This is a genomic window from Streptomyces sp. PA03-5A, from assembly GCF_033792725.1.
Taxonomy (GTDB): Bacteria; Actinomycetota; Actinomycetes; order Streptomycetales; family Streptomycetaceae; genus Actinacidiphila.
Map to the genome: position 1 here is coordinate 169140 of NZ_JARAVL010000003.1, position 115343 is coordinate 284482.

Annotated in this window: 96 protein-coding genes, 6 tRNA genes, 1 pseudogene and 1 riboswitch (1 of these 104 only partly in view); of the genes and pseudogenes, 53 read left to right on the forward strand and 50 right to left on the reverse strand. The window is 73.1% G+C overall.

Features of this window, described 5'->3' with window-relative positions; all coding sequences use genetic code 11:
* The first annotated feature begins 70 nt into the window (after positions 1–70).
* Together purF and purM are read left to right on the forward strand one after the other, a co-directional pair.
* Positions 71–1588 (forward strand): amidophosphoribosyltransferase, encoded by a 1518-nt coding sequence (gene purF / locus PV410_RS05170; RefSeq protein ID WP_499512621.1) that lies wholly within the window; start codon positions 71–73, stop codon positions 1586–1588.
* 28 nt (positions 1589–1616) lie between these two features.
* Positions 1617–2684 carry a phosphoribosylformylglycinamidine cyclo-ligase gene (gene purM / locus PV410_RS05175; protein ID WP_500322611.1) on the forward strand — a complete coding sequence of 356 codons (1068 nt, stop codon included), beginning with the start codon at positions 1617–1619 and terminating at the stop codon, positions 2682–2684.
* A gap of 80 nt (positions 2685–2764) precedes the next feature.
* Here the strand turns inward: purM and PV410_RS05180 are convergent, their stop codons facing one another.
* The gene (locus tag PV410_RS05180) at positions 2765–3133 is read right to left on the reverse strand and encodes a DUF3073 domain-containing protein (RefSeq protein WP_499512619.1); all 369 of its coding nucleotides are present in this window, start codon (positions 3131–3133) and stop codon (positions 2765–2767) included.
* Positions 3134–3461: 328 nt separating this feature from the next.
* A complete protein-coding gene (locus PV410_RS05185; protein ID WP_500322612.1) occupies positions 3462–4568 on the reverse strand; it encodes a Leu/Phe/Val dehydrogenase in 1107 nt (368 codons plus the stop codon).
* A gap of 173 nt (positions 4569–4741) precedes the next feature.
* Here PV410_RS05185 and PV410_RS05190 point away from each other — a divergent pair, with 173 nt between their 5' ends.
* The gene (locus tag PV410_RS05190; RefSeq protein ID WP_500322613.1) at positions 4742–5596 is read left to right on the forward strand and encodes a DUF8083 family protein; all 855 of its coding nucleotides are present in this window, start codon (positions 4742–4744) and stop codon (positions 5594–5596) included.
* A 483-nt stretch (positions 5597–6079) separates the two neighbouring features.
* A complete protein-coding gene (gene bldC, locus PV410_RS05195) occupies positions 6080–6286 on the forward strand; it encodes a developmental transcriptional regulator BldC (RefSeq protein WP_003949541.1) in 207 nt (68 codons plus the stop codon).
* A 264-nt stretch (positions 6287–6550) separates the two neighbouring features.
* Here the strand turns inward: bldC and PV410_RS05200 are convergent, their stop codons facing one another.
* The 8 genes from PV410_RS05200 to PV410_RS05235 form a co-directional block, all read right to left on the reverse strand.
* Positions 6551–6760: a DUF6274 family protein gene (locus tag PV410_RS05200; protein WP_500322614.1), complete on the reverse strand. Its 210-nt coding sequence runs from the start codon at positions 6758–6760 to the stop codon at positions 6551–6553.
* Positions 6761–6973: 213 nt separating this feature from the next.
* Positions 6974–7048, reverse strand: a tRNA-Asp gene (locus PV410_RS05205).
* A 72-nt stretch (positions 7049–7120) separates the two neighbouring features.
* Complete coding sequence (gene hrpA, locus PV410_RS05210; protein ID WP_500322615.1) at positions 7121–11047, reverse strand: ATP-dependent RNA helicase HrpA; 3927 nt, start codon at positions 11045–11047, stop codon at positions 7121–7123.
* Between the two features lie 236 nt (positions 11048–11283).
* A tRNA-Phe gene (locus tag PV410_RS05215) sits at positions 11284–11360 on the reverse strand.
* A gap of 4 nt (positions 11361–11364) precedes the next feature.
* Positions 11365–11439: transfer RNA gene (locus PV410_RS05220), tRNA-Asp, on the reverse strand.
* A 321-nt stretch (positions 11440–11760) separates the two neighbouring features.
* Positions 11761–11833, reverse strand: a tRNA-Glu gene (locus PV410_RS05225).
* A 93-nt stretch (positions 11834–11926) separates the two neighbouring features.
* On the reverse strand, positions 11927–13522 hold the full coding sequence (locus PV410_RS05230; RefSeq protein ID WP_500322616.1) for a metallophosphoesterase family protein: 1596 nt from the start codon (positions 13520–13522) through the stop codon (positions 11927–11929).
* A 49-nt stretch (positions 13523–13571) separates the two neighbouring features.
* Positions 13572–13922, reverse strand: a complete 351-nt coding sequence (locus tag PV410_RS05235) for a metallopeptidase family protein (protein WP_500322617.1) — start codon at positions 13920–13922, stop codon at positions 13572–13574.
* A 261-nt stretch (positions 13923–14183) separates the two neighbouring features.
* On the opposite strand from PV410_RS05235, the gene PV410_RS05240 reads away from it, so the two are divergent.
* The 7 genes from PV410_RS05240 (at position 14184) to PV410_RS05270 (ending at position 23262) form a co-directional block, all read left to right on the forward strand.
* Positions 14184–14672 (forward strand): hypothetical protein, encoded by a 489-nt coding sequence (locus tag PV410_RS05240; protein WP_500322618.1) that lies wholly within the window; start codon positions 14184–14186, stop codon positions 14670–14672.
* Between the two features lie 208 nt (positions 14673–14880).
* The gene (locus tag PV410_RS05245) at positions 14881–16953 is read left to right on the forward strand and encodes a DEAD/DEAH box helicase (protein WP_500322619.1); all 2073 of its coding nucleotides are present in this window, start codon (positions 14881–14883) and stop codon (positions 16951–16953) included.
* Between the two features lie 251 nt (positions 16954–17204).
* Positions 17205–17336 carry a hypothetical protein gene (locus tag PV410_RS05250; protein ID WP_500322620.1) on the forward strand — a complete coding sequence of 44 codons (132 nt, stop codon included), beginning with the start codon at positions 17205–17207 and terminating at the stop codon, positions 17334–17336.
* Positions 17336–20443, forward strand: a complete 3108-nt coding sequence (locus tag PV410_RS05255; RefSeq protein ID WP_500322621.1) for an FG-GAP-like repeat-containing protein — start codon at positions 17336–17338, stop codon at positions 20441–20443. The genes PV410_RS05250 and PV410_RS05255 overlap by 1 nt, the downstream gene beginning before the upstream one ends.
* A gap of 59 nt (positions 20444–20502) precedes the next feature.
* Positions 20503–22062 (forward strand): amino acid permease, encoded by a 1560-nt coding sequence (locus PV410_RS05260; protein ID WP_500322622.1) that lies wholly within the window; start codon positions 20503–20505, stop codon positions 22060–22062.
* An 89-nt stretch (positions 22063–22151) separates the two neighbouring features.
* Positions 22152–22224, forward strand: a tRNA-Lys gene (locus PV410_RS05265).
* 453 nt (positions 22225–22677) lie between these two features.
* On the forward strand, positions 22678–23262 hold the full coding sequence (locus tag PV410_RS05270) for a DUF4352 domain-containing protein (protein WP_500322623.1): 585 nt from the start codon (positions 22678–22680) through the stop codon (positions 23260–23262).
* A 135-nt stretch (positions 23263–23397) separates the two neighbouring features.
* Here PV410_RS05270 and PV410_RS05275 read toward each other — a convergent pair whose 3' ends face one another.
* From PV410_RS05275 to PV410_RS05285, 3 genes are all read right to left on the reverse strand, one after another.
* A complete protein-coding gene (locus PV410_RS05275) occupies positions 23398–23820 on the reverse strand; it encodes a hypothetical protein (RefSeq protein ID WP_500322624.1) in 423 nt (140 codons plus the stop codon).
* 124 nt (positions 23821–23944) lie between these two features.
* Positions 23945–25843 carry a SpoIIE family protein phosphatase gene (locus PV410_RS05280; RefSeq protein WP_500322625.1) on the reverse strand — a complete coding sequence of 633 codons (1899 nt, stop codon included), beginning with the start codon at positions 25841–25843 and terminating at the stop codon, positions 23945–23947.
* Positions 25844–25862: 19 nt separating this feature from the next.
* Positions 25863–26543: a class I SAM-dependent DNA methyltransferase gene (locus PV410_RS05285; RefSeq protein WP_500322627.1), complete on the reverse strand. Its 681-nt coding sequence runs from the start codon at positions 26541–26543 to the stop codon at positions 25863–25865.
* Positions 26544–26850: 307 nt separating this feature from the next.
* Between PV410_RS05285 and PV410_RS05290 the strand changes: the two genes are divergently transcribed.
* On the forward strand, positions 26851–28563 hold the full coding sequence (locus PV410_RS05290; RefSeq protein WP_500322628.1) for a hypothetical protein: 1713 nt from the start codon (positions 26851–26853) through the stop codon (positions 28561–28563).
* A 12-nt stretch (positions 28564–28575) separates the two neighbouring features.
* On the opposite strand, the gene PV410_RS05295 is transcribed toward PV410_RS05290, so the two are convergent.
* Positions 28576–29703, reverse strand: coding sequence for an Ig-like domain-containing protein (locus PV410_RS05295; protein ID WP_500322629.1), 1128 nt, complete (start codon positions 29701–29703; stop codon positions 28576–28578).
* Positions 29704–30048: 345 nt separating this feature from the next.
* Between PV410_RS05295 and PV410_RS05300 the strand changes: the two genes are divergently transcribed.
* Positions 30049–32427 carry a DUF8508 domain-containing protein gene (locus PV410_RS05300; protein WP_500322759.1) on the forward strand — a complete coding sequence of 793 codons (2379 nt, stop codon included), beginning with the start codon at positions 30049–30051 and terminating at the stop codon, positions 32425–32427.
* A gap of 101 nt (positions 32428–32528) precedes the next feature.
* Here the strand turns inward: PV410_RS05300 and PV410_RS05305 are convergent, their stop codons facing one another.
* The 3 genes from PV410_RS05305 to PV410_RS05315 are packed head-to-tail and all read right to left on the reverse strand — an operon-like array spanning position 32529 to position 34311.
* Positions 32529–33413: a helix-turn-helix transcriptional regulator gene (locus tag PV410_RS05305; protein WP_500322630.1), complete on the reverse strand. Its 885-nt coding sequence runs from the start codon at positions 33411–33413 to the stop codon at positions 32529–32531.
* Between the two features lie 59 nt (positions 33414–33472).
* Positions 33473–34126, reverse strand: coding sequence for a hypothetical protein (locus tag PV410_RS05310; RefSeq protein ID WP_500322631.1), 654 nt, complete (start codon positions 34124–34126; stop codon positions 33473–33475).
* 35 nt (positions 34127–34161) lie between these two features.
* The gene (locus PV410_RS05315; RefSeq protein ID WP_500322632.1) at positions 34162–34311 is read right to left on the reverse strand and encodes a hypothetical protein; all 150 of its coding nucleotides are present in this window, start codon (positions 34309–34311) and stop codon (positions 34162–34164) included.
* A 191-nt stretch (positions 34312–34502) separates the two neighbouring features.
* Between PV410_RS05315 and PV410_RS05320 the strand changes: the two genes are divergently transcribed.
* The 4 genes from PV410_RS05320 to PV410_RS05335 all read left to right on the forward strand — a co-directional run bounded on the left by PV410_RS05320 (position 34503) and on the right by PV410_RS05335 (position 40436).
* Positions 34503–34871, forward strand: coding sequence for an effector-associated constant component EACC1 (locus PV410_RS05320; RefSeq protein ID WP_500322633.1), 369 nt, complete (start codon positions 34503–34505; stop codon positions 34869–34871).
* 53 nt (positions 34872–34924) lie between these two features.
* Positions 34925–37402: a caspase family protein gene (locus PV410_RS05325; RefSeq protein ID WP_500322634.1), complete on the forward strand. Its 2478-nt coding sequence runs from the start codon at positions 34925–34927 to the stop codon at positions 37400–37402.
* A complete protein-coding gene (locus PV410_RS05330) occupies positions 37399–38799 on the forward strand; it encodes an extracellular solute-binding protein (RefSeq protein WP_500322636.1) in 1401 nt (466 codons plus the stop codon). Before PV410_RS05325 ends, PV410_RS05330 begins: the two co-directional genes overlap by 4 nt.
* A gap of 217 nt (positions 38800–39016) precedes the next feature.
* Positions 39017–39156: riboswitch (cyclic di-AMP (ydaO/yuaA leader) on the forward strand.
* Positions 39157–39479: 323 nt separating this feature from the next.
* The gene (locus tag PV410_RS05335; protein WP_500322760.1) at positions 39480–40436 is read left to right on the forward strand and encodes a M23 family metallopeptidase; all 957 of its coding nucleotides are present in this window, start codon (positions 39480–39482) and stop codon (positions 40434–40436) included.
* Between the two features lie 123 nt (positions 40437–40559).
* Here the strand turns inward: PV410_RS05335 and PV410_RS05340 are convergent, their stop codons facing one another.
* Both PV410_RS05340 and PV410_RS05345 read right to left on the reverse strand, forming a co-directional pair.
* Entirely contained in the window at positions 40560–40841 is a 282-nt protein-coding gene (locus PV410_RS05340) for a hypothetical protein (RefSeq protein WP_499512596.1), read from the reverse strand.
* Between the two features lie 121 nt (positions 40842–40962).
* Positions 40963–41727, reverse strand: coding sequence for a DUF6227 family protein (locus PV410_RS05345; RefSeq protein WP_500322638.1), 765 nt, complete (start codon positions 41725–41727; stop codon positions 40963–40965).
* A gap of 161 nt (positions 41728–41888) precedes the next feature.
* On the opposite strand from PV410_RS05345, the gene PV410_RS05350 reads away from it, so the two are divergent.
* Complete coding sequence (locus PV410_RS05350) at positions 41889–42758, forward strand: PfkB family carbohydrate kinase (protein WP_500322640.1); 870 nt, start codon at positions 41889–41891, stop codon at positions 42756–42758.
* 25 nt (positions 42759–42783) lie between these two features.
* On the opposite strand, the gene PV410_RS05355 is transcribed toward PV410_RS05350, so the two are convergent.
* Both PV410_RS05355 and PV410_RS05360 read right to left on the reverse strand, forming a co-directional pair.
* On the reverse strand, positions 42784–43059 hold the full coding sequence (locus tag PV410_RS05355; protein ID WP_500322641.1) for a hypothetical protein: 276 nt from the start codon (positions 43057–43059) through the stop codon (positions 42784–42786).
* A gap of 377 nt (positions 43060–43436) precedes the next feature.
* Positions 43437–43916 (reverse strand): hypothetical protein, encoded by a 480-nt coding sequence (locus PV410_RS05360; RefSeq protein WP_500322642.1) that lies wholly within the window; start codon positions 43914–43916, stop codon positions 43437–43439.
* A 38-nt stretch (positions 43917–43954) separates the two neighbouring features.
* Between PV410_RS05360 and PV410_RS05365 the strand changes: the two genes are divergently transcribed.
* On the forward strand, positions 43955–44332 hold the full coding sequence (locus PV410_RS05365) for an ATP-binding protein (RefSeq protein ID WP_500322643.1): 378 nt from the start codon (positions 43955–43957) through the stop codon (positions 44330–44332).
* 71 nt (positions 44333–44403) lie between these two features.
* On the opposite strand, the gene PV410_RS05370 is transcribed toward PV410_RS05365, so the two are convergent.
* Positions 44404–44835 carry a very short patch repair endonuclease gene (locus PV410_RS05370; RefSeq protein WP_500322644.1) on the reverse strand — a complete coding sequence of 144 codons (432 nt, stop codon included), beginning with the start codon at positions 44833–44835 and terminating at the stop codon, positions 44404–44406.
* A 148-nt stretch (positions 44836–44983) separates the two neighbouring features.
* Here PV410_RS05370 and PV410_RS05375 point away from each other — a divergent pair, with 148 nt between their 5' ends.
* Positions 44984–45367: a hypothetical protein gene (locus PV410_RS05375; protein ID WP_500322645.1), complete on the forward strand. Its 384-nt coding sequence runs from the start codon at positions 44984–44986 to the stop codon at positions 45365–45367.
* Positions 45368–45392: 25 nt separating this feature from the next.
* Positions 45393–45611, forward strand: coding sequence for a DUF2277 domain-containing protein (locus tag PV410_RS05380; protein WP_499512588.1), 219 nt, complete (start codon positions 45393–45395; stop codon positions 45609–45611).
* Positions 45612–45789: 178 nt separating this feature from the next.
* On the opposite strand, the gene PV410_RS05385 is transcribed toward PV410_RS05380, so the two are convergent.
* From PV410_RS05385 to PV410_RS05415, 7 genes are all read right to left on the reverse strand, one after another.
* Positions 45790–47760 carry a DUF6114 domain-containing protein gene (locus PV410_RS05385; RefSeq protein ID WP_500322761.1) on the reverse strand — a complete coding sequence of 657 codons (1971 nt, stop codon included), beginning with the start codon at positions 47758–47760 and terminating at the stop codon, positions 45790–45792.
* Positions 47761–47780: 20 nt separating this feature from the next.
* A complete protein-coding gene (locus PV410_RS05390; RefSeq protein WP_500322647.1) occupies positions 47781–48437 on the reverse strand; it encodes a DUF6230 family protein in 657 nt (218 codons plus the stop codon).
* Positions 48438–48523: 86 nt separating this feature from the next.
* Complete coding sequence (locus PV410_RS05395; RefSeq protein WP_500322648.1) at positions 48524–49174, reverse strand: DUF6230 family protein; 651 nt, start codon at positions 49172–49174, stop codon at positions 48524–48526.
* Between the two features lie 41 nt (positions 49175–49215).
* Positions 49216–50802, reverse strand: coding sequence for a PrsW family intramembrane metalloprotease (locus PV410_RS05400; protein WP_500322650.1), 1587 nt, complete (start codon positions 50800–50802; stop codon positions 49216–49218).
* A gap of 79 nt (positions 50803–50881) precedes the next feature.
* Positions 50882–51640, reverse strand: a complete 759-nt coding sequence (gene trmB / locus PV410_RS05405) for a tRNA (guanosine(46)-N7)-methyltransferase TrmB (RefSeq protein ID WP_500322651.1) — start codon at positions 51638–51640, stop codon at positions 50882–50884.
* A 12-nt stretch (positions 51641–51652) separates the two neighbouring features.
* Positions 51653–52873 carry an L-2-hydroxyglutarate dehydrogenase gene (lhgD, locus tag PV410_RS05410; protein ID WP_500322653.1) on the reverse strand — a complete coding sequence of 407 codons (1221 nt, stop codon included), beginning with the start codon at positions 52871–52873 and terminating at the stop codon, positions 51653–51655.
* A gap of 596 nt (positions 52874–53469) precedes the next feature.
* Positions 53470–54882, reverse strand: coding sequence for an NsdA family TPR-like regulatory protein (locus PV410_RS05415; RefSeq protein WP_018558441.1), 1413 nt, complete (start codon positions 54880–54882; stop codon positions 53470–53472).
* Positions 54883–55654: 772 nt separating this feature from the next.
* On the opposite strand from PV410_RS05415, the gene PV410_RS05420 reads away from it, so the two are divergent.
* The 6 genes from PV410_RS05420 to PV410_RS05445 all read left to right on the forward strand — a co-directional run bounded on the left by PV410_RS05420 (position 55655) and on the right by PV410_RS05445 (position 62991).
* The gene (locus PV410_RS05420) at positions 55655–57691 is read left to right on the forward strand and encodes an asparagine synthase-related protein (protein WP_500322655.1); all 2037 of its coding nucleotides are present in this window, start codon (positions 55655–55657) and stop codon (positions 57689–57691) included.
* A gap of 145 nt (positions 57692–57836) precedes the next feature.
* On the forward strand, positions 57837–58499 hold the full coding sequence (locus PV410_RS05425) for a hypothetical protein (RefSeq protein WP_500322657.1): 663 nt from the start codon (positions 57837–57839) through the stop codon (positions 58497–58499).
* A 138-nt stretch (positions 58500–58637) separates the two neighbouring features.
* On the forward strand, positions 58638–59849 hold the full coding sequence (locus tag PV410_RS05430) for a DNA polymerase III subunit delta' (RefSeq protein ID WP_500322658.1): 1212 nt from the start codon (positions 58638–58640) through the stop codon (positions 59847–59849).
* Between the two features lie 256 nt (positions 59850–60105).
* Entirely contained in the window at positions 60106–61128 is a 1023-nt protein-coding gene (locus tag PV410_RS05435) for an alpha/beta hydrolase (protein ID WP_500322660.1), read from the forward strand.
* Positions 61129–61229: 101 nt separating this feature from the next.
* Entirely contained in the window at positions 61230–62801 is a 1572-nt protein-coding gene (locus PV410_RS05440) for an alpha/beta hydrolase (protein WP_500322662.1), read from the forward strand.
* 113 nt (positions 62802–62914) lie between these two features.
* Positions 62915–62991 (forward strand) — tRNA-Thr (locus PV410_RS05445).
* 745 nt (positions 62992–63736) lie between these two features.
* Here PV410_RS05445 and PV410_RS05450 read toward each other — a convergent pair.
* The gene (locus tag PV410_RS05450; RefSeq protein WP_500322664.1) at positions 63737–68575 is read right to left on the reverse strand and encodes a P-loop NTPase; all 4839 of its coding nucleotides are present in this window, start codon (positions 68573–68575) and stop codon (positions 63737–63739) included.
* Between the two features lie 72 nt (positions 68576–68647).
* Between PV410_RS05450 and PV410_RS05455 the strand changes: the two genes are divergently transcribed.
* The 3 genes from PV410_RS05455 (at position 68648) to gdhA (ending at position 71149) form a co-directional block, all read left to right on the forward strand.
* Complete coding sequence (locus tag PV410_RS05455) at positions 68648–69106, forward strand: RNA polymerase sigma factor (RefSeq protein ID WP_500322666.1); 459 nt, start codon at positions 68648–68650, stop codon at positions 69104–69106.
* Entirely contained in the window at positions 69103–69612 is a 510-nt protein-coding gene (locus PV410_RS05460; protein WP_500322667.1) for a hypothetical protein, read from the forward strand. The genes PV410_RS05455 and PV410_RS05460 overlap by 4 nt, the downstream gene beginning before the upstream one ends.
* A gap of 190 nt (positions 69613–69802) precedes the next feature.
* A complete protein-coding gene (gdhA, locus tag PV410_RS05465; protein WP_500322668.1) occupies positions 69803–71149 on the forward strand; it encodes an NADP-specific glutamate dehydrogenase in 1347 nt (448 codons plus the stop codon).
* A 70-nt stretch (positions 71150–71219) separates the two neighbouring features.
* Here gdhA and PV410_RS05470 read toward each other — a convergent pair whose 3' ends face one another.
* Complete coding sequence (locus tag PV410_RS05470; protein ID WP_499512567.1) at positions 71220–71750, reverse strand: TerD family protein; 531 nt, start codon at positions 71748–71750, stop codon at positions 71220–71222.
* Between the two features lie 230 nt (positions 71751–71980).
* Between PV410_RS05470 and PV410_RS05475 the strand changes: the two genes are divergently transcribed.
* From PV410_RS05475 to PV410_RS05485, 3 genes and pseudogenes are all read left to right on the forward strand, one after another.
* Positions 71981–72502: a SigE family RNA polymerase sigma factor gene (locus PV410_RS05475; RefSeq protein WP_499512566.1), complete on the forward strand. Its 522-nt coding sequence runs from the start codon at positions 71981–71983 to the stop codon at positions 72500–72502.
* Positions 72495–73334 carry a hypothetical protein gene (locus PV410_RS05480; protein WP_500322669.1) on the forward strand — a complete coding sequence of 280 codons (840 nt, stop codon included), beginning with the start codon at positions 72495–72497 and terminating at the stop codon, positions 73332–73334. The genes PV410_RS05475 and PV410_RS05480 overlap by 8 nt, the downstream gene beginning before the upstream one ends.
* Before the next feature lie 9 nt (positions 73335–73343).
* A pseudogene (locus tag PV410_RS05485) lies at positions 73344–74010 on the forward strand (L,D-transpeptidase family protein).
* On the opposite strand, the gene PV410_RS05490 reads toward PV410_RS05485, so the two are convergent.
* Together PV410_RS05490 and PV410_RS05495 are read right to left on the reverse strand one after the other, a co-directional pair.
* Complete coding sequence (locus tag PV410_RS05490; RefSeq protein WP_500322670.1) at positions 74000–74344, reverse strand: hypothetical protein; 345 nt, start codon at positions 74342–74344, stop codon at positions 74000–74002. The pseudogene PV410_RS05485 and the gene PV410_RS05490 sit on opposite strands and share 11 nt — an antisense overlap.
* Before the next feature lie 16 nt (positions 74345–74360).
* The gene (locus PV410_RS05495) at positions 74361–75158 is read right to left on the reverse strand and encodes a hypothetical protein (protein WP_500322671.1); all 798 of its coding nucleotides are present in this window, start codon (positions 75156–75158) and stop codon (positions 74361–74363) included.
* A gap of 319 nt (positions 75159–75477) precedes the next feature.
* On the opposite strand from PV410_RS05495, the gene rho reads away from it, so the two are divergent.
* From rho to PV410_RS05510, 3 genes are all read left to right on the forward strand, one after another.
* Positions 75478–76632, forward strand: a complete 1155-nt coding sequence (gene rho / locus PV410_RS05500; RefSeq protein ID WP_500322672.1) for a transcription termination factor Rho — start codon at positions 75478–75480, stop codon at positions 76630–76632.
* A gap of 26 nt (positions 76633–76658) precedes the next feature.
* Positions 76659–77324, forward strand: coding sequence for a histone deacetylase (locus tag PV410_RS05505; protein ID WP_500322673.1), 666 nt, complete (start codon positions 76659–76661; stop codon positions 77322–77324).
* A 141-nt stretch (positions 77325–77465) separates the two neighbouring features.
* Positions 77466–77819: an STAS domain-containing protein gene (locus tag PV410_RS05510; RefSeq protein WP_500322675.1), complete on the forward strand. Its 354-nt coding sequence runs from the start codon at positions 77466–77468 to the stop codon at positions 77817–77819.
* On the opposite strand, the gene PV410_RS05515 is transcribed toward PV410_RS05510, so the two are convergent.
* Entirely contained in the window at positions 77721–78707 is a 987-nt protein-coding gene (locus PV410_RS05515; RefSeq protein ID WP_500322676.1) for a sigma-70 family RNA polymerase sigma factor, read from the reverse strand. The genes PV410_RS05510 and PV410_RS05515 overlap by 99 nt on opposite strands.
* A gap of 95 nt (positions 78708–78802) precedes the next feature.
* On the opposite strand from PV410_RS05515, the gene PV410_RS05520 reads away from it, so the two are divergent.
* The gene (locus PV410_RS05520; protein ID WP_500322677.1) at positions 78803–79207 is read left to right on the forward strand and encodes a VOC family protein; all 405 of its coding nucleotides are present in this window, start codon (positions 78803–78805) and stop codon (positions 79205–79207) included.
* 12 nt (positions 79208–79219) lie between these two features.
* Here PV410_RS05520 and PV410_RS05525 read toward each other — a convergent pair whose 3' ends face one another.
* Both PV410_RS05525 and PV410_RS05530 read right to left on the reverse strand, forming a co-directional pair.
* Positions 79220–81667, reverse strand: a complete 2448-nt coding sequence (locus PV410_RS05525; RefSeq protein WP_500322678.1) for a SpoIIE family protein phosphatase — start codon at positions 81665–81667, stop codon at positions 79220–79222.
* Positions 81668–81789: 122 nt separating this feature from the next.
* On the reverse strand, positions 81790–82569 hold the full coding sequence (locus PV410_RS05530; protein ID WP_500322679.1) for an SDR family NAD(P)-dependent oxidoreductase: 780 nt from the start codon (positions 82567–82569) through the stop codon (positions 81790–81792).
* A gap of 746 nt (positions 82570–83315) precedes the next feature.
* Here PV410_RS05530 and PV410_RS05535 point away from each other — a divergent pair.
* The 6 genes from PV410_RS05535 (at position 83316) to PV410_RS05560 (ending at position 89328) form a co-directional block, all read left to right on the forward strand.
* Entirely contained in the window at positions 83316–84887 is a 1572-nt protein-coding gene (locus PV410_RS05535; protein WP_500322762.1) for a sensor histidine kinase, read from the forward strand.
* 23 nt (positions 84888–84910) lie between these two features.
* Positions 84911–85297: a roadblock/LC7 domain-containing protein gene (locus tag PV410_RS05540; protein ID WP_499600269.1), complete on the forward strand. Its 387-nt coding sequence runs from the start codon at positions 84911–84913 to the stop codon at positions 85295–85297.
* Entirely contained in the window at positions 85294–85656 is a 363-nt protein-coding gene (locus PV410_RS05545; RefSeq protein WP_500322680.1) for a DUF742 domain-containing protein, read from the forward strand. Before PV410_RS05540 ends, PV410_RS05545 begins: the two co-directional genes overlap by 4 nt.
* Entirely contained in the window at positions 85637–86260 is a 624-nt protein-coding gene (locus PV410_RS05550) for a GTP-binding protein (protein WP_500322682.1), read from the forward strand. The genes PV410_RS05545 and PV410_RS05550 overlap by 20 nt, the downstream gene beginning before the upstream one ends.
* A 30-nt stretch (positions 86261–86290) precedes the next feature.
* A complete protein-coding gene (locus PV410_RS05555) occupies positions 86291–87757 on the forward strand; it encodes a cytochrome P450 (protein ID WP_500322684.1) in 1467 nt (488 codons plus the stop codon).
* A gap of 500 nt (positions 87758–88257) precedes the next feature.
* Positions 88258–89328 (forward strand): terpene synthase family protein, encoded by a 1071-nt coding sequence (locus PV410_RS05560; RefSeq protein ID WP_500322685.1) that lies wholly within the window; start codon positions 88258–88260, stop codon positions 89326–89328.
* Positions 89329–89379: 51 nt separating this feature from the next.
* Here the strand turns inward: PV410_RS05560 and PV410_RS05565 are convergent, their stop codons facing one another.
* On the reverse strand, positions 89380–89553 hold the full coding sequence (locus PV410_RS05565; RefSeq protein WP_500322686.1) for a hypothetical protein: 174 nt from the start codon (positions 89551–89553) through the stop codon (positions 89380–89382).
* Positions 89554–89792: 239 nt separating this feature from the next.
* On the opposite strand from PV410_RS05565, the gene PV410_RS05570 reads away from it, so the two are divergent.
* Positions 89793–90227, forward strand: coding sequence for a GNAT family N-acetyltransferase (locus PV410_RS05570; protein ID WP_500322687.1), 435 nt, complete (start codon positions 89793–89795; stop codon positions 90225–90227).
* 28 nt (positions 90228–90255) lie between these two features.
* Here PV410_RS05570 and PV410_RS05575 read toward each other — a convergent pair whose 3' ends face one another.
* The 3 genes from PV410_RS05575 to mptB are packed head-to-tail and all read right to left on the reverse strand — an operon-like array spanning position 90256 to position 94002.
* A complete protein-coding gene (locus PV410_RS05575; RefSeq protein WP_500322689.1) occupies positions 90256–91485 on the reverse strand; it encodes a S8 family peptidase in 1230 nt (409 codons plus the stop codon).
* Positions 91486–91531: 46 nt separating this feature from the next.
* The gene (locus tag PV410_RS05580) at positions 91532–92692 is read right to left on the reverse strand and encodes a glycosyltransferase family 87 protein (RefSeq protein ID WP_500322690.1); all 1161 of its coding nucleotides are present in this window, start codon (positions 92690–92692) and stop codon (positions 91532–91534) included.
* Positions 92689–94002: a polyprenol phosphomannose-dependent alpha 1,6 mannosyltransferase MptB gene (gene mptB / locus PV410_RS05585; RefSeq protein WP_500322763.1), complete on the reverse strand. Its 1314-nt coding sequence runs from the start codon at positions 94000–94002 to the stop codon at positions 92689–92691. Before mptB ends, PV410_RS05580 begins: the two co-directional genes overlap by 4 nt.
* Positions 94003–94114: 112 nt before the next feature.
* Between mptB and PV410_RS05590 the strand changes: the two genes are divergently transcribed.
* Together PV410_RS05590 and PV410_RS05595 are read left to right on the forward strand one after the other, a co-directional pair.
* On the forward strand, positions 94115–94864 hold the full coding sequence (locus PV410_RS05590) for a hypothetical protein (RefSeq protein ID WP_500322692.1): 750 nt from the start codon (positions 94115–94117) through the stop codon (positions 94862–94864).
* Between the two features lie 114 nt (positions 94865–94978).
* Positions 94979–96568, forward strand: coding sequence for a DUF2786 domain-containing protein (locus tag PV410_RS05595; RefSeq protein WP_500322693.1), 1590 nt, complete (start codon positions 94979–94981; stop codon positions 96566–96568).
* 85 nt (positions 96569–96653) lie between these two features.
* Here the strand turns inward: PV410_RS05595 and PV410_RS05600 are convergent, their stop codons facing one another.
* From PV410_RS05600 to PV410_RS05610, 3 genes are all read right to left on the reverse strand, one after another.
* Positions 96654–97166, reverse strand: a complete 513-nt coding sequence (locus PV410_RS05600) for a pyridoxamine 5'-phosphate oxidase family protein (RefSeq protein ID WP_500322695.1) — start codon at positions 97164–97166, stop codon at positions 96654–96656.
* An 18-nt stretch (positions 97167–97184) separates the two neighbouring features.
* Complete coding sequence (locus PV410_RS05605) at positions 97185–98726, reverse strand: vWA domain-containing protein (protein ID WP_500322697.1); 1542 nt, start codon at positions 98724–98726, stop codon at positions 97185–97187.
* Positions 98727–98911: 185 nt separating this feature from the next.
* On the reverse strand, positions 98912–100141 hold the full coding sequence (locus PV410_RS05610; RefSeq protein ID WP_500322698.1) for an APC family permease: 1230 nt from the start codon (positions 100139–100141) through the stop codon (positions 98912–98914).
* 130 nt (positions 100142–100271) lie between these two features.
* Here PV410_RS05610 and PV410_RS05615 point away from each other — a divergent pair, with 130 nt between their 5' ends.
* The 3 genes from PV410_RS05615 to PV410_RS05625 are packed head-to-tail and all read left to right on the forward strand — an operon-like array spanning position 100272 to position 103163.
* A complete protein-coding gene (locus PV410_RS05615) occupies positions 100272–101171 on the forward strand; it encodes an alpha/beta fold hydrolase (RefSeq protein WP_500322699.1) in 900 nt (299 codons plus the stop codon).
* A complete protein-coding gene (locus PV410_RS05620; RefSeq protein ID WP_500322700.1) occupies positions 101168–102040 on the forward strand; it encodes a metal-dependent hydrolase in 873 nt (290 codons plus the stop codon). Before PV410_RS05615 ends, PV410_RS05620 begins: the two co-directional genes overlap by 4 nt.
* A gap of 13 nt (positions 102041–102053) precedes the next feature.
* The gene (locus PV410_RS05625) at positions 102054–103163 is read left to right on the forward strand and encodes a PDR/VanB family oxidoreductase (RefSeq protein WP_500322701.1); all 1110 of its coding nucleotides are present in this window, start codon (positions 102054–102056) and stop codon (positions 103161–103163) included.
* A gap of 14 nt (positions 103164–103177) precedes the next feature.
* On the opposite strand, the gene PV410_RS05630 is transcribed toward PV410_RS05625, so the two are convergent.
* Complete coding sequence (locus PV410_RS05630) at positions 103178–104206, reverse strand: rod shape-determining protein (protein ID WP_499512538.1); 1029 nt, start codon at positions 104204–104206, stop codon at positions 103178–103180.
* A gap of 116 nt (positions 104207–104322) precedes the next feature.
* Complete coding sequence (locus PV410_RS05635; RefSeq protein ID WP_500322702.1) at positions 104323–106011, reverse strand: SpoIIE family protein phosphatase; 1689 nt, start codon at positions 106009–106011, stop codon at positions 104323–104325.
* 155 nt (positions 106012–106166) lie between these two features.
* Here PV410_RS05635 and PV410_RS05640 point away from each other — a divergent pair, with 155 nt between their 5' ends.
* The 3 genes from PV410_RS05640 (at position 106167) to PV410_RS05650 (ending at position 110663) form a co-directional block, all read left to right on the forward strand.
* Entirely contained in the window at positions 106167–107225 is a 1059-nt protein-coding gene (locus PV410_RS05640) for a M23 family metallopeptidase (RefSeq protein WP_500322703.1), read from the forward strand.
* A gap of 116 nt (positions 107226–107341) precedes the next feature.
* Complete coding sequence (locus PV410_RS05645; RefSeq protein WP_500322704.1) at positions 107342–109021, forward strand: hypothetical protein; 1680 nt, start codon at positions 107342–107344, stop codon at positions 109019–109021.
* Entirely contained in the window at positions 109011–110663 is a 1653-nt protein-coding gene (locus tag PV410_RS05650; RefSeq protein ID WP_500322705.1) for a carboxypeptidase-like regulatory domain-containing protein, read from the forward strand. The genes PV410_RS05645 and PV410_RS05650 overlap by 11 nt, the downstream gene beginning before the upstream one ends.
* A gap of 48 nt (positions 110664–110711) precedes the next feature.
* Here PV410_RS05650 and PV410_RS05655 read toward each other — a convergent pair whose 3' ends face one another.
* The 3 genes from PV410_RS05655 to leuE form a co-directional block, all read right to left on the reverse strand.
* Positions 110712–111710, reverse strand: a complete 999-nt coding sequence (locus tag PV410_RS05655) for a cation diffusion facilitator family transporter (RefSeq protein ID WP_500322706.1) — start codon at positions 111708–111710, stop codon at positions 110712–110714.
* Between the two features lie 28 nt (positions 111711–111738).
* Positions 111739–113190, reverse strand: a complete 1452-nt coding sequence (gene gad, locus PV410_RS05660; protein WP_500322707.1) for a glutamate decarboxylase — start codon at positions 113188–113190, stop codon at positions 111739–111741.
* Positions 113191–113264: 74 nt separating this feature from the next.
* Positions 113265–113924, reverse strand: coding sequence for a leucine efflux protein LeuE (leuE, locus tag PV410_RS05665; RefSeq protein WP_500322708.1), 660 nt, complete (start codon positions 113922–113924; stop codon positions 113265–113267).
* 54 nt (positions 113925–113978) lie between these two features.
* Here leuE and PV410_RS05670 point away from each other — a divergent pair, with 54 nt between their 5' ends.
* The gene (locus PV410_RS05670) at positions 113979–114752 is read left to right on the forward strand and encodes a MerR family transcriptional regulator (RefSeq protein ID WP_500322710.1); all 774 of its coding nucleotides are present in this window, start codon (positions 113979–113981) and stop codon (positions 114750–114752) included.
* On the opposite strand, the gene PV410_RS05675 is transcribed toward PV410_RS05670, so the two are convergent.
* Positions 114733–115104: a YbjQ family protein gene (locus PV410_RS05675; RefSeq protein WP_500322711.1), complete on the reverse strand. Its 372-nt coding sequence runs from the start codon at positions 115102–115104 to the stop codon at positions 114733–114735. The genes PV410_RS05670 and PV410_RS05675 overlap by 20 nt on opposite strands.
* A 38-nt stretch (positions 115105–115142) precedes the next feature.
* A protein-coding gene (locus PV410_RS05680) for an ABC transporter ATP-binding protein (protein WP_500322712.1) crosses the window boundary here: on the reverse strand, positions 115143–115343 show its end. It continues 1149 nt past the right edge of the window; only the last 201 of its 1350 coding nucleotides appear in the window; the start codon falls outside the window, past its right edge; it ends in the stop codon at positions 115143–115145.

The following is a 115343-nucleotide window of genomic DNA, read 5'->3' on the forward strand; positions in this document are numbered from 1 at the left end:
GCGCATAGAACGCACTTTTGTCGGGTTCCCTCGTTCGGACGACACCGGAACCTGCCCTAGACTCGGTGCCGTGCCACGTGGTGACGGACGACTCAACCACGACCTGCTCCCCGGCGAGAAGGGCCCCCAGGACGCTTGCGGCGTCTTCGGTGTCTGGGCCCCCGGCGAAGAGGTCGCCAAACTCACCTATTTCGGGCTGTACGCCCTGCAGCACCGCGGACAGGAGTCCGCGGGCATCGCAGTGAGCAACGGCTCCCAAATCCTGGTCTTCAAGGACATGGGCCTGGTGTCCCAGGTCTTCGACGAGACCTCCCTCGGCTCCTTGCAGGGCCACATCGCGGTCGGGCATGCCCGTTACTCGACCACCGGCGCCTCGGTCTGGGAGAACGCCCAGCCCACCTTCCGCGCCACCGCCAACGGCTCCATCGCCCTCGGCCACAACGGGAACCTGGTCAACACCGTCGAGCTGGCCGAGATGGTCGCCGCGCTGCCCCAGGGCAACGGCCGGGCCACCAGGGTCGCCGCGACCAACGACACCGACCTGGTCACGGCGCTGCTCGCCGGGCAGGTGGACGAGGACGGCAAGCCGCTGTCCGTCGAGGACGCCGCCCGTCAGGTGCTGCCCGAGGTCAAGGGCGCCTTCAGCCTGGTCTTCATGGACGAGCACACGCTCTACGCCGCCCGTGACCCGCAGGGCATCCGCCCGCTGGTGCTGGGCCGCCTGGAGCGCGGCTGGGTCGTCGCCTCGGAGACCGCCGCGCTGGACATCGTGGGCGCGAGCTTCATCCGCGAGATCGAGCCCGGCGAGCTGATCGCCGTCGACGAGAACGGGCTGCGCGCCTCCCGCTTCGCCGACGCCCGCCCCAAGGGCTGCGTCTTCGAGTACGTGTACCTCGCCCGCCCCGACACCGACATCGCGGGCCGCAACGTCTACCTCTCCCGGGTCGAGATGGGCCGCCGGCTGGCCAAGGAGGCCCCGGTCGAGGCCGATCTGGTGATACCGACCCCGGAGTCCGGCACGCCGGCCGCGGTCGGCTATGCCGAGGCGAGCGGCATCCCGTACGGCTCGGGCCTGGTGAAGAACTCGTACGTGGGCCGGACCTTCATCCAGCCCTCGCAGACCATCCGGCAGCTGGGCATCCGCCTGAAGCTCAACCCGCTCAAGGAGGTCATCCGGGGCAAGCGCCTGGTGGTCGTGGACGACTCGATCGTCCGCGGCAACACCCAGCGCGCGCTGGTCCGGATGCTCCGCGAGGCCGGCGCCGCCGAGGTCCACATCCGGATCTCCTCGCCGCCGATCAAGTGGCCGTGCTTCTTCGGCATCGACTTCGCCACCCGCGCCGAGCTGATCGCCAACGGCCTGTCGGTCGACGAGATCTGCAAGTCCCTGGACGCTGACTCGCTGTCGTACATCTCGCTGGACGCGATGGTCGAGGCGACCACGATCGCCAAGCCCAACCTCTGCCGGGCCTGCTTCGACGGCGAGTACCCGATGGAGCTGCCGGACCCCGAGCTGCTCGGCAAGCACCTTCTGGAGACCGAGCTGGCCGGCGGCCCCGACGCCGCCGACGCGCTCCGTCGCCCGTAAGCATTCGACGCAAGGACACAACACAGCCATGTCCGAGAACACCGGTGCCAGCTACGCCGCGGCGGGAGTCGACATCGAGGCGGGCGACCGCGCGGTCGAGCTGATGAAGGAATGGGTGAAGAAGGCCACCCGCCCGGAGGTCGTGGGCGGTCTCGGCGGCTTCGCCGGGCTCTTCGACGCCTCCGCGCTCAAGCGTTACGAGCGGCCCCTGCTGGCCTCCGCCACCGACGGCGTGGGCACCAAGGTCGACATCGCCCGCCGCATGGGCGTCTACGACACCATCGGCCACGACCTGGTCGGCATGGTCGTCGACGACCTGGTCGTGTGCGGTGCCGAGCCGCTCTTCATGACCGACTACATCTGCGTCGGCAAGGTCTTCCCGGACCGCGTCGCGGCCATCGTCAAGGGCATCGCCGAGGGCTGCGTGCTCGCCGGCTGCGCCCTGGTCGGCGGCGAGACGGCCGAGCACCCGGGCCTGCTGGGCGAGGACGAGTTCGACGTCGCCGGCGCCGGTACGGGCGTGGTCGAGGCCGACCGGCTGCTGGGCGCGGATCGCATCCGTAAGGGTGACGTCGTGATCGCCATGGCGTCCTCCGGTCTTCACTCCAACGGGTACTCGCTCGTCCGGCACGTGCTGTTCGAGCGGGCCGGCTGGGCGCTGGACCGGGAGGTCCCGGAGTTCGGCCGGACCCTCGGCGAGGAGCTGCTGGAGCCGACCCGGATCTACTCGCTGGACTGCCTGGCGCTGACCCGTACCACCGAGGTGCACGGCTTCTCGCACGTCACCGGCGGCGGGCTGGCCAGCAACCTGGCCCGGGTCGTCCCGGACCACCTGCACGCCACGGTGGACCGCTCGACGTGGACGCCCGGCGCGGTGTTCGGCACGGTCGGCGAGCTCGGCGGCGTGGAGCGGCTGGAGCTGGAGAAGACCTTGAACATGGGCGTCGGCATGGTCGCCGTGGTGCCCGAGGGCTCGGTGGACGCGGCGCTGACCACGCTGGCCGACCGGGGCCTGGACGCCTGGGTGGCCGGCGAGGTCGTGGAGCGCGGCGAGCACGCCGAGGCCGTCGAGCTCACCGGGGACTACGCGGGCTGACCGGCGCGGGGCAGCACGAAGCCCGGTCCGGGCGGCGCCCGGACCGGGTCAGTGGTCAAGCTGGAACGGAATGTGTTGCGTCAAGCACGACGGCGTTGTGAGGAGGACTGGGACTCGTCGTCCTCGTCGTCGTCCTCGTCGTCGCCGTAGAGATCCGCGTACCGTGCGTACGGGTCGTCTTCCAGCTCGTCGTCATCGTCGTCTTCCTGTACCTCCGGATTGACCGGCAGTGTCGACGATGCGCCCAGCTCTTCGGCCAGACGTGAAAGGTCCGTTCCGCCGCTGTTGTACTTCAGCTGGCGGGCGACCTTCGTCTGCTTGGCCTTGGCCCGGCCGCGCCCCATTGGCTCGACCCCCTCAACGGTGGGGCTCGACGGCCCCGAGTCTTGACACGCGTTCACGATGTGGAACGGGCCCTCACATGAGAGTCCCGGTCCGTAGGACTTCAACGGTACCTGCTTCCGAGGCCGCACGGTACGTCGCCCGCACGACGCGCGTCGGAGCAGGGGCCCGCGATGGCCCCGTCCTGGCTGGTCAATCGCGATTTTACCTTCTTCCGCCGCGGTCTGGCTGCCGGGGCGTGGTAACGGTCGGATGTCCAGCCTGCGGCCCTCGTCACGGAGGCCCGCAGGGAGCCGCCCCGACTCGTGAGGACGCGCGGACACCGTACGTCGGCGGCACCCCGCGGGTGTCCGCTTTGTGATGGACGACACGCCCCCGTCCACGGGCGGACGGGGGCGTGCCGGAGGGGCCGCGGCACCGCCGCGGCCCCATGGCTCACGGGCGCAGCCAGCTCTCCGCCGGGGTGCGCTCGGCCATGCGCTGCTCGGCCAGGCGGTCGGCGGCGGCGGCCGGCGGGATGCCGTCGGCCGCGGCGCGCTCGAAGATCGCGAGCGTGGTGTCGAAGATCTTCGTCGCCTTGGCGCGGGCCCGCTCGAAGTCGAAGCCGTGCAGCTCGTCCGCGACCTGGATCACGCCACCCGCGTTCACGACGTAGTCCGGCGCGTAGAGGATCCCGCGGTCGGCCAGGTCCTTCTCGACGCCGGGGTGGGCGAGTTGGTTGTTGGCCGCGCCGCAGACGATCGAGGCGGTGAGGGCCGGCACCGAGTCGTCGTCGAGGGCGCCGCCGAGCGCGCAGGGGGCGTACACGTCCAGCGGTGTCCGGACCAGGACGTCAGCGTCGGAGACGGCGGTTACCTGAGGGTGACGGGAGGTGATCCGGTCGACGGCCTCGCCGCGAACATCGGTGATCACGACCTCGGCGCCGTCCTTGAGCAGGTGCTCCACCAGGTGGTGGCCGACCTTGCCGACACCGGCCACGCCGACCCTGCGGCCGCGCAGCGTGGGGTCGCCCCACTTGGCCTGGGCGGAGGCGCGCATGCCCTGGAAGACGCCCCAGGCGGTCAGGACGGAGGAGTCGCCGGCGCCGCCGTTCTCGGGCGAACGGCCGGTGGTCCACTGCGGGGCGGTGCGGGAGACCACGTCCATGTCGGCCACGTAGGTGCCGACGTCGCAGGCCGTGACGTAGCGGCCGCCGAGCGAGGCCACGAAGCGGCCGTAGGCCAGCAGCAGCTCCTCGGACTTGTCCATGTCCGGGTCGCCGATGATGACGGCCTTGCCGCCGCCGAGGTCGAGGCCGGCGAGCGCGTTCTTGTACGACATGCCGCGGGCGAGGTTGAGCGCGTCCTCGACCGCCGCCTCGTCGGAGGAGTACGCGTGGAAGCGGGTGCCGCCGAGGGCCGGGCCCAGGGCGGTGGAGTGGATCGCGATGACGGCCTTGAGGCCGCTGGCGCGGTCCTGGCACAAGACGACCTGCTCGTGACCGCCCTGCTCCGATCGGAACAGCGTGGTGACGATGCCGGGTGTCTGACGTACGTCGGTCACTGTGGTGACTCCCGAATGTCCAGAGGTCGCCCTCCGGGTGGGTGGGGGAGGGCCGGTTGGCAGAAGACTAGAACCACCCGGCCGTGAACATCCTCCCAGTGTCGTGGATCACTCCCCGTGCCGGAAGCGACGTGGGACGATGCCAGGGCGGAAGCCGTCACGAGGGAGCGGGTGTGGGCTTGTCATCGGTGCTGGTCCCGTACGCGGCGTATCTGCGGGTGTACGAGCCGCTGGCGGCCTTCCCGGAGCCCGATCGCGGCTACTGGTACCGGTATGCCTCCCAGGGCGCTCAGCGGTCCGCACAGGACGAACTGCGCCAGTCGCTGGCCGGTCTGCTGTCCGTGCCGCCCGTCGCCGTCCCGGTGCGCGAGAGCGGGGACGCCTTCGTCGCCGTCGTGGACGGCGTGACCCACGTCTGCCCCTGGCGCACCCGGTTGCGCGGCTGGCTGGCCCTGTCCGAACTGGTCGAGGAGTTCCCCGCCCCCGTGGTGGACGCCGTGCTGCCGCCGGTCGTGCGCGAGCAGGCGGAGGCCGACTTCACGGCGTGGCGGGCGGAGAAGCCCGAGAACGCCGATGCGCGGCCCTGGATCCGCGGGGCCACGTGGCACGTCCCGGTGCGCTGGTTTGTGCTGTTCGACGATTCCGAGCGTGAGTACGAACCCGCGGGCGCGGGCGAGTCCAAGCAGCCGGTGATGCGTTACCGGACCCCCATGGTGCAGGCCCGCCGGCGGACGGCCCGGGCGCTGCGGGTGCTCAAGGATTCACTCGAAGAGGGACCCCTGATCGACGGCCTGGTAGATGTAGGGCGTTGGCTGGAGGAGTTCCACCCGCGCTCCTTGGTCGAACTCGACTACGGCGGGCTCGTCCACGCCATCGCCCCGGACTCCCTCGCGGGGGACCGGTCCGCCGCCGACGTGGCGGAGGCGCTGGCCGCGCTGCGGGACGGGGACAGCACCCGGGCCGGCGAGGCTTACGAGCGGCTCAGCGACCGTTGGCGGGCCGTCAGGGAACTGCTGTACGCGAGTTGAGGGTCCGTCGGGAGCCGGTCGTGGGGGAGGGACTTTGGTCCTGAGTCCGGCCGACCGGTACCTTTGGCCTAAGCGTGACCTAAAGCACGTTTAGGGGTCTTGCCCTCATCCCCACCCCCCATGACAATATGGGACATCGGGTCCGGAAGGACCTCTTTCCACTCGCTCTGGGTGGAATGTCCGGGATTGCATCCCCTTGAGGTGGGGCTGTGGCTCGTGGGTTGGCTGTGACTGATCGTCACTCAAGCGTGACTGTCCGTTATGGCCCGGTCCATCGGCTTCCGTCGAGCTTAGACACCTCAGAGGGCAAATCCATCGGTTTGGCCGACACGGCTGGACAGATGGTGTAGTTGTAGTGCCAAGGACAAGCCGTTCGTCCTATTACCGACTCGGCCCGCGTCCGCCATTTCGGGCAACGCGGGTCAAGGTGCAGAATTTAGAGGAAAGAACCGTGTTGGTTCGGTTCTCTCGAGGAGGCCGCTCATGACCGCTCGCACCCCTGATGCCGAGCCGCTGCTGACCCCCGCTGAGGTTGCCACGATGTTCCGCGTGGACCCGAAGACGGTCACGCGCTGGGCCAAGGCTGGCAAGCTCACGTCCATCCGCACGCTCGGCGGGCACCGCCGCTACCGCGAGGCGGAGGTCCGTGCACTGCTCGCGGGCATTCCGCAGCAGCGCAGCGAGGCCTGACCTGAACAAACGGGCGTCCACGCGGGGCCCCCAACCCGCCGCAACGCCCGCTCCGAAGGGTCCCTGCCCCCATCAGGGACGCCCGTAGGAAACGTCGATCGCACCGGAGTCCGCCGGCTCCGGTGCGATCTTTTTTGTGCGTGTGGTGTGTCCGTCTTGTGAGGACTGGGCCCTCTGTCATGAGTGCAATTGCACATATTAAATTGACGGTCCCACAGGAGCCCCCAAGTTCCCTCAGAGCCGGAACTCTTCACGTGACTCCCGTCACATGCCGGAGTCTTGTTCCCCTCCGGACTCGTGCGGTAGTGGGACGGCGGTGCGCCGCAACGTCAGCCGCATCAGCCGGTGGCACACCGGGCAGTGCCGGGTCAGGTGCCGCCGTCCGCCCCCCGCTGCGGCCGCCAGGTGCGCGCGCAGCAGCGCCCGCGTCACGTCCCGGGGCGGCGGGCCCGGGTCCCTCGGCGTCGCGCTCATGTGCCAGGCGTACCACGCGGGAACGGCCGGAACCAGGGGACCCGCACCCTCCGCTACCGCGTCCCGGCCACGCCGTCCGTCCCGCGCACAGCAAGAAGGCCCGCGCACAGCAAGAAGGCCCGCGCACAGCAAGAAGGCCCGCGCACAGCAAGAAGGCCCGCGCACAGCAAGAAGGCCCGCGTCCTTCGCTGGACGCGGGCCTTGCTTTCACTGCGGTCCTGACGGGATTTGAACCCGCGGCCTCCACCTTGACAGGGTGGCGAGCACTCCAAACTGCTCCACAGGACCAGGTTTCGCGGCCGTCGTTCCCTGGCCGCGAGGAAGACTGTACAGCAGGTCAGAGGGTGATTGCGAACCCGATCAGCCCCAGGCTTCGTCGAGGGCCTTGAAGATGCGTTTGTCCGAGACGGGGAACGCCGTCCCGAGGGCGTGCGCGAAGTAGCTGACCCGCAGTTCCTCGATCATCCACCGGATGTCGCGCACCCGTTCGGGGACCGGGCGCCCGGCCGGCTGGGCGGCCAGCAGCTCGGCGTACTCGGTCTGGATCTCGCGGACCTTCTCCATGCGCGTGGTGTCGCGCTGGACGCCCGTGGGCATCTGCTGCAGCCGCCGGTCGACGGCCACCAGGTAGCGGAGCAGGTCCGGCAGCCGGCGCACCCCCGTGGCGGTCACGAAACCGGGCCCCACGAGGGCTCCCAGCTGTTCCTTGACGTCCGCGAGGTTGGCCACCAGGGCGAGGCTCTGGGCGGCCTTCAGGCGGCGCTCACAGGCCTGCCAGGCGGCCAGCACCTGGCGCACCTGGGCGACCGTCCTGACGGTCAGCTCGACGAGGTCGGCCCGCACCGAGTCGTACAGCTTCCGGAACGACTCCTCGTCCCAGGCCGGGCCGCCGTGCTCGGCCATGAGCCGGTCGGCGGCCGCGGTGACGCAGTCGTCGAACAGGGCGGTCACCGAGCCGTGCGGGCTGCGCGACAGCGCGAGCTTGTCCTGGTTGGACAGCCGGTCCGCGGCGAACTTCGCCGGGTTCGTGGGCACGTTCAGCAGGATCAGCCGGCGGGTGCCGCGCCACATCGCCGCGGCCTGCTCGGCCTCGGTGTCGAAGAGCTGTACGCCCACGCTCTCGCCCTCGTCGACCAGCGCCGGGTACGCCTTGACCGGCTGCCCGGACCGCCGCGTCTCGAAGGTGCGCGGCAGGGCGCCTACCGTCCACTGCTTCAGGCCCGTGCGCCGCTCGATGCCGATGGAGCCCGCGGCGTCGAAGGCCTTGCTGATCGCGGCCTTGGTCTTCGGCCGCAACTGCAGCTTGAGCGCCTCCAGGTCCTTGTCCTCGGCCAGCTTGCGGCGGCGCTCGTCGGTCACCCGGAAGGTGATCTTCAGATGGTCCGGGACCTTGGCGAGGTCGAAGTCCTCGGCGGTGACGGGCACGCCCACCATCCGCTGCAGCTCCCGCGCGAGGGTCTCGGGAAGAGGGTCCTGCACGGGGACGACGCGGTCCAGGAAGGCCTTCGCGTAGTTCGGCGCCGGCACGTAGTGGCGGCGGATCGCCTTGGGCAGCGAGCGGATCAGCTCGGTGACGACCTCCTCGCGCAGGCCCGGGATCTGCCAGTCGAAGCCGTCCGGGGTGACCTGGTTGAGCACCTGCAGCGGGACGTGGACCGTCACGCCGTCCGCGTCCGCGCCCGGCTCGAACTGGTACGTCACACGGAACTTGAGCTTCCCCTGGCGCCAGGAGTCGGGGTAGTCGTCCTTGGTGACGGCCTCGGCGTTCTCGTTGATCAGCATGGAGTGCTCGAAGTTGAGCAGCTCCGGCTGCTCCTTGCGCTGTTGCTTCCACCACGAGTCGAAGTGCGCGCCGGAGACGACGTGTTCGGGCACCACGCGGTCGTAGAAGTCGAAGAGCGTCTCGTCGTCCACGAGGATGTCGCGGCGCCGCGCCCGGTGCTCCAGCTCCTCGACCTCCGCGAGCAGTTTGCGGTTGTCGTGGAAGAACTGGTGGTGGGTGCGCCAGTCACCCTCGACCAGCGCGTTGCGGATGAACAGCTCCCGGCTGGTCTCCGGGTCGATCTTGCCGTAGTTGACCTTGCGGTCGGCCACGACCGGCACGCCGTACAGCGTCACCTTCTCGAAGGCCATGACCGCGGCCTGGTCCTTCTCCCAGTGCGGTTCGCTGTAGGACCGTTTCACCAGGTGCTGGGCGAGCGGCTCGATCCACTCCGGCTCGATGCGGGCGTTGACCCGCGCCCACAGCCGCGAGGTCTCCACCAGTTCGGCCGACATGATCCACCGCGGCGGCTTCTTGAAGAGCGAGGAGCCGGGGAAGACCGCGAACTTGGCGCTGCGGGCGCCCAGGTACTCGTTCTTGCTGTCGGTGTCCTTCAGGCCGACGTGCGACAGCAGGCCCGCCAGCAGCGACTGGTGCACGTGCTGGAGGTTGACCTCGTGGTCGCCCTCGGCGAGGTGGATGCCCATCGTCTTGGCGACTGTGCGCAGCTGGCTGTAGATGTCCTGCCACTCGCGGATGCGCAGGTAGTTGAGGAACTCCGTGCGGCACATCCGGCGGAAGGCGGAGGAGGACAGCGCCTTCTGCTGCTCGCGCACGTACCGCCACAGGTTGAGCAGCGCCATGAAGTCGCTGGTCTCGTCGGCGAAGCGGCGGTGCTTCTCGTCGGCCTGCTGCTGCTTGTCCTGGGGGCGTTCGCGCGGGTCCTGGATCGACAGGGCGGCCGCGATCACCATGACCTCGCGGACCACGCCGTTGCGTTCCGCCTCCAGCACCATGCGGGCCAGCCGCGGGTCCACCGGCAGCTGGGAGAGCTTGCGGCCGGTCTGGGTGAGCTTCTGGCCGTCCAGCGCGCCCAGTTCCTGGAGCAGCTGGACGCCGTCCTTGATGTTCCGGGCGTCCGGCGGGTCGATGAAGGGGAAGCGGGCGATGTCGCCCAGGCCCGCGGCGGTCATCTGCAGGATGACGGAGGCCAGGTTGGTGCGGAGGATCTCGGCGTCGGTGAACTCCGGGCGGGACAGGAAGTCGTCCTCGGAGTACAGCCGGACGCAGATGCCGTCCGCGAGGCGGCCGCAGCGGCCCTTGCGCTGGTTGGCGCTGGCCTGGCTGATCGGCTCGATCGGCAGCCGCTGCACCTTGGTGCGGTGGCTGTAGCGGGAGATGCGGGCCATGCCCGTGTCGATCACGTACCGGATGCCGGGGACGGTGAGCGAGGTCTCCGCGACGTTGGTGGCCAGCACGATGCGGCGGCCCGTGCCGCGCTGGAACACCCTGTGCTGCTCGGCGGAGGACAGCCGCGCGTACAGCGGCAGGACCTCGGTGAGGCGCAGCTGCCTCTTGTTCAGGGCGTCGGCGGTGTCGCGGATCTCGCGCTCGCCGGAGAGGAAGACCAGGATGTCGCCCGGGCCCTCGGCCTGGAGCTCGTCGACCGCGTCGCAGATCGCGGTGATCTGGTCGCGGTCGGCCTCGTCGGCTTCGCCGCCCCCTTCGGCCAGCAGCGGCCGGTAGCGCACCTCGACGGGATACGTACGCCCGCTGACCTCGACGATCGGCGCGTCGCCGAAGTGCCGGGAGAAGCGCTCGGGGTCGATCGTCGCGGAGGTGATCACGACCTTGAGGTCGGGCCGGCGGGGCAGCAGCTGGGCGAGGTAGCCCAGGATGAAGTCGATGTTGAGGCTGCGCTCATGGGCCTCGTCGATGATGATCGTGTCGTACTGGAGGAGATCCCGGTCCGTCTGGATCTCGGCCAGCATGATGCCGTCCGTCATCAGCTTGACCAGCGTGCCGTCGCCGACCTGGTCGGTGAACCGGACCTTCCAGCCGACCGCCCCGCCCAGCGGGGTGCGCAGCTCCTCCGCCACACGCTCGGCGACCGTGCGGGCGGCGATGCGGCGGGGCTGCGTGTGACCGATCAGGCCGCGGACGCCGCGGCCCAGCTCCAGGCAGATCTTGGGGATCTGCGTCGTCTTGCCGGAGCCGGTCTCGCCCGCCACGATCACGACCTGGTGGTCGCGGATCGCCTCGAGGATGTCGTCCTTCTTCTGGCTGACCGGCAGCTGCTCGGGGTAGCTGATCGCGGGTATGGCGGTGCGCCGCGCGTCGGCCTTCAGCGCGGCCTTGTCGATCTCCGCCCCGATCTCGGTCAGCACGGCCGAGCGGGCCTCGGGCTTGCGGATGCGGCGTGCGCCGTCCAGGCGACGGCCGAGGCGCTGCGCGTCGCGCAGGGTGAGCTCGGCCAGCCGTGCGCCGAGCTCGCCGAATGCGGGGGAGGGGGGCTGCGTAGACATACGCGTTCCAGCATCGCATCCGCCGCGCCCCCCGGGCGAACGCATTACCCCCGGCGATCCCCGCCCCGGAGGACCGGCCCGGCGGCCCGGTGGGCGACGGTGGTGCGGGTGGTGTTCGCGACGGCACCGACACGGCCGGCGTGACTCCCCCGCGCGTGGGGTCGGTTGCGGGGCCCGCCGGGAGGGCCGGCCGCCGGGAACACGAAACCCCCGCCGAGGAACTCGACGGGGGTTGCTGGTGGCTGGGGCCGGGGTCGAACCGGCGACCTATCGCTTTTCAGGCGATCGCTCGTACCAACTGAGCTACCCAGCCAGCGCGGTCCTGACGGGATTTGAACCCGCGGCCTCCACCTTGACAGGGTGGCGAGCACTCCAAACTGCTCCACAGGACCTTGCGTTGCGCTCTGCGCGAGAGACAGTCTCCCACACGTTTGTGCGTGCTCCCAACGGGATTCCGCCGCGCTGTGCGAGGAACGGATCGTTGGTGGACGTCTCCCGGTCGGTGATTCTCGGTGACCGGTCGGACACGCACTGGCGGGCCGATCTCGCTGGACCAGCGTATCAGACCCCGGGCGGTGCCACGCACGCGTGACCTGCGGGCCTGTGAGGGGGAGGCGCCGGTTCCGGCCCGGAAAACACGGAAGGCAGCGCCGCCGGTGAACCGGCCGCACTGCCAACGCGCATGGTCTGCGGGACGACGCAGACGACGTATGTGCCCCCAACGGGATTCGAACCCGTGCTACCGCCTTGAAAGGGCGGCGTCCTGGGCCACTAGACGATGAGGGCTGGGTGGCCCGCCGGGCGAATCTTCGGCCGTCGGGACGCGTCAGCAGGATATGGGATGCGAGGGGGGATCGCCAAAACGGTTTACGGGCCGGTTCACGGGCTGCTCGTCGCCGTGGCGGAGGGCGCCTTCGAGGGGGAGGAGGAGGGGGACGGGGCGCGGCCCGGCTCCACCTCCTCCGGGAGGTGGCGGGAGACCTCGGCGGTGGACAGCCCGAGCCCGCCGAGGGTGATCTCGTCCCAGGCCTGGAGGGCGTGGGTGTCCCGGTCCAGGTAGAGCACGGAGGCCTCCACCTTCTGGGGGGTGTCGCCCTCGACGGCGCGCAGTCCGCCGCCGCCGGTGGTGCCCTGCACCATCAGCCGGCTGCCGTGCTCGAGGACGTCGACGTCCCGGGTGTGGGTGTGCCCGGAGAGGATCAGCGGGACGGTGCCGTCCGTCTGGGCGGCGGCGATCGGATTGTGGGCGACGGCGATGTCGACCTTGGCGCCCGTGGCGTTCTGCCGACGGATGGCGTCGGCCAGCTCCTGTCCGGCCACCCGTTCCGACGGGTCGCCGGCCGCCTCGACCGAGCGGTCCGGGGTGAACTGCGGGTCGCCGATGCCGGCGATGCGCAGCCCCTTGACGACCACGGACCGGCCGTCGTCGACCACGTACGCGTTGGCCCGGCCCGCGACCGCGCGCTGGCTGTCCATGGAGTCGTGGTTGCCGCGGACGAAGACGTAGGGCGCGCCGAGGTCGGGGATGGCGGAGGTGAAGCCGTTCTCGGCGGTGGTGCCGTGGTCCATCAGGTCCCCGGTGTCGACGATCACGTCGATCTTGTACTCGGCGACGACGGACTCGATGATCTGCCAGGCCGCCGGGTTGAGGTGGATGTCCGAGACGTGCAGCACGCGCAGCGTGGTCGGGTCCGGGTTGTACGCGGGCAGCGTGGACGTCGCGTCGTACAGCCTGGTCATGTTGGTCACCAGGCGGGCGAGTTCCTGCTGGTAGATGTCGAAGTCGCTGACGATGCTGCGCGCGTTGCCGACCACCGAGGGGGCGCTGCTCAGCAGCCCGGAGAACCGGGGTTCCAGGACGCTGCGCGGGTTCCAGGTGCCGTACGCGGTGCCGGCGCAGGCCGCCAGCACCGCGAGGGAGAGCCCGCCCGCGGCGAGGGCGCGGCGGGGCCTGCGGTAGACGGCCAGGCCGAGGGCGGTGGCGCCGGTCAGCGCGGCCACCGAGGACCGCAGCGCGAGCTCGGTCGTGCTGTGCTCGACGTCGGCGGCCACCTCGCTCTGCAGCCCGCTGATCCGCTCCGGGTGCCGCACGAGGGTCCGGGCCCGGTCGGGGTCGAGGGTGTCGACGTCCACGACCAGACGCAGCGGGCCGTCGTGGCTGTCGAGCTGGAGGGAGCCCAGCGGGGAGATGTTGACCTTCGTGTCCCCGGTCCAGGACGGGTGCAGCGACATCCGGGTGTTCATCGGGCCGACCGGTTCCTCGATGCTGCCCAGCACCACCAGGCCGAGCCAGCCGCCCACCAGGGTCACCGCGAGCAACCCGAGCGCGCCCAGGTAGGGGCGGGCCGGGGGGAGGGGGAGGAAGGAGGCGGGCGGTTCGGCGGTGCGGCGGCGGCGCCACAGGTCACGGATACGGGGCACACGAGAGCGAACACGGACCATTGCCGACGTATGCCCCCGGCCGTCGCGGGCCATGCGCCGCCCGACGGACGTCCCCCGCGCGCCCGCGGGGGGCCACCGGGGCTCAGCCCCAGCCGAGTTCGTGCAGGCGTTCGTCCTCGATGCCGAAGTGGTGTGCCACCTCGTGGACGACGGTCGTGGCGACCTCGTGCACGATCTCCTCCTTCGTGCTGCACATGCGCAGGGTCGGGCCGCGGTAGATCGTGATCCGGTCCGGCAGGACGCCCGCGTACCACTCCCCGCGCTCGGTCAGCGGCGTCCCCTCGTACAGGCCCAGCAGCTCCGGATCGGCGGGGTCGGGCTCGTCCTCGACGAACACCGCCACGTTGTCCATGACGCGGGTCAGCTCCGGCGGGATCCGGTCCAGCGCGTCGCTGACCAGTTCCTCGAACGCTTCGCGTGACATCTCCAGCACACCGCCATTGTCCGGGACGGACGGCCGTTCGGGCAGCGTCCGGCGCGGATTGCGGTACCGGGGCGCGCCAAGGGGGCGCCGGGTGGCAGCCGTTCGGTGACCCGCGGGGGCGGGCCGGTCGCCGCGGGGGCGCGCTCCCGCCCGTACGGGCGTGTCCCCGAGGGCCGTGGGCCCGTTGGGCAGCGCGGAACCCGATCCCGCCACGCCCCCGCGGGACCCACCGGACCCACCGGTCCCGCCAGATCCACCAGAGGTGCCTCCGTGACCCCTGCCACCGCCCGCGCGCGTACGGCGGCCGTGCTGCTCCTGCCCGTGCTCGCCCTGGGCTCCGTGACCGGCTGCGTGAGCGTGGGCGGCGCGGGCGGCGACGCCCACCCGAAGGGCGCCTCCTCCGGTGTCGCCGGGGAGGCCGGAGGTGCCGGGGGGACCTGGGAGGACGGCGGGATGGTGCTGCCCGGCGGCCCGGGCGGGGTGGAGGGGCGGCCCGGGGCCCTCGCGCCCGGGGCCGGCTCGCCGTCGGTGTCGGCGCAGGAGTCGGTACCGGGGCCGACCCAGGGCCCGGACCGCTCCCACAGCGGGAAGCCGTCGGGGCGCCCCTCGTCCTCGGGGCGGCCCTCGCAGTCCTCGCCCCCGTCGGACCGGCCGTCGACGACGTCCTCGCCGGGGGACAGCTCGCCGCCGCCGTCCGGGGGCGGCGAGTCGCCCGAGCCGTCGCCGTCCAGCGCGCCCTCGGTGAACGGCGCCACATGAGGAACGGGAGGGGCCGAGAGGACCGAATTGGCCAAAGCGGTCTCGTATGCGTATGCTGGTAGATCGTTTGATCCCATTGCCCGGCGCCGAACCGAAGCGCGCCGCGTTGGCGCGTTCCTTTTCTCCTGTGGCTGACCGCATCGAGGCGGTTGTAAGCAACCTCCGGAGCTGGCGCGTGCCGAAATCTCCGAGAGGTTTTAGCTTCAGCATGTCTATTGACACTGCCGACCGTTCCGCCATGCCCATCGACACCGACGGCACCGACGAGGCCGTCACCGAGGAGCAGACCGCTCCCGAAACCCCCAGCGTGACCTTCGGCGACCTCGGCCTGCCCGAGGGGATCGTCCGCAAGCTGGCGCAGAACGGGGTCACCACCCCCTTCCCGATCCAGGCGGCGACGATCCCCGACGCCCTGGCCGGCAGCGACATCCTCGGCCGCGGCCGTACCGGCTCCGGCAAGACCCTCTCCTTCGGTCTGCCGCTGCTCACCTCCCTGGCCGAGGGCCGCACCGAGCGCAAGCGTCCGCGCGGTGTGATCCTCACCCCGACCCGCGAGCTGGCGATGCAGGTCGCGGACGCGCTGCAGCCGTACGGCGACGTGCTCGGCCTGAAGATGAAGGTCGTCTGCGGCGGCACCTCGATGCAGAACCAGATCTACGCCCTGGAGCGCGGCGTCGACATCCTCGTCGCCACCCCGGGCCGGCTGCGCGACCTGATCGAGCGCGGCGCCTGCGCGCTGGACCAGGTGCAGATCGCCGTCCTCGACGAGGCCGACCAGATGGCCGACATGGGCTTCCTGCCCGAGGTCACCGAGATCCTCGACCTGGTCCCGGCCGGCGGCCAGCGGCTGCTGTTCTCCGCCACGCTGGAGAACGAGATCGACACCCTGGTCAAGCGGTACCTGAAGGACCCGATCACGCACGAGGTCGACCCCTCGGCCGGCGCGGTCACCACCATGACCCACCACGTCCTGGTCGTGAAGCCCAAGGACAAGGCCCCGGTCACCGCCGCCATCGCCGCCCGCAAGGGCCGCACCATCATCTTCGTCCGCACCCAGATGGGTGCCGACCGCGTCGCCGAGCAGCTGCGCGACGCGGGCGTCAAGGCCGACGCCCTGCACGGCGGCATGACCCAGGGCGCCCGCACCCGCACCCTGGCGGACTTCAAGGACGGTTACGTCAACGTCCTCGTCGCCACCGACGTCGCGGCCCGCGGCATCCACGTGGACGGCATCGACCTGGTCCTCAACGTGGACCCGGCCGGCGACCACAAGGACTACCTGCACCGCTCGGGCCGTACCGCCCGCGCCGGCCAGTCCGGCACGGTCGTCTCGCTCGCCCTGCCGCACCAGCGCAAGCAGATCTTCCGGCTGATGGAGGACGCGGGCGTCGACGCCTCGCGCCACGTCGTCGGAGGGGCCGGGGCGTTCGACGAGGACGTGGCCCAGATCACCGGTGCCCGGTCGCTGACCGAGGTGCAGGCGGACGCGGCGGGCATCGCCGCCCAGCAGGCCGAGCGTGAGGTCGCCGACCTCGCCAAGTCCCTGGAGCGCGCGCAGCGGCGGGCCGCCGAACTGCGCGAGGAGGCCGACCGCCTCACCGCCCGTGCCGCCCGTGAGCGCGGCGAGGACCCGGAGGCCGCCGTGGCCGCCGCCCAGGCCGAGGCCGCCGAGGCGGTCGCCGCCGCGGCGAGCGTCCCCGCCCCGGCCGCGGAGAGCTCCGCGCCGGAGCAGCGCACGTTCCAGCGCCGTGACGACCGGGGCAACTACGAGCGCCGCCGCGACGACCGTCGTGACGACCGCCCGTCGTTCCGCGACCGGGACCGCGGTGACCGCGGGTACGAGCGCCGTGACGAGCGTCCGTCGTTCAACCGCGAGCGTCGTGACGAGCGTCCGTCGTTCAACCGGGACCGTCGTGACGAGCGTCCGTCGTTCAACCGCGAGCGTCGTGACGAGCGTCCGTCGTTCAACCGCGACCGTCGTGACGACCGCCCGTCGTTCAACCGCGACCGTGACCGTGACCGCGGCTTCGAGCGCCGTGACGACCGCCCGGCGCGTTCCTACGACCGCCGCGACGACCGCCCGGCGCGCCCCCACGAGTCGCGTGACCGCCACTTCGGCGGCGACCGCCCCTTCAACCGGGACCGTCGTGACGACCGCCCGGCGTTCAACCGCGACCGTGACGCCAACGACCGCCGCCCGTACGGCCGTCGTGACGACCACCGCCCCACCGGCGGCTTCGACCGCCGCACGGACAAGCCGCGCTGGAAGCGCAACGGCTGACCCCAGCTGAACGGCAGGGGCCCGGCAGATGGACGTCCATCTGCCGGGCCCCTGCCGTTTCGGGGAAAGCCCCAGGTCGGGCGGCTGGTGCAGACCTTCTCTTCCTGTGCGCCGGCTGTTAGGCTCTGGCCACTTGCGTGGGGGGGTACAGCCGGGGGCTTGAGAGCTGCGCAGCGCCTTTCGTGCGCGCGCGCCGAGCCGTGTCCGTTCGCCCCTCACGCCTCTCGCCTTGTTGGACGCAGGAGGTTCGGGTGACCCGTCGTGCCCTCGTGCGCGGCAATCCGGCCGCGCTCGTCAGCGCGGTACTCGCGGTAGGACTCGGTTCGTCCGGCACGGCCGCCGTGGCCGACACCGGCTGGAACACCTTCAAGGGGATCTTCTGATGGCCCGCACGGGAACCTCCGCTCCGGACAGGACTCCCGCGGCGGGCCCCGGCGCCCGCCGCAGGACCCTCGCCGCCGCCGTGATCGTCCTGCTGGGCGCCGGGCTGGGCCCGGTGGCGCTGCCGGCCGCCGCGGACCCGGGCACCCCGCCGGAGGCGGTCTTCCCCGCCGGTGTGCGCTCCACGCCGTTCAGGGACACGCTGTACACCGCCGGCGGCTCGGGTTTCCTGCACACGCAGGAGGGCAACGGCTCGTACCTGTGGACGGACTTCGCGAGCGGCGGGACGACGACGATCACGGCCATGAGCGCCCTGCTCAACTCGGGGCTCATGGGCTTCCCCGCGTCGAAGAGCATGTCGGTGCTGGACCTGGCGAGCGGCGAGCGCGTCGTCACGGCCCTTCCCCCCGGCCGGTACGTCACCGGCGCGTTCACGATGTCCGAGGTCCTCACCTACGAGAAGCCCGCCGGGGGCACGATCACCGGACTGCACCTGCTGCGCACCGCCGAGGGGCAGGTGACCGACGTCGCCCTGCCGTCGGACGCGCTGCCGGAGGGGTACACATCCGTCCGCACCGTCGCCCAGGACCTGCGCGGAGCGGTGCTGGAACTGGGCGGCGGCCCCTCCGGCAAGCGTCTGGTGCTGGTCGACTACGCCACCGGCGCGGTCACCGGCCTGTTCGGCTCGCTGGCCACGCCACCGTCCAGGATCGCGCTGTCCGCCGACCGTGTGCTCGGCTGGTTCGGCTCCGCGGGCGCTCTGACCGCCTGGGTCGTCCCGCGCGCCGACACGGCCGCGGAACCCGGGGCGGTCGTGATCCCCCCGCTGGAGGGCGCGTCCTTCCAGCCCGCGGTGACGCTGGCCCTCGTGGGTGACTGGATCGTGGTCGCGCGTGCCCCGGAACCGCTGAGGTCGCGCCCGGGTGAGACGCTGAGCGTGGTCCCGGTGGGCGGCGGTGAGGCCCGGACGTTGCTGACGTACGCCACGAACCAGCTCGTCATCGCCGCGGACGGCAGTGTGCTGGTCGTCGGCGGCAGCGGAGTGACGGACTGGGCGGTGCGCCGGGTGACGGCCTCCGGAGCCCAGCCCGTGGTCACCGAGGTCATGCCCCTCCACGCGGTCAACTCCCGGGTCGACGGCCTCGCCCTCGGCGCAGGGAAGCTGTCCGTCGCCACCGACGCGGACGGCAGCTCCCTGCGGTCGCTGTACGAGTTCGACCTGGCGCCGACCGGGGCCCCCGAGCCCGGGCCGCGGACGCTGCTCTTCCCGCTCCACAACTGGTACAAGCCCTGCCAGGCGGGCTCCGACTGCGTCGAACTCCACGCCCTGGGCGACGGGCACACCGCGTACGCCGATCACGGGGTCTCGGTGAACTCGCCCCGCACCCCGAGCTCGCTGGCCTCGGTCATCCTGCCGAACACCGGCAACCGGATCGTCGACTCCTCCGGGCGCTACACCGTCGCCGACGACGGCACCGGGGGCAAGCAGTACGTGGGGGACTTCGAACAGCATCGGGAGAACAACGTCACGCTGACCCGCACCACCACGGCCGCCTCGGTCTGGGGCACCGAACTGTGGAAACCGGGACCGGCCAAGGGCACGCTCGACGTGTTCGACCTGAAGACCCGCAAGACCTCGTCGGCCGTCGACGTCGGAGCCGGCTGCGTGCCGCAGGAACTGCAGACGGTCGGCCGCTGGGTGTACTGGTCCTGCGGGCCGACGGGCAAGGCGGGCGTCTGGGACCGCACCGGCAGGAAGAGCATCGCCGTGCCCTCGGGCGAGGCCCTGCTCGGCGACGGTTTCCTCGTCCGCCACGACCGTGCGGCGGGCAAGCTGCTGCTGACCGACTTCCACGGCGGAGCGGGTACGGCGGCGGTCACCGGCGAGTTCGCCGACCTGCCGGCGGAGGACGAGCTGGTCTCCGACCGCCGGATCAGCTGGACCGTCGACAAGTACGGCGGGGACGTCGCCTTCGTGGACGCCGGCGACAGGATCCACGTCAAGCGCGTCACCGTGCCGCGCTCGCCGGTCACGTCGATCGAAGCCACCACGGACGACTACATCAACCTGAGGTGGCCGGGTCCCCAGAACGTCTGGCACGGCACCTGGCAGTTGTCCCGGCCGCCGGCGGGCTGGAGCCTCACCTTCCGGAACGCGGCGGGCAAGACCGTGCGCACCGTCCGCGGCACCGCCCACGAGGGGGCGCGGATCACGACGGAGTGGAACGGCACCGACGACCACGGCACCGTGGTGACGGGCGGCCGCCACACATGGACGCTGAGCGTGGACGTGGGCGACGGCAGCGGCTTCCGTACGGCGCACACCGGGACCATGCAGCTGGCCGGGGCCAGGAGCGCCTGGCGGGACCTCGACGCGGACGGGGCCGGGGAGCTGGCGGCGTTGGCCCCTGACGGGATGCTCGACTTCCCGTCCCCGGGGGCGGGCTACGCCGGCGGCACGCCCGGATGGAACACCGGGTACCGGTTCGTCCCCTTCGGCGACCTCGACGGCGACCGCTGCTCCGACGTCCTCGTAAGGAACACCGTGGGCGAGCTCTTCCGCTACGCGGGCCGGTGCCAGGGGGCGATCACCAAGAGCAGCCCCCGCCTGTCGTTGGGAACGGGTTACCAGCAGTACAACGTGCTGACGTCGGCGGGTGACCTGAGCGGAGACGGTCGTCCGGACCTGATCGCCCGGCAGACGTCGACTTCGGACGTGTGGCTGCACAAGGCCACCGGCAACGGGAAGCTTGCGGTGCGGGTGAAGCTGGCGTCGAAGTGGACGGGTTACAAGAAGATCGTGGGTGCCGGGGACCTGAACGGTGACGGGATCGGTGATCTGCTGGCCCAGGACAAGGCGAACGTCCTGTGGCGTTACGACGGTGACGGCAAGGGGCATCTGCGGCCGCGGGCGAAGCTCGCCTCGAACTGGGGTGCCTCGTACAACGCGCTGGCGGGCGTGGGGGACATCACCGGTGACGGCAAGGGCGACCTGATCGCCCGGGACACCGCGGGGAACCTGTACCGCTACGCCGGCACCGGCAAGGGCACCTTCGGCAGCCGCACCAAGATCGGCACCGGCTGGGGCGTGTACAAGAGCCTTTTCTAGCCAGTTCCGGACGCGTCTGTGACGCATATCACGCCCCCGGCGAGGGAATCGCTGGGGGCATGACAATTCCAAAAGAACCGGGTGAGGCCGCCGGGCCCCCGGCCCCGGTCTCCGACGAGGAACGCCTCCGCCAACTCGGCTACACCCAGGTGCTGGCCCGCCGGATGTCCGCGTTCTCCAACTTCGCGGTCTCCTTCACCATCATCTCGGTCCTCTCCGGCTGCCTGACCCTCTACGCCTTCGGCATGAACACCGGCGGCCCCGCCGTGATCACCTGGGGCTGGCTGGCGGTCGGGCTCATGACGCTGGTCGTCGGCCTGGCGATGGCCGAGATCTGCTCCTCGTACCCGACCTCCGCCGGGCTGTACTACTGGGCCCACCGGCTCGCCCCGCCGCGCAGCGCCGCCGCCTGGGCCTGGTTCGCGGGCTGGTTCAACGTGCTCGGCCAGGTCGCCGTCACCGCCGGCATCGACTTCGGCGCCGCGAGCTTCCTCAACGCCTACCTGGACCTGCAGTTCGGCTTCAGCAGCACCCCCGGTCACACGATCGTCCTGTTCGCCGCGATCCTGCTGCTGCACGGGCTGCTCAACACCTTCGGCGTCCGCATCGTCGCGCTCCTCAACGACATCAGCGTGTGGTGGCACGTGCTCGGCGTCGGCCTGATCGTCGGCGCGCTCGCCTTCGTGCCGGACCGGCACCAGTCGACGTCGTTCGTCTTCACCCACTTCGTCAACAACACCGGCTGGGGCAGCGGTATCTACGTGGTCCTGCTCGGCCTGCTGATGGCGCAGTACACCTTCACCGGCTACGACGCCTCCGCCCACATGACCGAGGAGACCCACGACGCCGCCACCGCCGGGCCGCGCGGCATCGTCCGCTCCATATGGATCTCCTGGATCGCGGGTTTCGTGCTGCTGCTCGGCTTCACGTACGCGATCCGGTCCTACGACGACGTCCTCGACACGCCGACGGGCGTCCCCCCGGCGCAGATCCTCATCGACGGCCTCGGCGACGTCGGCGGCAAGCTCCTGCTGCTCGTCGTCATCGGCGCCCAGCTCTTCTGCGGGATGGCCTCCGTCACCGCCAACAGCCGCATGATCTACGCCTTCTCGCGCGACGGGGCGCTGCCCTTCTCCGCGGTCTGGCACCGCATCAACCCGCGGACCAAGACGCCCACCAACGCCGTCTGGCTGGCCGCGCTCGGCGCGCTCGTCCTGGGCCTGCCGTACCTGATCAACCTGACCGCGTACGCCGCCGTGACCTCCATCGCCGTCATCGGCCTCTACATCGCGTACGTCATCCCGACCTTCCTGCGCCTCGGCAAGGGGGACGACTTCGAGCGCGGCCCCTGGCACCTCGGCCGCTGGTCCCGCCCGATCGGCGTCATCGCCGTGACGTGGGTCGTCTTCATCACCGTGCTCTTCATGCTGCCCCAGGTCAGCCCGGTCACGGTCGACACCTTCAACTACGCGCCGATCGCGGTGCTGGTCGTCCTCGGCTTCGCCGCGACGTGGTGGTTCGTCTCCGCCCGCCACTGGTTCCTCCGGGACCGCGGCCCCGCCTCCGCCGAGCTCCCCGACCCGGTCCCTGCCCCCGCCCCGGCCGACCCTTCCGGCTGACCTCCGCGCCCCCTCGCCGGCGGCGGCCGCGCCGCACGGGCCGAATGCGCTCGGAGCCACGGCCGCCGTCCGGCTATGCTGCGGGGTGCGGGCCGTTAGCTCAATTGGCAGAGCAGTGGACTTTTAATCCATTGGTTGTGGGTTCGAGTCCCACACGGCCTACCCGCAGGCGGTTGGTCTCGCCACCGCTGTCCTGCGTGAATGCGGCCCCACCGGTTCGGACCGGTGGGGCCGCAGCCTCTTCCCCAGGCTCCTGCGTGAGCGATCCGTGAACGGAAGGGCCGGCGGGCCACGTCTTCCGTGCCCGACCGCGGCGGCGGCGCGCTCGGTCAACTCCTCGGTGGCTTCGCTCACATGCGGAAGGCCGTCCGCCGGCCACTTCCAACCATCGGCGTCCTCGCGGGTGTCGGCGGGTGTCGCCACGGCCGCCGGGTGCCGACGATCCCCGGCCTCCGGGCCCGGCATCCTCCCTGCCCGGGGGTGCGGCGGCGGGTCTTGGGCTCGTCACTGACGTGTCACGACACAGCCACTACGTCTGTAAACCGAGTTCACATGCCCAGCGCCAAGGCATACTCATTTTCGCCAACCCGCATATGCCATCCCTGGGGGGAACAAATGCACGCGAAGTTCGCCATGCCCATCGTGGCCGTCGCCGTCCTCGCCGCCGGCCTGACCGCCTGTGCCGAGCCGACGACCATCAGCACCAAGCCCGTCAAGACCGAGGCCGCCGGCAAGGACGGCGGCGCCGGCAAGCCCGCGAAGTCCGCGGACGAGCCGAAGGAGGACGCCGGCATCGGCGACACCCTCAGCCTCCACGGTATGGACGACGGCTCCCGGATCGACGTCACCCTGGTCAAGTGGGTCGACCCGGCCAAGAGCAGCGACGAGTTCATGACCCCCGCGAAGGGGAAGCGGTGGGTCGCCGCCCAGCTCCGCCTGACCAATGCCGGCACCGCCGTCTACTCCGACAGCCCCGGCAACGGGCTGACCGTCACCGACACCGACGGACAGCAGTTCCAGACCACCTTCGGGGAGGTGACCGCCGGGCCCGCGATGTCCAGCGACCTGCGCCTGGCGAAGGGTGCCAAGGGTCTCGGGTGGGTGGTCTTCGAGGTCCCCAAGGCGTCGAAGATCACCAAGCTCCAGATGGCTCTCGACAGCGGCTTCGCCGACGAGACCGGCCAGTGGAACGTCAAGTAGCCGCCGGGGAATCGCCGTCGCGGTCCTGAGGGCGCGTCGGGGTGTCCGGTTCGGGGCCCGGGCGCCCTACCGCGGGGCCCCGTCCGGAGTGCATCCGGACGGGGCCCGAGGCGTTCGCGGGGTCGGACGGCGGGGTCAGCCGTCGCAGAACTTGAGGCGCTTCAGCGTGTCGTTGATGGCCTTGCCCTGGGCTTCGGTGAGCTGGTTGTCGTGGTACGTGAAGCTCCGGGCGGCCTCCGCGTCCGCCTGGGGGTCGTTGCTGTTGATGGCGCCGCACAGGTTGCGGGCGGCGTCGATGGCCTTGTCGGGGTCCTTGGCGAAGTCGGGGTTGATGGCCTGCAGGGCGGCGATGAGCGCGGCCCGGTCGGCTCCCGTGGGGGAGGCCGGGATCCCCGCCTCGGGCAGGGACTTCTCGGGGTCGGCCTGGGAGACCGGGGACGCGGACGACACGGCGGTCTCGGGCGCCGTGGCGGCGGTGTCGGCGGAGGAGCTGCAGCCGCTGAGGGCCGCGCCCGCGACGGCGAGCAGCAGTGTGGTTGCGGCGATGTGTGTGCGCATGTCGGGATTATGGCCTTTCGCCCTGCCTTAGGTGGTGGAGGCGGCCCGCGGCAGGGGTGTGACATGCGGGGCAAGTCGTTGGCCCCGGGGTGGTGGTGACGGACGGGCAGGGCCCCGGCGGCCGCTATGCCGGGGTCGTGCCGCGGCGGCGGGCCTCGTCGGGGATGGGGAGTTCGAACCAGACGACCTTGCCCGTGCCCAGGCGCCGGGCGCCCCAGTGGTCGGCGAGGCGGTCGACGACGTACAGGCCGCGGCCGTTCTCGTCCTCCGGTCCGGCCCGGTGCACCCGGGGGACCAGGGGCGAGTCGTCGCCGACCTCGCAGCGCAGCACGTCGGTGCGCAGGAGGCGCAGGGTGATGGGGCGGGAGGCGAAGCGGACGGCGTTGGTGACGACCTCGCTGACGAGCAGTTCGGTCGTCTCCAGCATGGGGTCGAGGCCCCAGCGGTGCAGGGCGCGGCGGGTGAGGCGGCGGGCCCGGCAGGCGGTCTCGGGCTGGGGGGCGAGGTACCAGTAGGCGACGCTGTGCGTGGGGAAACCGTCGAAGCGGGCGGCGAGCAGCGCGATGTCGTCGTCGCGGGAGCCGCCGGGGCCGAGGTCGCCGAGCGCCTGGTCGCACAGGGCTTCCAGGGGCGGCGGGACGAGGTCGCGGCCGGGGGTCTGGATGCGGGCGAGCAGGTTCTCCACGCCGGTCCAGATGTCGTGGCCGCGGGACTCGACCAGGCCGTCGGTGTAGAGGAGCAGGGTGGCCCCGGTGGGCGCGGGCATCTCGACGGTCTCGAAGTCGATGCCGCCGACGCCGATCGGCGCGCCCGCGGGTACGGGCAGCACCTCGCCCTTGCCGCCGGGGAGCAGCACGACGGGCGGCAGATGGCCGGCGTTGGCGATCAGCAGCCGGTGCGAGATGGGGTCGTAGACCGCGTACAGGCAGGTGGCGATGTGCTCGATGCCCAGCCGCTGGGCCTGTTCGTCGAGGTGGTGCAGGACCTCGTCCGGGGGCAGGTCGAGGCCGGCGAGGGCCTGCACGCTGGTGCGCAGCTGGCCCATGATCGCGGCGGAGGTCATCGAGTGGCCCATCACGTCGCCGACGACGAGCGCGACACGGCTGCCGGGCAGCGGGATGGCGTCGTACCAGTCGCCGCCCACCCGCGCGGTCTCGGAGGCGGGCAGGTAGCGGCTGGCCAGCCGGACCCCGGTGGGCTCGGGGAGGGAGGCCGGGAGCATGGTGCGCTGCAGCGCGTCGGCGACGGACGCCTCGTGGCCGTACATCAGGGCCTTGTGGGCGCCGAGCGCGGTGTGGGTCGCCAGTTGCGAGGCGACCAGCAGGTCGTCGGCGGTGAAGGGGGCCCGCTCGGGCCGGCGCAGCAGGGTGAGGGTGCCCATGAGGCGGTTGCGGCCGTGCAGCGGGGCGATGATCAGGCGGCGGCCGGGTGGCAGCGTGCCGGGCGGCCCGACCACCGGGCCGAGCAGCTCCCTGACGGCGGTCGCGATGCCGGGGGCGTCGCCGAAGATCGGGCGGCCCTCCCGCAGCAGCCGGGTGAGCCGGCCGGTGGCGCTGAGCCGGACGCACTCCGACACCCCCTGCGCTCCGGGGCGGTTGACGCACCGCAGGGCGATCTGCGGCGGCTCCGGCGCGGCGGCCTCCGCGTCCGGTGACGGCAGTCCCGGTGACGGCCGCTCCGGGGTGCGCCGCCGGGTGGGGTGCAGGTGCAGGACGACGGGACCCGCGGTGTCCCGGACCTGCGTACCCTCCTCGGTCAGCAGCGGGTCGTGCAGATGGACGAAGATCGCGTCGGCGAAGGCGGGGACGGCCGCCGTGTCCAGCTCGCGCAGCGTCTCGTCCAGGTCCATGCCGGCGGCGATGCGCCGGGTCGCGGCGTCGAGGTAGCGGAGCCGGTCGGTCTGCGGCTGCCCGGGCGCGCGGGGCGCGTCGGCGTCCCGGGGCCATGGCGTGCGCCGCTCGGGAGGTTCCGCTCCGCCCCCGGTCGGGCCGGGGTCTTCGCCTGGGGTGCGGTGCCGCGCCACGTCCTGGTCCCGTCCCGCCTCAGCCGATCCGCCGGCAACAGAGGAACACCTGTTCCTCCGGCGGTACGTCGCTGAAGGCCGGGGCGTAGGTGTAGGAGAACTCCTTGACGATCTCGAAGCCGCCCGACTCGATGACGTGCAGCAACTCCTCCCTGAGGTAGCCGGAGACGCGGATGGTGCAGCCCAGGAACGGGATGGCGAAGTCGTCCACGTCGGCCTCCACCATCGACAGGGCGAACAGCCCGCCCGGGACCAGCAGATGGTGGATCGTGCGGAGGGCGTGCGGGATCTCGGCGCGCGGCAGCATCAGCAGGGAGAAGAAGGCCGCGACGGCGTCGAAGCGGCCCAACGGGGCCGGGCCGCCGGGGCGCAGGTCGGCGATGTCCAGTTGGTGGAAGGTGGCGTGGGGGACGTACGTCCGGGCCAGTTCGAGCATGCCCCCGGACAGGTCGATGCCCACGACGTCGAACGCCGCGTCGCTCAGCTGCCGGGCGGTGGGGAGTCCGGTGCCGCAGCCGAGGTCCAGTACGCGGGACCCGGGCGGCAGGGTGTCCACGAGCCACAGGCCGGCGGAGAACTGCCCCTCCTTGTGCGGGAAGGCCTCGTCGTAGCGGTCCCCGATGGCGTCGAACGCCTCGGCCTGGCCGCTCCGGTCAGGCCGGCCGCTCTCATAACCGCCCCACACGGTCTTGTCGATCACGAAAAATCCCTTTCGTGCCCACTTTGAATTATCCCATGGAGTCCTTTTGTCGCCTCTTGATGGAATCTGACCCTCTGGCCACGGGCGTCGCAGGAGCCACGGAACGCCACCGGAGTCACAAGGGGCGTCCGCTCCCTCTCTCTCCGTGCACGGGTGGTGCCGCCGTGCCCTCCGTTACGGACGGGGCGCGTGCGCCGGGGTGGACCACGCCCGTATCGTGGGGCCACCGCGAGCACGCCGGACCGGGGCCGCTCCGCCGCGCGCACGCCGCCGACGCCCACCGCACTTGCCACGAACCGGACCTCATATGACCGCACCCTCCTTGCACAGCACCGCCGACATCGCCTCCCTCCCCGCGGAGGCGCGCGACGACCTGCGCGCCTACGCGGAGCTCGGCGGCTTCACGCTGACGACCGACACCCACGCCTGGTACGCGGCCGTGGACACCGTCGCCGGCCCCGAGGAGGCCCGCGCCGCCTCCACCGTCCTCGCGGAGCTGCGCGGCCGTGACCTGCCCGCGCTGCGCTCCGCCGCACGCCGCCTGGAGGAGTCCGAGGCCCTGGGCATCGACGCCCCCCGCACGGTGGCCGAGAGCGGCCGGGCCGTTTCGCTGCTGCTGCGGGTACGCCTGACGCTGCGCACGCTCAACGCCGACGTGTACGACGTGGCCGAGGCCGAGCTGGACGACCTGGTCGCCGCCACCGCGAGCGGCGCCTGGCGCCGGGACCGCGGGGTGAAGGTCACCTGGCTGCGCCGCCGCTCGCTGCGGGGACGCGTCCGCGGGCTGGCCACCGGGCGGCCGCGGCGCGACGCCGCCCACACCGCCCTGGCCTCCGCGGCGTCCGAGCGCACCGACTGGGCCGCCCTCGGCGGCGCCGGCCGCCCGGCCGTTCCCACGGACGCGGACTTCCTCGACGACGCCTCCCGCGCCGCCGAGGCCGCCGTCGCCGGGCTCACCGAACTGGGCCGCCTCCTGCGCCCCGAGGCCGCGCTGGACAGCCTGCCCTTCGAGGAACTCGTGGAGCTCCTCGACCGCCTCGCCGCGGACGAGGGCACGCTGTACCGACTGCCCAACCTCAAGGCCACCCGCGACCGCCTGGAGGAGCAGGGCCTCGGCGCGGTGCTCGAGGAGCTGACGGAGCGTCGGGCGGACACGGCCGAGGTCGTCGCGCTGCTGGGCGAGACGGAGACCCCCGTCGTCCCCGAACCGCGCACCACGTCGGAAGCGGCGGAGGGGACTCCTGCGGAGCCGGAGGCGGAGGCCGTTGCCGAGGCTGCGGTGGTCGAGGCACCGGTTACGGAGGAAGCGTCGGCCGCTCCCGCTGAGGCGGAGGCGGAGCCGGTCGCCGCGGAGGCTCCTGCCGTGGAGCCCGAGCCTGAGCCCGAGCCGGTTGCGGAGGCTGCGCCTGTCGAGGCTGAGCCCGGGGCCGTCGTGGAGCCGGAGACTGCGTCTGCAGAGCCGGAGTCGGCGGCGGAGGAAGCGCCTGCCGCCGAGCCCGAGCCCGAGGCGGAAGCCGTCGCGGAGCCCGTGACGGTGGAGGCACCCGCTCCCGCCGAAGCGGAGCCTGTCGCCGAGGCGCCGGTGGTCGAGGAGGCGCCCGCCGCCGAGCCCGAGCCCGAGGTGGAAGCCGTCGCGGAGCCCGTGACGGTGGAGGCACCCGCTCCCGCCGAGGCGGAGCTTGTCGCCGAGGCGCCGGTGGTCGAGGAGGCGCCCGCAGCCGAGCCCGAGCCCGAGCCGGTCGTGGAGGCCGAGGCCCTCGCTGCCGAGCCCGAGGAGGAGCCCGCCGCGGCGAACCCGGTCGGACGGCGGCCGCGGAAGCCGACGATCACGCCGGGGAAGGCCGTGACGGCGTACTCGGCGGAGGAACTGACCGCGCTGGTGCGGTGGATCGACGGCGACGGCGAGAAGCGGTCGGACGACGAACTGCTGCGTGCCGCGATGAAGGAGCTCGGCTTCGCTCGGCTGGGGCCGCGCATCAAGGAGGCCCTCGGCGCCGCCGTGGCCGAGGCGCGCGGCTGACGCGGCCGCGCGTCATCCGGCGCGCGGCAGGGGTTTCGCGACGACCCGCACCAGGACGGTGCGGGTCGTCGCGTTGTGGCAGGCGTCGGTGATGGTGGCGGTGAACGCGTCGGTGCCGGAGAAGTCCTCGTGCGGGGTGTAGGAAAAGAGGCCGTTGCCCTGCTGGACGACGACGCCCCGCACGGGTTCGCTGTGGGCGGTGACGGCCGTACCGCTGCCGCTGACGCCCTTGAGGACGTCTCCGGTGGCGTGGCCGTGCGGGCCGGAGGTGACGCGCAGCAGGCCCGGTACGAGGACGGGGCGGGGGACGACCCAGATGCGGTGGGCGGCGGGGTCGGAGACGTACAGCCGCCCGTCCGGGGCGAGGGCGGTGCCCCAGCGGGTGCGCGGGGAGGGGTAGAAGAGGGAGCCGTCCTCCGTGACCGCCAGCCCGTGGACCTCGCCCGAGGAGACCCGGGCGGTGCCCGGTACGGGGGTGACGCGGCCGTCGCGGTCGAGGCGCCGTACGCGGCCGTCGACGACGGCGTAGACGGTGCCGGCCCGGTCGGTGGCGAGGGCGTCGACGGTGGCGCCGGGGAAGGAGCGGACCGGTGCCTTGCCGCCGGGTGGGAGCCGCCGCAGTCCGCCGGCCACGCCGCCCGAGACGTACACGGAGCGGTCGCCGCCGACGGCGATGGCGTCGTGCCGTCCGGCCTCGGTGAGCAGCGTGGTGGTGCGGTGGCCGTCGGCGCCCACGGAGACGGCCTTGCCCTCGCCGGAGACGTAGACCGTGCCGTCCGGGCCGACGGCCAGGCCGTACGGGGCGAAGTCGGTGGTCGCGAAGGTCGTGATGACGGGTGCGGCGCCGGCCGCGCCCGGGGTGACGCGGCGGACGGCGCGGTTGGCGGAGTCGGCGATGTAGAGGCGGCCCGTGGTGTCGGTGGCGAGCCCGGCCGGGTCGTGCAGGGTGGCCGCGGTGGCGGCGGCGCCGTCCCCGCCGTGGCCGGGCGCGCTGGTGCCGGCGTAGGCGACCGGGGCGCAGCCCGGGGCCGGGGCCGGGGCGGCGGTGCCGGGGGTGAGCAGGACGGTGGCGGCCGCGAGCAGGGCGGCGGCGAGGGCGGGCAGGTGGCGGCGGCCGGGCCGTCCGAGGGGTGGGCGCACGTCGGGCTCCGCGGGATGAGGTGGGGCGACCGGTACTGACGGGACGTCATCAATGTGGCAATCCCCGCCGGTCCCGGCGCGCCGGGTGACCCATCGGGGGGTCGCCCGAACGGTGGCGCGTCCGCGCCAGGGCCTCCACCGGTGGGTCCGGTGTCGCGGTTACGCCACGGCGGACTCGCAGAATTAACCTCATTGCCCTTGTCATGTCCGTTTCTACGCGCGTAACTTGAGCCGGTCCGCCGTGCGCTGCCCGTGGTTGACGGGCTGTTGGACCCGATAGGAGAAACCCTCGTGCCGATCGCCAGACCGAGCCGACACCGCAGCCGCGCCGCGGCGCTCGCGCTCATATCGACCGGAATCGCCGCGTCCGTCGTGCTGACCGGGCTGCCCGCCGCCCACGCGACCCCCTCCAGCGAGGCGGTCGTCGCCGAGGTGTACGGCGGCGGCGGCAACTCCGGCGCGACGCTGACCAACGACTTCGTGGAGCTCGCGAACGCCGGTTCGGCCGCCTACGACCTGGCCGGTTTCAGCGTGCAGTACCTGCCCGGTACGCCGTCCGCCTCCTCCAAGTGGCAGGCGACCGCGCTGACCGGGTCGATCGCCCCCGGCGGCCGCTACCTCGTGTCGGAGTCCGCCGGCACCGGCGGCACGACGCCCCTGCCGGCCGCCGACGCCAGTGGCGCCATCGCCATGAGCGCCACCTCGGGCACCATCGCCCTGGTCAACGGCACCACCCCGCTGACCTGCATCACCGCCGCCGACTGCACCGCCGACCCGCGCGTGGTCGACCTCGTCGGCTTCGGCACCGCGGTCGTGCGCGAGGGCAGCGGCCCGGCGGCCGGCGCGAGCAACACCGCTGCCGTCGCCCGCGGCGCGTCCCTGGCCGACACCGACGACAACGCCGCCGACCTCACCGCCGGCGCGCCGACCCCGGTCAACGCCGCCGGGCAGACCCCGGGCGGCGGCACCCCGGACCCGACGCCCACCCCCGAGCCGACCGAGCCCGGTACCACCCGGATCCACGACATCCAGGGCACCACCCGGGTCTCCCCGCTCAAGGGCCAGACCGTCACCCGGGTCCCCGGCATCGTGACCGGCGTGCGGACCACCGGCTCCAAGGGCTACTGGATCCAGGACCCCGAGGCCGACACCGACGCCCGCACCAGCGAGGCCGTGTTCGTCTACACCGGCTCCGTCACGCCCACCGTCGCGGTCGGCGACAAGGTGCTGGTGACCGGCAAGGTCTCCGAGTACTACCCGGGCACCGGCAGCCAGTCGGTCACCGAGGTCACCGGCCCGACCGCCACCGTGCTCTCGGCCGGCAACGCCCTGCCCGCGCCCGTCACGCTGGACGCCTCCACCGTCCCGGCGGCGTACGCGCCCGACGCCGACGGCGGCAGCATCGAGGGCCTGCCGCTCGACCCGGCCGGGTACGCGCTGGACTTCTACGAGGCCCACGAGGGCGAGCTGGCGCGGTTCTCCGACGCCCGCGTCGTCGGCGGCACCACCCCGTACCACGAGGTCTGGGTGACGGTGAAGCCGGCCGAGAACCCCACCCGCCGCGGCGGCACGGTGTACGGCTCGTACGCCCAGCCCAACACCGGCCGGATCAAGGTCATGTCGATCGGCGCGGGCACCGACGTCCCGACCGCCGACGTCGGCGACAAGCTGGCCGGAACCACCACCGGAGCGATCGACTACGACGGCTTCGGCGGCTACAACCTCCAGGCCACGCAGCTGGGCACGCTGGTCGACAACGGCCTGGGGCGCGAGGTGACCCGCAAGCAGAAGGGCGGCGAGCTCGCGGTCGCCACCTACAACGTGGAGAACCTCGACCCCGCCGACCCCGCGGACAAGTTCGCGCGGCTCGCCGACGGCGTCGTCACCAGCCTCTCCTCGCCCGACATCGTGGCGCTGGAGGAGATCCAGGACAACAACGGCGCCAACGACGACGGCACGGTGGCCGCCGACCAGACGGTGCAGAAGTTCATCGACGCCATCGTCGCGGCCGGCGGCCCCCGCTACAGCTGGCGCTCCGTGGACCCCACGAACGACACCGACGGCGGTGAGCCCGGCGGCAACATCCGCCAGGTCTTCCTCTTCAACCCGCATCGCGTGCAGTTCACCGACCGCGCCGGCGGCGACGCCACCACCGCGGTCAAGGCGGTCAAGACCCGCAAGGGCGCGGAGCTGTCGGTCTCCCCGGGCCGGATCAACCCGGGCAGCGAGGCCTGGAATGCCAGCCGCAAGCCGCTGGTCGGCGAGTTCCGCTTCCACGGGAAGCCGGTCTTCGTCATCGCCAACCACTTCAACTCCAAGGGCGGCGACCAGCCGCTGCACAGCGTCAACCAGCAGCCGGTGCGCAGCTCCGAGACCCAGCGGAAGCTGCAGGCCACCGAGGTCAACACCTTCGTGAAGTCGCTGCTCGCGGCCGACCGGGACGCCAACGTCGTGGTTCTCGGCGACCTCAACGACTACGAGTTCTCCGGCACGGTGTCCACCCTCACCTCGGGCGGCGTGCTGAAGGACCTGCTGACCACGCTGCCCAAGTCCGAGCGCTACACCTACGTCTACGAGGGCAACTCGCAGTCGCTGGACCACATCCTGCTCAGCCCGGCGCTGCGCGACTTCGACTACGACGTGGTGCACATCAACGCGGAGTTCGCCGACCAGGCGAGCGACCACGACCCGCAGATCGTCCGCATCAAGCCGGACGGCTGCTGACCCACCCCTGCCGAGGGCGGCACCGGCGCGACGCCGGTGCCGCCCTCGCGGCGTCGCGGCGTCGCGGCGTTACGGCGTCACCGCGTCACCGCGTCACCGCGTCACCGGGGGTCGGGCTCCGGGTCGGCGAACCCGCTGGCCGGCGTGTCGGCGCCGGTCCACGCGGCCAGCAGCTGCAGGGCCGCCTCGGAGGTGGAGCCGGGCTCGGCCGTGTGGATGCACACGAGCTGGTCGCTGTCGCCGGGGAAGAGGACGTGCTCGTACGACAGGGTCAGGTCGCCGACGACGGGGTGGTGGTAGAGCTTCACCCCGTGCAACCTCTGCCGCACGTTGTGGTCGGCCCACCAGGCGCGGAACTCGGCGCTCTTGATGGTCAGCTCGCCGACCAGCTCGGTCAGCCCCGGGTCGTCGGGGTGGCGCGCCGCGTCCAGGCGGAGGGCGGCGACCGCCTCGGCGGCGTGCTTGTCCCACTCCCGGTACAGGTCGCGGGCCGCGTCGTCGAGGAACATGAAGCGGGCGAGGTTGCGGTCGCGGTGCGGCAGCGCGTCGAAGTCGGTGATCAGTGTGCGGGCCAGCCGGTTCGCGGCCAGCACGTCCGTGCGGCGGCCGATGACGAACACGGGGGTGCGGTCGCCCAGCAGGTCCAGCACGCGGTGGACCTCGGGGCGCACCCGTTGCGGCCGCTGCGGCCTGCGGCGGGGCGGGGTGCGGTGCCGCGCCAGCTCGAAGAGGTACGCGCGCTCGGCCGCGTCCAGTCGCAGGGCGCGGGCGACGGCGTCCAGCACCGCCTCCGAGACATTCAGGTGCCTGCCCTGCTCCAAACGGGTGTAGTAATCGGTGCTCACCCCGGCCAGCCGCGCCAGCTCCTCCCGCCGCAACCCCGGCACACGGCGCGGCGCACCGCTGACGGTGATGCCGGCGTCCTGCGGGCTCAGCCGGTTCCTGCGGGCCCGCAGGAAGTCCCTGAGCTCGGCGTTGTGCTCCATGTGTTCCAGTATGGGCGGCCGATCATGAGGCGGCCCGGCGCGGCCGGACCCGCCGGCGGCTACCCGGACGGAGGCCTCTCCTCCAGGCGGTCCAGCCGTTCCAGCCGCTCCTGGAAGCGGTCCAGCACCTCCCTGAGCCGTTCCGCCTCCACCAGCAGCTCCTCGTGCAGCGGTTCCTCGAGCAGCGCTTCCTCGGCGGCGCCCGGTCCGGGCGGTTCGCCGGTCACGTTCACCCAGGGCCCGGCCAGCCGCGCGAACTGCGCCGGCCGCAGCACCCACAGCCCCGCGGCGCAGCGCCGGCAGGACGCCGTCAGCGCACGCCAGCCCGGCAGCCCGGTGCCGTCGCGCACGAACACCCGGGCGGCCCGCCCGCACCGGCAGGCGCCCATGCGCACGGTGCGCACCCGCTGCCGGGCGTAGCGCGTCCCGCGCTCGTACCGGGTGTACGCGCCCAGCACGCTCACCTGGAGCACCACCGCGTCCCGGCAGTCCGTCGCGCAGGTCAGGGCCTGTGCCTCGGCGGCCGTGTGCAGGCAGTAGAACCCGCAGTCGCAACCCCGGGCCGGGCTGCGGTGCCGCCGCCCGTAGCCGCACACGGCGTCGTCGAGGGCGCCGTACACGATCCGCCCGCCCAGCGACACGCCCCGGAAGCCCACGCGGGCGCCGTCGTGCGCCAGCATCGGGAAGGCCAGCTTGTACCCCGTGGGGGGCACCGCCGGCCGTTCCTCGGGCAACCGGCGGGCGAACCTCACCGTGCCGCGGCCTCGGCGGGCTCCGCTGCGGCGTCCGGGGCGCGGCCGGCGGGGGCCTTCTCCTCGTCCGCGAGCCGCTCCCGGCCCGGGAGCTCCTCGTCCGTCTCCTCCGCGTAGCCGTTCGCCAGTGCCCTGCCCAGCTTCATTGCGGCCTCCAAGATCGGGCGAATCCCCCGTACGGGGGGGTACTCGGGCATCATGACGCACCGGGCCGCCGCCGGGGTAGGGCGCCTCGGCGCCCGGCCCGCCCCGATTTCCTGTCCGTTACACACAACTCCCCGCACGACCGGTGTGAATGACGGTACGTCAGCGTAGGCTGGGAATGAGGGGAGGCGTCATGGACACGTACGTGACCATCGAGCTGGAGGGCGGCAAGGACCCGGCCGAGGACCTGCGCAGACTGGAGGTCTGGCTGCGGGCCGAGGAGGAACTGGCGCCGCTGGTCGTCCGCAGGGAGCGGCCCGCGGACGAGAGCATGGGCGTCGCCTACGACCTGCTCCTCATGATCCTCCAGGAGACGCTGCAGGCCACCGCGCTCACACTGCTCCGCGCCCTGCGCAACCACCTGCGCAACCAGCCCGGCGACTCGCTCAGCGTCACCGTCCGCGCCGGGGACGTGGAGTGCGTCCTGACCGGCTGGGACGCCCTGACGCGCGGCGAACTGGAGGCGATGGCGGCCCGCATCCGCCAGACGCTGGAGAACTAGATCCGGGGAGAACCCGATCCGGAGGAAGACGGCCCTGGGGAGGTCCGGCGGGCATGCCGTACGAACCGTTCGCGTCCCGGTCGCGGGCGGTCCTGATCGGGGTGTCCCAGTACGAGCACGCCCGTGACTTCTCCAACATCCCCTCCGCCAGGGCCAACGTGGCGCGGCTGCGGGCCGCGCTCGTCTCCGGCGCGCACGGCCGGTTCATCCCGCGGACCGTGGAGACCCTCGCCGAGCCGCGCACCCGCGACCGCGCGCTGCGGCTGATCGGCACCGCCGCCGCCCAGGCCCAGGACCTGCTGCTGGTCCACTTCACCGGGCACGGCTACGTCGACCTCGGCACCGGGGAGCCCGAGCTGTACCTGATGACCCGGGAGTCCACCAAGGACGGCGCCCGCCTCGACGGCATCCCGTACCGGGACCTGCTGAGGCTGCTCGCCTCCTCGCGGGCCGAGCGTGTCGTCCTCGTCCTGGACTGCTGCTACTCCGGCAACGCCGGCCTGGTGCCGCTGCCCGAGCGGCCGTTCTCCCTGATCACCTCGTCGGCCGTCGGCTCCCGCATCCACAAGGGCGACGGCATCGACCCGACGCCCTTCACCGGGGCCCTGGTCCGGGTGCTGACCGAGGGCACCGACCCGTACGACCCGGTCACCGTGCAGCGTCTCGGGGTCCGGCTGCACGAACTGGCCGGGGAGTACGCCGCCACGCTCGACGAGCGGGTGGACTACGACCCCTGGTTCCCGACCGAGCGCTCCAGCAACAGCGCCGGCGACACCGTCCTGTCGCAGGCCCGGCTGACCCCGCGCCCCGCCCGCGGGACCCGCTGGCTGACGCCCTTGCGCCGGCTCGCCCAGTACGCCGGCTTCACCTGGACGTGGACGGCGGGACCCCACCAGCCGCTCTGGCACCGGGCCGTGGGCGCCGGCACCGCCCTGGCCCTGCTCGCGGGCGCCGTCACCGGCTGGACGTGGGCGCACCGCCCGGCACCGCTGTGCCCCGCCCCGCTCGAACTGCGGGTGCTCACCTCGCCGGAGACCCGCGCCGCGCTCACCTCCGTGCTCGACGCCTTCCAGGACAGCGACGCCGCCGGCACCACCGCAGCCCTTGGCGGCCGGCCCGAGGGCTGCGGCCAGATCAACACCACCGTGTACGCGGCCCCCACCGACCGCACCCTCGCCGCCTTCCGCGCCTCCGCCGCCTGGGCCGAACCGGAACGCGCCTGCGAGGACGGCGGGGACTGCGCGCTGCCGCTGCGGGACGTCGGGCCGCACCCGGACGTGTGGATACCGGCGGCCGGCACCGCCCCCACCCAGGTGCTGGCCGAGACCCGGCGTCCGGAGAGCGTCGTCGCCCTCGGCCGGCCGGTCACCCTCGCGCACTCCCCGGCCGTCCTCGCCGCGACCACCTCCCTGGAGGGCGTCGGGCGCACCGGCAGCACCGCGCAGCAACTGGTCGACGCCGCCCACGCGCAGGACGTGGTCGTCCGCAGCGCCGAACCGCACTCCTCGGACGCCGCCCTGGACCAGCTGCTGCACCTGACGCCGGGCACCCGGGTCACCACCGATGCCGTGCCCCCTGCGGACGACCGGGCCCTGGCCTGTTCCGCCCGCACCTGGCTGGTCGAACGGCGAGGCACCCAACAGGCCCTTGTCATCGCCGAGTCCACCCTCGCCGGCCTCGTCACCCCGGCCCTGGAGTCCCGTCCCCCGTGCCTGGGCAACCAGTCCGACCCCTACACCGCCTACTACCCCGCCGACGTGCCACCCCTGGACCTCACCCTCGTGCCGGTGACCTGGGAGACCGGCCGGGCCGACCGCGCCGTACGTGCCGAGGCGGTGCACCGGCTCGCCGTCTGGCTGCGCTCCGGTCCGGGACAACGGGCCCTGGCCGCACAGGGCTTCCGCACGGACGTCACCGGGACGGCCGCGGCCGGCGACACCCCGCTGGACAGCGCGATCTTCGTCGCCGATCCGCCGACGGGCGGCGCACCGCCCACCAGGAGGGCCATCGAGGCCGCCCTGCGGGACCACGGCGAGGCCACCGGCACCCGGCGCGACGTCCTCTTCGCCGTCGACGTCTCCAGCTCCTCCTACTCCGGGGCGAACGTCTCCGTCGTGCGCTCCGTCCTGGCCCGCGCGTCCGGCTACCGGTACGGCATCGCCGCGGTGCCCGGCCGCACGTTGCTGGCGCCGGGGCCGAACGACGCGGCCGCGCGGGACGCCGCGATCCGCGCGCTGGCACCGGTCGAGCGGGACGCGCCCGTGGCCGCCGCCCTGCGCCGGTGGTCCCGCGCGCTCGCCGGCTCCCCCGGCGCCCTGATCGTCCTCATCACCGACGACGAGGACAGTGCCCGAGCGGAGCCGCCGGACGTGGACGTCCCCGTACTGGTGGTCTCCCTGGAGAGCTACGGCTGCTCGCTGCGCTTCAACAAGGCGGTGACGGAGGGCGGCGGCGCCTGCCTGGCGGCCACGCAGGACCTTCCGGACCGGGTCGCGGAGACGATCACCCGCCTCACCTCGGGAGGGTCATGACAGCCTCGGGCCCCAGGAGCACGGGCGGCACCCTCCCGCCCCCGCGCTCCGTCCGCCGCCGGCGCCGAGCCCTGGGCGTCCTGCTCCTGCTGGCCGCCGTGGCCTGCAGCGGCCCCGCCGCGGCGCCGGGCCCGGCACCCGACCGCTCCCGGCCGCTGATCGTCGCCAGCGACGCCGATCTCACCGCCGGCGGGCAGCCCGGCGTCCGCCGTGCCCTGATCGACGCGTGGAACCGGCGCAACCCGGACCGGCCCGCCCGGCTCGTCGAGCTCCCCTCCGCCTCCGACGAGCAGCGCAGCGAGCTGATCGGCGCCTTCCAGTCCGGCACCGCCGCGTACGACGTGGTCAACCTCGACATCAGCTGGATCCCCGAGTTCGCCGACAGCGGGCTGCTGCGCCCGCTCGACCCCGCCCTTGTCGACGGGGACTTCCTGCCCCAGGCCGCGGACGCGGGCCGCTGGAAGGGCCGCACGTACGCGGTGCCCTTCAACACCGACGTCGGCCTGCTCTACTACCGCACCGACGACCTCGCCAAGGCCGGTCGCCGCCCCGCCGACCTGCGCGGCTACGCCAAGATCAGCGACCTGCTCGCCGACGTCCGCCCGCTCGGCCACCCCGCCTACACCACCCAGCTGCGCGCGTACGAGGGGCTGACCGTCAACACCCTGGAAGCCTTCTGGACCGCGGGCGTCGCACTCGTCGACGGCGACGGCCGCTACATCGGCACCGAGGACGGGCTGCGCGAGGGCCTGGACGAGCTCGGTCGGCTGGGCGCCGCCAACAACCTCAACCCGGAGTCCCTGGAGGCCGACGAGTCGGTCACGCTCGCCCAGTTCACCGAGGGCCAGAGCGTGCTGATGCGCAACTGGCCCTACGCCTACAACCGGCTCGACGCCACTCTCGCCCCCGGTGTCCGCTTCGGCGTGGCCCGGCTCCCCGGCGTCGCCGCTCTCGGCGGCCAGAGCCTGGGCGTGGCGGCGACCAGCGACCGCCCGGACGACGCCGCGGACCTGATCCGCTTCCTGACCGGACGCGGCGCCCAACATGCCCTGCTCGGGGCGGGTTTCGCCCCCGCGCGGAGGTCGGCATACGGAGCCGGGGATGTCAACTGTGACGATCCTCACGACCCCCGTGCGTGGTTCCACGACCGTCCCGCGGGGCGCGGCTCGGAGCCCTCGCCCTCGCCGTCCGTCGCGACCCCCGGTTACACGACCGTGCTGTGGTGCGCGTTGCAGGCCGCCAGGGCCCGTCCGGCGACCGCGCACTACGTCACCTTCACCCGGGTCCTGCAGCGTGAAGTGCACGGAATGCTCGCGGCGCACCGCAGTGCCGACGCCACGGCGGAGCGTCTGGGCGGCCGTCTGGGGCGCGCGCTCGGCGGCCGGGGTCCGGGGTGACCATCACTCCTCGTGAGCGCGGCACTCCCTTCCGCATAACGACTGATGCACACTCACATTTCCCGTAGGTCACGGCAGTCACGGCCCAATGTCCATGTATGTCCTGTCCATCCCCATAGATTCCCGTCATGAACTCGCTTGAGTGGCTTGGAATTGGCGGGCGCCTCTATTAACGTTCGATAACGCAGCGCGGTCATCCCGCCGCCGACAGGGCGGCGCCGTGCGCTTGCCGAATCCCGTCCGCGGGAACCGGGGAACCACTTCCTGGGGTGAATCGGGGGCCCTCCGCGGTCCTCGTAGGAGACCTTCCTGCTCCGAACCCGTCAGCTAACCCGGTAGGCGAGAAGGAAGGAAAGGAGCGCGCCCGCGTGGCGTCGAACGAGCCTGCCCTGATACCCGGACAGCAACAGGGGTCCGCAACCGCGTACTCCGAGTGGGACACCGCCGAGTGGAACATCGCCGCCGGCTGGAATCCCCCGGCCGCCGAGCAGGCACCGCCGACGAAGAACGCGATCGACGGCTGGGACACCGGCCAGTGGAACATGGCCGCCGGCTGGTTCGACGCGCCGGCCGCCGAGGCGACGACCTCCCACGACACCACGTCCGTGGGCTACGAGGCCGCGGGGTACGAGGCACCCGAGGCCGCTGCCCCCGCCCCCGCCCAGCCCCTCCCCGAGCACATCGAGGCCTTCGACGGCACGGGGGACCTCGAGGACCCCGACACCTTCGAGAGCGCGCCCTACGAGGGCCCGCAGGCCGAGCCGTGGAACCCCACCGAGGAGTCCGCCGGCCCCCGTCGCGCGCGGCACCGCGTCGCCAAACAGCGCTCCATGGGCCGCGGTTCGGCTGTCTTCGGGGTCGCGGCCGTGGCCGTGCTGGGCGTCGGAGGGGTCGCCACCGCCGAGGGCAAGAACCCGCTCCCCGTCTCCTTGCCCGAGGTGTCCCACCTGCCCGGCATCGGAGCCCTCGTCGGCGACGACAGCGCCCCCGAGGCCAAGCAGGTCGCCGAGGCACTCAGCCCCGACGCGGGTGAGGCCCTGCGCAACCGCATCCTCGACCAGGCCCAGCAGCAGCGGAACGCCGCCGACCGGTCCGCCAGGAACGCCGCACAGCAGGAGGCGGTGGCCAAGGCCGCCAAGTCCGCGGCGGCGGAGCGGGTCCGCGCCGAGGCCGCCGCCAAGAAGAAGGCCGTGGCGGAGGCCGCGAAGAAGCTCGAGGCCGCCCGCCTGGCCGAGCTCGCCAAGAGCTTCGTCAAGCCGGTCACCTCGTACACGCTGACCGCCGGCTTCGGCGAGTCCAGCTCGCTGTGGGCGAACACCCACACCGGCCAGGACTTCGCCGCCCCCACCGGCACCCCGGTCAAGGCCATCCACAGCGGCACCATCACCGAGGCCGGCTGGGCCGGTTCGTACGGCTACCGCATCATCCTGACCCTCGACGACGGCACCGAGCTCTGGTACTGCCACCTCTCCTCGATGATCGTCACCTCCGGCAAGGTCAACACCGGTGACACCATCGGCCGTGTCGGCGCCACGGGCAACGTCACGGGCCCGCACCTGCACCTCGAGGTGCGCCCCGGTGGCGGCGACCCGATCGGCCCGATGGGCTGGCTGCGCAGCAAGGGCCTGTCCGTCTGAGCGACCGGCCCCACGGACTCCGGCGGCCCTGGTGACACCCCCCGTCACCCAGGGCCGCCGGTCCGTTTCGCGGGACGCCCACGAGACGCCTACACGGGATGCCTACGGGACGCCTGCGGACGCTTACGGGACGACGAAGTTGTAGAGCTCCGCGATCCTCGGCGGTCCGCTCGGTTCGGGGAAACCGGACTCCTTGGCGGCGGGCAACATGATCTCCATGAAGGCTTCGAGCGCCTGCGCGGACTGCCAGACGTTCACCAGCCGCAGACCCTCGTTGGTGATCACGGCGGCATGCGAGAGCAGCCCCGCGGGAGGATGCTCGGGCCCGAACCCCGCGCGGTGGTTCGCCTCCTCGTACTGCAGGGCCGTCACACCGGGGAACTCGACCTCCGCCAGGACCGGCATGGGGACCTCCCGCTTCCCACCGACACGCCTACGCCCCAATTTCCTCCGGCTGCACCCCGGCCGCAATCCGGCCGCAATCCGGCCGGGGTCCGCCCGGGGTCCGGCGACGAGGCCGGCGAGGCTAGAGAGCCTCCAGCCGGACGTCCGCCGAGTCGCACGCCGCCGTCTCGTCGGAGTACACCTCGCACACCGGACGTCCGTCGGGGGTCATCGTGTGCTCGACCTCCCAGAGGCTGATCTCCTCGCCGGTCTCGAGCAGGAAGGCGTGCTCGTACAGCGTCCAGCCGGCGACCCGGCCGGTGCCGATCCGTATGTGCCGGCCGGTGACGTACGCGATGTCGTGGCCCACCGCCGAACCCAGCCGGCTGCGCAGCTCCTCGCCCGGTACGTCGGTGTTCTCGGCCCGCCGGAGCACCCGCCACGCGTGCTCCGCGGAGTGGTCCGCCGTGTACTGCCGGGGCCCGGGCGTCAGGTCCATCGCCATCTGCGGCAGCCGCGCCAGCCAGTCCGCGGCCTCCGCCTCCAGCTCCTCCGGAGAGGGCTCGCCGAAGCGGGCGTCGATCGCGTGCTGGGCGGCGGCCAGCTCGTCCGGGTCGGAGTACACCTCGTACAGCGGTTCGTCGTCGCCCGGGCCGGTGTTGTGCTCGATCTCCCACAGCAGCTGCGTACTGCCGTCGGCCAGCAGGAACGTGTGCCGCAACGTCCTGCGGCTCAGCCTGCGCGGCGGGCCCTTGCGCTGGCGGAAGGACGCCAGCTCCGTGCAGCCCATCAGCGCGGTGGCCAGCCGCCCCAGCACGCGGTCGTCGACGTCGAAGGAGTTCTGCGCTCTGGCCAGCACCACCTCGACGTCCGCCGGACCCGCCCCACCTGGTCGCGCGTTCCCCATGCGGTCCTCCTGCTCACGGCATTCCCCGCGCACCATTGCGAGCACTCAGCGTAGTGGCATCGACGCTCTGCGCGTCGGGTCTCCCGGAAAAATGGTGCACCCCCACCCGTAGGAGGCGCGTAAGACGCGAAACGCACGCTCCCTGCTGCCACTATGCGCCCATGCGCGCACTCTTCGTAGGCCTCTGCACCCTCGATGTCATCACCCTCGTCGACCACGTCCCGGCCCCGAACGAGAAACTCACCGCCCGCACCCAGACCGTCGCCGCCGGCGGCCCCGCGACCGGCGCCGCCGCCACCTTCGCCCATCTCGGCGGCGAGGCCGTCCTGCTCACCGCCTTCGGCGGCCACGCCCTCGCCGGCGCCATCGACGCCGACCTCGCGGCCCTCGGCGTCGACGTCATCAACCTCACCGCGGACTCCCCCGAACCCCCCGCGGTCTCCACCATCCTGGTCACCGCCGCCACCGGCGACCGCGCCGTCGCCTCCACCAACGTGGCCTCAGGGACCTCCGTGTCCCCGCCCGGAGACCTCTCCGTCCTCGTCGGCGACGCCGACGTCGTGCTCGTCGACGCCCACCACCCCGCCCTCGCCGTCCCCGCCGCCCGCCTCGCCCGCGCCGCCGGGGTCCCCACCCTCCTGGACGCGGGCAGCTGGCGCCCCGCCACGCCCACCCTGCTCCCCTACGTCGACGTTGCCGTCTGCTCCGCCGACTTCCACCCCCCGGGCACCTCGACCCCGGCCGAGGTCCTCGCCTACCTCCACGACGCCGGCGTCCGCTGGACCGCCGTCACCCAGGGCCCGTCCCCCATCCTCCGGCCCGAGGGGCAGATCCCCGTCCCCGCCGTCACCCCCGTCGTCGACACCCTCGGCGCCGGCGACGTCCTCCACGGCGCCCTCGCCCACCACCTCGCCGCCCACATCACCCCCCGCCTCACTCCACCCGCCTTCGACACCGCCCTCGCCTTCGCGGCCGACATCGCCTCCCGCTCCTGCGCCTCGTTCGGCACGCGTGCGTGGATGCGGGCGTGAGCCCGTCCGTACCCAGGACCTGCGTTCAGGACCGCCCGCGGCTCCGCCCCGCGAACAGCGTGAACAACACCACGCTCACCCCGAGCACGGCCCACCCCACGGCGGTCTCCGACAACGAGGTCTGCGTCCGCTTCGGCAGCAGCGACAGGCACCCGAGCACGACGAACATCGCCCCCAGGTAACTGAGCCCCGCCGTCAGCACCCACCGCACCATCCGGCCCGACCGCACGTTCGGCGACTGTTTGCCCATGGGGATCCCGCCCTGTTCCTCGACGATCTCGCGACACCGGGGGCCGGTCACGCCCGACCCCTCCGCAGTGCTTCAACGCCCGCCCACAGTCCCCGACACGGGCGCACGAAGTCGCGAATTCACGGGTGTTGCTCACGGGACTGGTGTGAATGGGCTAGCGGAACCGGTGGGGATGCCGCCCCGTCATCGCTCGCGTCGACTCCGAAGAGCCAGGGCCCCCGCCGCGAAGATGACGACAGTGGTGGCCAACACCGTCCAGAAGAATCCCGATTCCTGGAGAGATCGCAGGGCGTCTTGAGGAAGCAGGGCGAAGATGAGCAGGACCAACCCAGTTGCGAGTGCGTAGCTCACTCCCGCACCCAGGAGAACGCGCAACGCGCGGGAAGCCAGCGAGGGGTGCATTCGAGAGGGCATGGTTGCTCCGGCTGTCACTCGGTGATGAAGTGGCATTGCGATGCGCGCCTGGTGCCAGCGACGAAGAAGTCCGCGCACGCCTTGCCGTAGTGCTTCAACGTGTGGTGCGTCGTGTCGACACGGCCGATCGAACTGTGAAGCGTGCACTTGCGGTGCGTTTCGCCCCTGCTGATGAGGTAGGTACGGCCATTCGTGTCCGAGTAGCGCCAGTCAATACGCCAGTTGCACCAGTTTCCGCCGGCGCTGTCCATTCCGAAGCTGTCCTGCACAGAGGCTTCCTGGCGATCCACATTCCTGCCTGACCCGCGCACGAAGTGCCCAAGCGTGGTGGTCGGGAGGCAAACCTCCTGGCCCTTGGCGTCCAGGCAGAATCCGACCACCTTTGCGTACCCCACGGCACTTGCCGACGCGGGCGTCGAGAAACTGATCACCGTTGCGACTGCCGTGGACGTGGCCAGGGCGACCTGCGACACGTAGCGCGTCACCGCGTTCACTCGACCCATGGGATCCCTCCGATGCTGCTCTTGATGTCGTGACGCACCAGGAACGGCGGATCGGATTCGGGCGATACGTGGTGTTGCGTGCCAGTGACACAAGGTCGCTCGGGGGAGTGGTGCAGGAACCTTTAAGCCACAGTCCTGCAACCGAAGTTGCCGCATTCGGGTTCGAGGTCGCCGTCGCGGATCTGGTGGACAACTCGATCGACGCCGAATCCAAGGACGTGGTGATCCACATTCCCCGGGACGGAGGTCAGTTGGTCAGCCAGCTGGTCATCGACGAGGGTAAGGGGACGTCCGAGGAGGACCTGGACATCGCCAGGACCGTCGGCGGGCGGCCTGGGGCGGAACTACGAATGTCGCGCCCGAAGCCCCCCACCAGACGATCGGGAGGTCGGCGTAGCGGTCGATGAGCGCCTCGGTATCGGATTTGGCACAGGGGCCCGTCAAAAATGCTGCCGGGCGGCCGGCCCAAGGCTGCGCGTCAGATGCAATGAGATGTGGACGTGCGCGGCGTGGGTGTGGCCACTGTCATCGCGGGGGCGCGACGGCCTTCGACGGCCGCACGCACACGGATGACCGCGTCCTGGACCGTCTCGTGCTCCCACACCCGCACCGACAGCCAACCCGCTTCCGCGAGGCGGGCGTCGGTCTCCTGGTCGCGGGACCGATTGCCCTCGATCTTGGCACGCCAGAACTCCTGGTTGTTCTTGGGCCAGGTCGCGTGCTCCGGGCAGGCGTGCCAGAAGCAGCCGTCCACGAAAACGGCGACTCGGGACGGCCCGAAGACGATGTCCGCCTCGCGGCGCACGCCTTTGACCGGCCTCTTGTGGACGCGGTAGCGCAGTCCGGCGGCGTGGAGGGCGCGACGCAGCGCCATCTCCACCCCCGTGTCCCGGCTGCGTTGCCGGCTCATCCGGGCTCGAATCTGGGGGGTCGTTTCCAAACGCCTCACACGCCCATTCTGCCGCTTGCGACGCCGACGACCGTCAGCGCTCGACCGGCTTGTGACCCGCGTGCGCGTCCTGCGCGACGCGCACGCGCCGCGGGCGGAGCATGGGGCCATGAGGCAGAGCGAGACGCCGGTCACGGATGGGTTCGAGCAGGCGATGGAGGCGTTGCGGAGGGCGCCGTACGGGGCGGTGGACGAGGCGTTGTGGGAGGTGGAGGGGAGCGTGTTGCGGGAGGTGCGGGGGCATTTGGAGGCGTGGGAGCGGGTGGTGCGGGGGCTGGAGGCGGGGCGGGGGGTGGCGCGGGGGGAGCTGGTGTGCCGGGACGGGGTGGCCGGGCTGGTGCGGAGGTTGCCGGGGCCGGTGGCGGAGTTGTGCGGGGAGTCGCTGGGGGAGGTGGACGGCCGGTACATCGAGCTGACGGTGGAGGACGCGGCCGCGCCCGGCGGTGAAGGCGGCTGGTGGTGGGGGCGGCGGCCGCGCGCAGGGTGGGCGTGACAGTGGGTGCGGGCACACTGGAGCCATGTGCCGAAGCATCAAGACCCTGCGCCCGCCGATGACGCCCGAGGTCGGCGAAGAGGACATCCGGGCCGCGGCCCTGCAGTACGTGCGGAAGATCTCCGGGTTCCGGGCGCCGGCGGCGCACAACCGGGAGGCGTTCGAGGAGGCGGTGGACGCGGTGGCGGCGGCCACGCGGGAGTTGCTGGACGGGATCCAGGTGAGGGGCCAGAGGGCCTCCTAGTCCCTGCGGGTGGTTCCCTGCAGCGGCGTGACGGTGAGTGGCGGGTTGGTGACGGTAGGTTGTGGCCTGCTCGAAACAGTCCGCCGCTGCACTGAGGTGTGCCATGTCCGTTGTCCGTAGGGCCCTCGTCGTCACCGCTCTCACCGCCGTGCTGCTGGCCAGCGCCGTCGTGTGCCAGTCAGCGGAGTGACGCCTGCTGGTGCAGGCCGGGGATCGTGAGCCGCTGCGCGGTCAGCAGCTGGTTGTACGCCACGACCTGCGTGAAGAAGACCGGGATGGGGATCGTCAGCCCGGGCGGCAGCGGGGGCGGCGTGTCCGGGGTGAAGGTGACCGGGAGCAGGCCGAGGAGGTTGCCGCTGAGGACGCGGGTGAGCAGGACGACCGGGCGTCCGGTGGCGGTCGTGGTGCTCCAGGGCCGGGCGTCGGACTCGAGTTCGCCCTGGCACGGGGCCCACGGCGGCGGCTCGGGGGAGACGCGGCCGATGCCGGGCAGCCCCATGTCCAGCAGCGGCAGGCCGATCCCGGGCAGGCCGTGGAAGGGCGGGGTCCAGTCGCGGGCGTGGTGCCGGGCGCAGGCGGGGGAGAGCAGGCCCGCGGTCTGGCGGAGGCTCGCGATGTCGGCGCGCCAGGCGGTGAAGACCAGGACCCGCTCCGCCCCGGCGCGGGTGGGGACGGCGGTGATGCCGTGGTACGTCAGCCCGGTCAGGACCAGCAGCGGGGTGCGCACGCGGAACGGCTGCTCGGCGGTGATGACGCGGTCGCGGTAGCGGGCCGCGCCGATCGACAGCTCCAGGGAGACCTTCGGCAGGCACCAGGGCGAGTTGGGGCTGCCCAGGCGGATGCGGGCGGGGAGCAGGGAGAGCGGTTCGTCCATGCCGCCGTCGGAGGGGTGGCGGGGGACGACCAGGTCCAGCAGCGAGTCAGGGCCGATCTTGTTGCCGGACAAGATGCCGGTGGGCGGTGCGCCCGCGGACGGCGCGGGGACCTCGGGCCGGGTACGGCGGGCGGACCCGCCCGCGCGGGGTGCGGGCGGCGCGTACGGGGTGGCGCCCGGCCGCCGCGGCGCCGGTGCCCGCGTCGACGGCTGCTTGCCGCGCAGGCCCAGCAGGTCGCCCACCGCGCCGAGCAGTCCGCCCGACGGCTGCTGCGGGGCCGCGCGCTGGGACGGTACGGGGCTCGGGCCGGCGCCCTTCGGGGTGCCGCCGGGCGAGAGATCGAGCGAGCCGCGGACCGGGAGCGGGCCTTGCGTCTCGACGCCGGCGTGGAGGCCGCCCCGGGCGCGGTTCCTGGCCTTGCCGGTCGCGGTGCCGGTGCCGTGCACGGTGGGGTTGCGGGCCTGGTAGAGGCCGTCCAGTACGTCGCACACGGCCTCGCCCGCGCTGCGGTAGCCCTCGGCGGACTTCGCGGTGCCGTCGCGCTTGGGGGCGCCGGCGTCGTGGGCCATGGCCATGGGTGCCATCGGCTGCAGTCCGCCGGCGAGCAGCGCCCCGCCGACCGGGAGGGCGCCGATGGCCCGCAGCCGTACGGCCCGGTTGCGGACGGCCGAGCGGACCGCCGGGGTGCCCGCACCGTCCTGACCTGGGGCGTCCTGACCTGAGGCGGGGCCCGTGGCCGTGGGCGGCGCCGGCTCCGTACCCCCCGCGGGGGCGGCGGGCGGGGCCGCCGGGGGCGGGGCGACGTCCGGGGTGCCGCCCTGCGGTGCGCCCGCGCCGGGCCCCGTGGTGCCGCCGTGCCCGCCGCCCCAGTCGGGCACCGGCCGGGCGCGCCTGCCGCGGCCTCCGTCGTCGTCCCCGTCCGGCACCCAGCTGACGGCCATGGCCCCGCCGATGACGCCCAGCAGGAAACCGATCAGGAAGCCGCCGAAGTTGGACAGCACGAGCGAGGCGACGGAGAAGATCAGGGTCGCGATGCCGGCGAAGGCGCGGTAGTGCGGGGCGAGCCACAAGGTGAGGCCCAGGATGACCAGGAAGACGCCCATGAGCAGGCCGGAGACACCGGCGATGCCCTCGTGGATCATGAGCGCGAGCGGGGCGAGCGGGATGGAGAGGATCTCCACACCGGCGAGCAGGGTCCACACGCCGGCCCAGAAGGGACGGCTGCGGCGCCAGGCGCGGAAGCGGGACCGGAGGGCTCCGGCACGGCTCAGCATGCGGGTCACGGCGGCCTTTCCTAGAAGCAGGAGTGGTCGCCGCGCAGCACCTGCACGTGCAGGTCCGGCAGTCTGAACGTGGCCGCGCTGACCGACCGGTTCGTCTGCCGCAGGTCGCGGACGCGGATGGAGGTCGCCTGCTGGGCGAAGGCCCCGGCCGGGCCCCGCACGCCGGGGACCTGGTCCACCGTCGAGGCGTCCTGTCCGATGTGGATGTTCTCGAAGACGGCGTCGCCCTTGATGTCGTGGGCGTCGGCGATCAGCCGGTCGGCGCTCGCCGGGTCCGCGGTCAGCCGCAGCGTGACCGGGCCGATGACCGGCACCTGCTGGACGACGGACTGGCACAGGTCGTGCAGGGTGGCCCGGCGGATGGCGGACAGCGCCTCCGGGTAGACCGCGTCACGCCCCCGGTCGAGGACGCCGAACTGGACGAAGCCGTCGCCCTCCAGGAGGGAGGAGGAGATCTGGAAGCTCTCTCCGGCGACGGTGAAGGAGTTGGCCGAGACCCCGAAGGAGGCGGCGAGCGCGCCGGTGGCCAGGCTCGCGACGACGGCGCCCGCGGCCGCGACGGTCGGCACCATGACGAGGGCGAGCCGCTTCCAGCTGGTGCGGCCGGAGACGGCGACGGCGGCCTGGGACGTGGCGGGCCGGTACCCGGTGGGCTCGGTGGTCAGCACGTCCCGTCAACCGTGGGACAGTCTGATCGGTCGCTCGGGGGCGGTACGTAATCACCCCGATGGTCGTACGCACTCGCCCATTCGGGTCAGAAGCAGGGGTCGGCGCCCTTCTTGACCGTCATGTGCAGGCCGTTCAGCCGGAAGGTCGCCGCGCTCACGGACTTCGTGGTCTGCCGCAGGTGGTCGATGGTGACGCTCTCGGCCTGCTGCCCCAGGGCGCCGGCTGGGCCCTTGGCCCTGCCCTCGGTGTCCGTCGTGGAGGCGTCCACACCGATCTGGATGTCGTGGAACTCGGCGTCGCCCGCCAGGTCGTCGGTGTCGACGATCAGCTGGTCCGCGTGGACGGGCTGGTCGCCGCCGCCCGCGGTGATCAGCAGGGTGACCTGGCCGAAGCCGGGGACGGTGCCGACCACGGACTGGCACATGTTGTGCGGTTCGGCGGAGCTGATGGCGGAGACCGCCTGGGGGAAGTCGCCCTCGGCGGTGGGGTCGACGGTCACGTACTGCGTGAAGCCGGTGCCGGTCAGGCGGTCGGCGGCGATCTGGATGTTCTGGCCGGACAGGGCGGTCGTGGTCGGTGAGATCGCGAGGGAGACGGGTACCACCCCGGCGCCCGCGCCGACGGCCACGGCGGTGGAGACGGCGAGGGTCGGTATCAGGACGACGGCCGTCCGCGTCCAGCTGGTGCGGCCGGACGGACGGCCGATGCGGCTCGTGCGTCGTATCAGCGGGCTCACACGGTCATTGCAACCCCGGCCACGGGGCCCGGCAACCGGAGTCAGCGGTGCTGTCCGCCCCGGGGGTCCTGGTAGGGGGCCGCGGCCTGCGGGTGCCACCCCTGCTGCGGCGGCACCTGCGGTTGGCGCGGGCCCCACCGCTGCGGGTGCGCCCCCGGCTGCGCGGGCTGCTGCGGCCACGCGTGGGGGCCCTGGGGCTGCTGCGGCCAGGGCCGGCCGTACGGCTGCGGCCCGTAGGGCTGCGTGTACGGCTGCGTGTACGGCTGCACCTGCGGGTACGGCCCGTACGGCGCTCCGGGCGGGAGCGCCGCCCAGGGGTACAGGGGCGGGAACGCGGGGCGGATGGCGTGGGCCGCGTGGGTGAGCGCGGGCTGGGCGACGGCCTTGCGCTCCCACAGGTGGTGGAGCAGTTCCTGCTCCCGGGCCTGGAAGTCGGCGCCGGCGGCCCCGCGGTTGGCGCGGGCGCGCAGGAAGGCGAGCGAGGTCGCGAAGGACACGTACTCGCGGACGGTGCGGGCGGCGTCCTTGCCCTGTGCGCCGCGGGCGGCGGAGCGGGCGAGGCTGCGGCCCTTCATGGAGCCGATGGCGGCGGGCTCGGGCAGGCTGAGCCAGCCGGCCACCGCGTACAGCGGCAGCTGGGTGCGGATGGTCTTCAGCTCGTTCGAGCGGGACCAGATCGCGAGCCAGACCAGCAGGCCGAAGAGCGGGATCATCAGCGTCGCGTAGACGGCGAGGAAGCCGAGCGGGCTGAGCGAGGCGGAGCCGTTCCAGGTGCCGTGCAGGACCATCGCGAGCAGCCAGCCGCCCAGCGGGGCGAGCCAGCGGCGGGCCTGGCCGGGGCGTGAGGTGGCGGCGATGGCGAAGCCGATACCGGTGAGCGAGGTGAACAGCGGGTGCGCGAAGGGCGTCATGACGATCCGGACGACGAACATCGCCGCGGTCGTGCCCAGCCCGCCGTCGGTCCCGTACGCCTGGTCCTCGGCGAAGCCGGAGCCCAGGTAGAGGATGTTCTCGGTGAACGCGAAGCCGGTGGCGGTGAGTCCGGCTATGACGACGCCGTCGACGATCCCGGTGAAGTCACGGCGGCGGAAGAGGAAGAGCAGCAGGACGGCGGCGCCCTTGGCGCTCTCCTCCACGACGGGGGCGACGAAGGTGGCGCCCCAGATGTCGCTCTGCGAGTCGCTGGCCGTGAAGGTCGTGGCGAGCAGCTCGGTCGCGTACTCGTTGGCGAGGATGGCGACCAGCGTGGCGGCGCACGCGCCCCAGGCGAAGGCGAAGACCGCGTCGCGCAGCGGGGTCGGCTCCACCCGGTCCAGCCACAGGAAGGCCCCGCCGAGGAGCGGGACCGGCAGGACCGCCAGGAGGAGGCCGACCAGGAGGCCCTCCGTGCCGGTCTGCCGGCGCACCAGCGCGAGGATGATCACCCCGCACAGCGCCAGGACGGAGAAGAGCACCACGAGCCGGAACGTCCGGTTCTCCCAGAAGTGCCGGCGCGGCTTGTAGTGCCACTGCCCGGGCGCGGGCAGTGCGAACTGCGGTTGCTGCTGGTGATCCGGATACTCGGGTACGGCCGGCCGGGCCGCCGGGCTCGGGAGGGGCGAGTCTGGCGAATGCGAGTACGAGGACACCCAATGACCTTACGGGGCGGTGGCCGCGTGGCGCGATGGTGTTACGGATAACCGCCCTGCGTACCGCCCGGCCGGACGTTCAGCGGCGCTCGAAGAGCAGGTCGTGGACGACGTGGCCCTTGGCGATCCCCTGGCGCTCGAACTTGGTCATCGGGCGGAAGGCCGGACGCGGCTCGGCGTAGCCGCTGCCGGTGGGGTAGGCGTTCGCCAGGCCGGGCTCCGCCGTCAGCACCTCGAGCATCTGCTCGGCGTACGGCTCCCAGTCGGTCGCGCAGTGCACGGTCGCGCCGGGCCGCAGCCGTGACACGGCGAGCGCCACGAACTCCGGCTGGATCATGCGGCGCTTGTGGTGCCGGGCCTTGGGCCAGGGGTCGGGGAAGTAGACCCGCAGGCCGGCCAGCGAACCCGGGGCGAGCATGTCGCGCAGCAGGACGACGGCGTCGCCGTTGGCGACCCGGACGTTGCGCAGGCCCTCGCGCTCGGCGAGGTGGACGAGGTTGCCCTGGCCGGGGGTGTGCACGTCCGCGGCGAGGATGCCGGTGCCCGGGTCGGCGGCGGCCATCGCGGCGGTGGCGTCGCCCATGCCGAAGCCGATCTCCAGGACCACCGGGCGGTCCGGGGCGAGGTCCGCGTCGGCGAAGAGCTTGTCCAGGTCCAGCGGCGTGCCGTCGAGGTCGACGCCCCAGTCCGCCCAGCGCCGCTCGAGCGCCGCCCGCTGGCCGTGGGTGACCCGGCCGCGGCGCGGGTGGAAGGTGCGGATGCGCTGCTCGGTGTGCGCGTCCGGATGCGGGTGGGAGGCGGGGCCGCCCGGGAAGTGGGGGGTGCGGGGCTTCGACATGATGCGTCGATTTTACGTACGCCCCAGCACCGCCAGTGCCCTGCGGGCGATCTCCCGGCCGATCGGCAGCGAGGCCGTCGCGGCGGGCGAGGGGGCGTTCAGCACGTGGACGAAGGGCCCGTCGCCCGTGATGAGGAAGTCGTCGACGAGCGTCCCGTCGCGCAGCACGGCCTGCGCCCGCACCCCGGCCTCGGCCGGCACCATGTCGTCGGCGGTCACCGCGGGCAGCAGCCGCCGCACGGACTCCACGAAGGCCCGCTTCGACAGCGACCGGCGGATCTCGCCGGCCTCGTAGCGCCAATGGCGGCGGGCGATCCGCCAGGTGCCGGGGAACGTGGCCGTCTCGACGAGGTCGCGCGGGCGCACGGTGCGCCGCCGGTAGCCCTCGCGGGCCAGGGCGGGGACGGCGTTCGGGCCGACGTGCACCGAGCCGTCGAAGCCGCGGGTCAGATGCACGCCGAGGAACGGGAACGCGGGGTCGGGGACGGGGTAGACCAGTCCGCGGACGAGGTCGGCGCGGTCCGGGCGCAGCTCGTAGTACTCGCCGCGGAACGGCACGATGCGGACGCCGGAGGTGTCCTCCCCGGCCATGCGCGCGATGCGGTCGCAGTGCAGGCCGGCGCAGTTCACCAGCGCCCTGGCCCGGACGGGCGGGCCGTCGTGGGGCTCGACGATCACGCTCGGCCCGTCGCGGTGGATCGCGCGGACCTCCGTGCCGTACGCGATGCGCGCGTCGGCGCGGCCGCCCTCGGTCGTGAGGCGGGCCATGGCCGCGGCGACCGCGGTGAAGTCGCAGACCCCCGTCGTGCCGACGTGGATCGCCGCCAGGCCGCGTACGTGCGGCTCCCGCTCCGCGATCCGGGCCGGGCCCAGCTCCTGCACCGGGATGTCGTTCTGCCGCCCCCGCTGGACGAGGGCGTGCAGCCGGGGGAGCTCGTCCCGCTCCGTGGCGACGATCAGCTTGCCCGTCACGTCGTGCGGGATGTCGTTGCCGGCGCAGAACTTCACCATCTCGGCGGCGCCCTGCGTCGCGTACCGCGCCTTGAGGGAGCCGGGGCGGTAGTAGATGCCGCTGTGGATCACGCCGCTGTTGTGGCCGGTCTGGTGGCGGGCGGGGCCGTCCTCCTTGTCCAGGACCAGGACGGACGTGCCGGGGGCGGTGCGCGTGAGCGCGTACGCGGTCGCGAGGCCGACGATTCCGGCGCCGATGACGACGACGTCCGTGGTGTCCATGCGCGCGGTCACCTCCCCCGTAAGGCTTGGCCCGTCCGCGCCGCGTGCAAACCTGTCGGCGGGGCGTGTCGTTCGCGCCAGGTCGTTGCGTGCGGGTCGTTTGCGCCTGCGGGCGGCTGCGCCGGGCTGCCCGGTGACTGCGTGCGGGTGCGTTGCGCCTGCGGCGGGCGGTTCTCCCGCCCTCCGCCTCCCCCAGCCTTCGGCCGGGGGGACCCCCATGGGCGCACCCCGCCACACCCCCCTTCTGCCGGCTTGGGCGACTAACGGCCGGATGGGGTGAGGAGGCGGTCCGGGGTTGCCGCAAGTGCCTTTCTGAACCCCCACCGGCCGTCATGCGCCCTGACAACCGGAGGGGGTGTGGCGGGGTGCGCCCGGAAGCGACGAGCGGCGGACCCGGGCGCCGAATGATGCGGACGTAAACCGCGAGCGCTGAGGACGTGCGCCGACGCGGCCCCGACCCCCAGGCATACGTTGCGCAGGCCCGCGCTGCTCGCGCCGGGCAATCCGGGCGGGAGGGCGGGGGATGCCCGCCGCAGGCGCAAACAACCCGCACACAACAACCGGCCGCAAGCGGGCACCCCCCGCACCCCGGAGGGCTACGCGGGGGCCGCCAGCAGGGGGCGGGCCCGCTCGCGCAGCTCCGCGACGCGGGGCTCGTTCCCGTACGGCTCCAGCCGGTGCAGGAGGTCCCGCACGTACTCCGTGGTCCGGGCCGACGAGATCCGCCCGGCCACCTCCACCGCCTTGACCCCGGCCGCGCAGGCCGCGTCCAGGTTGCCGGACTCCAGCTCCGCGACCGCCGAGACGACGAGCCGCAGCCCGTGCGAGCGCACGAACTCCTCCGTGGGCCGGGCGAGGGCCGTCTCCGTGAAGCGGCGCACCTGCCCGGGCACGCGCAGGTCGCGGTAGCACTCGGCGGCGTCCGCGGCGAGGCGGTCGTAGGAGTAGAAGCCGAGCCAGGGCGGGTCGGCGTCCCCGTCGCGGGCGCGGTCGAGCCAGGACTCGGCGGCGGCCAGGGCCGTGGCGCACGCGGCGCTCTCGCCGGCCTTGGCGTGGGCGCGGGCCTCGACGAGGTGGAAGAAGGACATCGTGCGCGCCGTGGCGAGGCCGCGGTTGCGTTCGAGGGCGGCCTGGGCCAGGTCCACGCCCTCGTCGGCGAAGCCGCGGTACGTGGCCTGGAGCGACATCGACGCCAGCACGTAGCCCCCGAGGGGGACGTCGGCGGCGGCGCGCGCGAGCCGCAGGGCCTGGATGTAGTAGCGCTGGGCGGCCTCCTGCTGACCGGTGTCGAAGGCCATCCACCCGGCGAGCCGGGTGAGTTCGGCGGTGGCGCCGAAGAGGGAGCGGCCGACCTCGTCGCTGTACGAGCCGAGCAGCAGCGGGGCCGCCTCGACCCGCAGGCACTCGGGGACCATGCCGGAACGCCAGTCGCCGCCGCCGTACTTGGAGTCCCAGCGCCGGGCGTCCTCCGCGGCCTCGCGGAGCTTGGCGACGTCGGAGTGGCCGACGTGGTGCGTGCCCGGGGCGGGGTCCTCGCGGGCGACGCGGGCGTCGGCCGGGGTTATCAGCCAGCGGGAGGCCGGCGTGACGTACGCGCTGACCGCGAAGGAGCCGGCGAGGCTCTGCCAGATGCCGCCGCCGCCCGGGCCGCGCCGGCCGGGGTCGAGCTTCCACAGGTCGGTGGCGGACTTGACGGCCTCCCCGACGTCGCGGGGGAAGGCGAGGCCCACCTCGGGCGCGGGGTCGGCGTCGGCGAGGCCGATCTCGTGCAGCGGCACGGGACGGCCGAGCTTGCTGCCGATGGCCGCCGCGATGAGGTGCGGGGCGGCGCCCTGCGGCACCATGCCCTTGGTGACCCAGCGGGCGACGGAGGTCTTGTCGTACCGCAGGGTCAGACCGCGCTGGGCGCCGAGGTCGTTGACCCTGCGGGCGAGTCCCGCGTTGCTGATGCCGGCCAGGGCGAGAAGGGTGCCGAGTTTCTCGTTGGGCCCTCGGGGTTCTTTGGTCATGACCACTACCACCTCTCGCCGTAAGCGCGAGGGCCGCGTACGCCTGCCACGCCTGTCACACCCTCTCGACGCACAACAACGGCTGGCCCGGCGCCTCTTGTGGAGGCGTGCCGGGTCCGCCGCAGCCCGCCACCGGGCATGCGCCGGACCCCGAGCTGCCGGGACCATCGCTTCTCGGGTGAACCCAGCGTAGTTCGCCGTATCCCGCCCGTTAAGAGCTGTTGTCCCGGATGGCGAGATTCCTGCCCTGAATGCGGCCTGGCGACTCCTGCTGGTGGCGCGTGCTACCGGCGTATGCGGCTGTGCGCCCATCCGCGCGCTCTGTGCCGGTTCGGGCGGTAGGGGTTCCATGGTGGGGTGGGTTGGCCCGCGGCTCTCATGTGCGGCTATGGGGGGTTGTGGCGGGTCAGGGGGCTCCGCCACCACAATCCCCGCGGGTGGCGGACCGGTCCGGGAGGTGCGCCACGCCTCCCGGACCGCGACCCCCACGCGTCGCAGAACGGACGAATGCGGGCTGCCCGGACATTGACCGGAAGATGACGTTTGAAATCCGGTGGCCCGTTCCAAGTGACCATGATCAAGGGGGAGTTGGGCCGAACCGGCCCGCGCCGGACCGCGCGTGACGCGCGGTCCGGCGCTCAACCATGTCCTCATGCGCCTCTTTGTGCGCCGCTCCGTGGCAGCATGTTCCTCGGACGGGGCGGCAGTTCGGCCTGCCGCGGGGCCGGTTGGCCACGGTGGCCCACGTAATCCACGACCTGTGGAGGCGGCGATGCGGTGGTTGGTGGGGTGGAGCAGCGCTGCCGTGGGACAGGTTCCCGGCACGCGCGCCGGCCGCACCCTGCAGCCCGTCGGCGCACAACTCCTGTGGGGCGACCCCGATCCGCTGTGGATGGTGGGTGACTGGCGCCCCGACGAGGTGCGGATCGTCCACGCCGAGAACGGTTCCGTGGCGCGGCTGGCCGTGCTGGGCCGCTGCGCCGCCTCCGACGCCGACCTGCGGGTGGGGCTGTTCGCGGCGCGCGGCGGGGCGCTGCGCCATCTGACGGCCTGGGCCGGCAGCTACACCTGCGTCCTGCAGATCGGCCGCCGCGTCACGGTGCTGGGCGACCTCGCGGGCGCCCGGCCGGTGTTCCACACCCAGTGGGCGCGGGGCACGGCGTACGGCACGGCCGCGCTGCCGCTGGCCGACCTCACCGAGGCCGCCCTGGACGTGACCTACCTGGCGGCGCTGCTGGCCTGCCCGGACTCGCCCGAGGCGCTCGGCGAGGGCACCCCGTACGCCGGGGTGCGCCGGGTGCCGCCCGGGCACGCGCTCATCATGCGCGACGGGGTGCCCGAGGTCAGCGGCTACGAGCCCACCGCCTCGCTCGCCGTCGCCGGCACCCCCGCGGCCTCCGCCGACCCGGACCGGGCGCTCGCCGGCATACGGGACGCCCTGGTCGACGCCGTCCGGACGCGGCTCGCACAGCCCCGCTTCGTACCGGACGCCGGCGAGGCCCCCGCGCCGGGCATCGGCGCCGACCTGTCCGGGGGCAGCGCCTCCTCCACGCTCGCCCTGCTCGCCGCGGGCCTGCCGGGGATGCCGGGCACACCGCTCGGGCACGGCGCCGCCGCGGGGCAGCGCCTGCTGGCGGTGACCTTCAACGACCTGGCCACGGGCGGGGTCCACGGGCGCGAGGCCGAGCTGGAGCGCGCCCGCAGCATGGCCGCCGACCCGCGGCTGCACCACGTCGTCGTACCGGGCGGGCCGGAATCCCTCCCGTACGCCGACCTCCTGGACAGCGGGCCGCTCACCGACGAGCCGGGCCCCTCGCTGGTCACCGCGGAACGGCACCGGCGGCGCCTGGCGGCCGGCGGCGCCGACCACTTCGTGGGGCACGGCGCCCGGCAGGTGCTGGACGCCCATCCGGCCCGCCTGGCGGACCTGCTGATGGACCGTCGGCGGCGCGGCCTGCTGCGTCCCGTCACGGCCCTGGCGCGGGCGGACGGGCCCTCGGGGCGCTCGGTGTTCGTGCCGTTCACGGTGTACCGGGCGGCGCGGCGGCTGGCCCGCACCAGTTACCGGCAGGGCGTGGAGGACGCCGCGGCACGCCTGCTGGCCCGGCGCTTCGAGGAGCACGGGGACGCCCTGGCCGCGTCGCTCGCGGCCCTCGCCTGGTGCCGGCCGGGCCCCGCGGCGCGCTGGCTGACCGGCGAGGCGCTCGCCGAAGTATCGGTTCGCCTGCAGGAGGCGGCTTCCCGGCCGGGCACGACGGTGGAGCGCCCCGGAGAGCGCCGGGCGCGCGCCGCGCTCGCCCGGCACGCCGCCGACCACCGGGTCTTCGAGCAGGCCGCCGAGGTGCGCAGCCAGCGGCTCCACGCGCCCTTCCTGGACAACCAGGTGGTGCGGGCCTGCCGGGCGCTGCCCGAGACGCTGCGCGTCCAGCCGGGCGCCCGCACCACGATCCTGCGCTCCGTCCTGGCGGGCGCGGGCATCCGCGAACTGCCGCCCGGCTGGGGCGCCAACTCCCACGTCTCCACGGCCGTCGCCGTCCGCGCAGGCCTGCGGGCCGCCGTCGACGACCTGCTCGACCTCTTCGAGGCCCCGCTGCTCGCGGACGCCGGGCTCGTCGAGGCCCGCGTCGTACGGGCCGCCCTGCGTGCCGCGGCGGACGGCGAATCGGTGCCCGTCGACGGCCTCACCGACCTGGTCGCCACGGAGGTGTGGCTGCGCCGGCTGCTGGCCCGGCGCGGCTCCTGCTGGACGGGCACGGAGGTGCCGGAACAGCGCGCGGTCGCCAGCGGGGTGCAGCGGCTGTCGCTGTAGGCCGGCGCCGGCGGTCATCTGACGGGACGTGCGCCCCACGGATGCGCCGCCCGGGGGGATATGGACGCCGTTGCTCCACATATGTCACTGGCCGGAAAAGGACCCCGGCGCAGCCCTCCGCGCGAGTCTCCGGGACACTCTGAACATGCGCATCCGTACCACGGCGGCGGCCCTCGCCGCCGCTGCCGCCGCCGCGGCCCTCCTGGGCCTGGCCGCGCACGCCTCCGGCGCGCCCGCAGACCGGTCCGGGGTCCGCCTCTACGACGAGGCACTGGGCAGGACGCGCGAAGACGGCGCCACGGTGTGCACCTTCTACTTCAAGGCCGAGGGCTTCGGCCCCGACCAGCCGGTCAACTGGACGGTCTCGTACGCCCGGGGCGAGGACGCGGTCGTCGGCACCCTGGTCACCGGCGCCCGGGGCACCGGGAGCACCGGCCGCGTCGTCCTCGCCGACGGCGACTACCGGTTCCGGTGGGCCGGTTCCGACGCGGACCCGCAGCGCTTCACGGTGGCTTGCCCGGCCGGGACGGCGACCCCGTCGCCGGGCACCGCCGCGACCGCCCCCTCCGTCCCCGCGGGTGCCGTGCCCGGGGTGACGGCGGCGGCGTCCACCGGCCCGGGCACGGGCCTGCCCGCCGCGGGGCTCACCTCCGCGTCGACCTCCACCGGCCCCTCCGACGTCACCGCGGGCGTGGCCTCCGTACTGGTTGCCCTGGGCATCGCCTCGGTGGCGGCACTTGTGATGCTCCGCCGCAAGCCCGTCCGGGCCCCTGCCGCGCCCCGCCGCCACCGGCGCGCCTCCGGCTGACCTGTCGGCGGCCCGCACACAACAACGGGCCGCAAGGGGCACGCACCCCCCGCCCGCCCCGCAGGGTGTCCGTGGCGTACCCGACAATGGTGGGGCCGGACAACGCAAGGGCAGCGGCACCACAGGACGGGCGGGCAGATGGCGGTATGGGACGACCTGGTCGGCCAGGACCGGGTGACGGAGCAGTTGGCCGCCGCCGCACGGGACGCCGACGCCTTCGTGACGGCGGCTGCCGCGCGCAGCGCGCTGCCGACGGCGTCGAAGATGACGCACGCCTGGCTGTTCACCGGCCCGCCCGGCGCGGGCCGTGACACGGCCGCCCGCGCCTTCGCCGCCGCGCTGCAGTGCGTGAGCCCGGACCGGGCGCTGGGCGGGGCGCCGGGCTGCGGCTTCTGCGACGGCTGCCACACGACCCTGGTCGGTACGCACGCCGACGTCGAGGTGGTCCGCACCGACCTGCTCTCCATCGGCGTCAAGGACACCCGCGACCTCGTCCGCCGCTCCACGCTGTCGCCCGCCTCCGGCCGCTGGCAGGTGATCGTGCTGGAGGACGCCGACCGCCTCACCGAGGGCGCCGGCAACGTGCTGCTCAAGGCGGTGGAGGAGCCTGCGCCCCGGACGGTGTGGCTGCTGTGCGCGCCCTCCATCGAGGACGTGCTGCCGACGATCCGCTCGCGCTGCCGGCACCTGGTGCTGCGCACCCCGCCCGTGGACGCCGTCGCCGATGTGCTGGTCCGGCGCGACGGCATCGACCCCGTGACCGCCGAGGCCGCCGCCCGTGCCACGCAGGGGCACATCGACCGCGCCCGCCGGCTCGCCACCGACGAGGGGGCGCGCACCCGCCGCGCGGCCGTGCTGAGGCTGCCGCTGCGCGTGGACGACGTGGGGGGCTGCCTCAAGGCCGCGCAGGAGCTGGTGGACGCGGCGACCGAGGACGCCAAGCAGGTCTCCGAGGAGATGGACGCCAAGGAGACCGAGGAGCTGCGCACGGCGCTCGGCGCGGCCGCGGGGGCGGGCAGCCGGATGCCGCGCGGCACGGCGGGCGTGATGAAGGAGCTCGCCGACCGGCAGAAGCGCCGGTCCACCCGTACCCAGCGCGACACCCTCGACCTGGCCCTCACCGACCTGGCGGGCTTCTACCGGGACGTGCTGGCGGTGCAGGTCGGCACGTCCGTCGCCATCGCGAACGTCGAGGCGCGGGACGCCGTCGAGCGGATCGCGGCGGCTTCGCGGCCGGAGAACACGCTGCGCCGCATCGAGGCCGTGCTCGCCTGCCGTGGGGCCCTGGACAGGAACGTCGCGCCGTTGCTGGCTGTCGAGGCGATGACGCTGGCCCTGCGCGCGGGCTGACCGCCGGCGCGCGGGACGGGCCGCGCGGACCGCCCCCGCGCCTTGATCATCCGGCGGACGGGTGATCGTTTGCGGCGCTCGCGCGTCGCCGCTCCCCGGTGCGCCCGGCCTTGCCGCAGGCTGCTGTGCGGTGCCCCCGGCCGCTGTCCCCGCGGGGGTGATCCCAGCGCACGGGGTGCGCTCCCCCCTGCCTCCGGCGCGGGTGCCGCGCCCGTGCCCGAAGCGCCGTGGGGGACCTGCCGAGGTGGTGCCGCACGTGCCCGAGGTGGCCGAGGTCGTCGTTCTGTACGCGCTGCTGACCGCGGCCGGGGCCGTGGCGGTGGCGCTCGCCCGCTCGGCGCTGCGGCACTGGTGGGAGCAGCGCGCGGGCCGCGCGTACGAACTGCCCGTCGAGCGCACCGGCACGGTGCTGCGCGGCGCAGGGTCCGTGCTGGCCGCCGCGGGGGCGGTCACGCTGGCCGTCTGGTCGCCGTCCGGCCCGGCGGATCCGTCGCTCCCGCCGCCCCGCCCGGTCACCGCCGCCGCGCCCCCGCTGTCCCGGCCGCCGTCCGCGCCACCCCCGCGGCCGGTGCCGTCCGACCCCGTGGACGCCGGGCTGGAGCCGCCGCGCACCCTCGGTCACCCGGCCGGGGGCACGCTCCAGGAATTGTCCGACGGCACGCGGGTCTGGCTGCCCCCGCAGTACGACTACCCGGACTCCGTCGGGGTGTACTTCCCCCTGGTCGTGGCCCACATCGACCCCGCCGACCCGGATCTGTTCGCCGGCTTCGCCGCCCAGTCGCTGCGGGGCATCGCGGACCCCTTCGTGGTCGTGCTGCCCGCCCACTGCGACACCGGCCCGGGCGCCCGTCCCGCGGCCGTCCCGGTCGCGGTCGCCCGGCTCTACCGTGTCCTGCCCGGCCGCCCCGCGCGGGCGTTGCTGGGCGCCGACGGGAACGCGGCCTGCGTCGTACGGCAGCAGCTGACCGACCCCGAGGGGTACACCGCGGCGATCGGCGTCTCGGGCGGCTACGACGGGATCGACCGGTCCGGCCCGCCGCCGTACTACTCCTCCACCGACCGCGGATACCCCGGGGGTGACATGCCGCGCCCCGCGCTGCTGCTCGCCGTACCCTCCGGAGAGGAGGACGCGCGGCGCTCTGCCCTCGCCCTGCGGGAACGGGTGCGTGGCGTGTCCGCCGGGGTCCGGGTGCTGGACGGCATCGCCCCGCGGCGGCGGCTCTTCGCCCTCGTCGCCGGGTACGCGACCGAGAAGCTCGACGGTCCGGACCGTCCCTGACGGCGCGGGCCCGAATCACCCGTATGAGGACTGTGGAGGACGGTTCGCCACCGGCCCTCCGGATACGCTCCAGATGACCACCACGAGGAACCGAGGCTCCGATGCACACCCCGCGCCTGCTCCGTACCTCCGGCACCGTCCTCGCGGTCGCCGGGCTGATGCTGTCCGCGTGCACGACGGGTGGCAGCACGCACAGTGCCGCCGCCTCGTCCCCGGCGGGCTCGCTCGGCGGGCCGCCGCCCTCGGGCGCTGCCGCGGACGCCTACGGCAACCTCCGGCCGTACTACGAGCAGCGTCTGTCCTGGCGCGAGTGCAAGGACATGCCGGGCATGCAGTGCGCCACCATGCGGGTCCCCCTCGACTACGCCCACCCGTCCGCCGCGAGCGACCTCAAGCTCGCCGTCACCCGGAAGCGGGCCGAGGACGGCGGCAAGCGGCTCGGCACCCTGCTGGTCAACCCGGGCGGCCCCGGCGGCTCCGCGATCGACTATCTGCAGTACGCGGCCTTCGGCTACCCGTCGGCGGTCACCTCCCGCTACGACATGGCCGCCATCGACCCGCGCGGTGTGGCCCGCAGCGAGCCCGTCGAGTGCCTCAGCGACCGCCAGATGGACGCCTTCACGGCGACCGACGTCACCCCGGACGACGGCGCCGAGGTCAACGCCCTCGTCGCCGCCGACAAGGAGTTCGCCGGCGGCTGCGAGCAGCGCTCCGCCAAACTGCTCAAGCACATCAGCACGGTGGACTCCGCCCGCGACATGGACGTCTTCCGCGCCCTGGTCGGCGACCGCAAGCTCAACTACGTCGGCAAGTCCTACGGCACCTTCCTGGGCGCCACCTACGCCGAACTGTTCCCCGACAAGGCCGGCCGGCTCGTCCTCGACGGCGCCGTCGACCCGTCGATCTCGGCCCTCGACGCGAGCCGCGGCCAGGCCTCCGGCTTCGAGACCGCCTTCGACGCCTTCGCCCGGGACTGCGTCGGCCACCGCGACTGCCCGCTCGGCACCAAGAGCTCCGCCGACGCCGGGCACCGCCTCGACGCCTTCTTCAAGCAGCTGGACGCCAAGCCCCTGAACACCGGCAGCGACCGCAAGCTGACCGAGGCGCTCGGCACCACCGGCGTGATCGCCGCGATGTACGACGAGTCGATGTGGCCCACCCTGCGCACCGCCCTCACCAAGGCGAACAAGGGCGACGGAAGCGGTCTGCTCGCGCTGTCCGACACGTACTACGAGCGCGACGACCGCGGCCGCTACGACAACCTCATGTACGCCAACGCCGCCGTGAACTGCCTCGACCTGCCGCCGGCCCTGTCCGGCCCGCCGGCCGCCGAGCAGTCCGTCTCCGCGTTCACCGCCGAGTCCCCGCACTTCGGCAAGAACCTCGCGTGGTCCAGCCTGATCTGCGCCTACTGGCCCGTCGCGCCGACCGGCAAGCCGCACCGCATCGAGGCCACCGGCGCCGACCCCATCCTGGTCGTCGGCACCACCCGCGACCCCGCCACGCCGTACGCCTGGGCCAAGTCCCTCGCCGGCCAGCTCGACTCCGGCGTCCTGCTCACCTACAACGGCGACGGCCACACGGCGTACGCCCGCGGCAGCAGCTGCATCGACTCCGCCGTCAACCGCTACCTCCTCGAGGGCACGCCCCCGGCGGACGGCAAGACCTGCTGACCCCGTGAGGGGCCCCGTCGCCCCGCCCCGACCCGACGGCACCCTGGTCAGGGGCCCCTCAAGAACTGTGTAGACTTGTGCCCGCTGCCGATGCGAAGCTGTCTCGGCAGCCTGCCGCCTTAGCTCAGTCGGCCAGAGCGACGCACTCGTAATGCGTAGGTCAAGGGTTCGATTCCCTTAGGCGGCTCCACGAAGAAGGGCCCAGGTCACCTCGGTGAGCTGGGCCCTTTGGTTTGATTGCAGTTCCTCGGCGGGTATGACGGCGCGGACCCGAGAATCCCGTGGGGGCGCGTATTACTGGGGTGTGTCTCGGGGGATGGGCGAGGTGTTCGCGCGGGCCGAGCAGTCTGTGGCCGTCGCTGGATGTCGCCGGTCTCGGCCACCTCGACTGCACCGGATCGGGGGTGTAGTCGAGGGTGAGTCGGACGCGGGCGCCGGCGGCGTGCTTGACGACGTTGGCCAGTGCCTCCTGCACTCCCCGGTGCGCGGCCAAGTCGGCGCCAGCGGAAAGCGGTGCCGGTGTCGGCCGGCTCGACAGGGACGCCGATGTCGCGTACCGGGTCCGCGATGGCCGCCACCTGGCCGAGATCCGGTCGCGGGGGCAATTTGGCGGCGGCTGGTTTGAGGCCGTCTTCGGTCATGGTGAGCAGGCATGACGTGGCGCAGTTCTGCCATCGCAGTGGCCCGCTGGCCTCAACGGCCAACAGTGCCCCGCGCGGCCCGCTCGGGCGCGGTGTCCATCACTTTGTAGGCCGCGCCTGTCCCGAACTCACGTCATGTCTGGAGGAACTGGTTCGTGGAGTTTCCAGATTGCTGAACGCAGGCCGATGCGGCGGATTACCGCGGAGCCCAGGCACATCCGTGACCTGGGCTCCTTTGTTGTCGGGATCTGCCCGCAGCCAACGGGCCCTGTCCTCCTGCCGACGGTGCGGATGTCATTCCGGTTGCGAAGACGGATCCAGCACTTCGAAACCACCGCGCGGGCTGGCTTGCGTTCGGAAGCCGAGCCTTTCCACGCAGGCCCGGAGTTTCCCCTGTCCGAGAACGCGGGTGTAGCTCAGGGGTCCGAACGTGTCCTGTAGTGCTTTGCCCACCTCCAGTCCGCTGATGCCGGCCTGCTCAGGCGACCGTGCGGCCAGAAGCTGGCGAATCAGGATCCGGTATGCCTCCTCCACGTCCACCTCTGCCTTCCTCGTGGCGGCGAGACGCATGGCACTGGACACGATGGGTTGGGGAGTCGCCTGGCCAGCCCTAGGGGCCGGCGCCTGCGGGGGGTCAGGGTAACGGGAGGGGGGTGCGTGTCGGCCAATGTCAGCCGACGCTTCGATGGGGCTGGAGTTGCGGCGCTGCTCCAGCCCGTTGAGGAAGCGTGCTGTTGGGGAGGCAGCGGAAGAGGATGTGACGAACTCCACGGACCACGCCCTGAGCCCTTCGTAGCTGAACCCCAGGTAGAACTCCACTGGTGCGTTAATGTCACGGCTGCGCAGGAATTTATCCTTGGGTGCGAAGAACGCCCGCATGTGGCCGTGTGCCACGGAAATCCAGCCCAATTGCGGCCCCTCTATCTCCTGGATGACTCCGGAGACCTTGAGTAGCCGCTCAGGCCGTTCCCACAGAACGGGCTCGTCCCTGCGCTCCCCCAACTCCGTGAAGTGCACGAGTTCCGGAATGGCGGACGCGCCGCCGTCCGCTGCGACCGCCATCCATTCGTAGCTGTACTGCCGTCGGCTGTCCCTGGCGAGCCGCTTGGACTCCTCCAGATATCGCTGTGCTTCTAGCTGGGACTGCTCGTCGCCCCTAAACCAACGGAGAAAGCGCAGGACGTAGAGGTAGTAGTTGCATTCGAGACTCTGCTTTTCGTGATTCAGGATCGCGAAGCGTTCGAGTGCGCGCAGCTCCTCGTACTCGTCGAGTTGTCGGTAGCAGCGGAACCACGTTCGAACGTCGCTGTCATTCAGACGGCCATCAACGTGGAAGACGTTGTCGTAGAGCTCAACTATGGCTCTGAGAGATTCGTGACTCGAACCGTCTCCTTCTCGTTGCTCCTCCTTGAAGAAGGCGCGGGCGAGGACAAGTGCAATCCCGGAGTGGCTCTCGGATTCAGCGATGAGCGATCGCCACTCTCGCACCAGTGTCCGGACGCTGCCGTAGAGGGCCCCTAGGTCGCCCTCGCACTTGTTGTAGTAGGTGCTCTTGCGGTGGCCGGGGCGGGCCATGTCCAGCTGGTCGAGCAGGGATTCCGCGAGATGCAGCTGCTCGTCCGCCCAACGGCCGACATCGCCGCCGTCCCGCACGAGACCGAGGAAGTTTTCCCGCTGAGATATCTTGACCAACTGGTTCAGGACCTGAGCGATCATCTGGACGGGAGTCACATATCCGTGCTCGTCCTCGAGGTTTAGAGTTCGGCCCCTGGTGAACGCCTCGAGCGCCGCGTCGTAGATCGGCAAGACCTGCGCGAGGGCTTCTTCGACGCTGATGGCGCCCGGCCGCATTTCCTGCAGGAGATCGCGCACCCACACGCGGCGGACCATGCCAAGCGTGTGGAAATGAATGGAATCCTTTTCCAGTGAAAGTTTGATGGCCTTCTCGAGGTATCCCTCCGCCTTTTCGAAGTCCAGTTTCATTTCGTGGATGTGATATCGACCCAGGTGATTCCAGAAATGAGGCTCAGATGGGCACTTGCGGGTTAGCTCCAGGAATACCCGATAGGCAGCGTCGCGAACGGGAATCCTCGTGATCAGCTCGGCGAACCGCACGCCTGCAGGCTGATCTGTCGACCATTTGTCCCGCCGTATGAATAGATCCTGAAGGATTTTTCTCGTCTGTGCGTTCTCGGAGCCCTGATGAATGCAGACCTGTGTGATGAACTCGACCGCGGTGTCTGCCAGCCGGTCTTCCCAGGACCGCCCGTCCTCAGATTCCAGCAGCGCGACCAGTACGTGCTCGGCTACAAAGGGATGGAGTAGCCGGAGTTCGCCTCCGTCGTCGACCACGAGATGACGCAGGTCCTCGCCCAGTACCTGCAGCAGATCGGCCTGGTAATCGCGCTCGGAGGCGCTCATGTCGCCCCACTTTCCGGTGAGCCATCGCCGGACAAGTGGGTAAGGGAGGCCGTTCTGGGCGAAGCGGGTGACCAATGCTAGATATTTGACGGCGCGCCGCCGCTTCTCGTCGAGGTTGGCCAGATGACTCTCGACATATCCCTGCGTCCCGATGAAGTTTTCCTCGAACGCCGCGAGCCCGAAAAAGAACGGGGAGAGTTGCTGCGGAGGAGCCTGTCCGCGGCGGAGGCTCTCCACCGCCGCCTTCGCCCGCTCGTTTCCGGCTCGTAGGGAGTAGTTCTTCGAGAATTCGGACAGTTCGCCCGGCGACATGGGGTCGGTCAAGCGGTAGACACTGCCGCGTCCAGGCTTGTTGGTGCGGGTGACCCAGAGGAGGACGGCGGGTGTGTTCCACTGGCGCAGGCGTTGGTACAGGTTGTCTCGTTCGGCCTGGGACACATCGGCTGACTCGGCGACGACCAATACTGGTTGGGAGGTGCGGCGGTAGATCTCGTCGACCCGCTCGACCGTGTCCTGACTGTAGTTCCGCAGCAGAACCACCGGGTATTGACGGTGAAGATCCCACGCGATGCGTCGTGCCAGGGTCGTTCCCCCCGCTCCGGGGGTGTGAAACAGCTCCAGAGTCTCGGCCGCGCGGCTCCCGAGAACCTTGCGGAGGTCCTGCTCTAGGGCCTGCTGGGCGTCGCGGGGAACGTCGAGTCCGGCATCCAGATCCATCCAGGTGGCCGGGCGGCCCCGCCAGAACTCGTCGGTCGGCTGGTCCTGCAACTGATCGGTGAGGCAGGCGGAGTGGAGAACATCCAGATCGACGGCAAGCCGCGTGAGTTGGTCCCGTTCGAAGACAACCGGACCATTCTTGCCCGGCATTGTCGCTGGCCTGCCGGATCGCGGAGCGATCTGCGACTCGTTGAACTTCTCCAGGAGCACCGCCATGTCCTGGGTGGCCGCGGAAACCTGGTGGACCTCGACCAGCTCGTAGAGGTCCTCGATGTCCTCCAGGACTCGCGACACCCGTTCGTGGGGGTCGTCGCCGAGGGTCAGGCACAACACCGCGGCTGCGCGATTGGTCGTCTGCCTACTGATGCGTTCGAGGAGTCGCAGCAGCACCGGACGGTTGTGCTTGCGCCAGTTGGCGAACGTCGGCTGCTGGAGTTCACCGTGGCTTTGCCAGCCGTCGGCCATGGCCCACGGGATGACTCCGCGACTGGATGACAGCGCGCCGTCATTGAGGCCGAACTGAAGAATCTGGTGGTGCGTGGCAGCTGGGGGCCGTGGAATGCTGGCCAGTCCCGTGCTGTCGCTCTGCGGGTCGAAGTCCAGGATGGCCGCCCACCGATGAGCGATCAGGCCGGCCATCGCTGGAACGCTGATACCGTCCTCCACGAGCAGAAACAGGTCGTAGCCGGTGTGCGGTCCACCCTGAAAGTTCTTTACCAGCGCGGACAGCTCGTTGTCGGTGCGCGTTGTGGGACGGGGCGAAGAGGGCGTCGCCGTGACCGCGGTGGACCGTTGGGCACCGGGAATACTCGCCTGCTTAAGGAGATCGTGCCACTCGTCCACGTGGTATTTCTTGAGGATCTCCCTGGTGACCCAGGCCGCGGTGTGAAACGCGGTCACGCGCTCCTCGGCCCGCATGCCCCTTTTGGCGGCGTAGTTCAGTGCTGCGGTCAGGCGTGCCAGGACGTACTGGTAGTCCAGTGAGTCCTTGCGTCGCGGCTGTCTCCGGTCCAGTGCTTGAAGGGTCGGGCGGCGGATGGCGTTGACGACGTCGACAAACGACTGGTCGAGGATGTCCAGTTGTTCTCCGTGGACGGTGACGTCGTCGCACTCACCGAGTACGCTCAACGAGATGGCCCGGCCGGACCGCGCCTGGAGCCCGAGCAGCGCCGCAGTTTCGAGATAGGCCTGGTCGTACAGAAGTGGCGCGGGCTCGTCCCAGCCGACGTCGATCAGCCAGTACGCCGTCCGGAACGAACGGGTGGCGTCGAGCAGGATGTTTCTCAAATGCAGGTCACCGTGGCAGGCGCCCTGCAACACCAGTTCCCGGTGCTCGGTGAACGCGCTGCTTCGTCCCAGGACGGTCAGCGGGTCGGGCAGCATTTCGCCGGAGAGTGGGAAGACAGCTTGGGTGACGCCTGCGAGTGCGCGGACCTCCTGCAGGGCTTGGCCACGCCGACCGGTGAGGAAGCCCCTTCCGAGCCAGGACTCGATGATCTCTGTTGTGCTCATGTCGATTTTGCCAGTGACAGTGGCAAGTTGCGCTTCGATTAGCTCGCCGCTGACGACCGAACAGGCGTTCAGGAATCGCTGGCTGTTGGCCCGTTCCACCGCATGTACCCCGCGGAGGCTGCCGCCGGCGATCTCATAGACATCGACGGAAATGGTCGGGCTGTCGGCGGTGAGCGCCAGCCCCGCGATATGTTCATCTGCGAAGTCCGGCGGCAGGCTCGTGTAGAAGTGCTGGTGCGCGGCACTCTGTCGACGGCCTGTGACAGGAGCGGCCTTGACGATGTACTGGCCGTCGAGGGTCGATTCAGCAGCATCGGACACATCACACTTGGCGACGACGGCATCCGTGTAGCCATCCGACAACTCTTGCAGAACCCGGACCTCGGCACCGATGCCTAACTGGTCCTTCAGAAGTCGTATCGCCTGATCTTGCAACGTGTCTGTCGAATCAGGGGCACCGTCTGCGTCAGTGATGTGCGTCACGCTTCATGCTAGCAAGAGCACCAGCGAGACTGGCCTGTTGTGACGGAAGCTCTCTGGGGTGATGGCTACCTGATGCACCGTACGGATCGCGAGACCGCGCAGGACGTGCTCTCGGAGACCTTCCTGCTGGCCTGGCGGAAGCAGCGGTCCGTACCGGAGGACGCGTTGCCCTGGCTGCTGGCGGCGGCGCGCCGGCTGCTCGCCAACCGCGTGCGGTCGGACCTGCGGAGACAGGCGCTCGCGGCACGGATGGCCGCGGTGATGGACCGCGCGCCGCAGGAGGTGTTCGAGGACCGCATAGGCGACCGTGAGCGCGTGTTCCGGGTGCTGATGTCGCTGTCCGAGAGCGACCGCGAAGTGCTGCTGCTCACGGGCTGGTACGACCTGAGCGCGCAGCAGGCGGCCAAGGCCCTGGGTTGCAGCAGGGCGGCCTACGCGCTGCGGCTGCACCGGGCCCGCAAGAGGTTCCGCGCGGCCCTGGAGCCGCGACCCGCATCCTTCACCCCGCTCGATTCGGAGGTACACGCATGACGAACGACCCTGTCCTGGACGCCGTCCGGGAGCTGCGCCCGCAGGGTGCCGACGGCTGGGCGCGGTCGGCGGACGGGCGGGAGACGCTGCGGTCCGTGCTGGACCGGGCGACGCCGCGGAGCACGCGGCGGCGGTCGCTGCGGGTCGCTGTGGCCGGCGGCGCGGTCGTCGCCGCGCTGGCCGGCGGCGGGGTGGTCGCCGTCGCCGGGGGACTGCCGTGGGGGAAGGACGCCGGGGCGCAGGTGATGTGCGCCCGGACGCTGTCGCGCGACGCGGACCTCTCGGGTCTGCCGTCCGACGCGATCAAGGCCTTCGACCCCAGGGACCCGGGCAAGGCCTGCGCCGGGCGCTGGGAGCAGATGTGGGGCCCGTCCGAGCCCGTCCCCACGTCCTTCGCGGCCTGCTACCACCCCGGCGCCGCCGGCAAGGTCGTCTGGCCCGCCGACGGCCTCGACCAGGACCAGGCCTGCGCCCGCATCGGGGCCCGGCCGATTCCCGTCGGGTAGCCCGTCCGCGTCGCGGGGCCGCGCCCATACCAAAAGGGCGCGGCCCGTACGGGTGACCCGGTGACTTTCGGTGTGCGGAGTTGCTCCGGGTGACACCTTGCTTTCTTCCATCCGTACTCGTTGACACGGCAACGGCCGGACGCGGCGCCACGGCGAGCGCGTCCGGGACATCGGACGAGGGAAGGCGCGCATGAACGTCAGTGCTCACATCGAGGCCGTCTACGCGGACGTCTGCCGGCGCAATGCCGGCGAGACGGAGTTCCACCAGGCGGTGGGGGAGGTGCTGCGCTCGCTGGCGCCGGCGCTGGAACGGCACCCCGAGTACCTGGGGACCCGGATCGCGGAGCGGATGTGCGAGCCGGAGCGGCAGGTGATCTTCCGGGTGCCGTGGGTGGACGATCAGGGACGGGTGCAGGTCAACCGGGGCTTCCGGGTGGAGTTCAGCAGCGCGCTCGGCCCGTACAAGGGAGGTCTGCGCTTCCACCCGAGCGTGGACCTCGGCATCGTGAAGTTCCTCGGCTTCGAGCAGATCTTCAAGAACGCGCTGACCGGGCTGGCGATCGGCGGCGGCAAGGGCGGCTCCGACTTCGACCCCAAGGGCCGTTCCGACGGCGAGGTCATGCGCTTCTGCCAGTCGTTCATGACCGAGCTCCACCGGCACCTGGGCGAGCACACCGATGTGCCGGCCGGGGACATCGGCGTGGGCGGCCGGGAGATCGGCTACCTCTTCGGGCAGTACAAGCGGATCACCAACCGCTTCGAGGCGGGCGTGCTGACCGGCAAGGGCGTCGCCTGGGGCGGCTCGCACGCGCGGACCGAGGCGACGGGGTACGGGGCGGTGTACTTCGCGGCCGAGATGCTGGCCACGCGCGGGCAGGGCTTCGAGGGGCGCAGGGCGGTGGTCTCCGGGGCGGGCAACGTCGCCGTCTACGCGATCGAGAAGGTGCGCGCGCTGGGCGGCTCGGTGGTGGCCTGCTCGGACTCCGGCGGCTACGTCGTCGACGAGGCCGGCATCGACCTGGAGCTGCTGAAGGAGATCAAGGAGGTGCGCAGGGCGCGGCTGTCGGCGTACGCGGAGGCCAAGCCCTCGGCGCGGTACTCCGAGCGCGGCTCGGTCTACGACGTGCCGTGCGACGTCGTGCTGCCCTGCGCCACGCAGAACGAGCTGGACGGTCAGGACGCCGGGACGCTGGTGAAGAACGGCGTGCTGGCGGTCGCCGAGGGCGCGAACATGCCGTGCACCCCGGAGGCGATCGAGGTGTTCCGGGAGGCGGACGTGCTCTTCGGCCCGGGCAAGGCGGCCAACGCGGGCGGTGTGGCGACCTCGGCGCTGGAGATGCAGCAGAACGCCTCCCGCGAGCTGTGGACCTTCGAGCGGACCGAGGCCCGGCTCGCGCAGGTGATGCGCGACGTCCACACCCACTGCCGGGCCACCGCCGCGGCGTACGGCGGCACGCCGGACGACTACGTCCTCGGCGCCAACGTCACGGGCTTCCTGCGCGTGGCCGAGGCCATGACGGCGCAGGGCGTCGTCTAGAGCCCGCCCCCAGTGGTGCCCGTGCCCTCCCGCGACGCGCGCGGGAGGGCACGGGCGTTCCCGGCGGCGATCAGGAGGCGTCGCCGCCCATCACACGGGCGAAGGCCACCGGATCGGCGTCGTACCCGCGGACGCCGGAGCGGAAGCGCCACTCGCCGGAGTCGCCCCGGCGGAATTCGCCGACGGTGGCGGCCGTGGCGGCCGCGACCTCGCCGAGGTCGGAGGCGGCGAGGTCGGTGTGGCCCTCGACCACGTGCACGCCGGTGCCCGCGACGTCGCCGAAGGTCATCCGGCCGTCGCGCTGCTGCACGACGACACCGACGACGACCCGGTGGTAGGCGGCACCGAGCCGGTCGAGTTCGAGGGTCATGATCTCGTCGAAGCCCAGCCCCTTGCCGGTTTTGCTGTCGCGGTTGAGCGTGATGGTGCCGTCCGGGGAGCGGCTGTCGAAGTGGACGAGGTACGCCGGGACGCCGTGCGGGTCGGCGGCGCTGTAGGTGGCCGCGACGATGTCCAGGTCGCTGGCGGGTGCGCCGAGCGGGCTGGGGTCCCACTTGAGCCGGACCTCGACCTTGCCGAGGCCTTTGGTGACATTGCTCACTGGCTGGCTCTCCTTGCTTCCGGCTGGTCGGGTGCGGAGGCGGCTGTCACAGGGAACGCCCTTTCATCTGCCGTCAGTTGGGGGACGAGCGCGTGCCGCGCGTCCGTCCGAGGCGGCAACGAACGAGGGCGATCCCGGATTCCTGGCAACCGGTCCGGGGTCCCAGACGGTTCATGCGGGTGTGAGGCTGCTGGGAGCACGGACAGGAACACGATGGCAAGGACACCACGGTGAGGGATGCGGAGACGGACTTCGAGGAGTTCGTCGCCGCGCGCGGGCCGCGGTTGCTGCGGGTCGCCTGGCTGCTGACCGGGGACACGCACCTGGCGGAGGACCTGCTGCAGACGGTCCTGGCCAAGGTGTGGCCGAAGTGGCGGGGCATAGCCGCGGAGAACCCGGAAGCGTACGTGCGCAGGGCCCTGGTGAACACGGCCTCGTCGTGGTGGCAGCGCCGCTGGCGGGGCGAGGTGCCGCACGGCGAGGTGCCGGACACGGTGACGGCGGTGGCGGACCCCTTCGCCTCGGTCGACCTGGAGCAGTCGCTCGCGGTGCTGATACGCCGGCTGCCCGCGCGGCAGCGGGCGGTGGTCGTGCTGCGCTACTTCGAGGACCTGAGCGTCGAGGAGACCGCCGAGGTGCTGGGCTGCCGGCCGGGCACGGTGAAGAGCCAGGCCGCCAAGGCGCTGGCCATGCTGCGGGGGCAGGTCGCGGCGGTGCCGAGCCTGGCGAAGGGTGGTGAGCGGTGTGGATGAGGAGCCAGAGCCGGAGGAGGAGTGGGAGCTGAGCGTGCTGCTGGAGCGCGCCGTGCCGCAGCCGACCGCGCCCCACGACCGGATGGCGCAGATCAGGCGGCGGGTACGGCGGCGCAGGCGACGCCGGGTGGCCGCCGGGGCGCTGGCCGCGGTCGGCGGTGTCACGGCGGCGGTGGTGGCCGCCGCGTTGCTGCAGCCCGCGGGTCCCGTGACGCCCCGGGGGCAGCAGGTCCTCCCCGCCGCGTCCCCGTCCCGCGCGGTGCCCGCCCCGGGGTCCCCCCTGCCGACGTCGACGGGGAGCACGCACCCCGGCTACGCGCTGGTCAGCCTGGACGCGCTGTCCGGGCTGACGCTGAAACTGCCCGGCGAGGGCTGGCGGTCCCTCGTGACCACCGACCCGCGGGGCCTGGTGGTCGGGTTCGTCGGCTCCGGACCGCTCCACGAGCGCAGCGGGTGCACGAAGCAGGAGATGATCCGCTACCCGGTCTGCCCGCCCGTGGACAAGGTCGCCGAGGGCGGGGTGCTGATCGCCTTCGAACAGGTGGGGGCGCCCGTGGGCGACGGCACGGGGTCCGGCCGGTTCGTGGTGAAGGGCGTGGCTTCCGCGGGCGAGGGCTGCCGCGCGCTCGGCGGCCAGTGGGAGCTCACGGCCTGGGGGGAGGACCCGGACCCCGCGTCCTCCGTCGGGCTCGTGGTCAGCGCCTGTTTCAACCGTACGGCGAAGGACACCATCGCCGCGGTCACGGCCGGCCTCAAGGCCGCGAGCTACACCTCGGCGTCCCCCGGCGGGCCGACCGGTCCGGACCGTCCGACCGGTACGGGCACGGGCTGACCCACTGGGCTGACCGGCCGGGGACCGGGCCGTCCGCTCCACGGAGTCCCTCCGGCCTGGCGCTTCTCCTTGATCGCGCTCTCCCGTGGACGAGACGAAAGGCGCCTTCATGCCCGAATTCGTCCGCCGTGGTCACCCCCGGACGACGCGCGCCAGGTCGTCGTGGTGACCGGCGTGGCCGGAACGCGTCCCGGTCGCGGGTCGTGGTCTACGAGGGGACCCCCGACGGCTGGCGCGGCGGCGCGAGATGGCCCGCGCGCAACGGGCAGCGCGGGTGGACCGACGACCACCGCAGCGGCGACGAGCGCTCGCCGATCGGGGTGTTCGGCCTCACCGACGCCGGGGCCTGATGGCCGACCCGGGCACCCGGCTCCCGTACGACCACTCCGGTGGGTCTTCATCAGGGGCACCGGCCTGGAGGGGAACCTCTGACGGGTTCGTTCGACTACGGCGTGTCCATCAACTACAGCCGCGAGCCCGGCACGTCGCCGCAGGACCGGACCCGGCCGATGGGCGGACATGGGCGGTGGCATCTGGTTCCACGTCGTCCACGAGGGGCCCACGCAGGGGTGCGTCGCGTTGTCCGAGGCCCACATGCGGCAGTTGCTGCGGACGCTGGACCCGGCCCTGCAACCCGGTCGTCGTGATGGGGGACGCGGCCTCGCTCACGCGCTGAGACGTGCCGCGTGCGCGGCCTCGTCGGGCCGTGGCTCGCCCGGCCGGGAGCCGCCGAACTCCCAGTGGGTGGCGCCGAGTCCGCCCGCCGCCAGGGCGGCGTCGATCCGGCGGCGGACCTCGGCCTCGTCGCCGGGCGCGGACGCGAACAGCACGCGCAGCCGCAGTGCGCCGCCGGGCCCGGCCGTGACGGCGGTGTGGTGGGGCGCGAGGGGGCACGGCGGATCGTGCTCCCAGTGACCGCACAGGGCGACGGTGACCGCGGCACCTGGGGCGCGCTCGTCGCCGCCGGGGGCGAGGGTCACGACCGCGTCGTGGGCGAAGGTCCGGCGCACGCCTCCAGTATCGGTGTCAGCCGTCCTGCTCGTGGCGGGGACGCATCGCCTGCCGCTGGACGCGCCGCCCGAACGCGGACAGCAGCGGCTCCACGGCGGCGCGCGGGAGCACGACCTTCTGCCGGCCCGTGGGCGGGGCCGCCACCTCGCCCCGGTCGAACGTCACGACCAGGTTCCCGCAGCCGGTGAAGGCCAGGTCGTCCAGGACGGCGCGGCGGGCCGCCGGGTCCTGCAGCGCGCGGAGCCCGCGCGGGTCGTGGCCGGCGCGGGCGGCGAGCACCCGGACCAGGTGCCCGGCGAGGTCGCCGGCCGCGTCCGGGGCGACCATGGCGAGGGCGGGCAGCACCTCGCCGGAGCGGCCGTCGTACCAGTACGTGGCCGTCGTGGTGCCGCTCCCGGAGGTGGTGCCGTCCCCGGCGGCGGTGCCCTCGGCCGTCGTCAGCTGGACGCCGAGCACGTCCCCGGAGGCGGCCAGGAACGTGTACGAGATGGTGAACTCGCCCGCGCAGCCGGCACCGTGGCCGTGCGCGGCCAGGAAGTCCCGCAGCCCGCGCCGCACCTCGCGGTCGAGCGTCCGGGTCAGCGGCCGTGCGCCCGGCACGGACGGGTAGCTCGTCGACCAGCGGCAGGCGCCGCCGGTGCCCCGGGCGCCGATGACCCGCAGCCCGTGGATCCAGGTGGGCATGACCGCCCTGACCTCCTGTCCGTCGGCGGAGGCGGTCGCGGGGGAGGGTCGTCCGCCGGAGGGCGCCGTGCACGCGGGGACGGCCAGCAGCGCGGCCACGGCGACGGCGGCGATCGGCACGGACTTCACCCGGCGACCGTAACCGCCCCCGGGGCCGGGGCGGTTGGCCGTGCCGTATCCGGACCGGGGTGTGACAGGTTCGCGACATCGCGGCGGTCCCCCGCCCGGGGTCGTGGTGCTACAGTGCGAGGAGCACGGCTGTGCGCCCCTCTTCGGCGCCGGTGCTCCCCGCGTGACCGCCCGGCGGTCCGCTCCCGCAGTCACTGCGGTGTTCCCCCTCGCCCGCGCCCCGCGTCGGCGATCTCCCCGAGGCTCCGCCTCTTGTGCCGCGTGTCCCGGCGGCCGGCCGATTCCGCCGCCGTACGCGCCCTTCCCCCGAGGACCACGTATGTCCACAGCTCCCACCACCACCCCCACCCCCGCTCCTGCTTCCTCCCCCTCGGGCGAACGGCTCGTCGCCGTCGCCGGGGTCCTCGACGTCGAGGGCGGGCGCGGCTTCCTGCGCACCGCCGGTTACGCGCAGGGCCCGCACGACGTCCCGGTGCCGCCGGAGGTCATCAGGCGGCACGGGTTGCGCAAGGGCGACGCCGTCGAAGGCGTGGCCACGGCCGGTCGCTCCCGCGCCCTCGTACGGGCCGACCAGGTCGGCGGGCTGCCCGCCGGCCTGGCCCGCGGGCGGCGGCACTTCGCGGACCTGACCCCGCTCCACCCGTCCGAGCGGCTGCGCCTGGAGTGCCCGCAGGGCGGCCTGACCACCCGTGTCGTGGACCTGCTGGCCCCCGTCGGCAAGGGTCAGCGCGGGCTGATCGTGGCGCCGCCGAAGGCCGGCAAGACGATGCTGCTGCGGCGGCTGGCCGACGCCGTCGCGGACAACCACCCCGAGTGCCACCTGATGGTGGTGCTCCTGGACGAACGACCGGAGGAGGTCACCGACATGCGGCGGGCGGTGCGGGGCGAGGTCGTCGCCTCGACCTTCGACCGCACGCCCAAGCAGCACATCGCCGTCGCCGAACTGGCCGTCGAGCGGGCCAAGCGCCTGGTCGAGACCGGCCGGGACGTGGTCGTGCTGCTGGACTCCCTCACCCGGCTGTGCCGGGCGCACAACAACGCGGCGTCCTCGGGCGGACGGACGCTGTCCGGCGGTGTCGACGCGGCGGCGCTGCTCGGCCCGAAGCGGCTGTTCGGCTCGGCGCGCCTCGCGGAGGAGGGCGGTTCGCTGACCATCCTCGCCACCGCGCTGGTCGACACCGGATCGCGCGCCGACGACTACTTCTTCGAGGAGATGAAGAGCACCGGCAACATGGAGTTGCGGCTGGACCGGGGGCTGGCCGACCGGCGGGTCTTCCCGGCGGTGGACGTCGGCCCGTCGGGGACCCGGCGTGAGGAACTGCTCCTCAGCCCTGTGGAGCTGGCGGCCGCGCGCGGTCTGCGGCGGGTGCTGCGTGGCGCGGGGAGTTTCGAGACGCTGCTGGAGCGGATGCGGGCGACCCCGGACAACGCGGCCTTCCTGCGGCAGATCCGCGGCACGGTGCCGGCCGCCTGATCCCGCGGCGCCCGCATCATGGAGCGGTGACCACACCGCAGCGCGTGGGGCCCCGGGGTGCCGTGCGGCCGGACCGGCCGCCCGGTTTCGTCTGGTACGCGGCCTACGGCTCCAACACCCACCTCGTGCGCCTCAACAGCTACCTCGCCGGCGGGGTGCCCCCCGGCGGCTGCCGGGAGTACCCGGGCTGCCGGGACGCGCGCCCGCCGCTGCGGTCGGTGCCGCTGGAACTGCCGGGGCGGATGTACTTCGCGACGCGGTCGCCGGTCTGGTCGGGCGGCCGGGCCTTCTACGACGGCGACGTGCCGGGCGGCGGGGTGCGCGCCAGGGCCCACCTGCTGACGGTCGGTCAGTTCTCGGACATCGCCGCCCAGGAGATGTACCGGTCGCCGGGCTCCGACCTCGACCTCGCCGAGGTGCTCCGCTGCGGCAGGGCCCGGCTGGGCGACGGGCGGTACGAGACGCTGCTGTACCCCGGGGACGTGGACGGGCACCCGGTGCTCACCTTCACCGCCCCCTGGGGCTCCGGCGGGGCCGAGCACGTCAGGCCGTCCGGGACCTACCTGCGGCACATCGCCGAGGGCCTGGCCGAGACGGGCGCCTGGGACCTGCCCGGCATCGCGGCCTACCTCGCGGAGTGCGCCGACGGGGCCTGGGACCCGCAGGAGATCACGGCGCTGCTCGGACGGTGACGCGCGGCGCCGATGGATTACGGCGCCGCCGCCGGTCCTAGGGACATACGCGGTACGCATCCCCGCATCCGCCCCAGGAGGTCGCCCATGGCCCGGCCCGCGCCGCCCCCGCCCGCGTCCCGACCGGGCGGTGGGCCCGCCGTGCTCATCTTGACCGGCAGGCTCGACCGCGCGGGGATCCCGCCGCTGGTCGAGCGGCTGCGCGCGCTGCTGGCCGAGCGGGGCGGCGGGACGGTGCTGTGCGACGTGGGCGGGCTCGACGGCGCTCCGGACGTCGTGCTGGTCGACGCCATAGCGCGGTTGCAGCTGACCGCCCGGCGCCACGGCGGCCGGATCAGGCTGCGGGGCGCCGGGGGCGCGCTGCGGGAACTGCTGGTGCTCACCGGGCTGGGCGGGCTAGCGGGCCTCGGGTGCGAGGCGCGCGGGGAGGCCGAACAGCGGGAAGAGCCGCTCGGTGTCGAGGAAGGAGTTGAGCCCGGTGATCCGGCCCTCTGATATCTCGATGACCTGCAGCGCCCACGGCTCGTGACCCCCGTCGGGGCTGGGCCGGTACTGCCCGAAGCCCGGTGTGCCGTTGGCCGTGACCGGGACGAGCCGCGAACCGCGGCAGCCGGAGCCGAGCCCGAGCATCCAGGCCTTGATGTCCGCGGATCCGCGCAGCCACAGGCCGAAGGGCGGCATGGACAGCGTGGCGTCCTCGTGGAGCAGTGAGGTGAGGGCGTCGAGGTCGTAGGACTCGAAGGCGGCGACGTAGCGGCCGAGCAGGGCGCGCTGCTCCTCGTCGAGCGGACGGGCCGGGTCGGTCGTGGCGGGGCCGGCCGCGGCGAGGGCGGCGCGGGCCCGCTGCAGCGCGCTGTTGACCGAGGCGACGGTGGTGTCGAGCAATTCGGCGACCTCGGCCGCCTTCCAGGCCAGCACCTCCCGCAGGATGAGCACGGCCCGCTGGCGCGGCGCGAGGTGCTGCAGGGCGGCGACGAACGCCAGGCGCACGCTCTCGCGCTGGTCGGCGAGGTCGGCGGGGTCGCCCGTCTCGGGCAGGACGCGGCCGTCGGGGGCGGGGGAGATCCAGGTGCTCTCCGGCAGGGTGCCGGGCAGCGGGCCGTCGGCGCTGCCGGGGGAGGCCAGGTCCATCGGGCGGGCCCGGCGCCCCGTGCCGCCCAGGATGTCCAGGCACGCGTTGGTGGCGATGCGGTACAGCCAGGAACGCAGGCTGGAGCGGCCCTCGAAGCGGTCGTACGCCCGCCAGGCCCGCACCATCGTCTCCTGGACGGCGTCCTCCGCCTCGAAGGCCGAGCCCAGCATCCGGTAGCAGTAGCCGGTCAGCTCCGCGCGGTAGCGCTCCAGCTCCTGCGCCACGTCCGGGGGTGCAGCGAGATCGCTCATGGTTCTCCTCCGCCTTCCGATGAGTTCCGGAGCGTCCACGGGTCTACTTCAGCACAGACCACTGACACAAACCCCGGAACGGAACGAGGCGGACCATGCCGACCCAGATCTTCGTCAACCTCCCCGTGCAGGACCTGCCCAGGTCGAAGGCCTTCTTCGGCGGCCTCGGCTTCTCCTTCGACCCCCGGTTCACCGACGACAACGCCGCGTGCATGGTGATCGGCGAGGGCATCTTCGCGATGCTGCTCGTCGAGCCCTTCTTCCGGCAGTTCACCAAGAAGGAGGTCGCGGACGCCACGAAGACCACCGAGTCCATCCTCTGCCTGGGCGTCGAGTCGCGGGAGCGCGTGGACGAGCTGGCCGACGCGGCCCTGGCCTCGGGCGGGTCGCCCTCGAACGAGCCCATGGACCAGGGGCCGATGTACGGCCGCAGCTTCCAGGACCCGGACGGCCACCTGTGGGAGGTCGTGCACATGGACCCGGCCGCCCTCCAGGACTGACGCGCCGCGCGCTCAGCCCGGGTGGACGTCCGGGATCTCCTGCTCCGCCCAGATCAGCTTGCCGTCCGCGGTGTAGCGGGTGCCCCACCGGCGGGTCAGCTGGGCGACGAGGAAGAGCCCGCGGCCGCCCTCGTCGGTGGTCCGGGCGTGCCGCAGCCGCGGCACGGTGTTGCTGCCGTCGTAGACCTCGCAGATGAAGACCGACTGCCGGATCAGCCGCAGCCGGATCGGGCCCGAGGCGTGCCGGATGGCGTTGGTGACCAGCTCGCTGACGACCAGTTCGGTGGTCGTCCGCAGCTCCTCCAGCCCCCACTCGGCGAGTTGGCGCGCGGCCAGCGCCCGGGCCCGGCTGACGACCGCCGGGTCGACCGGCAGGTCCCAGGCGACGAACCGGTCCGTGGTGAGCGCGTGCGTACGGGCCACGAGCAGGGCGACGTCGTCGGCGGGCGGACCGGGCAGCAGACGCTCCAGCACGGCCGAGCACAGGTCCTGCAGCGGCAGTTCGGGGTGGGCCAGGGCGTGCGCGAGCCGCTCCAGGCCCACGTCGACGTCCTCGCCGAAGGTGTCGATCAGGCCGTCGGTGTAGAGGGCGATGATGCTGCCCTCGGCCAGTTCGAGCTCGGCGGACTCGAAGGGCATGGCGCCCAGGCCGAGCGGCGGGCCGGCGGGCAGTTCGGCGAAGGTGACGCGGCCGGAGGGGTCGACGACCGCGGGCGGCGGGTGCCCGGCGCGGGCCATCGTCAGCCGCCGGGTCACCGGGTCGTAGACGGCGTAGAGGCAGGTGGCGCCGGTGACGGTGGTGGCCACCGACGCGTCGGCGCTCTCCTCCTCGGTGAGCCGCATGATGAGGTCGTCCAGGTGCGCCAGCAGTTCGTCGGGCGGGAGGTCCATGTCGGCGAGGGTGTGGACGGCCGTCCGCAGCCGTCCCATCGTCGCCGCCGCGGTGAGCCCGTGCCCGACGACGTCCCCGACCACCAGCGCGATCCGCGCCCCGGACAGCGGGATGACGTCGAACCAGTCGCCGCCCACGCCGTCCTGGATGTCGGTGGGCAGGTAGCGGGAGGCGACCTCCAGCGCCGTGCCACCGGTCAGGGTCTGCGGCAGCAGGCTGCGCTGCAGGGTGAGCGCCGCCTCGTGCTCGCGGGTCCAGCGCCGGGCGTTGTCCACGCACACCGCGGCGCGGGCCACGAGCTCCTCGGCGAGCAGCAGGTCGTCCGGCTCGAAGGCGCCGGGCCTGCGGTGCCGGATGAAGGTCACCACGCCGAGGACCGTGCCCCGGGCCCGCAGCGGCACCCACATCACCGACCGCATCCCGAACTCGCGGATCTTGGCCGCGCGGGCCGGGTCGTCGGTGAGCCACGACGCGCGGTCGATGGCGATGTCGGCCTCGATCTCGGGCCGGCCGGAGGTCATGCAGCGCACGTGCGGCGAGGTCTCGCCGGCGTTGATCCGCTCACCGAGCGCGACGATCGACTCCGGGGTGCCCGGGTGCACCGAGCGCATCCCGGCGCGGCGCAGCGGCACGCGGCCCAGCCCGCCGCCGGCCGGCGGCTCGTCGCCGCGCAGCACCGGCTCCAGCAGGTCGACGGTGACGAAGTCGGCGAGCCGCGGGACCGACACGTCCGCCAGTTCCTGGGCGGTGCGGGTGACGTCCAGGGTGCTGCCGATGCAGGCCCCGGCCTCGTTGAGCAGCGCGAGCCGGCCCCGTGCGCGCCAGCGGTCGGTGACGTCCATGCCCATGTAGCAGACGCCCATCACCCGGCCCTCGGCGTCGTCCAGGCGGTAGAAGGAGGTGGAGAAGGACCGCTCCCGGTAGGGGGCGGCCAGCGTCCAGCCCTGGTATTCGTGGTCGATCACCGGCTCACCGGTCAGCAGCACCTCGCGCATGATGTTCTCCAGCGCCTCGGTGTCCAGACCGGGCAGGGAGTCGCTCATGCGCATCCCGATGCGGTGCTCGCGCGGCACGCCGGCCAAACGCTCCAGGGTGTCGTTGACCCACACGTACCGCAGGTCGGGGGTGAGCACGGCCATGCCGATCGGGGACCGGCTGAGGAAGCCCTCCAGGATGGCGCTGCTCACCGCCCACGACGGGGTCCTGGCCAGGTCGATCGCGGACACCAGCCAGCGCTCGTGCCCGTCGGGCGACGCCAGCGCGGACACCCGAAGGCCCAGCTCGATCCGGCGTCCGTCGCGGTGCCGGGCGGCCACCAGGCCGCCCCAGATGTCCTGGTCGTGCCACTGGGCGGCGACCTCCGCGGCCCTGGCGGCCTGGCCGGGGGAGGCGAGCAGCTGCGCGGCGGGGCGGTGCAGCGCCTCCGCGGCCGGGTAGCCCAGCAGGTGCTCCGCGGCGGCCGTCCAGCCGATGATCGTCCCCTCGCCGTCGATCAGCGCCGACGCGGCGTAGGCAAGGTCGAACGGCGCCTTCGCCGGCGCCGCCGCGCTTCCCTCCGGCATGACCATCAGGGGCGTCCCATTTCCGCTGATCCGTGTCTTTCATGCTAGGACGTCCCGTCCGCGGGGGCTCCTCGCGCGGACCGGCTTCGGACGGGCCCCGGACCGGTCCCGGCCCGGTCCGGCACCGCTCAGGGCGGTGGCCCCGGGGGAAGGGGCGGAGGCGTGGGGCGCAGTGCGTGCAGGCCGCCGTCCACGGGGAGCGCGGTGCCGGTGACCGCCGCGGCCGAGGGTCCGGCGAGGTAGGCGACGGCGTCGGCGACCTGCTGGGCGGTGACCAGGCGCCCGCTGGGCTGGCGGGCCTGGAGCGCGGCCCGCTCGGCCGTCGGATCGGGGGCGGCCGCGATCAGCCGCTCCACCCAGGGCGTGTCGACGGTGCCGGGGGTGACGCAGTTGACCCGGACGCCCTCGGGCAGGTGGTCGGCGGCCATGGCCAGGGTGAGCGCGAGGACGGCGCCCTCGCTCGCCGCGTACAGCGCCTGGCGCGGGAGTCCGGCCGTGGCCGTGACCGAGGAGATGTTGACGATCGACGCGTAGCGGGAGCGGCGCAGGTACGGCAGCGCCGCCCGGCTCGCCCGGACCACGCCGAGGAGGTTGACCTCCAGCACCCGGCGCCACTCGCCGTCCGGGTTCTCCTCCACGGTTCCGACGGCCCCGGTGCCCGCGTTGTTGACCAGGATGTCCAGCCCGCCCAGGTCCTCCACGGCACGGCCGACCGCCCACCGCACGGAGGCGTCGTCGGCCATGTCGGCGGCGAGCGCGTGCAGGTGTGCCGGTGCCCGGCCGGGGGCCTGGTCCAGTACGGCCACCCGTGCGCCGCGCGCCGCCAGGGTCTCCGCCGTGGCGAGCCCGATCCCGGTGGCGCCGCCGGTGACGATCGCGGCGAGCCCCTGCAGTTCCCCGGCGGTCATCGGCCGGCCCCGGTCTCCGCGCGCGTGACATTGCTCCCCGAACGGGCCGGGCGCAAGTACCCATCACTCTTAAGAGTGAAGCCAATTTTCGCGCCCCTCCGGGGTCCCGCGGCGCGGGCGCACCGCGCGCGGCCGGACGGCGCACGCCGGGGCTTTCCCGCCGTGCCGCCTGGGGGTCCGCCGTACCGCCCGGGCGCATGCCGTGGAGCCGGTCGCTCCGGTTCGGCCCCGCCGCCCTCCGCGGCGCCCGCGCGTACCGCCCGCCAGCGTCCGCGGCCCGGCCCGGTGCGCAGCCCGCGGGGGGCGCGTGACGTGGGGAAGCGGCGTTCCGGGGTGCTCGCTGGGGGGTTCGGCCCGGCGTGTTCCTGCTCGCCCATGAGGGCCTCCCGGGGCGCGGGGACCGGCGTCGCCGTCGATCGAGCCATCCGTGGTCAAACAGTTTATATCGGTCATTGCTCATGATCGAATCGTGGGCGCACAGATGGTGAGGGAGCGCCCGGGAGGGGTTTGCGCCGACGGTGAAGAACCGATAACCATACGTCAAACGGCATGTGCCAAAGGCATCGTGAGGCGGCATCAGCCAGGGAATGGAAGCGGCTATGCTACTTGCGGCTCAGCGTGTTGTAGCAATTACGCCAGGTCAGGCGGATATGCCGACCGAGTGCCGATTGCCCAGGTCGCTGCGGCCGGACTCCGCCTGCTCGTGTCGTGTTCGTTCCATGACTAGCGATCACCTGAGGATGCTGATGGTTCGTGCTGGATCGTCCCCCGGAGACCGCCGGCCTACCGCCACGTCCGCGTGGTTATTGCCGGTCGGCATAGTCGCGGCGGTGACCGCCGTCGCCGTATGGACCGTCCCGTCGGCCGCCCGGGAGGCGGTGCTGTGGTGCGGGGTGACCGCCACGGTGGCCGTGGCCGTCCTCGGCGCCGAGACCGCCCGCCGGGGCACTGCCGTACGGGCGCTGCGCGAGCAGCTCGTACGGCGCGAGGAAGAACTGCAGTTCCGGCTCTCCCGCCAGGAGGCGGAGACCGAACGGCTGGCACGGGAGCAGCTGCCGAACGCGGTGGCGCGGTTGCAGCGCGGCGAGTTCGTCGCCGACGTGCTCAAGGACATCGAAGAGGACGCCGAGGGCGTCACCCCCGGATTCCAGCGGGCCCATCAGCGGATGCTGCGCTCGGTGCTGGAAGCCGTGTCCGCGGAGGAGGACGTCCGCGAGTCCTCGCAGCGTGCCTTCGTCAACATCGCCCGGCGCGTGCAGGCCATCGTCCACCAGCAGGCCAGTGACCTGCGGGAGATGGAGGACCGGCACGGCCGCACCCCCGACGTCTTCGGGGACCTGCTCAAGCTCGACCACGGCACCGCCCTCATCGGCCGGCTCGCGGACAGCATCGCCGTCCTCGGCGGCGCCCGCCCCGGACGCCAGTGGCGCCGGGCCGTCCCCCTGTTCAGCGTGCTCCGTGGCGCCATGTCGCGCATCACCGACTACACCCGCGTGGAACTGCACTCCGTGACGGAGGTGGCCGTCGTCGGACCCGCGGTCGAGCCGCTGATCCACGCGGTCGCCGAGCTGCTGGACAACGCCACCCGCTACTCCCCGCCGCACACGAGGGTCCACCTCACCGCCGTCGAGGTGCAGTCCGGCATCGCCATCGAGATCGAGGACGGCGGCGTCGGCCTCAGCGAGGAGTCCCGGACCCGCGCCGAGCGCGCCCTGGCGGAGGCCCAGGCCGGCTTCGACCTGGGTGACCTGGGCGAGACCCCCCGCCTCGGCCTCGCCGTCGTCGGGCGCCTCGCGGCGACGTGGAACTTCCAGGTGTCCCTGCGCTCCTCCGCCTACGGCGGGGTGCGCGCCGTGGTGATCGTCCCGCAGGACGTCATCACCACGGTGGCGAACGCCACCGGTCTGGCGCACGGCATCGGCTCCGTCTCGGGCCCCCGGCCCGTGGTGCCGGACCAGCGCGCGTCCGACTCCGGGACGGCACCCGTGCCCGCCCCGGCCCCCGCCACGGGTCCCCGGCCCTCCCCGCCCGCCGCCCACGCCTGGGCGGAGGACGACGTGCCGGTCGTGCACGAGAGGACCGCGAACGGACTTCCCCAGCGGCGGCGTCGCGCTGCGGCCCCGATTCCCGCCCCCGGTGCGCGGATGGGCACCGTGCCCGCCGACGGCTCGGTCACTGCCGCGTCGGACCCGAAGCCGGGCAAGGAGCCCGTGCAACCGGGCATGTGGCTGGCGGCCTTCACCAGCGCCGTGTCCGGTGAGAGCACTGCCACCTCCTCTGACAGCAACAGTGACGAAACGTTAGATAAGGGTGAGTAGCCGTGATTCAGCAGCGGGCCAACATGGACTGGATGCTCAAGGACCTGGCGACGGGCGTCCCCGAGACCCGGCACGTCGTGGTGCTGTCCTCGGACGGCCTGCGCATGGCCCAGTACGGCGGCGACACGGACGCGGCCGACCGCCTGGCCGCGGCCTGCGCGGGCCTGCAGAGCCTGGCGGCGGCCATCGCCGGTGAGTTCCCGCACGGCGACGGGCGGATGCGGCTGGTCGTCATCGAGGTGGACGGCGGCTTCTTCTACCTCATGGCGGCGGGCGCGGGTGCGTACCTCGCGGTCCTCGCCGACGAGGGCGTCGACGCCGGGCTCATGGGCAATCGGATGCGGGACCTGGTCGCACGGATCGGCGCGCATCTGACCAGTCCTCCGCGCCGGGACGGGCAGGCCGTATGAGCGACGGTCCTGCGGAGGAGTGGGACAACGGAAACCCCGAGCGGCTCTACGTGGTGACGGGAGGGCGCAGCGGATCCTCGGAAGAGACCGCCATCGACCTGGTCACCCTGGTACGGGCCCGCTCGGGGCCGCCCCCGGGCATGGCGCCCGAACAGGCCGCGATCCTGCGGCTGTGCACCTCTCCCCTGTCCGTCGCCGAGATCTCCGCGTACCTGAACCTCCCGGTCAGCGTGGTGACCGTACTTCTCGCGGATCTGCTGGCCGACAAGCGGGTGGAGGCACGACCGCCGATCGCGCCCGCACTTCTTCCCGACGCTGCACTGATTGAGGCGGTGATGCATGGACTTGAAAGGCTCTGACGCGCTCGGCGTCAGGGGGCCGCGGAGTGAGGACGCTCTGCCGGAATCGGCAGCCGCCGCGGTCAAGATAGTGATCGTGGGGGGCTTCGGGGTCGGCAAGACGACCCTGGTCGGATCGGTCAGTGAGATCCGGCCGCTGTCCACCGAGGAGACGATGACCCAGGCCGGTGTGGGCGTGGACGACATCGTGGGGGTGGAACGCAAGACGGCCACCACGGTGGCCATGGACTTCGGCCGCATCAGCATCAACGACGAACTGGTCCTCTACCTCTTCGGGACACCGGGCCAGCAGCGCTTCTGGTTCCTGTGGAACGGGCTCTTCGAGGGCGCGCTCGGCGCGGTGGTGCTGGTCGACACGCGGCGCCTCGAGGTCAGTTTCGACGTGATAGGGCGGCTGGAGGAGCGCGGAACACCGTTCGTCGTGGCCGTCAACTCCTTCCCGGAGTCGCCCAGTTACCCGCTCGACGAGCTGCGGTCCGCCCTGGACCTGCCGGATCACGTTCCCCTGGTGGAGTGCGACGCCCGGTCCCGCAGCTCCGTCCGTGACGTGCTGATGACGCTCATGCGCCATCTCCACTCCCTCGCCGCCGCATCGGCCCTGTGATCCTTCCCCGCCCGTGATCAGGAGCGTCCCGTGACCACCCCACCCCCCGAATGCCCCGCCCACGACCTCGGCCCGGGCGGCCTGCGCAGGCTCTACGGCCCCGAGGCCGCCGCAGACCCCATGGCCCTGTACGAGAAGCTGCGCGCCGAGCACGGAACGGTGGCCCCCGTGCTCGTGCACGGTGACCTGAACGCCTGGATCGTCCTGGGACACCACGAGAACCTCGAGGCCATGCGGAACCCCTCGCGGTTCTCCCGGGACTCCCGCATCTGGCGGCACTTCCGCGAGGGCAACGTCGCCATGGACTCGCCGCTGCTGCCGATGGTCGCCTGGCAGCCGCTGTGCGTCTTCGCCGACGGCGCCGAGCACGAGCGGCTGCGCGGAGCGGTCACCACCAGCATGGGCCGCCTCAACCGACGGGGTATCCGTCAGCACATCATCCGCTTCTCCAACCAGTTGGTCGACGAGTTCTGCCAGTCCGGGGAGGTCGAACTGGTCACCCAGTTCGCCGAGCAGCTTCCGGTGCTCGTCATGACCCAGCTGCTGGGCATGCCCGAGGAGTACGGGCCGAAGCTGGTGGAGGCCGGCCGCGACCTGATGCGCGGCACCGAGACGGCGGTGGCCAGCAACGAGTACGTGCTGTCCGCCTGCAAGCAGCTCGTGCAGCGCAAGCGGGCCGACCCCGGCGGCGACCTGACCTCCTGGCTGCTGCGCCATGAGGCGAACCTCACCGACGACGAGGTCGCCGAACACCTGCGGCTGATCCTGATCGCGGCCAACGAGCCCACCGTCAACTTCATCGTCGGCGCGCTCAAGATGGTGCTGACCGACCCCCGTTTCCGGGCCCACCTCTCGGGCGGTCACATGACCCTCCCCGATGCCCTGGAGCAGGTGCTGTGGGACGAGCCGTCGATCGCCGTGGTGCCCGGCCGCTGGGCCACGGGGGCCACCGAGCTGGGTGGTCAGCAGATCGAGGAGGGGGACATGGTGATGTTCGGCATCGCCGCGGGCAACGTCGACCCGCGCGTGCGGCCGGACCTCTCCACCCCCGTGCACGGCAACCGTTCGCACCTGGCCTTCAGCAGCGGCCCGCACGAGTGTCCCGGCAAGGACATCGCCCGGGCCATCGTCGACACCGCCATCGACACGCTGCTGATGCGGCTGCCGGACCTGCGGGTTGCCGTGCCGGAGGAGGAACTGACCTCGCAGGCCGCGTGGATCTCCCGGCACCTGGTGGCCCTGCCCGCGGAGTTCAGCCCGGCCAAGCCGCTCGGTGACCAGGGGCTGGCAGCGGCCGAACCGGCGCCCCGGGAGGTCCGCGTCCCGCAGACGCCCCCGAGGGGGCAGGTGTCCGAGGCCGCTCCGTCGACGACGGCCGAACTGCCCCCGGCGCAGCCGGAACCGGCCTTCGCGCCGCGGCCGGCGGCGGCCGTTCCCCTGCAGCGCCGTTCCTGGTGGCGTGCGCTCGTTTCGCGCCTGGGCGTACGACGGCGGTAGCCGTTGGCACGTGGTGTCTCACTGTGTGACCGGTTCAAGACGGGCGCACGGGCAAATGCGCCCGTGCGCCCGTTCGTGCGCCCTCCATGCCGTAGGGCCATCGTGGCTGGTTCGGCCAAGGTCGAGCATCGGGCGCACACACCTCGCCCATGAACACAACCGGAATGCGCGTCAACTGTCCTTCCCGTGACGCATTTTGGCCTCTTGACTGCTCCGCCATATGCCGGAGTAATTGTCATTTGAATGATCCACTTGTGTTCGATTTCCGCCACGCGTGCGGTGCGTCACAGGTGGAACGGTTGTGACAGCTGAGAGGTGGACGTCAGTGGAGCCCGGGTCCGTTGTTCCACTGGGCCGCCCTCCCGCGGGCCGCTCCGCGCGCTCCGGGCGCGCGGCCCGCGCCTGTTCCTGTCGGTCTACGTTTGGCGCGTTCATGGCAAGGTTGTGCGGAAGGTAGCAGGCGCTGGCCCGCCCTCCCCCAAGCTCGAAGGAGCATGTCCGTGACCACTGTGCCCGCCCTTCAACTGGCGCCCTTCTACTGCCCGATAGCACCGGCTGCCCACCCCCTGGCCGACGACCTGGACCGGGCCACCATCGAGTGGGTCCGCCGCTTCGGCCTGTACGAGGACGAGTCCCAGCGGCTGCGCCTGGAGCACGTCGGAGCCGGCCGCCTTGCCGCGCTCACCTCGCCGTACGGGACCGAGGAGGGGGCGCAGATATCGGCGGACTCCCTGATGTGGCTGTTCGCCTTCGACGACGCCCACTGCGACGAAGGCCGCCTGGGCCGGCGCCCCGGCGAGCTGAGTCGCGTGCTGACCAGGCTGCTGCGCATACTCGAGGCTCCCGAGACACCGTTGTCCCCGAACGGCACGTACTTCTGCTTCGAGGCGGCCTTCCGGGACCTGCGGCTGCGCGTGGGCCGGGTCGCCACCGCCGCGCAGATCGGCCGTTGGACGGACGCGATGCGCATGTACTTCCTGTGCCAGGTGTGGGAGGCGGCCAACCGGGTCGACGGTGCGGCACCCGGCCTCGACGACTACGCACTGCTGCGCATCCACAACGGCGCGATGAAGGTCAGTGTCATGCTGCTCGACGTCGCGGACGGGTACGAGGTGCCCCCGGCCGAGCTGGAGCGGCCGGACGTCCGTGCCCTCACCGAGGCGACCTGTCTGCTGGTCGGCTGGGACAACGACATCCTGTCCTACCGCAAGGAGCACCTGCGCGACGGTGACGACCAGAACCTGCTCGACGTCCTCGCGCACGCCGCGGGCAAGCCCGTCCCCGGCATGGTCTCCGAGGCGATGTTCCTGCGTGACCAGATCATGGTCCTGTTCACGGCGCTGAGCGCGCAGGTGCACCGCACGGCATCATCCGAGCTGCAGCGGTACGTGACCTCGCTCGGGCACTGGATCCGGGCGAACCTCGAGTGGGGCACGACCTGCGAGCGCTACCTCAACCCCGAGGATCCCGCCTACCTGCCGACGACCTGGGCGCCGGCGCCGATGCCCGGCAGCGATGCCCCGGTGGACCTCCCGGCGATCTCCTGGTGGTGGAGGCAACTGGAGGACTGACGGACGGCCCCCGCGGGACCGTCCGCACCCTCGGCGCCCTCGTGCCGTCCGTCAGCGGGACGCCACGAGGGCGCCGCCGTTCCCGGGCACGAAGGCGTCGTCGGCGGGGGAGGAGGCCGGGCCGTCGGCGCCGGGGCCGTCGGCGGAGCGGGGGCCGGGGGTCGTGCCGGCCGGGGGCTCCCCGTCGGCCGGGTGCTTGTCGCAGGAACAAGTGGGCTTCAACATGTCGATCTCTCCCAGCGTGTGAGCCCGGGACCATCGCTCGAGACGCGATGATCCACGGTCGTTTCTTACCAGACCGGGACATTCGCCACCGTGGCGTTGAGGATTCCCGCGTCACGGGTGGCTCAACCGGCTACCGTGCCTCGTTCTCCGGCCGGCCCGGACCACAACTCCGATGAACGCCAAGGCGACTTGATCCGTACGGGAGCGCGGCGGGCGCCGGCGCCTCCTAGGATCACGCCATGGAACTGACGTTCGTGGACGTGAAGTCTGGTGAACCGGCCATGACCGCTGAAGTCGGGCCGCTGATCAGGGCGTTGCGACCGGCTCTGACCGCCGACGGTTTCGCGGCCTTCGCCGCCGAGGCGCATGACCAGGGGGTGGTCTTCACGGCGGCCCTGGACGAGCGGGAGCGTTACCTGGGGGTGGCGACGCACCGGGTGCTGACCACCAGCAGGGGGCGGTTGCTGCTGGTCGACGACCTGGTCACGGTGCTGGACGCGCGTGGCGCGGGGGTGGGCACGCGGTTGCTGGCGGAGGTGGAGGCCAGGGCCCGGGCGGCGGGCTGCGAGCGGCTGGAGCTGGACGCGGGCGTGGCCAACCACGGGGCGCACCGCTTCTTCCACGCCCGCCGTATGGCGATCACGGCGCTGCACCTCGCGCGCGAACTCACCTGACGGGCGCGGCGCGGGACGGCGGGGCCGTTCAGAGGTCCCCGGTGAAGGCCACCAGCTGCGGGGTGCCCCACGGTTCGGGGACCGCGGTCCGGGTGGCGTGGTCGAGGAGCCACTTCTTCAGCACCTCGAAGCCGGCGTCCCCGTAGGTGTCCTTGTAGAGCGCGGCGATGCCGGTGACGTGGGGGGCCGCCATCGACGTGCCGCTCATGATCGCGTAGAGCCCGCCGGGGAAGGCGGAGGCGATGTCGACACCGGGCGCGTTCAGGTTGACGCAGCTGCCGAAGTTGCTGAACGCCGCCCGGTGGTCGGCCCGGTCGGTCGCGGCGACGGTGAAGGACTCCGTGGCGCTCGCCGGGGAGATGACGCAGGAGCTGACGTCGTCGTTGCCGGCCGCGACGACCGGGAAGACCCCGGCCCGGGCCAGCGCGTCCAGGGTCTCGTTCATCGTCGGGGAGTAGAGGCCGCCCAGCGAGATGTTGGCCACGGCGGGCTTCACCGCGTGCCGGGCGACCCAGTTGATCCCGGCGATGATGCCGGAGTTGGGGCCGCGCGCCTCGCAGTCCAGCACGCGTACGGAGACCAGCGAGACCGCCCGGGCGACCCCGGTGTGCTCACCGCCGACCGTGCCGGCGACGTGCGTGCCGTGGCCCGCGCAGTCCGCGGCGTTCCGGCCGTCGTCCATCTCGTCGATGCCGGGCTTGGCGCGGCCGCCGAACTCCGGGTGGGCGAAGTCGATCCCGCTGTCGATGATGTACGCGGTGACCTTCGCGCCGGTCGCGCGGACGGTGAAGCCGTGCGTGGCCGGGGCGCGGTTGCTCACGCGCTCCAGGCCCCAGAACCGGCCGGTGCCGTCGGTGGGGGGCGGGCTGCCCGGCATCCGGCGGCTGGTCGACACCGGGGTCCGGTCCTCCGCGGGCAGGGTGACCGTGGTGTCCTGCTCGACGCCGCGCACCGAGGGCAGGGCCCGTACGCGGGCCAGTTGCCTGCCGGTGAGCGGGGCGGCGAAGCCCCGCATCACGCTGTCGTACACGTGGGCCGGGGTGATCCCGGCCGCGCTCGCCACGGCGGAGGGGTCGCTGTCCGGGGCCAGGGTGACGATGTAGCGGCCGGGGATGGAGTTCGGCGCCCCGACGCCGAGCAGGGGTGCCAGGGCGACGGAGGAGCGCGCCTGTGCGGGCACCGGCGCGGGGAGGGCGGCCAGCGCGGGGACGACGGTCATCAGCAGCGCGGCGAACGTCCGGCGCAGGGACACACGCATGTGTCGATCTCCTCGGGACTCGGCGGACAGCTCGGCCGACGGGCCGTCAGCCGGCCCTCTCCCCCACCCTGTCAGCCAGGATCGGACGCGGGCGCGCCCTGCTACGCCATCCGGGCCGGGGCGCGACGAGCAGCCCCAGGCCGATCCACACGTAGGCGCTGCCGCCCACGAGGGTGCCCAGGCCGCCCGTGCCGGGGTCGCCCCGCCACAGCCACACGACACTGCTGCAGAGCAGGACGTAGCTGCCGACCGCCGCGACCGTCGGGCCCCGGGTCCGTACCCGCAGCGCCTCGCCGGCCAGCGCCGCCAACGCCGGGACCAGCCACACCAGGTGGTGCACCCAGGTCACCGGGCTGACCAGGCAGGCCGTCACCCCCGTGAGGGCGACGCCCGTCGTGACGCCGGTCCGGCGCACCTTGTACGCCCACACCGCCAGCACCGCGACCACGGCCACCGCCCACACCCACGTGGGTGCGTCGAGCCGGGCGAAGGTGCCGCGCAGCGACTGGTTCGAGGCGTACGACAGCGAGCCGACGCGGTCGGTGTCCCACATCGCCCGGGTCCAGAAGTCGCGGGACGCGCCGGGCGCGGCCAGCGCCGCCAGCAGGGTCGCCCCGGTCGCGGTGGCGGCCGCGGTGAGGCCGGCGCGGCGGTGCCCGGCGAGCAGCAGCCACCCGACGAACAGCGCGGGCGTCAGCTTCACGGCGGCGGCGAGGCCGATCGCGCACCCGGCCCAGCGGCTGCCGCGGCGCAGCAGTTCGGTGTCGGCGAGCACCAGGGCGAGCAGGACCAGGTTGACCTGCCCGAAGGTGAAGGTGTCGTGGACCGGCTCCAGGAGCGCCATCAGGCACACGGCCAGCACCATCGCGTACCAGGGGGTCCAGCCCTCGCGGCGCACGATCGGCCACACCGTCCACCACAGGACGGCCGCCGCGGCGCAGATGTTGATCGCGGCCGCGCAGACGACGGCCGCGGGCCAGCTCACCAGGGCCAGCGGCAGCATGCACAGCGCGGCGAACGGCGGGTAGGTGAAGCCGTACGTCGTCCCGGGACTGAGGTAGTCGTAGACGCCGACGCCCTCGTGCGTCCAGGCGTTGACGGTGCCCCAGTACACGCCGAGGTCGAACCAGTGCCGGTGCAGCGGCACGGTGGCCAGGAAGAGCGCGGTCGCGACCACGGCGGCGGCCGCCGTCACGATCCGCCTCATGAGGCGAGCGCAGGACGTACGAGCCGGACCAGCCGCAGCGCGGCGAGCGGGAGCAGCGCGAGGGCCGCACCCGCGGCCGCCAGGGCGATCTGACGGGGCGTCGCGGCGAGCCCGCTGGGCAGCACCACGAGCGCCAGCACCGCGCTGGCGAGCGCGGCGATCCGCCGCACCCGGCCGTCGGGTGCGGCCACGGCGAGCGGCACGAGCCCCCACAGCAGGTACCAGGGGCGGATCGCCGGGCCCAGCAGTGCCACCGCGAGCAGGCTGATCCCCAGGGCGTACACCGGCCCGAGCCGCTCGCGGTACAGCCACACGGCGGCGATGACGAGCGCGGCCGCGGCCATGCCGAGCAGCCGCCAGACGTCCGGGGTGCCGGCGAACCGCCCCAGGACGTTGACCAGGGACCAGTTGGAGGCGGAGGCGGGCGTGGTCAGCGCGCCGATCCAGCCGTAGCCGACGCCGGTGACGGCGGTGACCGCCACGGTGGCCGCGCCGGCGACCGCCGCCGTGGCCGCTCCGGCGCGCGCCAGGCGCCGGCGGCCCTCCAGGTGTTCGGCCCACAGGCTGGCCACGACCAGCAGTCCGAGCGCCGCGGGCGCCTTGACCAGGGCGGCCAGGGTGACCAGCGCGGCGGCCACGACCGGGCGCCGGGCGAGTGCCGCGCCCAGGCCCGCGCCGAGCAGGCCGAGCATCACGGCGTCGTTGTGCGCCCCCGCCACCAGGTGCAGCAGCACCAGCGGGTTGAGCGCCCCCAGCCACACGGCCGCGGCCGGGTCCGCGCCGCAGCGCCGGGCGAGCCGCGGCAGCAGCGTGGCCAGCAGGGCCACCCCCAGCAAGGCCAGCGCCCGCATCCCGGCGACCCCGGCGTGCGCCCCGAAGCGCGCCAGCGCCAGGAACGCCGGCCCGTACGGCGCGGGGCTGTTCCGCCAGATCGCCGGCACCTCGGCCGCCGCCGTACCTCCCAGCACGCCCGGCCCGTGCGTGTAGGCGTCGATGCCCGCGTTCACCATCGTGCCCTGCGCCAGGTAGCTGTAGACGTCCCTGCTGAACAGCGGCGGGGCCAGCAGCAGCGGTGCCGCCCACACGGCGAACGTCGTCAGCAGCGCGCGTATCGACGGGGGCCGGGGCCCGCGCACCAGCCGGCCGAGCTGCCACCACGCCGCGACGAGCAGCCCGAGGCCGAAGTACGCCACCAGCAGTCCGGCCGCCGCCTGCCCCTGCGGCAGCGCGATCCCGTCCCGTACCGGCAGCGCCCCCGCGGCCATGCCGCCGATCGCCAGCGCGGCGGTACCGGCCAGCCCGAGAGCCATCGTGCGAGTCACGCCCGCACGTTCCCATCACCGGATGTCCGCCGGACGACCGGCGGGCGACCGGCGGATGACCGGCCCGGACGCGCGGCGCCCGCTTCGCTACGGTGAGGGCATGTTCACACCCGGGGAACGCGACCGCGTACGGGCCCGGTTGCTCGGTCTCGCCGCGGACGACCCGGACGTCACCGGGGCCGCGCTCACCGGTTCGCTCGCGGTCCCGGGCGGCGGCGACCGGTGGTCCGACGTCGACCTGGTGCTCGGGGTGCGGGGCGAGGTGGGCGCGGCGCTGGCCCGCTGGACGGCGTGGCTGTACGGGCCCGGGTTCGGGGCGCTGCACCACTGGGACCTGCCGGGGGGCGCGACCGTCTACCGGGTGTTCCTGCTGCCGGGGGCGCTGGAGGCGGACCTGGCGTTCACGCCGGAGGAGCAGTTCGGACCCCGGGGGCCGCAGTGGCGGACGGTGTTCGGCTCCGCGGGCCGGGCGCCGGAGGCGGCGCCGGCCGACCCGGGGACGCCGGCGGGACTCGGCTGGCACCACGTCCTGCACGCTGCGGCGAGCATCGAGCGGGGCCGGCTGTGGCAGGCCGAGCACTGGATCGGCGCGGTGCGCACCCAGGTCATCGCCCTCGCCTGCCTGCGCCTTGGGCACCCCGCGGCCTACGCCAAGGGCGCCCACCTGCTGCCGGACGAGGTCACGGGGCCGCTGCACGCCACGCTGGTGCGCTCGGCGGAGCCGGCGGAACTGCGCCGCGCGCTCGCCGCGGCCGCGTCCGCCCTGGGGCGTGAAGTGGCCCGCACCGACCCGGTGCTGGCGGAGCGCCTGTGGCCGGTCCTGGTGGAGCGGGGCGGCGCGGCCGGCTGATCCCGGCGGCGGTGCCGCGATGATCTCCGCGGCGCGGCCGGGTCGTTCGAAGAGGAAGCCGTACCCGGCGCGGTGCAGGTGCCGAGGTCGAGCCGTTCCCGGTCGGTGAGGCCGATGTCGTCGGCGGTCCCGCCGACGACGACCGCGCGGACGCCGACGGCGCGCAGCCGGGCGAGCCGGCAGGCTGCGGACGACGACGACGTCGCAGCCCGTGTCGGCGGCGAGCCGTTCCACGAGGCGGGCGCGGTTCCTGATCGGCAGGTCCCCGGGAGCCGGGACGCGGCCGTGGCCGGGCAGGGCGATGGCTACCGGGCCGAATCCGGCGACCGCAGGTGCGGGCTCGGCCATGACGTCGGCGTGGAACCCGGTCGTGCGGACGTCCCGGCCCGCACGCCCACCGTCGGCGTTCTCGGCTCCGTACCCCGGCCCGGCCCGTCGGGGCGGGCGGGCACCGTGCTCCGTGCGCGGCGTGTCGGTGCGATCCTGAACCGCGTGCGAGATGCGATGACGGTGGTCGAGGCGGCGTTCGCCGGTGTCCTGGGGGCGCCGGAGGGGGACGTCGAGACGGCGCTGGACGCCGGGGCGTCGGCGATGGCGGCGGCGGAGGCCGGGTGGGACGAGGTCGGCCGGGCGGTGGCGACCGCGGTGGGCGGGCTGCTGCGGGGCTGCCGGGCGCGCGGCTGGGAGGACGCCGACCTGCTGCGGATGGTGCGCCGCGAACTGCGCCCGGAGCACGTGCGGCTCGCCGGGCGTCTGACCGCCGACGGGGGCGCTGACCCGGCGGGCCTCCTGACGGCGTACGGGGCGGCCGAGCGGCTGGACCGCTTCACGGTGGCGACGGCCGTGCTGGAGCTCGTCCGCCTGCTGGGGCGGCTGCCCGGGATCACGCCGCCGGCACCGGCCGCGCCCGCTGCGGGCGGTGCGGGGCATCCGATGCTGCGGCGGATCAGGGCGCTGCTGGCGAAGGCGGAGTCCACGGCCTTCCCCGAGGAGGCGGAGGCGCTGAGCGCGAAGGCCCAACACCTGATGGCACGGCACAGCGTGGACGAGGCGCTGGTCGCGGGCAAGGCGCCGGGCGGCGGCGGTCCCGGCGCGCGGCGGATCGGCGTGGAGCGTCCGTACGAGGCGCCGAAGGCGCTGCTGCTGGACGCGGTCGCGGCGGCGAACCGCTGCCGTGCCGTGTGGTCGGCGGAGTTCGGCTTCTCGACCGTCGTGGGCTGGGAGGCCGACCTGGAGGCCGTGGAGGTGCTGTACACCTCGCTGCTGGTGCAGGCCGAGGCGGCCATGCGCGGCGGCGGCGCCCCGGGGCCGGCCACGCGTCGCCCGGGACGCAGGGGCGGCAGGGGCGGCGCCAGGGGCGGGGACCTGTCGCGGGACTTCCGCGAGTCCTTCCTCATCGCCTACGCGGGCCGGATCGGCGAGCGCCTGGCCGCCGCCGCCCGTGACGCGACGGAGGAAGCCGCGGAGGCGGGCGGGTCCAGGGAGGTGCTCCCCGTGCTGGCGGCGCGCGAGGTCGCCGTCGGCCGCGCCGCGGACGCGATGTTCCCCGAGACCCGCACGCAGCGGCTCAGGGGCCGTGACCGCGAGGGCTGGGAACGCGGTACCGCCGCCGCCGACCGCGCCGCCTTCCACGGCCCGGCCGGCGCCGGACCGGGACGGGAGCGCGGCCGGGGCCCGGGTCCGTCCCCGGGTTCCCGGGGGTGAGGGAACGGCCTGCGCCCCGGGGCACCCGCCCGCTCCGGCGACCGGACCTCCGGCACGGCCCGCGCCACGTCCCGGCCGCGTACGCCTAGAACAGCCACCGGGTCTGGCTGTAGGTGGTGCCGCGGGCGTACGCGAAGGCGGTGGTGGGCTCCACCTCGTACACCAGGGCCTCGTGGCCGTCGCCGACGAGGACCTGGTCGCCCACGTCGAAGTGCCATCCGGAGCCGTACTTGGTCTCGTACGCCGCGGCGATCCGGTGCAGCTGGTTCTCGCTGCGCACGCGGGCCGCCTTGCCCTCGAGCACCACGTCCAGGCCCTCGCCGAGCGCGTTGTTGCCGGTGGTGAGGACGACCCGGCCGTTGCGGGCGAGGTTCTTGGCCTTGCGCTCGTCGGCGCCGGTGCAGAAGTGCAGGGCGTCGTCCAGCCAGACCCCGATGAGCGGGGTGACGTGGGGGCGGCCGTCGGGACGGACGGTGGTCAGCCAGTAGATCTCGGCTCCGGCCAGGTGCCCGCGGGCGTCGTGCCAGGTGGTGGGGGCCGCGCCGGCGCTGCTGAAGCGGGCGTCGAGCCGGGGCTCGGGTTCCTTCTCTTCTGTCATGGGTTCACTGATACTCCATCAGCCCGCGCGCAGCGCGTACGCGCTGTCCACGGCTTCCGCCAGGTCGCGTACCGCCGGGTCCTCGGTGGTCGCCGCCAGGGCGTGCGCGCGGTCGCCGAGCCGGGCGAGGCCGGGGGCGCCGGGCAGCTGCTCGTCGCCGGTGTCGTAGGTGCGCAGCGCGTCGGCGAAGTAGGCGGCCACCGCGTCCACCCGGAGCCGCGGCGAGGTGCCGGAGTCCCACAGCCGGCCGGCCAGCCGGTCCGCCTCGACGGCGCCCGACGCCTCGTGCGGGGTGCGGTCGTGCGGGTCGAGCCAGCGCACGGTCGCGGTGGCGACGTGGCCGCGGGCGCCCGCCTTCAGGCGTACGGCGTAGAGCGCGGTGACGGTGTGGCCGGGGCCGACCTCGCCGCCGTCGACGCGGTCGTCGCGGAAGTCCTCGTCGGCGACGGCGCGGTCCTCGAAGCCGATCAGGCGGTAGCGCTCGACGGTGTTCGGGTTGAAGGAGACCTGGGCCTTGGCGTCGCGGGCGCGCAGGCCGATGTTGACGGGCAGCTGGTCCACGAACAGGGCGCGGGCCTCGGCCGGGGTGGAGACGTACGAGGTGTGGCCGTCGCCCCTGTCGACCAGCCGCTCCATCAGTTCGTCGCCGTACTCGCTGCCGACGCCGACCCCGAACAGGGCGACGCCGTGCTGTGAGCGGGCCCGGTCGATCCGTTCCAGGAGGGCGTCGGGGTCGGTCTGCCCGGTGTTGGCGAGGGCGTCGGAGAGCAGGACGACCCGGTTGGTGGCCCCGCGCCGGGCGCTCTCCAGGGCCACGTCGTAGCCGGTGCGCAGGCCCGCCTCCAGGTTGGTGGAGTCCTCCGGCGCGAGGCGGTCGACGACGGACAGGGCGCGCTGCCGGGCGCCGCCGGCGCCGAGCCGGGTCGCCGGCAGGGCGACCCGCGCGCGGTCGCTGAAGGTCACGACGGCGAGGGAGTCGTCGTCCCGCAGCTCGCCGACCGCGGCGCGGAGCGCCTTCTGGACGAGGTCCAGCCGGCCCGGATCGCCCATGGAGCCGGAGACGTCCACGACGAAGGTGAGCACGGCCGGCGGCCGGTTCCCCTCGTCGGCGGGGCGGGTGGCGAGGCCGACCCGCAGGAGGGACCAGCCCTCCTCGTCGCCGATGCGGGCGCCGTCGACGGTGACGGAGAAGCCGTCGCCCTCGGGGGCGGGGTAGTCCTGGCGGAAGCTGTTGACGAACTCCTCGTGGCGCACGTCCGCGGGGGAGGGCAGCGAACCCTCGTCGAGCCGCCGCTTGGCGTAGCCGTACGAGGCGGTGTCGACGTCCAGCGCGAAGGTCGACAGCTGTGACGCGTCGGGCGCCCGCTCCGGGCCCCGGTCCTCCTCCGTGCCCTGCCCGTTCCACTCGGAGCCGCCGTCCTTGGGGGCGCCGTCCGCGCCCCGTACCGGTCCGGGCCGCCGCGTGTCACCGGCGTGGCCCCGGTCGGTGTTCGCGCCGCAACCCGTCAGGACCGCTCCCGCCGCCACCGCCGTCAGCACCGCCGCCGTGATCCGCCGCATCACCGTCACCTGCTTCCCCCCGGGGGCGCCCCCTGCGCCTTCTGCGACTGTGACGCAGGAGGGGGCGGGCGGGTGGCATCGGGGCCGTTGCGGATGGATCTCAGTCGGGCAACGCCGCTTCGCCCGGGGCCGCTTGGCGGGCGCGGCCGGCGGGTGGGGAGTTGGCCCGCGGAGTGGGGTGGGCGTCAGGCGGGCCGGGTGTGGCGGGCGCGTGCGGCGTACAGCGCCGCCCCGGTGGCGAGGACGGCCGCGCCCGCGGCGACGGAGGTCCAGGGGAGGGCGAAGGCCAGGGCGAGGCAGCCGAGCAGGCCGAGGGCGGGGACGGCGCGCCGGGCGCCGGGGCCCAGGGTCCAGGCGGAGACGTTGGCGACGGCGTAGTAGGCGAGGACGCCGAAGGAGGAGAAGCCGATCGCCCCGCGCAGGTCGGCGGTGGCGGCGAGCACGGCGACGACCGCGCCGACGGCGAGTTCGGCGTGGTGCGGCACCCCGGACCGGGGGTGCACCGCGGCCAGGGTCCGCGGCAGGTGCCCGTCGCGGGCCATGGCCAGGGTGGTGCGGGAGACCCCGAGGATCAGCGCGAGCAGGGATCCGGTGGCGGCGACCGCCGCGCCCACCCGCATCAGCGGCGCGAGGCCGCCCGCGGCGTCGGCCAGGGGCGCCGCGGAACGGGCGAGCCCCTGCGGGCCCAGCACCACGAGGAGGGCGACGGCGACGGCGGCGTAGACGGCCAGGGTGATGCCGAGGGCGAGCGGGATGGCCCGGGGGATGGTGCGCGCCGGGTCCTTGACCTCCTCGCCGAGCGTGGCGATCCTGGCGTACCCGGCGAAGGCGAAGAACAGCAGGCCGGCCGCCTGCAGCACCCCGCCCGCGGTCGCGTCGGCCCCGATGTCCAGCCGGGCGGCGTCCGCGTCGCCGCCGGTGGTCGCGGCGACCACGAAGGCCGCGAGCACCGCGAGGACGACCGCGACGATGCCCCGGGTGAGCCAGGCCGCCTTCTGCACGCCCGCGTAGTTGACGGCGGTGAGCGCCACGACCGCGGCGACGCCGACCGCCCGTTGCTGCTCCGGCCAGGCGTACGCGCCGATCGTCAGCGCCATCGCCCCGCAGGAGGCGGTCTTGCCGACGACGAAGGACCAGCCCGCCAGGTAGCCCCAGAACGGCCCGAGCCGTTCGCGCCCGTAGACGTAGGTCCCGCCCGAGGCGGGGTGGAGCGCGGCGAGCCGGGCCGAGGACATGGCGTTGCAGTAGGCGACGACGGCGGCCGCCGCGAGCCCGAGCAGCAGCCCGGACCCTGCCGCGCGGGCGGCCGGGGCGAAGGCCGCGAAGACCCCGGCGCCGATCATCGAGCCGAGCCCGACGACGGTGGCGTCGAAGACGCCGAGCCGTCGTCGCAGTATCGCGTTCTCACCGGTCACGGCGGCAAAGCTATACCGTCCCACTGCTAGACACGGCGTCAACAAGCTGCCATCGTGGCCGCCGGGAACGGCGAACCGACGACCGACCGACGACGCGGTGACGCGAAGGCGAAGACGAAGGGCGGCGGACATGGCGCAGCGCTGGGTCACGGCCTCCGACGGGGTGCGGCTGGCGGTGTACGAGCAGGGGGACCCGGCCGGGACCACGGTGCTGTGTGTGCACGGCTTCCCCGACGACCACGGTGTGTGGGACGGCGTCGCAGGGCGCCTCGCCGCCCGCGGCTTCCACGTCGTGACGTACGACGTGCGCGGCTCGGGCGCCTCGGACGTCCCACGCCGCACCCGCGCCTACCGGTTGCCGCAGCTCGCCGCCGACACCACCGCCGTCGCCGACGCGGTCAGCCCGCGGGCCCCGGTCCACCTGCTGACCCACGACTGGGGGTCGGTGCAGAGCTGGCACACCGTCAGCACTCCGGAGCTCGCCCACCGCTACGCCTCGATCACCTCGATCTCCGGCCCCGACCTGGACCACACCGGCCGCTGGTACCGCGCCCAGCTGCGCCGGCCGACGCCCGCCCGCCTGCTGAAGCTCGCCAAGCAGTCGCTGGCCTCGCAGTACGTCGGCTTCTTCCACCTGGTGGGGGTCGCCGAACTCGCCTGCCGCAGCGGCCTCCTGGACGGAGTCGTCACGGCCCTGCGCCGCCTGGAGACCGGCGAGGGCCCCTCCGGCTACAGCCCGGGGCTCGCCGCCCGCAACCGTGCCGGGCTCAAGCTCTACCGCGCCAATGTGCTGCCCCGCATGTTCCGCCCCCGGGTCCGGCACGCCGCGCTCCCCGCGGTCGTGCTGGCCCCGTCCAAGGACGTGTTCGTCCTGCCGCCCTGGCAAACCGAGATCACCGACTGGGCGCCCGGGGCCGAGGTCCACCACGTGGACGGCGGCCACTGGCTGCCGTCCCACCTCCCGGACCTCGTCGCCGAGCACGCCGCCCGCCTGGTCGAACGTGCGGAGAAGGAGAGGACCGCGGCATGACCGCCGAGCCCGAGCACCTCGTCCTCAAGCCCCGCGACGTGCACTGGGACTGGGACGGCCTGCCCGTCCGCTACCTGGACGACGACGCGTTCCTCACCCACTTCGCCAACGTCCTCAACATCCTGCTCCCCGAGGGCGAGGACTGGTTCCTCACCGTCTTCCAGCAGACCGTGCCGATGATCGGGGACGACCGGCTGCGCGAGGACGTCATCGGCTTCATCGGCCAGGAGGCCATGCACTCCCGGGCCCACCAGTCGCTGCTGGGCCACTTCAACGACGCGGGTCTGGACACCGAGCGGTTCGTCGCCCAACTGCGCTGGTTCTTCCAGGAGATGCTCGGCGACCGCGGTCTGACCGGCAGGGCCGCGCACGGCTGGCTCGTCGAGCGGGTCGCGATCATCGCCGCCATCGAGCACGTGACGTCCTTCCTCGGCGACTGGATCCTGAACGCGCACGCGCTGGACGCCCTCGACAAGCACGAGAAGGCCGGGGCCGTCCTCGACCTCTACCGCTGGCACGGGGCGGAGGAGGTCGAGCACCGCGCCGTCGCGTACGACCTGTTCACCCATCTCGACGGCCGCTACCGGCACCGGGTGCGGGCGCACCTGGTCGCCTTCCCCGTGCTGCTCTACTGGTGGGTGCGCGGGCTGCGCTGCCTCATGGCCGAGGACCCGGTGGGCGCCGGGAAGCCGCGCTGGCGCGACTGGTACCGCGGTGCCCGGCGGGGGCTGCTGCCGCCGCCGCACGCGGTCGTCCGGCTCTTCTTCTCCTACCTGCGGCCCGGCTACCACCCGTCGCAGTACGGGTCCACCACGCAGGCCGTCGCCTACCTCGCGTCCTCGCCCGCCGCGCGCGCGGCGCTCCACTAGGGGGTCCCCGCACGTGTCCCTGCCCGACCCGAGCACCCTGCCCCCGCCTCCGGCATGGGCGACCCCGCCGCCCCGCCGGGCCGGCGGCTCCCGCCCGGAGCCGCTGCTGGCGCTGCTCGCCCGGATCACCCCGCTGCTGGTGCGCGGCAGCGGGCGGCGGCCGGTACGCGAACCGGCCGCCGTGGACCGCTCGCTGGCCCTGCGCGTCGCCGAGGTCACCGCGGCGGCCGAGGGCGTCGTGGGGCTGCGGCTGGTGCGGGCGGACGGCGGCACCGCCGCGCTGCCCGCCTGGCACCCCGGTGCCCACCTCGACCTCGACCTGCCGTCCGGGCGGCGCCGCCAGTACAGCCTGTGCGGCGACCCGGCCGAACGGGACGCCTATCGGGTGGCGGTGCGGCTAGTCCCGGACGGGGAGGGCGGGTCCCGCGAGATGCACGCCCTCGCCCCGGGCGCGGTCCTGCGCACCCTCGGCCCGCGCAACGCCTTCCCCCTGGCCCTGACCGGCTCCGGGTCGCTGCTCTTCCTCGCGGGCGGCATCGGGATCACGCCGATCCTGCCGATGGTGCGCGCCGCGGCCGCTGCCGGGGCGGACTGGCGCCTGGTGTACGCGGGGCGCAGCCGGGCGACGCTGCCGTTCCTGGCGGAGCTGGCCGAGTTCGCGGGGCACGAGCCGTGGCGGGTGCGGGTCCGCACCGACGAGGAGGCCGGTGGTCCCCCGACGGGGGCGGAACTGCTGGCGGGCGCGGACGCGGGTACGGCGGTCTACTTCTGCGGTCCGCCCGCGCTGATCCCGGCGTTGCGCCCGGCCCCGGTGCTGCACGTGGAGCGCTTCTCGCCGCCGCCGGTCACGGACGGCACCGCCTTCGAGATGCAGCTCGGCCGGGACGGGGAGGTGCTCCCCGTCCCGGCCGACCGCACCGCGCTCTCCGTCCTGACGGGGGCGCGGCCCGCGACGTCGTACTCCTGCCGCCAGGGCTTCTGCGGCACGTGCCGGGTCCGGGTCCTGGCGGGCGCGGACGCGGTCCGCCACGGCGGCAGTGCGACCGCCCGCCGTACGGACGACGCGATGCTCGTCTGCGTCTCGCGGGGAGCCGCCGGCTCCCGTCTCGTCCTGGACGTCTGAACCCGGCCCGGGGCCTACACGGACAGCGGGTCGAGCGGCATCGGGACGGGGTGGCCCTCCATCATCGCGCCCAGCCCGCGCACCGCGCAGACGTCGGGCCGGTCCGCGATCGTGACCGGCATCCCGGTGGCCTGACGGAGCATCATGTCCAGGCCGGGAAGCAGCGCGCTGCCGCCCGCGAGCATGATGCCGCGGTCGGTGAGGTCGGCGACCAGGTCCGGCGGGCACCGCCTGAGCGTCTGGCCGATCCCGTCGACCAGCGTCGCCATGGGCATCCGGATCGCCTGCCGCACCGCCTCGGTGTCGACGCGGACCGTACGGGCGATGCCGCTGGCGACGTCGCGCCCCTGGACCTCGGCGCTGGGCGCGGTGGGGCCGGGCGCCGAGAGGATCTCGTGCAGGGGCCGTACCGACTGGCTGGGCAGCACCAGTTCGTGGGTGTTGCGCAGGTGCTGGACGACGGCGTGGTCGATCGCCTCGCCGCCCACCGCGATGGTCTCCGCCGCGACGATCGCGCCCATCGACATGACCGCGATCTGCGTGGTGCTCGCCCCGGCCAGCATGATCATCGTCGCCTCGGGCTGCTCGACCGGCAGTCCGCACCCGATGGCGGCCGCGATGACGGAGTCGACGAGTTCGACCCGCCGCGAACCGAGGCCGTACATCGTCTCGACGGCGGCCCGCTGGGCCAGCGGCCCGCTGCCGTTGGGGGTGCAGACGGCCGCCCGGAGCATCGGCTTGCGCCGCCAGGCCTTGCGGAGCTGACCGCCCAGCAGGTGACGGAGCATGCGCTGGGCCATCTCGATGTCGACGACCATGCCGGCCTGGATGGGGCGGACCACGCGGATGTGCTCGGGCGTGCGCCCTGTCATCTTCTCGGCGAGCGAGCCGACCGCGATGAGGGCACCGCTGTGCGCGTTGACGGCGGCCACGCTGGGCTCGTCCACGACGAGTCCCTGGTGCTTGAGGTAGACACGGGTGCGCGACGCCCCGAGGTCGACGGCAACGGAGCAACGACGCAGATGCGCCAGACTGACGGTCACGGCAGATCCTCCCCGAGGGGCCGGTTCCCGGGCCCGCCCCTGCGGCGGCCCGTCTGATCATCGTGCGGGCGCAAGTCGAGGTGCGCCTGTTGTGGTACTCCGAGCGGTTGATCCGCCTATCGCATGATCCGTGCCGCGAGGACCGCGATGTCGTCGTCGGCCGGCTCCACGACCAGCAGGGACAGCACCCGGTCGACGAGTCCGCCCAGATCACCGTCGGAGTGCAGGCGCAACCCGGCGAGGCGGTCGAGCGAGGCGTCGATGTCCTCCCCGCGCCGCTCCACCAGACCGTCCGTGTACAGCAGCAGGACGTCGCCGGCCCGGCAGGAGGCCGCGACGGGCTCGTAGCCTCCGTGGCCGGTGCCCAGCGGCGGCCCGACCGGCACGTCGACGATGTCGACCGTGCCGTCCGGCCGGATGACGGCGGGCGGCAGGTGACCGGCGCTGGAGAAGGTGCACGTGTTGCGCACCGGGTCGACGAGGGCCAGCAGGCAGCTCGCCGGACGGCCCGACTCGGTCTCCGAGATGAGGGTGTCCAGCCGGCGCAGGATGCGGTGCGGCGGCAGGTCGGCCGCGGCCACGAAGCGCAGCATCGAGCGGTACTGGCTCATGTCGACCGAGGCCTCCACCCCGTGCCCCATGACGTCGCCCATGGCCAGCAGGGTGCGCCCGTAGGACAGCCGTACGGCGTCGTACCAGTCGCCGCCCACCAGCGCGGTGCTGCCGGCCGGCTGGTAGCGGAACGCGGCCTCCACCGAGGGGTGCGGGGAGCCCGGCTCCGACATCAGGGCACGCTGCAACTCGAGGGCGATGCCGTGCTCGTGGGTGTAGCGGCGGGCGTTGTCGAGGTAGATCGCGGCCCGCCGGACGATGTCCTGGACGGTCTCGGTGTCCCGCTCGGTGAACCCCGGGGACTCGCCGCAGCGGACCAGGGTCACCGTGCCGATGGGTTCGCCGCGCGCCGCGAGCGGCACGACGAGCGCCGAGTGGATGCCCACCGAGCGGAAGGCGGCCATCCGCTCGCGGGCCGACCCGCCGTGGCCCAGGGCGTCGTCCTCGAAGAGGCTCTGCACCACCGGGCTGCCCGACTGCAGGCAGCGCGGGATGGTCGTGCCCGACGGGTACTCCACGTACTCCCCGGGCTCGCCGAAGATCTTGACCTGCTCGCGCAGGTTCGGCAGCGCGGCCATCGCCGCCCGGCGCAGCCGCAGCAGACCGCGGTTGTAGGGGGTGGAGCGCTCGGTGGGGAAGACCTCGACGGTGGCGATGTCGGCGAGCAGCGGCACGAGGAACCCGGCGAGCTCGGCGCAGGTCTCGTCCATCTCCAGGGTGGTGCCGATGAAGGTGGCGGCGCGGTCCAGGATCGCCAGCCGCTCCCGGGCCCGTTCCAGCTCCTGCTGGTGCTGGCGCGACGCGCTGACCTCCAGCATGATCCCGACGAGGCCGAGCACCGTGCCGTCCGCCGCGTCCAGCCGGTGGTACGCGCCCTGCCAGTAGCGCCGGCCCGTCCCGGACTCGGCGTGCGTGCGGCCGCTGGAGGGCACCTCGCGCGACTTGCCGTCGGACAGGACCTGGCGCAGCGCCTCCTCGCCCGCGTCGTCCAGGTCCGGCAGCACCTCGGTGATCCGGCGACCGAGGTGCGCCTCGGCGGGCAGGCCGTTCATCCGGGCCAGGGCGGGGTTGACGTAGACGTAGCGCAGTTGCGGGTCGTAGATGCCCACGCCCGCGGGGGTGCCGTCCAGCACCTGCCGCAGGACCCCGTCGTCCGGCGGTGACCAGCCGCCGGGCTCACCGTCACCGCTCACCCGGTCACCCTCCTGTCCGCCGAGTGCGCCCGTTCCCATGATCGGGCGGTCCCCCGCCGGGCGCACGCCCGGATGCGGTCACCCCGCCGGGTGGCCGCCGGGCGGCGGGGCGTGTCGTCCGGGCCCCGCGGTGACCGGCCCGAAAGGATCGGGCGATGCGATGGAGGACGGCGGCCGTGGCCCTCTGCCTGCTGCTGACCGCCTCGCCGGCGGTGGCCGGCGAGCACCCCGGGCCGCGCCCGGGCCCCCCGGCCCGGGTGGAGCGGCTGTACGCGCAGGCGGCCCGTGCGGTGCAGGCGTACGAGGACGCGGAGCGGGCGGTCCGCCGCAAGCGGGCCGACCTGCGCCTGCTGCACCGGGCAGCGGCGGTGGAACGGCGGCGGCTGGACGTGCTGCGGGACCGGATCGGGGCGATGGCGCGCAGCGAGTACCGCAACGGGGGGCTGGGACCCTCGGCGCGGCTGTTGCTGTCCGGGCGGCCCGACCGGCTGCTGGAGGGCGCGACGCTGGCCCGGCAGGGCGACCACGCGCAGGCGGCGCTGCTGGCCGAGCGGATGCTGGCCGAGCGCCGGCTGGCGGCGGACACCGAGGCCGTCCACCGGACGCTGGCGGTGCTGGCCCGCGAGGCCCGTCGCAAGGACGCGCTCCGCCGGCGCATCGAGGCGCGGCTGCTGCGCGCCCGGGCCGGGCTGTCCGCCCGGGACCTGGCGCTCATGGCCCACGAGGGACTCTCGGCGGACTGCCCGCGCGACCTCCCCCGGACCCCGCCCCGGTCGTCCGCCGCCGCCCACCGGGCGGGCGCCCCGCACTGGGTGCGCCCGGTGGCGCACTACACGCTCACCGCCGGCTACGACGCCTCCGGGGCGCACTGGGCGCACCGCCACACCGGCCAGGACTTCGCGGTGCCGCCGGGCACCCCGGTCCGCGCGGTGGGCGACGGCACGGTGGTGGTGGCCGCGTGCGGTGACGGCTTCGGCAACCAGGTCGTGGTCCGGCACGACGACGGCTACTGCACGCACTACGCCCATCTGTCCGTGCTGGAGGTCGTCCCCGGACAGCGGGTCCGCGCCGGCGAACGGATCGGCCGGTCCGGCAACTCCGGCAACTCCACCGGTCCGCACCTGCACTTCGAGGTCCGTGTCACGCCGCAGATGGGTTCGTCGGTCGCCCCGCTGCCCTGGCTGGCCCGGCACGGCGTGCGGATCGGCGGCTGACGGCCGCCGACCGGCACGGGAGCCCCGCCCCCCACAACTCCCTCACAGGTTCGCTATTGTTCGGCCTCCGGCGCTGACCGTTTCGGCGCCGCTTTCTGACCTGTGGGGGGTCCTGCATGCGCATACCGCGCGCACATCGGGCTGCCGTCCTCCGAAGTGCATCCGTTCTCCTTCTCACCACCGGCCTCGCGGCCGGACCGCTGACCGTCTGGCCCGCCTTCGCCGACGACGTGACGGTCAGCGGTCTGACCACCGGCGACGACGGCACCCTGGCCGTGGGCCTGGCCGACGGCCAGGCGCTGTGGGTCAAGGTGAGCGTCCGGGCCTCCGCGGCCGCGGACGCGCCCGTACTGGCCTCGACCGACGACCTGTCCTTCTCGTGGCAGCGCGGCTGGTACACCGACCGGCCCGTCGGCCTGCCCGCGGGCACGGCGTTCGGCGACTACCCGGTGGACGTCGACTACCGCCTGCCCGGCGGCACCGTCCAGCACTGGAGCGGCGCCGCACACGGCGGGGCGGGGCTCTTCGGCTACCGGCTGCACACCGGGGTCGGCACGCTCGCCTACGACCGCGACCACACCGACTTCGACCACCAGTCGGCGGTGCTCACCGGCGCCGTCACGACCTTTGACCCCGCGACGGGCACGACCGGCCCGGCCGCGCCCGGCACTCCGGTGCGGGTCAACTGGACCGCCCGCGTCGGGGTCGACACCAAGCACGGCTCGGCGACGGCGACGTCCGGAGCCGACGGCACCTTCTCGGTCGGCGTGACGCCCGGCGGCGCGCTCACCGCGGGCACCGCCGTCGTCAGCGGCGGGGCCGACACCGACCCGGTGGCCCCGGCCGCCCTCCCGGAGCTGCCGGCCAAGGCGGTGCAGTACCGGATCAGCGCCGATCCGTCGGCCAAGCGGGTCCACCAGGGCAAGACCTTCACCATGCGGGGCACCGTCCAGCGGCTGACCGACGAGGGCTGGAAGCCGTTTGCCGGCGCGCCCCTGGTCACCACCCCGCAGCCCCCGGACGTGTACCGGTACACCACGCCCGGCCTGATGGGCACGGGCACCGCGGACGCCTCGGGGAACTTCTCGCTCGCGGCGACGGCGACGAGGACGACGTACCACTACACCTACGTCAAGCCGTCGGAGTACGTGTCCGGCTTCGCCTACGCCGAGCACCTGGTCAACGTGCCCACGGCCGGCTCCTACTCGGGCGTCACGATGTCGCTGGACGCCTACAAGAAGGTCACGGCCAAGGGCAAGCTGGCGGGTTCCTGCTGGAACGCGCAGGTCTCCCTGCAGTACTCCAAGAACGGCAGCACCGGCTGGAAGACCCTCAAGTCGGGCTCCGCGGGGGACTCCTCCGGCGGCAAGTGCTCCTTCTCGGTGAGCGCCTACGGCTACACGGACGGCTACTACCGCCTGTACCACGCCGAGTCGGACGGGATGCTCGCGGTGGCCTCGGCCAAGAAGCGCCTGCACCGCACGGTGACCCGGATCGTCTCCTTCGACATGACGCCCAACAGCCCGCGCGTGGGCGGTGCGCTGAAGGCCCGCGGCACGCTGCAGTACCAGTCGGGCGGCAAGTGGAAGGCGTACAAGGGCGGGAAGGTCGTCATCGTCTTCCGGCCCAAGGGCGAGAGCACCTGGTACTGGACCGTGAAGGGGAGGACAGACTCCTCGGGCCGTTTCAGCCTCAACACCAAGGCCTACGGCGACGGCACGTGGGGCGCCTACCTGGAGGCCGACTCCACGCACTTCTACAGCGAGTCGAAGACGGAGTACGTCAATGCCCGTTGAGTCCCGGCGCGCCCTCGCGCTGATCGCCTCGGTGGCCGCGCTCTCCGGCGGTCTCGCCGTCACCCCCGCCCTCGCCGACGACGCGGGCCCGGTCGGCATCGGTGTGGCCCGTACGGCCGACGCCGAGCGCGGCTCCTTCACGGTGCCGGTGTGGACGGACGTCCCCGGCGCCGCGGTCACCTCGGTCACGGCGACGGTGCGCGACGGCGACGCGGTCGTCGTGGACGCGCTGTCGCTCGCCGGCTCCGGGGAGCGGTGGTCGGTGCCGTCCGGCGCCCCGCTGAAGCTGACCGAGGACGGCGGCGCCATGCCGCACCTGGGCCGGTACACCATCGACGTCACCGCCACCGACGACCAGGGCCACACCGTCACCCGCACGGGCGCCGGCACCCTGGACTTCACCCTCCGGCCGGTCCTCACCGGCACCGTCCTGACGCGGACGGTGCTGGACAAGGACCACCGCACGACGGCCGTCACCGGCACGCTCCTCGGCGTCCAGCCGGGCAGCGGCGACCAGGTGCCCGTCGAGGGCGCCACGGTCGACGTGACCCGCACCTACTACTCCGTCGACGGGCGGCCCGACAGCACCGGGCAGGCCGTGACCGGGGCGGACGGGTCCTTCACCTCCCAGGAGTTCCCGGTCGTCACGTGGTCCGGGCTGAGGGCGGCGCTCTCCGTGGACGACGGGCGGGTGCACGGGTCCGTCACCGCGGAGGCCGGGAGCCCGGAGATCCGGCAGACCGACGTGATCGTCACCGCCACGGCCGACCGCACCCGCGCGGTGCCCGGCCAGGCGGTGACGATCAGCGGCCACGTCAAGGACACCACGGGCGCGCCGGTCGCCGGGGTGCCGGTGGCGCTGGCGCTCAGCGGCACGGGTCAGGTCACGGTCACCACCGACGCCTCGGGCGCCTTCACCGGCAAGGTGATCGCGGCTCCCGCCACGTACGGGTCCTGGTCGGCCGGCGAGGCGGACCCCTACCTGTCCGCCTCCGTCTCCGCCGGCGGCTCGATCGTCCTCCCGGCGGACTCTGTCTTCACCGAGGCGAGCGCCAAGATCGCCGCGGACACCAAGGTCACCCTGTCCGCCCGGCTGTACGCCGCGTACGACCGGGTGACGTCCGTCTACCAGCCCCAGGTCGTCCACCTGGAGTACTCCAAGGACGGCAAGACCGGCTGGCAGGACCTCGGCACCGCGCACGCCGACAACAACGGCAGCGTGGTGACGATCACCAAGTGGGGCCACCTCGACGGCTACTACCGACTGCACCACTACGTCTCCGACCAGCTCGCCGAGAGCACCACCAAGCCGGTCCGGCTGACCCGCACCAACACCCGGATGTACTCGATCAAGGCGTCCGCGACGAAGGTGAAGAAGGGCGCCACCGTCACCTTCACCGGCACGTTGAAGGAGTACGTCTCCGGTTCCTGGCGGCCGTACAAGGGCCGGCACGTCGAGCTGTTCTTCCAGAAGAAGGGCTCGACGAAGTGGACGTACGTCGCGTCGGGCACCACGAGCTCGACGGGCAAGGCCACCGTGAAGGGCAAGCCGTCCTCCGACGGCAAGTGGCTGATCCAGTACTTCGGTGACTCCAAGCACTTCGACAGCGACGGCACCGCCGTCTACGTCGACGTGCGCTGACGCACGCGGCACCACCCACACGAGGGCGGGGGCCGGCCGGGCGACCGGTCAGCCCCCGCCCTCGCCCTTGCCCGCCTCGGAGCGCAGGGACCGCCTCAGCCGGTGCGCCGCGCGGCGGTCCTCGTCGGAGGCGTCCGTGACGTCCAGGAAGATCTGGTCCAGTTCGGGGAACTCCCCGGCCAGGGTGCGCTTGATGCGGACCGCGGCCTCCTCCACGGTCTCGCTGTCGATGCCCTCGGTCAGGTCCACCCGGGCGGCCAGCAGCACCGAGTCGACCCCGAGGCGCATCGTCAGCAGCGCGGTGACCGTGTCGATCTCCGGCTGCAGGGTCAGCAGTTCGTGCGCCCGGTGCCGCAGCCGGGGGTCGGCGGCCTCGCCGATGAGGGTGTCCCGGCAGTCCTTGCCGAGCCGGTAGGCGACGTATATCAGCAGGGCGGCGATCGCCAGGGACGCGTACGCCTCCCAGGTGCGGTCGCCGGTGGTCCAGTGCAGCACCACGCCGGCGAGCGCCAGCAGCACGCCGAGCACCGCGGCGCTGTCCTCGCCGAGCACGGTGCGCAGGGTGGGGTCGTCACCCTCGCGCAGTTCGGTGCGGAAGGGGCGGCCGTGCTCGCGGGCCCCGCCGCGCACCTGCAGCAGCGCCCTGAGCAGCGAGGATCCCTCGGCGAGCAGGGAGACGACCAGGACGGCCACGGCGGTCAGGAAGGCCTGCGTGGTGTGCGGCTCGCGCTCGTGGAACGCGGACACGCCCTGGTAGAAGGAGAAGCAGCCGCCCATCACGAAGATCCCCACGGCGGCGAGCAGCGACCAGAACCAGCGCTCCTTCCCGTAGCCGAAGGGGTGCCGCGCGTCGGGCCTGCGCCGGCTGCGGCGCAGCGCGGCCAGCAGGAAGACCTCGTTGAGGGTGTCGGCCACCGAGTGCGCGGCCTCCGACAGCAGCGCAGGCGAGGTGGTGAGCAGCCCGCCGACCGCCTTCGCCACGGCGATCACCAGGTTCGCGGCGAGGGCGATGAAGACGGTGCCCTTGGTCTGTTCGTCCTTCCCCATGGGGAGCGTGTGCCCCGCCACGCGGCGCTCAGTGGTGGAAGGCGGTGGGTGCCTCGCCGGGCGGGTGGAGCGGGCGCTCCTGTTCGCGCAGTTGGGGGAGGTAGCGCTTGAGGTCGGCGAGGAAGAGGTCGGCGAGGTCCTCGGAGAAGCCGTTGCGGACCACGATGCGCAGCACCGCCAGGTCCTCGCGGTCGGCCGGATAGGTGTAGGCGGGCACCAGCCAGCCGCGCTCGCGCATCCGCCGGGAGACGTCGAAGACGTCGTAGGCGGTGACGTGGTCGGCGGTGGTGAAGGCGAAGACCGGCAACTGGTCGCCTCGGGTGATCAGCCGGAAGTCCCCGCACTCCTCGATCCGCGAGGCGAGGTAGACGGCCACGTCGCGGGCGGTCTGCTGGACGGTGCGGAAGCCGTCCCGGCCCAGGCGCAGGAAGGTGTAGTACTGGGCGACCACCTGCGCGCCCGGCCGGGAGAAGTTCAGGGCGAAGGTCGGCATGTCGCCGCCGAGGTAGTTGACCCGGAAGACCAGCTCCTCGGGCAGGGCGTCGCTGTCCCGCCACAGCGCCCAGCCGACGCCGGGGTAGACCAGCCCGTACTTGTGGCCGGAGGTGTTGATCGAGGCCACCCGGGGCAGCCGGAAGTCCCAGACCAGGTCCTCGTCGAGGAAGGGCGCGATCATGCCCCCGGAGGCGCCGTCGACGTGGACGGGGACGTCCAGCCCGGTCCGCTCCTGGAAGGCGTCGAGCGCGGCGCAGATCTCGGCCACGGGCTCGTAGGAGCCGTCGAAGGTCGAGCCGAGGACGGCCACCACCCCGATGGTGTTCTCGTCGCACATCGCGACGGCGGCGTCCGCGTCCAGGTGCAGCCGGTCGCCCTCCATCGGCATCAGGCGCGGCTCGACCTCCCAGAAGTTGCAGAACTTCTCCCAGCAGACCTGCACGTTGGCTCCCATGACCAGGTTCGGGCGGCCGGTGCCCGGGTGGCGGTCGCCGCCGCGCCTGGTCAGGCGGCGTGCGAGGGACGCGCGGGCGCCGTCGCCGGTACGCCTCATCCAGCGGCGCTTGAGGGCCATCCCGGCGAGCATGCAGGCCTCGGAGGAGCCGGTGGTGGAGCAGCCGACGGCGCTCTCCGGATCGGGGGCGTGCCACAGGTCGGCGAGCATCGACACGCAGCGCCGCTCCAGTTCGGCGGTGCGCGGGTACTCGTCCTTGTCGATCATGTTCTTGTCGAGGCACTCGCCCATCAGCACTCCGGCCTCGGGCTCCATCCACGTGGTGACGAAGGTGGCGAGGTTGAGCCGGGCGTTGCCGTCGAGCATCAGCTCGTCGTGGACGAGCTGGTACGCCGTGCCGGGCGCCATCGGGCCGTCGGGCAGCCGGTGCTTGGGCGGCGCAGCACGCATCCCGGCGACCGGGTCGGCCCCGGCGTAGAAGGGGTTCACGGCGAGCTTCGGCAGGCCCTCGGCACCTTTGTGCAGCGACATACCGTCACGATACGTGTGAAAACGGTCACCGGCAGGTCGGCGGCGACCGGCGACCGGTCCCGGCCGGGGGCCGCTCAGCCCGCCGAGGACATCGACAGCTTCGCCGCGAAGCCCAGGAAGAGCGCCGCGGCGCCCGAGGTCAGTCCCGCCGCCAGGCGCCTGCGACGGCGGAACTGGGCGGCCAGGTAGGTGCCGCCGAAGATCAGCAGCGTCAGGTAGCAGAAGCTGAAGACCTGCGCGATGGCGCCCAGCGCGAGGAAGGACAGCGCGGGGTGGGCGTAGCCGGGGTCCACGAACTGCACGAAGAAGGAGATGAAGAACAGGATCGCCTTGGGGTTGAGCAGGCTGATCACCAGCGCCCGCCGGAACGGCCGCTCGGCGTCCGCCACCTCCTCGGCCGCGGTCGTCACCGGCACCGGCTCGGTGCCCCGGGAGCGCCACATGCCCCAGGCGGCCCGCGCCATGCCGACGGCGATCCACGCCAGGTAGCCGGCGCCCGCGTACTTCACGATGCCGAACAGCACGGCGTTGGCCTGGAGCAGCCCGGCCACGCCCGCCGCCGACGCGGTCATCAGCACGGTGTCGCCGAGGAAGACGCCCAGGGCCGCGCGGTACGCCGTCCGGACGCCGCGGCGCGCCGCGACGGACAGGGTGTACAGCGAGTTCGGCCCCGGCAGCAGCACGATCAGTACGGTGCCCAGCACGTACGTCGACAGGTCGGTGATTCCCAGCATGCGCACCAATATGGCACTTGCACCTCACGTGGCGTGAGGCCGGAGGGTGTGGTCATGAACACGAGCACGGGCTACCCGGTCGGGCAGGTGGCGGGTTTCGCCGGCGTGACCGTCCGCACGCTGCACCACTACGACGAGATCGGACTGCTCTCACCCAGCGCCCGCAGCCACGCGGGCCACCGGCGCTACAGCGACGCCGACCTCGACCGGCTGCAGCAGATCCTCTTCTACCGGGAGCTCGGCTTCCCCCTGGACCAGGTGGCGGTCCTCCTCGACGACCCTGCCGCGGACCCGCGGGAGCACCTGCGGCGCCAGCACGAGCTGCTGACCGCGCGGATCGGGAAGCTGACGGAGATGGCCGACGCCGTCCAACGAGCCATGGAGGCACGCACGATGGGCATCAACCTCACGCCCGAGGAGAAGTTCGAGGTCTTCGGGGACTACGACCCCGACCGGCACGCCGAGGAGACCCGGGAGCGCTGGGGCGACACCGAGGCGTACGAGCAGTCGCAGCGCCGCGCCGCCTCCTACACCAAGGAGGACTGGCTGCGGATCAAGGCCGAACAGGAGGACTGGGGCGCCCGGCTGGTCGCGCTGCGCGGGTCCGGCGCCCCGGCGGACGGCGAGGCGGCGATGGACCTGGCCGAGGAGCACCGGCAGTTCATCGTGGACCACTACTACGACTGCACGTACGAGATCCACACCGGTCTCGCCGAGATGTACCTGGCGGACCCGCGCTTCAACGCCTTCTACGAGGCGATCGCGCCGGGCACCGCGCAGTACGTCCACGACGCGATCGTCGCCAACGCTAGGCGGGCGCGGGGCTGATCACCGCCGCCGTGCCGTAGGCGCACACCTCGGTGCCGGCGTCGGCGGCCTCGCCGACGTCGAAGCGCATCGCCAGCACCGCGTTGGCGCCGCGCGACTGCGCCTGTTCCACCAGCCGCTCCATCGCCTCGGTGCGGGTCTGGGCCAGGGTCCTGGTGAGTCCCTTCAGCTCGCCGCCGATCAGGGACTTCAGGCCCGCGCCGATCTGGCTGCCCAGGTGGCGGGAGCGCACGGTGAGGCCGAACACCTCACCGATCACCCGTTCCACCCGGTAGCCCGGCACGTCGTTCGTGGTGACCACCAGGACGGCGGACCGGGGCGACTGTCCGCCGCCGTACTCGTCGATACCCATACGGGCATCGTCGCCCCTGTGCGCCGTCCCGCGCAGTCTCAGTACTCCAGGTGCGGTGCCCGGTCCGGGGCCGGGCAGATCCGGTGGCCCGCGTGGTCGAAGACGTACAGGTGCGCGAGGTCGACCAGCAGCGGCACGTGCTGGCCGGCACGGAGCCGCAGGTCGGGCCCGGTGCGCACGACCAGGTCGCCGCCCCCGCCGGCGGGCCGCTCGGTCTCCGGCCGCTGCCCCGGCGGGTC

Coding starts and splice junctions, on each gene's coding strand:
- purM (WP_500322611.1), top strand. CDS start 1,617: ATGTCCGAGAACACCGGTGCCAGCTACGCCGCGGCGGGAGTCGACATC.
- bldC (WP_003949541.1), top strand. CDS start 6,080: ATGACCGCTCGCACCCCTGATGCCGAGCCGCTGCTGACCCCCGCTGAG.
- PV410_RS05200 (WP_500322614.1), bottom strand. CDS start 6,760: ATGAGCGCGACGCCGAGGGACCCGGGCCCGCCGCCCCGGGACGTGACG.
- hrpA (WP_500322615.1), bottom strand. CDS start 11,047: ATGTCTACGCAGCCCCCCTCCCCCGCATTCGGCGAGCTCGGCGCACGG.
- PV410_RS05230 (WP_500322616.1), bottom strand. CDS start 13,522: ATGGCCCGCGACGGCCGGGGGCATACGTCGGCAATGGTCCGTGTTCGC.
- PV410_RS05245 (WP_500322619.1), top strand. CDS start 14,881: ATGTCTATTGACACTGCCGACCGTTCCGCCATGCCCATCGACACCGAC.
- PV410_RS05255 (WP_500322621.1), top strand. CDS start 17,336: ATGGCCCGCACGGGAACCTCCGCTCCGGACAGGACTCCCGCGGCGGGC.
- PV410_RS05260 (WP_500322622.1), top strand. CDS start 20,503: ATGACAATTCCAAAAGAACCGGGTGAGGCCGCCGGGCCCCCGGCCCCG.
- PV410_RS05270 (WP_500322623.1), top strand. CDS start 22,678: ATGCACGCGAAGTTCGCCATGCCCATCGTGGCCGTCGCCGTCCTCGCC.
- PV410_RS05275 (WP_500322624.1), bottom strand. CDS start 23,820: ATGCGCACACACATCGCCGCAACCACACTGCTGCTCGCCGTCGCGGGC.
- PV410_RS05290 (WP_500322628.1), top strand. CDS start 26,851: ATGACCGCACCCTCCTTGCACAGCACCGCCGACATCGCCTCCCTCCCC.
- PV410_RS05305 (WP_500322630.1), bottom strand. CDS start 33,413: ATGGAGCACAACGCCGAGCTCAGGGACTTCCTGCGGGCCCGCAGGAAC.
- PV410_RS05315 (WP_500322632.1), bottom strand. CDS start 34,311: ATGAAGCTGGGCAGGGCACTGGCGAACGGCTACGCGGAGGAGACGGAC.
- PV410_RS05320 (WP_500322633.1), top strand. CDS start 34,503: ATGGACACGTACGTGACCATCGAGCTGGAGGGCGGCAAGGACCCGGCC.
- PV410_RS05325 (WP_500322634.1), top strand. CDS start 34,925: ATGCCGTACGAACCGTTCGCGTCCCGGTCGCGGGCGGTCCTGATCGGG.
- PV410_RS05330 (WP_500322636.1), top strand. CDS start 37,399: ATGACAGCCTCGGGCCCCAGGAGCACGGGCGGCACCCTCCCGCCCCCG.
- PV410_RS05340 (WP_499512596.1), bottom strand. CDS start 40,841: ATGCCGGTCCTGGCGGAGGTCGAGTTCCCCGGTGTGACGGCCCTGCAG.
- PV410_RS05345 (WP_500322638.1), bottom strand. CDS start 41,727: ATGGGGAACGCGCGACCAGGTGGGGCGGGTCCGGCGGACGTCGAGGTG.
- PV410_RS05350 (WP_500322640.1), top strand. CDS start 41,889: ATGCGCGCACTCTTCGTAGGCCTCTGCACCCTCGATGTCATCACCCTC.
- PV410_RS05370 (WP_500322644.1), bottom strand. CDS start 44,835: ATGAGCCGGCAACGCAGCCGGGACACGGGGGTGGAGATGGCGCTGCGT.
- PV410_RS05375 (WP_500322645.1), top strand. CDS start 44,984: ATGAGGCAGAGCGAGACGCCGGTCACGGATGGGTTCGAGCAGGCGATG.
- PV410_RS05380 (WP_499512588.1), top strand. CDS start 45,393: ATGTGCCGAAGCATCAAGACCCTGCGCCCGCCGATGACGCCCGAGGTC.
- PV410_RS05385 (WP_500322761.1), bottom strand. CDS start 47,760: ATGCTGAGCCGTGCCGGAGCCCTCCGGTCCCGCTTCCGCGCCTGGCGC.
- trmB (WP_500322651.1), bottom strand. CDS start 51,640: ATGTCGAAGCCCCGCACCCCCCACTTCCCGGGCGGCCCCGCCTCCCAC.
- lhgD (WP_500322653.1), bottom strand. CDS start 52,873: ATGGACACCACGGACGTCGTCGTCATCGGCGCCGGAATCGTCGGCCTC.
- PV410_RS05415 (WP_018558441.1), bottom strand. CDS start 54,882: ATGACCAAAGAACCCCGAGGGCCCAACGAGAAACTCGGCACCCTTCTC.
- PV410_RS05420 (WP_500322655.1), top strand. CDS start 55,655: ATGCGGTGGTTGGTGGGGTGGAGCAGCGCTGCCGTGGGACAGGTTCCC.
- PV410_RS05425 (WP_500322657.1), top strand. CDS start 57,837: ATGCGCATCCGTACCACGGCGGCGGCCCTCGCCGCCGCTGCCGCCGCC.
- PV410_RS05430 (WP_500322658.1), top strand. CDS start 58,638: ATGGCGGTATGGGACGACCTGGTCGGCCAGGACCGGGTGACGGAGCAG.
- PV410_RS05440 (WP_500322662.1), top strand. CDS start 61,230: ATGCACACCCCGCGCCTGCTCCGTACCTCCGGCACCGTCCTCGCGGTC.
- PV410_RS05455 (WP_500322666.1), top strand. CDS start 68,648: ATGCACCGTACGGATCGCGAGACCGCGCAGGACGTGCTCTCGGAGACC.
- PV410_RS05460 (WP_500322667.1), top strand. CDS start 69,103: ATGACGAACGACCCTGTCCTGGACGCCGTCCGGGAGCTGCGCCCGCAG.
- gdhA (WP_500322668.1), top strand. CDS start 69,803: ATGAACGTCAGTGCTCACATCGAGGCCGTCTACGCGGACGTCTGCCGG.
- rho (WP_500322672.1), top strand. CDS start 75,478: ATGTCCACAGCTCCCACCACCACCCCCACCCCCGCTCCTGCTTCCTCC.
- PV410_RS05515 (WP_500322676.1), bottom strand. CDS start 78,707: ATGAGCGATCTCGCTGCACCCCCGGACGTGGCGCAGGAGCTGGAGCGC.
- PV410_RS05520 (WP_500322677.1), top strand. CDS start 78,803: ATGCCGACCCAGATCTTCGTCAACCTCCCCGTGCAGGACCTGCCCAGG.
- PV410_RS05525 (WP_500322678.1), bottom strand. CDS start 81,667: ATGGTCATGCCGGAGGGAAGCGCGGCGGCGCCGGCGAAGGCGCCGTTC.
- PV410_RS05530 (WP_500322679.1), bottom strand. CDS start 82,569: ATGACCGCCGGGGAACTGCAGGGGCTCGCCGCGATCGTCACCGGCGGC.
- PV410_RS05535 (WP_500322762.1), top strand. CDS start 83,316: ATGGTTCGTGCTGGATCGTCCCCCGGAGACCGCCGGCCTACCGCCACG.
- PV410_RS05540 (WP_499600269.1), top strand. CDS start 84,911: ATGGACTGGATGCTCAAGGACCTGGCGACGGGCGTCCCCGAGACCCGG.
- PV410_RS05545 (WP_500322680.1), top strand. CDS start 85,294: ATGAGCGACGGTCCTGCGGAGGAGTGGGACAACGGAAACCCCGAGCGG.
- PV410_RS05550 (WP_500322682.1), top strand. CDS start 85,637: ATGGACTTGAAAGGCTCTGACGCGCTCGGCGTCAGGGGGCCGCGGAGT.
- PV410_RS05565 (WP_500322686.1), bottom strand. CDS start 89,553: ATGTTGAAGCCCACTTGTTCCTGCGACAAGCACCCGGCCGACGGGGAG.
- PV410_RS05570 (WP_500322687.1), top strand. CDS start 89,793: ATGGAACTGACGTTCGTGGACGTGAAGTCTGGTGAACCGGCCATGACC.
- PV410_RS05575 (WP_500322689.1), bottom strand. CDS start 91,485: ATGCGTGTGTCCCTGCGCCGGACGTTCGCCGCGCTGCTGATGACCGTC.
- PV410_RS05580 (WP_500322690.1), bottom strand. CDS start 92,692: ATGAGGCGGATCGTGACGGCGGCCGCCGCCGTGGTCGCGACCGCGCTC.
- mptB (WP_500322763.1), bottom strand. CDS start 94,002: ATGGCTCTCGGGCTGGCCGGTACCGCCGCGCTGGCGATCGGCGGCATG.
- PV410_RS05590 (WP_500322692.1), top strand. CDS start 94,115: ATGTTCACACCCGGGGAACGCGACCGCGTACGGGCCCGGTTGCTCGGT.
- PV410_RS05595 (WP_500322693.1), top strand. CDS start 94,979: ATGTCGTCGGCGGTCCCGCCGACGACGACCGCGCGGACGCCGACGGCG.
- PV410_RS05600 (WP_500322695.1), bottom strand. CDS start 97,166: ATGACAGAAGAGAAGGAACCCGAGCCCCGGCTCGACGCCCGCTTCAGC.
- PV410_RS05605 (WP_500322697.1), bottom strand. CDS start 98,726: ATGCGGCGGATCACGGCGGCGGTGCTGACGGCGGTGGCGGCGGGAGCG.
- PV410_RS05615 (WP_500322699.1), top strand. CDS start 100,272: ATGGCGCAGCGCTGGGTCACGGCCTCCGACGGGGTGCGGCTGGCGGTG.
- PV410_RS05620 (WP_500322700.1), top strand. CDS start 101,168: ATGACCGCCGAGCCCGAGCACCTCGTCCTCAAGCCCCGCGACGTGCAC.
- PV410_RS05640 (WP_500322703.1), top strand. CDS start 106,167: ATGCGATGGAGGACGGCGGCCGTGGCCCTCTGCCTGCTGCTGACCGCC.
- PV410_RS05645 (WP_500322704.1), top strand. CDS start 107,342: ATGCGCATACCGCGCGCACATCGGGCTGCCGTCCTCCGAAGTGCATCC.
- PV410_RS05650 (WP_500322705.1), top strand. CDS start 109,011: ATGCCCGTTGAGTCCCGGCGCGCCCTCGCGCTGATCGCCTCGGTGGCC.
- PV410_RS05655 (WP_500322706.1), bottom strand. CDS start 111,710: ATGGGGAAGGACGAACAGACCAAGGGCACCGTCTTCATCGCCCTCGCC.
- gad (WP_500322707.1), bottom strand. CDS start 113,190: ATGTCGCTGCACAAAGGTGCCGAGGGCCTGCCGAAGCTCGCCGTGAAC.
- leuE (WP_500322708.1), bottom strand. CDS start 113,924: ATGCTGGGAATCACCGACCTGTCGACGTACGTGCTGGGCACCGTACTG.
- PV410_RS05670 (WP_500322710.1), top strand. CDS start 113,979: ATGAACACGAGCACGGGCTACCCGGTCGGGCAGGTGGCGGGTTTCGCC.
- PV410_RS05675 (WP_500322711.1), bottom strand. CDS start 115,104: ATGGGTATCGACGAGTACGGCGGCGGACAGTCGCCCCGGTCCGCCGTC.